The sequence below is a fragment of the Cohnella caldifontis genome, from assembly GCF_029360585.1.
Lineage (GTDB): Bacteria > Bacillota > Bacilli > Paenibacillales > Paenibacillaceae > Cohnella > Cohnella caldifontis.
Map to the genome: position 1 here is coordinate 115,343 of NZ_JAQZSJ010000004.1, position 115,343 is coordinate 230,685.

The 115,343-nt window shown below is 60.1% G+C and carries 109 protein-coding genes and 1 pseudogene (2 of these 110 running past the window's edge); 32 read left to right on the forward strand and 78 right to left on the reverse strand.

Annotation, left to right across the window (positions count from 1 at the left end; genetic code table 11):
- The 4 genes in view from PTZ19_RS08775 to PTZ19_RS08790 are tightly spaced (at most 52 nt apart) and all read right to left on the reverse strand, a layout consistent with a single transcriptional unit that may run on beyond the window.
- Window positions 1-649 carry the 5' portion of an RraA family protein gene (locus tag PTZ19_RS08775; protein WP_276353815.1) on the reverse strand. The gene continues 263 nt to the left of window position 1, outside the view, so only the first 649 of its 912 coding nucleotides appear in the window; the start codon lies at window positions 647-649; its stop codon lies beyond the left edge, outside the window.
- 33 nt (window positions 650-682) lie between these two features.
- Window positions 683-2,056: a mandelate racemase/muconate lactonizing enzyme family protein gene (locus PTZ19_RS08780; RefSeq protein WP_276353816.1), complete on the reverse strand. Its 1,374-nt coding sequence runs from the start codon at window positions 2,054-2,056 to the stop codon at window positions 683-685.
- Window positions 2,057-2,108: 52 nt separating this feature from the next.
- Window positions 2,109-2,897 (reverse strand): SDR family NAD(P)-dependent oxidoreductase, encoded by a 789-nt coding sequence (locus PTZ19_RS08785; RefSeq protein WP_276353817.1) that lies wholly within the window; start codon window positions 2,895-2,897, stop codon window positions 2,109-2,111.
- A 6-nt stretch (window positions 2,898-2,903) separates the two neighbouring features.
- Window positions 2,904-3,695: an SDR family NAD(P)-dependent oxidoreductase gene (locus PTZ19_RS08790; RefSeq protein WP_276353818.1), complete on the reverse strand. Its 792-nt coding sequence runs from the start codon at window positions 3,693-3,695 to the stop codon at window positions 2,904-2,906.
- Window positions 3,696-3,963: 268 nt separating this feature from the next.
- Between PTZ19_RS08790 and PTZ19_RS08795 the strand changes: the two genes are divergently transcribed.
- The 9 genes from PTZ19_RS08795 to PTZ19_RS08835 all read left to right on the forward strand — a co-directional run bounded on the left by PTZ19_RS08795 (window position 3,964) and on the right by PTZ19_RS08835 (window position 15,719).
- The gene (locus tag PTZ19_RS08795) at window positions 3,964-5,322 is read left to right on the forward strand and encodes an ABC transporter substrate-binding protein (protein ID WP_276353819.1); all 1,359 of its coding nucleotides are present in this window, start codon (window positions 3,964-3,966) and stop codon (window positions 5,320-5,322) included.
- Between the two features lie 120 nt (window positions 5,323-5,442).
- A complete protein-coding gene (locus tag PTZ19_RS08800; protein WP_276353820.1) occupies window positions 5,443-6,336 on the forward strand; it encodes a carbohydrate ABC transporter permease in 894 nt (297 codons plus the stop codon).
- Between the two features lie 22 nt (window positions 6,337-6,358).
- Window positions 6,359-7,222 carry a carbohydrate ABC transporter permease gene (locus tag PTZ19_RS08805; RefSeq protein ID WP_276353821.1) on the forward strand — a complete coding sequence of 288 codons (864 nt, stop codon included), beginning with the start codon at window positions 6,359-6,361 and terminating at the stop codon, window positions 7,220-7,222.
- A gap of 21 nt (window positions 7,223-7,243) precedes the next feature.
- A complete protein-coding gene (locus PTZ19_RS08810; RefSeq protein WP_276353822.1) occupies window positions 7,244-8,218 on the forward strand; it encodes an aldo/keto reductase in 975 nt (324 codons plus the stop codon).
- Window positions 8,215-9,213, forward strand: coding sequence for a dihydroxyacetone kinase subunit DhaK (locus PTZ19_RS08815; RefSeq protein WP_276353823.1), 999 nt, complete (start codon window positions 8,215-8,217; stop codon window positions 9,211-9,213). Before PTZ19_RS08810 ends, PTZ19_RS08815 begins: the two co-directional genes overlap by 4 nt.
- A gap of 14 nt (window positions 9,214-9,227) precedes the next feature.
- The gene (gene dhaL, locus PTZ19_RS08820; RefSeq protein WP_276353824.1) at window positions 9,228-9,878 is read left to right on the forward strand and encodes a dihydroxyacetone kinase subunit DhaL; all 651 of its coding nucleotides are present in this window, start codon (window positions 9,228-9,230) and stop codon (window positions 9,876-9,878) included.
- Window positions 9,879-9,951: 73 nt separating this feature from the next.
- The gene (locus tag PTZ19_RS08825; RefSeq protein ID WP_276353825.1) at window positions 9,952-11,355 is read left to right on the forward strand and encodes an ABC transporter substrate-binding protein; all 1,404 of its coding nucleotides are present in this window, start codon (window positions 9,952-9,954) and stop codon (window positions 11,353-11,355) included.
- A 75-nt stretch (window positions 11,356-11,430) separates the two neighbouring features.
- Window positions 11,431-12,756, forward strand: a complete 1,326-nt coding sequence (locus PTZ19_RS08830; protein WP_276353826.1) for a response regulator transcription factor — start codon at window positions 11,431-11,433, stop codon at window positions 12,754-12,756.
- A gap of 47 nt (window positions 12,757-12,803) precedes the next feature.
- Window positions 12,804-15,719, forward strand: coding sequence for a cache domain-containing sensor histidine kinase (locus PTZ19_RS08835; RefSeq protein ID WP_276353827.1), 2,916 nt, complete (start codon window positions 12,804-12,806; stop codon window positions 15,717-15,719).
- A gap of 119 nt (window positions 15,720-15,838) precedes the next feature.
- Here PTZ19_RS08835 and PTZ19_RS08840 read toward each other — a convergent pair whose 3' ends face one another.
- The 7 genes from PTZ19_RS08840 to PTZ19_RS08870 all read right to left on the reverse strand — a co-directional run bounded on the left by PTZ19_RS08840 (window position 15,839) and on the right by PTZ19_RS08870 (window position 22,071).
- Entirely contained in the window at window positions 15,839-16,633 is a 795-nt protein-coding gene (locus tag PTZ19_RS08840) for an alpha/beta fold hydrolase (RefSeq protein WP_276353828.1), read from the reverse strand.
- Between the two features lie 90 nt (window positions 16,634-16,723).
- A complete protein-coding gene (locus PTZ19_RS08845) occupies window positions 16,724-17,395 on the reverse strand; it encodes a DUF998 domain-containing protein (RefSeq protein ID WP_276353829.1) in 672 nt (223 codons plus the stop codon).
- A gap of 69 nt (window positions 17,396-17,464) precedes the next feature.
- Window positions 17,465-17,806 (reverse strand): DUF1801 domain-containing protein, encoded by a 342-nt coding sequence (locus PTZ19_RS08850; protein ID WP_276353831.1) that lies wholly within the window; start codon window positions 17,804-17,806, stop codon window positions 17,465-17,467.
- Between the two features lie 1,016 nt (window positions 17,807-18,822).
- A complete protein-coding gene (locus PTZ19_RS08855; protein ID WP_276353832.1) occupies window positions 18,823-19,173 on the reverse strand; it encodes a type II toxin-antitoxin system PemK/MazF family toxin in 351 nt (116 codons plus the stop codon).
- A 3-nt stretch (window positions 19,174-19,176) separates the two neighbouring features.
- A complete protein-coding gene (locus PTZ19_RS08860; protein WP_276353833.1) occupies window positions 19,177-19,458 on the reverse strand; it encodes a CopG family ribbon-helix-helix protein in 282 nt (93 codons plus the stop codon).
- A 144-nt stretch (window positions 19,459-19,602) separates the two neighbouring features.
- Window positions 19,603-20,790 (reverse strand): alanine racemase, encoded by a 1,188-nt coding sequence (alr, locus tag PTZ19_RS08865; RefSeq protein WP_276353834.1) that lies wholly within the window; start codon window positions 20,788-20,790, stop codon window positions 19,603-19,605.
- 153 nt (window positions 20,791-20,943) lie between these two features.
- Window positions 20,944-22,071: a LolA family protein gene (locus PTZ19_RS08870; protein ID WP_276353835.1), complete on the reverse strand. Its 1,128-nt coding sequence runs from the start codon at window positions 22,069-22,071 to the stop codon at window positions 20,944-20,946.
- A gap of 247 nt (window positions 22,072-22,318) precedes the next feature.
- Here PTZ19_RS08870 and PTZ19_RS08875 point away from each other — a divergent pair, with 247 nt between their 5' ends.
- Complete coding sequence (locus PTZ19_RS08875; protein WP_276353836.1) at window positions 22,319-24,421, forward strand: serine hydrolase domain-containing protein; 2,103 nt, start codon at window positions 22,319-22,321, stop codon at window positions 24,419-24,421.
- 177 nt (window positions 24,422-24,598) lie between these two features.
- On the opposite strand, the gene PTZ19_RS08880 is transcribed toward PTZ19_RS08875, so the two are convergent.
- Both PTZ19_RS08880 and PTZ19_RS08885 read right to left on the reverse strand, forming a co-directional pair.
- Window positions 24,599-25,705, reverse strand: coding sequence for a phosphodiester glycosidase family protein (locus PTZ19_RS08880; RefSeq protein ID WP_276353837.1), 1,107 nt, complete (start codon window positions 25,703-25,705; stop codon window positions 24,599-24,601).
- Complete coding sequence (locus PTZ19_RS08885) at window positions 25,695-26,165, reverse strand: hypothetical protein (protein ID WP_276353838.1); 471 nt, start codon at window positions 26,163-26,165, stop codon at window positions 25,695-25,697. Before PTZ19_RS08885 ends, PTZ19_RS08880 begins: the two co-directional genes overlap by 11 nt.
- A 245-nt stretch (window positions 26,166-26,410) precedes the next feature.
- Here PTZ19_RS08885 and PTZ19_RS08890 point away from each other — a divergent pair, with 245 nt between their 5' ends.
- Entirely contained in the window at window positions 26,411-27,085 is a 675-nt protein-coding gene (locus PTZ19_RS08890) for a GOLPH3/VPS74 family protein (protein WP_276353840.1), read from the forward strand.
- 13 nt (window positions 27,086-27,098) lie between these two features.
- Entirely contained in the window at window positions 27,099-27,392 is a 294-nt protein-coding gene (locus tag PTZ19_RS08895) for a helix-turn-helix domain-containing protein (protein ID WP_276353841.1), read from the forward strand.
- Window positions 27,393-27,458: 66 nt separating this feature from the next.
- On the opposite strand, the gene PTZ19_RS08900 is transcribed toward PTZ19_RS08895, so the two are convergent.
- A complete protein-coding gene (locus tag PTZ19_RS08900) occupies window positions 27,459-27,698 on the reverse strand; it encodes a helix-turn-helix domain-containing protein (RefSeq protein ID WP_339329315.1) in 240 nt (79 codons plus the stop codon).
- A 249-nt stretch (window positions 27,699-27,947) separates the two neighbouring features.
- Between PTZ19_RS08900 and PTZ19_RS08905 the strand changes: the two genes are divergently transcribed.
- The gene (locus PTZ19_RS08905; RefSeq protein WP_422614987.1) at window positions 27,948-29,744 is read left to right on the forward strand and encodes an ABC-F family ATP-binding cassette domain-containing protein; all 1,797 of its coding nucleotides are present in this window, start codon (window positions 27,948-27,950) and stop codon (window positions 29,742-29,744) included.
- A gap of 252 nt (window positions 29,745-29,996) precedes the next feature.
- Here PTZ19_RS08905 and PTZ19_RS08910 read toward each other — a convergent pair whose 3' ends face one another.
- The 13 genes from PTZ19_RS08910 to PTZ19_RS08970 form a co-directional block, all read right to left on the reverse strand.
- The gene (locus tag PTZ19_RS08910) at window positions 29,997-31,421 is read right to left on the reverse strand and encodes an ABC transporter substrate-binding protein (RefSeq protein WP_276353842.1); all 1,425 of its coding nucleotides are present in this window, start codon (window positions 31,419-31,421) and stop codon (window positions 29,997-29,999) included.
- A gap of 69 nt (window positions 31,422-31,490) precedes the next feature.
- Window positions 31,491-32,312, reverse strand: coding sequence for a carbohydrate ABC transporter permease (locus PTZ19_RS08915; protein ID WP_276353843.1), 822 nt, complete (start codon window positions 32,310-32,312; stop codon window positions 31,491-31,493).
- Window positions 32,309-33,283: a carbohydrate ABC transporter permease gene (locus PTZ19_RS08920; RefSeq protein ID WP_276353844.1), complete on the reverse strand. Its 975-nt coding sequence runs from the start codon at window positions 33,281-33,283 to the stop codon at window positions 32,309-32,311. Before PTZ19_RS08920 ends, PTZ19_RS08915 begins: the two co-directional genes overlap by 4 nt.
- A 375-nt stretch (window positions 33,284-33,658) precedes the next feature.
- On the reverse strand, window positions 33,659-34,195 hold the full coding sequence (locus tag PTZ19_RS08925) for a glycerol-3-phosphate responsive antiterminator (protein WP_276353845.1): 537 nt from the start codon (window positions 34,193-34,195) through the stop codon (window positions 33,659-33,661).
- A gap of 86 nt (window positions 34,196-34,281) precedes the next feature.
- Complete coding sequence (locus tag PTZ19_RS08930) at window positions 34,282-35,061, reverse strand: SDR family oxidoreductase (RefSeq protein ID WP_276353847.1); 780 nt, start codon at window positions 35,059-35,061, stop codon at window positions 34,282-34,284.
- 201 nt (window positions 35,062-35,262) lie between these two features.
- Window positions 35,263-36,258: a zinc-dependent alcohol dehydrogenase family protein gene (locus PTZ19_RS08935; protein ID WP_276353849.1), complete on the reverse strand. Its 996-nt coding sequence runs from the start codon at window positions 36,256-36,258 to the stop codon at window positions 35,263-35,265.
- A 26-nt stretch (window positions 36,259-36,284) separates the two neighbouring features.
- Window positions 36,285-37,007, reverse strand: a complete 723-nt coding sequence (locus tag PTZ19_RS08940) for an amidohydrolase family protein (RefSeq protein ID WP_276353850.1) — start codon at window positions 37,005-37,007, stop codon at window positions 36,285-36,287.
- An 18-nt stretch (window positions 37,008-37,025) separates the two neighbouring features.
- Window positions 37,026-38,027: an ABC transporter permease gene (locus tag PTZ19_RS08945; RefSeq protein ID WP_276353851.1), complete on the reverse strand. Its 1,002-nt coding sequence runs from the start codon at window positions 38,025-38,027 to the stop codon at window positions 37,026-37,028.
- A gap of 12 nt (window positions 38,028-38,039) precedes the next feature.
- Window positions 38,040-39,041 (reverse strand): ABC transporter permease, encoded by a 1,002-nt coding sequence (locus PTZ19_RS08950; RefSeq protein WP_276353852.1) that lies wholly within the window; start codon window positions 39,039-39,041, stop codon window positions 38,040-38,042.
- Window positions 39,038-40,492, reverse strand: a complete 1,455-nt coding sequence (locus PTZ19_RS08955; RefSeq protein ID WP_276353853.1) for a sugar ABC transporter ATP-binding protein — start codon at window positions 40,490-40,492, stop codon at window positions 39,038-39,040. Before PTZ19_RS08955 ends, PTZ19_RS08950 begins: the two co-directional genes overlap by 4 nt.
- Before the next feature lie 201 nt (window positions 40,493-40,693).
- A complete protein-coding gene (locus PTZ19_RS08960; protein WP_276353855.1) occupies window positions 40,694-41,839 on the reverse strand; it encodes a substrate-binding domain-containing protein in 1,146 nt (381 codons plus the stop codon).
- 178 nt (window positions 41,840-42,017) lie between these two features.
- Window positions 42,018-42,281: a hypothetical protein gene (locus PTZ19_RS08965; protein ID WP_276353856.1), complete on the reverse strand. Its 264-nt coding sequence runs from the start codon at window positions 42,279-42,281 to the stop codon at window positions 42,018-42,020.
- The gene (locus tag PTZ19_RS08970) at window positions 42,278-43,864 is read right to left on the reverse strand and encodes an NB-ARC domain-containing protein (protein WP_276353857.1); all 1,587 of its coding nucleotides are present in this window, start codon (window positions 43,862-43,864) and stop codon (window positions 42,278-42,280) included. Before PTZ19_RS08970 ends, PTZ19_RS08965 begins: the two co-directional genes overlap by 4 nt.
- A 217-nt stretch (window positions 43,865-44,081) precedes the next feature.
- Here PTZ19_RS08970 and PTZ19_RS08975 point away from each other — a divergent pair, with 217 nt between their 5' ends.
- Window positions 44,082-45,134, forward strand: a complete 1,053-nt coding sequence (locus PTZ19_RS08975) for an NAD(P)-dependent alcohol dehydrogenase (RefSeq protein ID WP_422614988.1) — start codon at window positions 44,082-44,084, stop codon at window positions 45,132-45,134.
- Window positions 45,135-45,248: 114 nt separating this feature from the next.
- On the opposite strand, the gene PTZ19_RS08980 is transcribed toward PTZ19_RS08975, so the two are convergent.
- Complete coding sequence (locus tag PTZ19_RS08980; protein WP_276353859.1) at window positions 45,249-46,247, reverse strand: C45 family autoproteolytic acyltransferase/hydrolase; 999 nt, start codon at window positions 46,245-46,247, stop codon at window positions 45,249-45,251.
- A 1-nt stretch (window position 46,248) separates the two neighbouring features.
- The gene (locus PTZ19_RS08985) at window positions 46,249-47,154 is read right to left on the reverse strand and encodes an AraC family transcriptional regulator (RefSeq protein ID WP_276353860.1); all 906 of its coding nucleotides are present in this window, start codon (window positions 47,152-47,154) and stop codon (window positions 46,249-46,251) included.
- 313 nt (window positions 47,155-47,467) lie between these two features.
- Here PTZ19_RS08985 and PTZ19_RS08990 point away from each other — a divergent pair, with 313 nt between their 5' ends.
- From PTZ19_RS08990 to PTZ19_RS09005, 4 genes are all read left to right on the forward strand, one after another.
- Window positions 47,468-48,313, forward strand: coding sequence for an alpha/beta fold hydrolase (locus PTZ19_RS08990; protein ID WP_276353861.1), 846 nt, complete (start codon window positions 47,468-47,470; stop codon window positions 48,311-48,313).
- A gap of 11 nt (window positions 48,314-48,324) precedes the next feature.
- Window positions 48,325-48,918, forward strand: a complete 594-nt coding sequence (locus tag PTZ19_RS08995; protein WP_276353862.1) for a TetR/AcrR family transcriptional regulator — start codon at window positions 48,325-48,327, stop codon at window positions 48,916-48,918.
- A gap of 61 nt (window positions 48,919-48,979) precedes the next feature.
- Window positions 48,980-49,456 carry a GNAT family N-acetyltransferase gene (locus PTZ19_RS09000; protein WP_339329316.1) on the forward strand — a complete coding sequence of 159 codons (477 nt, stop codon included), beginning with the start codon at window positions 48,980-48,982 and terminating at the stop codon, window positions 49,454-49,456.
- Between the two features lie 27 nt (window positions 49,457-49,483).
- Window positions 49,484-50,305, forward strand: a complete 822-nt coding sequence (locus PTZ19_RS09005) for an alpha/beta fold hydrolase (RefSeq protein ID WP_276353864.1) — start codon at window positions 49,484-49,486, stop codon at window positions 50,303-50,305.
- Between the two features lie 388 nt (window positions 50,306-50,693).
- Here PTZ19_RS09005 and PTZ19_RS25395 read toward each other — a convergent pair.
- The 4 genes and pseudogenes from PTZ19_RS25395 to PTZ19_RS09025 all read right to left on the reverse strand — a co-directional run.
- A pseudogene (locus PTZ19_RS25395) lies at window positions 50,694-51,170 on the reverse strand (stalk domain-containing protein); the annotation flags it as partial.
- 177 nt (window positions 51,171-51,347) lie between these two features.
- Entirely contained in the window at window positions 51,348-52,439 is a 1,092-nt protein-coding gene (locus PTZ19_RS09015; protein ID WP_276353866.1) for a Gfo/Idh/MocA family protein, read from the reverse strand.
- A complete protein-coding gene (locus tag PTZ19_RS09020; RefSeq protein WP_276353867.1) occupies window positions 52,436-53,449 on the reverse strand; it encodes an AraC family transcriptional regulator in 1,014 nt (337 codons plus the stop codon). Before PTZ19_RS09020 ends, PTZ19_RS09015 begins: the two co-directional genes overlap by 4 nt.
- A 32-nt stretch (window positions 53,450-53,481) precedes the next feature.
- Entirely contained in the window at window positions 53,482-54,468 is a 987-nt protein-coding gene (locus PTZ19_RS09025; RefSeq protein ID WP_276353868.1) for a Gfo/Idh/MocA family protein, read from the reverse strand.
- 185 nt (window positions 54,469-54,653) lie between these two features.
- Here PTZ19_RS09025 and PTZ19_RS09030 point away from each other — a divergent pair, with 185 nt between their 5' ends.
- Entirely contained in the window at window positions 54,654-55,844 is a 1,191-nt protein-coding gene (locus PTZ19_RS09030) for a M20 family metallopeptidase (protein WP_276353870.1), read from the forward strand.
- A 105-nt stretch (window positions 55,845-55,949) separates the two neighbouring features.
- Here the strand turns inward: PTZ19_RS09030 and PTZ19_RS09035 are convergent, their stop codons facing one another.
- Window positions 55,950-59,033 (reverse strand): S-layer homology domain-containing protein, encoded by a 3,084-nt coding sequence (locus tag PTZ19_RS09035; RefSeq protein ID WP_276353871.1) that lies wholly within the window; start codon window positions 59,031-59,033, stop codon window positions 55,950-55,952.
- A 266-nt stretch (window positions 59,034-59,299) separates the two neighbouring features.
- Between PTZ19_RS09035 and PTZ19_RS09040 the strand changes: the two genes are divergently transcribed.
- Complete coding sequence (locus PTZ19_RS09040) at window positions 59,300-61,027, forward strand: methyl-accepting chemotaxis protein (RefSeq protein WP_276353872.1); 1,728 nt, start codon at window positions 59,300-59,302, stop codon at window positions 61,025-61,027.
- Between the two features lie 85 nt (window positions 61,028-61,112).
- On the opposite strand, the gene PTZ19_RS09045 is transcribed toward PTZ19_RS09040, so the two are convergent.
- The 14 genes from PTZ19_RS09045 to PTZ19_RS09110 all read right to left on the reverse strand — a co-directional run bounded on the left by PTZ19_RS09045 (window position 61,113) and on the right by PTZ19_RS09110 (window position 75,423).
- Entirely contained in the window at window positions 61,113-61,478 is a 366-nt protein-coding gene (locus tag PTZ19_RS09045; RefSeq protein ID WP_276353873.1) for a response regulator, read from the reverse strand.
- A 103-nt stretch (window positions 61,479-61,581) separates the two neighbouring features.
- The gene (locus tag PTZ19_RS09050) at window positions 61,582-62,706 is read right to left on the reverse strand and encodes a response regulator (protein ID WP_276353874.1); all 1,125 of its coding nucleotides are present in this window, start codon (window positions 62,704-62,706) and stop codon (window positions 61,582-61,584) included.
- On the reverse strand, window positions 62,703-65,732 hold the full coding sequence (locus PTZ19_RS09055) for a hybrid sensor histidine kinase/response regulator (RefSeq protein WP_276353875.1): 3,030 nt from the start codon (window positions 65,730-65,732) through the stop codon (window positions 62,703-62,705). The genes PTZ19_RS09050 and PTZ19_RS09055 overlap by 4 nt, the downstream gene beginning before the upstream one ends.
- Window positions 65,733-65,749: 17 nt before the next feature.
- Window positions 65,750-66,475 (reverse strand): MBL fold metallo-hydrolase, encoded by a 726-nt coding sequence (locus PTZ19_RS09060; protein WP_276353876.1) that lies wholly within the window; start codon window positions 66,473-66,475, stop codon window positions 65,750-65,752.
- A gap of 256 nt (window positions 66,476-66,731) precedes the next feature.
- Window positions 66,732-68,360 carry a chaperonin GroEL gene (groL, locus tag PTZ19_RS09065; protein ID WP_276353877.1) on the reverse strand — a complete coding sequence of 543 codons (1,629 nt, stop codon included), beginning with the start codon at window positions 68,358-68,360 and terminating at the stop codon, window positions 66,732-66,734.
- Between the two features lie 86 nt (window positions 68,361-68,446).
- Complete coding sequence (gene groES, locus PTZ19_RS09070; RefSeq protein WP_276353878.1) at window positions 68,447-68,731, reverse strand: co-chaperone GroES; 285 nt, start codon at window positions 68,729-68,731, stop codon at window positions 68,447-68,449.
- A 215-nt stretch (window positions 68,732-68,946) separates the two neighbouring features.
- Entirely contained in the window at window positions 68,947-70,215 is a 1,269-nt protein-coding gene (locus PTZ19_RS09075; protein ID WP_276353880.1) for a methyl-accepting chemotaxis protein, read from the reverse strand.
- 153 nt (window positions 70,216-70,368) lie between these two features.
- Entirely contained in the window at window positions 70,369-71,157 is a 789-nt protein-coding gene (tatC, locus tag PTZ19_RS09080) for a twin-arginine translocase subunit TatC (RefSeq protein WP_276353881.1), read from the reverse strand.
- Window positions 71,158-72,135: 978 nt separating this feature from the next.
- Complete coding sequence (gene tatA, locus PTZ19_RS09085) at window positions 72,136-72,369, reverse strand: twin-arginine translocase TatA/TatE family subunit (protein WP_276353882.1); 234 nt, start codon at window positions 72,367-72,369, stop codon at window positions 72,136-72,138.
- 63 nt (window positions 72,370-72,432) lie between these two features.
- A complete protein-coding gene (locus PTZ19_RS09090) occupies window positions 72,433-73,485 on the reverse strand; it encodes a molybdopterin-binding protein (protein WP_276353883.1) in 1,053 nt (350 codons plus the stop codon).
- Between the two features lie 3 nt (window positions 73,486-73,488).
- Window positions 73,489-73,977 (reverse strand): MogA/MoaB family molybdenum cofactor biosynthesis protein, encoded by a 489-nt coding sequence (locus tag PTZ19_RS09095; protein WP_276353884.1) that lies wholly within the window; start codon window positions 73,975-73,977, stop codon window positions 73,489-73,491.
- 144 nt (window positions 73,978-74,121) lie between these two features.
- On the reverse strand, window positions 74,122-74,604 hold the full coding sequence (gene moaC, locus PTZ19_RS09100; RefSeq protein ID WP_276353885.1) for a cyclic pyranopterin monophosphate synthase MoaC: 483 nt from the start codon (window positions 74,602-74,604) through the stop codon (window positions 74,122-74,124).
- Complete coding sequence (locus PTZ19_RS09105; RefSeq protein ID WP_276353886.1) at window positions 74,573-75,235, reverse strand: 5-formyltetrahydrofolate cyclo-ligase; 663 nt, start codon at window positions 75,233-75,235, stop codon at window positions 74,573-74,575. Before PTZ19_RS09105 ends, moaC begins: the two co-directional genes overlap by 32 nt.
- Window positions 75,232-75,423 (reverse strand): hypothetical protein, encoded by a 192-nt coding sequence (locus PTZ19_RS09110; protein ID WP_276353887.1) that lies wholly within the window; start codon window positions 75,421-75,423, stop codon window positions 75,232-75,234. The genes PTZ19_RS09105 and PTZ19_RS09110 overlap by 4 nt, the downstream gene beginning before the upstream one ends.
- Here PTZ19_RS09110 and PTZ19_RS09115 point away from each other — a divergent pair.
- The 4 genes from PTZ19_RS09115 (at window position 75,412) to PTZ19_RS09130 (ending at window position 79,815) form a co-directional block, all read left to right on the forward strand.
- Window positions 75,412-77,349, forward strand: a complete 1,938-nt coding sequence (locus PTZ19_RS09115) for an ABC-F family ATP-binding cassette domain-containing protein (RefSeq protein WP_276353888.1) — start codon at window positions 75,412-75,414, stop codon at window positions 77,347-77,349. The genes PTZ19_RS09110 and PTZ19_RS09115 overlap by 12 nt on opposite strands.
- A gap of 429 nt (window positions 77,350-77,778) precedes the next feature.
- Window positions 77,779-78,147 carry a BlaI/MecI/CopY family transcriptional regulator gene (locus PTZ19_RS09120; protein WP_276353890.1) on the forward strand — a complete coding sequence of 123 codons (369 nt, stop codon included), beginning with the start codon at window positions 77,779-77,781 and terminating at the stop codon, window positions 78,145-78,147.
- Window positions 78,144-79,625, forward strand: coding sequence for a M23/M56 family metallopeptidase (locus PTZ19_RS09125; RefSeq protein WP_276353892.1), 1,482 nt, complete (start codon window positions 78,144-78,146; stop codon window positions 79,623-79,625). The genes PTZ19_RS09120 and PTZ19_RS09125 overlap by 4 nt, the downstream gene beginning before the upstream one ends.
- 49 nt (window positions 79,626-79,674) lie before the next feature.
- A complete protein-coding gene (locus PTZ19_RS09130) occupies window positions 79,675-79,815 on the forward strand; it encodes a hypothetical protein (protein ID WP_276353893.1) in 141 nt (46 codons plus the stop codon).
- A gap of 185 nt (window positions 79,816-80,000) precedes the next feature.
- Here the strand turns inward: PTZ19_RS09130 and PTZ19_RS09135 are convergent, their stop codons facing one another.
- From PTZ19_RS09135 to PTZ19_RS09200, 14 genes are all read right to left on the reverse strand, one after another.
- Window positions 80,001-81,569 (reverse strand): 2-isopropylmalate synthase, encoded by a 1,569-nt coding sequence (locus PTZ19_RS09135; protein WP_276353894.1) that lies wholly within the window; start codon window positions 81,567-81,569, stop codon window positions 80,001-80,003.
- Window positions 81,570-82,341: 772 nt separating this feature from the next.
- A complete protein-coding gene (locus tag PTZ19_RS09140; protein WP_276353895.1) occupies window positions 82,342-82,746 on the reverse strand; it encodes an SRPBCC family protein in 405 nt (134 codons plus the stop codon).
- A 66-nt stretch (window positions 82,747-82,812) separates the two neighbouring features.
- Entirely contained in the window at window positions 82,813-83,700 is an 888-nt protein-coding gene (locus tag PTZ19_RS09145; protein ID WP_276353896.1) for a helix-turn-helix domain-containing protein, read from the reverse strand.
- 31 nt (window positions 83,701-83,731) lie between these two features.
- Window positions 83,732-84,784, reverse strand: a complete 1,053-nt coding sequence (tsaD, locus tag PTZ19_RS09150) for a tRNA (adenosine(37)-N6)-threonylcarbamoyltransferase complex transferase subunit TsaD (protein ID WP_276353898.1) — start codon at window positions 84,782-84,784, stop codon at window positions 83,732-83,734.
- Window positions 84,784-85,320: a ribosomal protein S18-alanine N-acetyltransferase gene (gene rimI, locus PTZ19_RS09155; protein WP_276353899.1), complete on the reverse strand. Its 537-nt coding sequence runs from the start codon at window positions 85,318-85,320 to the stop codon at window positions 84,784-84,786. Before rimI ends, tsaD begins: the two co-directional genes overlap by 1 nt.
- Window positions 85,321-85,322: 2 nt before the next feature.
- Window positions 85,323-86,117, reverse strand: coding sequence for a tRNA (adenosine(37)-N6)-threonylcarbamoyltransferase complex dimerization subunit type 1 TsaB (gene tsaB / locus PTZ19_RS09160; RefSeq protein WP_276353901.1), 795 nt, complete (start codon window positions 86,115-86,117; stop codon window positions 85,323-85,325).
- The gene (gene tsaE / locus PTZ19_RS09165; protein WP_276353902.1) at window positions 86,114-86,623 is read right to left on the reverse strand and encodes a tRNA (adenosine(37)-N6)-threonylcarbamoyltransferase complex ATPase subunit type 1 TsaE; all 510 of its coding nucleotides are present in this window, start codon (window positions 86,621-86,623) and stop codon (window positions 86,114-86,116) included. The genes tsaB and tsaE overlap by 4 nt, the downstream gene beginning before the upstream one ends.
- A 7-nt stretch (window positions 86,624-86,630) precedes the next feature.
- The gene (gene thiL / locus PTZ19_RS09170; RefSeq protein ID WP_276353904.1) at window positions 86,631-87,650 is read right to left on the reverse strand and encodes a thiamine-phosphate kinase; all 1,020 of its coding nucleotides are present in this window, start codon (window positions 87,648-87,650) and stop codon (window positions 86,631-86,633) included.
- Between the two features lie 115 nt (window positions 87,651-87,765).
- Window positions 87,766-88,590, reverse strand: a complete 825-nt coding sequence (locus PTZ19_RS09175; RefSeq protein WP_276353905.1) for a hypothetical protein — start codon at window positions 88,588-88,590, stop codon at window positions 87,766-87,768.
- Between the two features lie 157 nt (window positions 88,591-88,747).
- The gene (locus PTZ19_RS09180) at window positions 88,748-89,584 is read right to left on the reverse strand and encodes an aldo/keto reductase (RefSeq protein WP_276353907.1); all 837 of its coding nucleotides are present in this window, start codon (window positions 89,582-89,584) and stop codon (window positions 88,748-88,750) included.
- Complete coding sequence (locus PTZ19_RS09185) at window positions 89,581-90,573, reverse strand: mannonate dehydratase (protein WP_276353908.1); 993 nt, start codon at window positions 90,571-90,573, stop codon at window positions 89,581-89,583. The genes PTZ19_RS09180 and PTZ19_RS09185 overlap by 4 nt, the downstream gene beginning before the upstream one ends.
- Before the next feature lie 18 nt (window positions 90,574-90,591).
- Window positions 90,592-91,941 carry an ABC transporter substrate-binding protein gene (locus tag PTZ19_RS09190; protein ID WP_276353909.1) on the reverse strand — a complete coding sequence of 450 codons (1,350 nt, stop codon included), beginning with the start codon at window positions 91,939-91,941 and terminating at the stop codon, window positions 90,592-90,594.
- A 35-nt stretch (window positions 91,942-91,976) separates the two neighbouring features.
- Window positions 91,977-92,807, reverse strand: a complete 831-nt coding sequence (locus PTZ19_RS09195) for a carbohydrate ABC transporter permease (protein WP_276353911.1) — start codon at window positions 92,805-92,807, stop codon at window positions 91,977-91,979.
- Complete coding sequence (locus PTZ19_RS09200) at window positions 92,804-93,661, reverse strand: carbohydrate ABC transporter permease (RefSeq protein WP_276354001.1); 858 nt, start codon at window positions 93,659-93,661, stop codon at window positions 92,804-92,806. Before PTZ19_RS09200 ends, PTZ19_RS09195 begins: the two co-directional genes overlap by 4 nt.
- 333 nt (window positions 93,662-93,994) lie before the next feature.
- Between PTZ19_RS09200 and PTZ19_RS09205 the strand changes: the two genes are divergently transcribed.
- The 4 genes from PTZ19_RS09205 (at window position 93,995) to PTZ19_RS09220 (ending at window position 97,994) form a co-directional block, all read left to right on the forward strand.
- Entirely contained in the window at window positions 93,995-94,801 is an 807-nt protein-coding gene (locus PTZ19_RS09205) for an SDR family NAD(P)-dependent oxidoreductase (RefSeq protein WP_276353912.1), read from the forward strand.
- Entirely contained in the window at window positions 94,798-95,580 is a 783-nt protein-coding gene (locus PTZ19_RS09210; RefSeq protein ID WP_276353914.1) for an SDR family NAD(P)-dependent oxidoreductase, read from the forward strand. The genes PTZ19_RS09205 and PTZ19_RS09210 overlap by 4 nt, the downstream gene beginning before the upstream one ends.
- A gap of 73 nt (window positions 95,581-95,653) precedes the next feature.
- Entirely contained in the window at window positions 95,654-97,042 is a 1,389-nt protein-coding gene (locus PTZ19_RS09215; protein ID WP_276354002.1) for a mandelate racemase/muconate lactonizing enzyme family protein, read from the forward strand.
- Between the two features lie 40 nt (window positions 97,043-97,082).
- Window positions 97,083-97,994: an RraA family protein gene (locus PTZ19_RS09220; RefSeq protein ID WP_276353915.1), complete on the forward strand. Its 912-nt coding sequence runs from the start codon at window positions 97,083-97,085 to the stop codon at window positions 97,992-97,994.
- Between the two features lie 182 nt (window positions 97,995-98,176).
- Here the strand turns inward: PTZ19_RS09220 and PTZ19_RS09225 are convergent, their stop codons facing one another.
- From PTZ19_RS09225 to PTZ19_RS09255, 7 genes are all read right to left on the reverse strand, one after another.
- Complete coding sequence (locus PTZ19_RS09225) at window positions 98,177-99,295, reverse strand: helix-turn-helix domain-containing protein (protein ID WP_276353916.1); 1,119 nt, start codon at window positions 99,293-99,295, stop codon at window positions 98,177-98,179.
- Between the two features lie 139 nt (window positions 99,296-99,434).
- On the reverse strand, window positions 99,435-100,082 hold the full coding sequence (locus PTZ19_RS09230; protein WP_276353917.1) for a GntR family transcriptional regulator: 648 nt from the start codon (window positions 100,080-100,082) through the stop codon (window positions 99,435-99,437).
- A 188-nt stretch (window positions 100,083-100,270) separates the two neighbouring features.
- Window positions 100,271-101,068: a VOC family protein gene (locus PTZ19_RS09235; RefSeq protein WP_276354003.1), complete on the reverse strand. Its 798-nt coding sequence runs from the start codon at window positions 101,066-101,068 to the stop codon at window positions 100,271-100,273.
- On the reverse strand, window positions 101,068-101,259 hold the full coding sequence (locus PTZ19_RS09240; protein ID WP_276353918.1) for a hypothetical protein: 192 nt from the start codon (window positions 101,257-101,259) through the stop codon (window positions 101,068-101,070). The genes PTZ19_RS09235 and PTZ19_RS09240 overlap by 1 nt, the downstream gene beginning before the upstream one ends.
- A 388-nt stretch (window positions 101,260-101,647) precedes the next feature.
- Window positions 101,648-102,214 (reverse strand): FAD-dependent oxidoreductase, encoded by a 567-nt coding sequence (locus tag PTZ19_RS09245; RefSeq protein WP_276353919.1) that lies wholly within the window; start codon window positions 102,212-102,214, stop codon window positions 101,648-101,650.
- A 396-nt stretch (window positions 102,215-102,610) separates the two neighbouring features.
- Window positions 102,611-102,796 (reverse strand): H-type small acid-soluble spore protein, encoded by a 186-nt coding sequence (locus PTZ19_RS09250; protein ID WP_276353920.1) that lies wholly within the window; start codon window positions 102,794-102,796, stop codon window positions 102,611-102,613.
- Window positions 102,793-102,957 carry a hypothetical protein gene (locus tag PTZ19_RS09255; RefSeq protein WP_276353921.1) on the reverse strand — a complete coding sequence of 55 codons (165 nt, stop codon included), beginning with the start codon at window positions 102,955-102,957 and terminating at the stop codon, window positions 102,793-102,795. Before PTZ19_RS09255 ends, PTZ19_RS09250 begins: the two co-directional genes overlap by 4 nt.
- A gap of 114 nt (window positions 102,958-103,071) precedes the next feature.
- Between PTZ19_RS09255 and ku the strand changes: the two genes are divergently transcribed.
- The 3 genes from ku (at window position 103,072) to PTZ19_RS09270 (ending at window position 105,038) form a co-directional block, all read left to right on the forward strand.
- On the forward strand, window positions 103,072-103,944 hold the full coding sequence (gene ku / locus PTZ19_RS09260; RefSeq protein ID WP_276353922.1) for a non-homologous end joining protein Ku: 873 nt from the start codon (window positions 103,072-103,074) through the stop codon (window positions 103,942-103,944).
- 203 nt (window positions 103,945-104,147) lie between these two features.
- Window positions 104,148-104,639, forward strand: coding sequence for an SRPBCC family protein (locus tag PTZ19_RS09265; protein WP_276353923.1), 492 nt, complete (start codon window positions 104,148-104,150; stop codon window positions 104,637-104,639).
- A gap of 6 nt (window positions 104,640-104,645) precedes the next feature.
- Window positions 104,646-105,038, forward strand: a complete 393-nt coding sequence (locus tag PTZ19_RS09270; protein WP_276353924.1) for an iron chaperone — start codon at window positions 104,646-104,648, stop codon at window positions 105,036-105,038.
- Between the two features lie 73 nt (window positions 105,039-105,111).
- Here the strand turns inward: PTZ19_RS09270 and PTZ19_RS09275 are convergent, their stop codons facing one another.
- A complete protein-coding gene (locus tag PTZ19_RS09275; RefSeq protein WP_276353925.1) occupies window positions 105,112-105,348 on the reverse strand; it encodes a hypothetical protein in 237 nt (78 codons plus the stop codon).
- A 223-nt stretch (window positions 105,349-105,571) separates the two neighbouring features.
- On the opposite strand from PTZ19_RS09275, the gene ligD reads away from it, so the two are divergent.
- Window positions 105,572-106,471 carry a non-homologous end-joining DNA ligase gene (gene ligD / locus PTZ19_RS09280; protein ID WP_276353926.1) on the forward strand — a complete coding sequence of 300 codons (900 nt, stop codon included), beginning with the start codon at window positions 105,572-105,574 and terminating at the stop codon, window positions 106,469-106,471.
- A 29-nt stretch (window positions 106,472-106,500) separates the two neighbouring features.
- On the opposite strand, the gene cls is transcribed toward ligD, so the two are convergent.
- From cls to PTZ19_RS09320, 8 genes are all read right to left on the reverse strand, one after another.
- On the reverse strand, window positions 106,501-107,928 hold the full coding sequence (gene cls, locus PTZ19_RS09285) for a cardiolipin synthase (RefSeq protein ID WP_276354004.1): 1,428 nt from the start codon (window positions 107,926-107,928) through the stop codon (window positions 106,501-106,503).
- A gap of 95 nt (window positions 107,929-108,023) precedes the next feature.
- Window positions 108,024-109,208, reverse strand: a complete 1,185-nt coding sequence (locus PTZ19_RS09290; protein ID WP_276353927.1) for a glycosyltransferase family 4 protein — start codon at window positions 109,206-109,208, stop codon at window positions 108,024-108,026.
- 24 nt (window positions 109,209-109,232) lie between these two features.
- Window positions 109,233-109,883, reverse strand: coding sequence for an exopolysaccharide biosynthesis polyprenyl glycosylphosphotransferase (locus tag PTZ19_RS09295; RefSeq protein WP_276353928.1), 651 nt, complete (start codon window positions 109,881-109,883; stop codon window positions 109,233-109,235).
- Window positions 109,884-110,245: 362 nt separating this feature from the next.
- Complete coding sequence (locus tag PTZ19_RS09300; protein WP_276353930.1) at window positions 110,246-111,223, reverse strand: LCP family glycopolymer transferase; 978 nt, start codon at window positions 111,221-111,223, stop codon at window positions 110,246-110,248.
- Window positions 111,220-112,386, reverse strand: a complete 1,167-nt coding sequence (locus tag PTZ19_RS09305) for a glycosyltransferase (RefSeq protein ID WP_276353932.1) — start codon at window positions 112,384-112,386, stop codon at window positions 111,220-111,222. The genes PTZ19_RS09300 and PTZ19_RS09305 overlap by 4 nt, the downstream gene beginning before the upstream one ends.
- Window positions 112,387-112,407: 21 nt before the next feature.
- Window positions 112,408-113,775, reverse strand: a complete 1,368-nt coding sequence (locus PTZ19_RS09310; RefSeq protein ID WP_276353933.1) for a phenylacetate--CoA ligase family protein — start codon at window positions 113,773-113,775, stop codon at window positions 112,408-112,410.
- 63 nt (window positions 113,776-113,838) lie between these two features.
- Window positions 113,839-114,375, reverse strand: a complete 537-nt coding sequence (locus tag PTZ19_RS09315) for a YdcF family protein (RefSeq protein ID WP_276353935.1) — start codon at window positions 114,373-114,375, stop codon at window positions 113,839-113,841.
- 56 nt (window positions 114,376-114,431) lie between these two features.
- Window positions 114,432-115,343: the 3' portion of a right-handed parallel beta-helix repeat-containing protein gene (locus PTZ19_RS09320; protein ID WP_276353937.1), read on the reverse strand. It continues 60 nt past the right edge of the window; 912 of the gene's 972 nt are visible here — the last part of the coding sequence; its start codon lies beyond the right edge, outside the window; its stop codon occupies window positions 114,432-114,434.

Below are 115,343 nucleotides of genomic sequence, written 5' to 3' on the forward strand. Positions count from 1 at the left end.
GCGGCGGAATGAACAGCACGCCCATCGGCGTTGCCATCACCACGTCGCCGGGCAGGCAGATCGCGTTGCCGATCCGGCAAGGCACGTTCATGCCCAGCATCGTCACCTGCCGGATCGGCGTCGGATCGATGCCGCGATGGTACACGTTGACGTTGGCGATTTTCTCCACCTGCTGCACGTCGCGCATTCCGCCCCACACGACGGCGCCGCCCCGCTTCGTCCGGGTGGAAATCGCGGTGGTCAGGTTGCCGCCGACGAACGTGCCTTTATAAACCTTGTCGAACATATCGACCACCACGACGTCGTCCTCGACCAGGCTGTCGATCACCCATTGGTTGAAGAAGCCTTTCCTGTGTTCCTCTTCTTGCCCGTATTTCAGCAGCGCGTCGTTCAAGTCGGGACGCTCCGGCGCGAACACCGCCGTCACCGCCCGTCCGACGACCGTCATATTCGGATGAACGGTTTGAAAACCGCCTTGGAACTGAAAATCGTAACCGCGGCGCCAGATGGGGCTCCACGCCTCCTCGAGCGTGATGCGCCGCATTCTGCGCAGGATGTCGTCCGGAACTTTGGGCCGGCCGTTCGCGAACCGTTCTCCTGTCCACAATGGGGTGATCTGGATAATATCTTCGGGATTGTCGTATTTCATCTGCGTTCGCCTTCTCTCCTTAGGGTGTAAGCGCTAGCTCCATTGCCGGTCGTTCGACCAGTACCGGTTCCATTGGTCCGTCGGCTCCCAGAGGCCGGGGATTTCCGGATGCAGGTGCTGCGCGATGACCTCGTCGTTCAAGTCCTCGATGCCCAGCCCGGGTGCATCCGGCACCTGGATATAGCCGTCCTGCACGAGCGGCTTGGGCAGCTTGCTGACGATCAGATCGTCCCACCACGGCACGTCGTTCGAATGGAACTCGAGCGCGAGGAAGTGCTCCGTCGCCGCGGCCGCGTGTACGCCCGCCAGGCAGGCGATCGGGCTCTCCGCCATATGGATGGCCATGGCTACGCCATACGATCCGGCCATATCGCCGACCTTCTTCGTCTCCAGAATGCCGCCGGCGGTCAGCACGTCGGGATGGACGACCGAGATGCCCCCCGACGCCATCAGCGGTTCGAAGTTTTCCTTCAAATAGATGTCCTCGCCCGTGCAGATCGGCGTCGTCACGGCACGCGCGAGCCGCGCGTACTGCTCCGTGTACTGCCAAGGGATCATATCTTCCATCCAGGCCAGATTGAACTTCTCGATCCGCCGCCCCAGCTTGATGCAATCTTCAACCCCGATATGGCCGAAATGGTCGATCGCCAGCGGAATTTCATATCCGATTGCGTCCCGCACCTCCGCCACGTATTGCTCCAGCATGTCCAACCCTTTTTCCGTCACGTGGATGCCGGTGAACGGATGCGCGACGTTCGTGAGCTCGTAATGCCGCCGCTTCTCCTCTTGGGTAAGCGGCACGGAGAACCGGTTGCGCCACTTGTCCGCCAATGCGCGCATCTCCTCGACGAAACCGGGCGGACCGCTCAACGTGCCGGGCTCGTCCGCGAGTTGGTTGATGCCGAGGTCCATTTTCAGGAACGTGAATCCTTTCTCCATCCGTTTCTTGAGCGCCGCGCCCATCGCGCTGCCGGTGTCTTTGCCGTCCACGTCGGTGTCGCAGTACATGCGGATCCGGTCGCGGTATTTGCCGCCCAGCATCTGGTAGACCGGGACGCCGTAGGCTTTGCCGGCCAAATCCCAGAGGGCGACCTCCAGCCCGCTGACGCCGCCGCCTTGCCGGCCGTGTCCGCCGAATTGCTTGATGCGCCGGAACAGTTTGTCGACGTTGCACGGGTTCTCCCCGAGCAGACGGCTTTTCAGCATCAGCGCGTAAAGCTTCTCCGCGTTGTCGCGCACTTCGCCGAAGCCGACCAACCCTTGGTTCGTATAGACTTTGATCAGGCTGCAATGGGTCGGAATGCCGGTAATGTCGGCAAAACGGATATCCGTAATGCGAAGCTCCGACGGCTTCGAGCAGGTATTCACATGGGCCAGCGTGTTTTCATAGGTTTCTCGCGAATGCAAGGGTGAACGCCTCCTCCAAATGGCTGCAAGCATAAAATTGACAGTTTGTTATCTAGAACAGCATGCTGGCCCCGTCCAGCCGGATCGCCGACCCGGTCATGAAGTCCGACGCATCCGAGCTCAGGTAGCAGACCAACTGCCCGACATCTTGCGGCAAGCCGATCCGCCCCATCGGGAACTTGCGCAACAGCACGTCCCGCGGCTTGGTGACGGCCTCTCCCGCCACTTCGTCCGGGATAATGTCCCGGGGTTTGCCGCTCTTCTTCCCCACATCGACGGCGCCGGGCTCGACGGCATTGACCGTGATGTTATACCGGGCCAACTCCAGCGCGCTTTCCCGGCACAGCATCCGCATGCCGCCTTTGGTCATGGCATAAACCGGATCGAAGTCGGTCGGGCGCTTGCTGTGCACCGACGAGATGATGACGATACGCCCTTTGCCTCTCGCCTTCATGGAAGGAATGACCGCTTGCATGCACTGCCAGTATCCTTTCAGATTCACGTGCATGAGCTGATCGTAGGCGGATTCGTCATATTCGAACAGTCCGATGTTCATTTGCAAGGCCGCGTTATTGACCAGAATGTCGATGCCGCCGAAACGTTCGATCACCTGCTCGGCCATCCGGTCGATCTCCTGCTTGCGGGAGACGTCGGCCTGCACGAGCATGCATTCGCCGCCCAGCGCCCGAATGCGCGCCTCCGTGTCTTTGGCGCCGGCATCGCTCGAATTGTAATGAATGGCAACCTTCGCGCCGCATGCGGCGAGCTCGATCGCAATGCCTTTGCCGATGCCGGTGCCCGCCCCGGTGACCAGGGCAATCCGTCCGCTCAAATCCGTCATGATCGCCTATCCCTCCCGGTGCTGCTGGCCGCGCTTCATTTTATGGTCGAGATAATGCAACACGAAGCCGCCGTCCAGCCGAAGGTCCGCGCCATTGACGTAACGGGCTTCGCTTGACGCCAGGAACAGCGCGCAAGCGGCCAGGTCTTCCCAGCTGCCCAGTTCCGCGTTCGGAACCTTGAACCGATAATCCCGGTACTGCGTGGCTACGTCGCTGCGAAATCGTTCGTCGTCCCCTTCGACCGGTCCCATCTCGATCGTGTTGACGCGAACCCCGCTGCGGCCCAGCGTAAGCGCCGCTTCCTTGGCCAACATCTTGATGGCGCCCTGTGATACGCTGTAAGCAAAGGATGAGCCGGTCGGTTTCTCGGCATGGATGGAACTGGCGAAAACGATGCTGCCGGTTCCGGCTTCGGCCATCTGCCGGCCGACGGCCTGGGTGCAGACGAAAGCCGATTTGGCGTGCGCATCCAACATTCGCAGGAACGCGGCTTCTTCCCCGTCTTCCACCCGGATCGGCGCGGCGCACCGACGGTTATGGATCAGTACGGTGACGGGGCCCAGGCGCTCCAGCGCCTCCTGCAGCACGGCATCAACGGCCGCCGGACTGCACAGGCTCGCGTCCGTCGCCATGGTTCGGACGCCGGCTGACCGGCAGGCGGACAGCGCGGCTTGCATCCGCTCTCCGCCCGGATTCCCGCATAGAATGAAATTCGCTCCCGTATCCGACGCGAACCTGCGAACGAGCGCGATGCCCGAATCGCTGTCCGCGTCCGTGATCATGACGGTTCCTGTCATTGGCCATCCCCCTTCAGGCAAGCCCAAACTGTGATGAACAGGTCCATCTTAGATGAGGAGACCGGGCGGGACAATGAATGTATTTTTAGATTTGTTCGGTTTTTTTTAGGCGTTTGCGGGGCGGCTTGCCCGCCCTTCCCATTCGCTAAAAAATCCGGAACAAATTCAAAGATCGCTTCCTGTTCAACCGGGCTCGCCTGCCTTACCATTAGGGTCGTAACGTTACGCTGAAAGCACTTTCACAACTCCAGCAAGGGGGAAACTGTCCATGCGCCAACGCAACATCCGCAAGTCCGCCTACATGCTGCTCGCCGCGCTGCTGCTCGTATTCGTCGCAGCCTGCGGCGGCAAGAACGACGGCAATTCCGCATCGCAACAACCGGAAACCGGCCAGCCTCCGGCATCCAGCGCGTCCGCTTCATCCGGCCAACCGGCGGAGAATGTCACGCTGAAGTTCCTCTATACTTGGCCGGAATTCGAGACCACGATGAAAAAGACGATCGCCATGTTCGAAGAAAAGCATCCGAACATCAAGGTCGAAGTCAGCGTCACGCCGTGGGACAAAATCAAGGATCAGCTTCAAGTCGCCTTCGCCAGCGGCGAAGCGCCCGACGTTACCTTCATGTGGCCCAAGGATATGTCCATCTACATCGGACAAGGCGTGGCCATGGACCTGACGCCTTACTTCGACGCCGATCCGGAATGGAAGAACAGTTTCATCGACCCGGTCATCTTGGATGCGGGCATCTACGACGGAAAGGTATACAACCTCCCGTTCCGCGGCAGCACGACGTTCATCGCCTACAACAAGGACATGTTCGACGCCAACGGCTGGACGGAACCGGCCAACCAAGCCGAGCTTGAACAGCTGATGGACAAGATGCTGGCGAAGGGCATTACGCCGTTCGCGATCGCAGGCAATCCGAACGGCTTCCAGATCGAGAAAATGAACCAGTATTTCGTCGGCTACAATCTGATGCAAGCCGGCATTCTGACCGATCCCGAATACGTGAAAGCCCGCAAGGTCGACATCAAGGGGCCTTATGCCGAAGCCGTCAAGAAATCGAAGGAATGGTACAAGAAAGGCTATTACGGCAAAAGCCCGCTCGGCGTAGGGCGCGAACAGGCGCAAGCGCTGTTCTACACGGGCAAGAGTCCGATGATTCTGCTGAACAACAACGAATTGACCGCCATGCGCAATGGCGTGAACGGCAAGTTCAAGATGCAATTCATGGTGATTCCGGCTCCGGAAGGCGCCAAAGACTTCTTCCTGCCCGGAGGGTTCGACGGCTTCATGGCGAACAGCAAGACCGAGCATCCGGATGAATCGATCGAGCTCCTGAAGTTCCTGAACTCCGAGGAAGTGCAAAACCTGTGGGCGGAGGAAACGCTCTCGGTGATGACGCGCAACGGCGTGAAGTATAACGATCCGGACATGAATACGTTCGCCAAATACATCAAGGTCGCGGGCAAGTACACGCAGTTCCCGGACTACAACGTCGGCGATGTCGTCACGCGGAACGCCCAGGAGTTCGCCAACTTCCTGCTGCAGGATTCCTACACGCCGGAGAAGCTGGAGCAAGTGTGGAACGACAATTACAAGAAACAGATCGAACTGGCGAAGTAAACTAAGGATTTTGTACTGCTAGCAAACGGCATAGCTGCTTCAGGCAGCGGCGTCCCTGCGGGCCGGATGGAACGCGGAGACGCCGCAGCCCGTTGTCGCATCGGAAGGAGAGCGAATCGGATGGGCATCCCATCGATCGAGAGAAGGAGAAGACGGCTCGGTTACGTCTTTCTTCTGCCGTCATTCGCCATACTCGGGGCCTTTCTGTTCTACCCCGTCGTCAACAGCCTGATCATGAGCTTCACCGACTGGACGGGCTTCGGCAACGGGTTCGCCTGGATCGGATTCGACAATTACGTCCGGATGTTCGCGGATATGCCGGATTTCTGGGCGTCGCTGGGCGTGAACCTGAAATTCGCGGTCATCACGTCCGTCGTGCAGACGATCCTGGGCTTCCTGCTCGCGTTCGGCGTCTATCAATTGACCCAGCGTTGGCAGAAGTTTTATCAGATTGCGCTCTATGTGCCGGTCATCCTCCCAGCGGCGGCCGTCGCGGTCATGTGGGTGTTCATGTACGACCCCAATTTCGGCTTGATCAACCAGTTCTTGTACGCGGTAGGCCTGGACTCGCTGGCCAAAGGATGGCTCGGGGAACCGGGAACGGCGCTCGCGAGCGTCATCGTCACGAACACTTGGCGATACGTCGGGTTTTCCATGATCTTGTACTATATCGCCATGCTGGACATTTCCAAGGAAATCCTGGAGTCGTCCACGATCGACGGCGCGACCAAACTCAAGCAATTGCGGCATTTTTTCTTGCCGCTGACGTGGGGAACGACGGAAATCAATTTCATGCTCTCGCTCATCGGCGGGATGAAATCGTTCGACATGTTTTATCTCATGACGGGAGGCGGGCCGGGCACGTCGACCCAGGTCGTGGGCATGCTGATCTATCGCGAGGCGTTCCAGAATTTCCGGTTCTCCTCCGCGTTGACGATGTCCGTGATCCTGTTCGTCGTCATTCTGATCATTACGGTGATCAGCCGCACCCTCCTGAAACCGAAAGAGCTATGACCGATCCGGGGAGGTGAAACGATTGTTCAAAACCGAAATATCGCCGACCGGACGGCACTCGAGCAACGCCGCACGGGCCATTGCCGTTGTCGGTCAGCTCGCGCTTGGGATCGTCGCCCTGCTTACGCTGTATCCGATCCTGTTCATTCTCATGACTTCTTTCAAATCGACGACGGACGTCATCACGAAGCCGTTCGCGGTCACGAAGATGATGCTGGACAATTACGCGGTGGCTTGGAAACTCGGGCATGTCGCCGAATATTTCCTGAACAGCGCGATCGTGACCGTCGTCACTTTGATTTTTCAGCTGGTCATCACCATCATGGCCGCCTATGCGTTCGGCAAACTGCGTCCCCGGGGCCACAACGCTCTGCTGCTCCTTTATTTGACGGCTTTATTCATTACGATCGAGATGACCACGGTGCCCGTGTTCATGCTGCTCAAGGATTTGGGACTCATCCATACCCGGTGGGGATTGATTTTGCCTTATACGGCATCCGGCGTCGTCATGGGCATCTACATCATGACCAATTTCGTCAAGGGACTGCCCAAGGAAGTGGACGAGGCGGCGGTCGTGGACGGCGCGTCGCTGTTCCAGATCTTGATCAAAATCGACATTCCGCTGATCTCGCCGGTCATCGCGACGGTCGTGATCATTAATTTCCAGCACGCGTGGAGCGAATTTTATTGGGCGCTGATCGCGGTGAAGGACGAAGCGCTGAAGACGTTGCCGCTCGGGCTCATCAATTTTCAGTCGGAGTACGGCAGCGATTACGGCGTGCTGGCGGCAGGGCTGATGATTTTGACCATACCGGTGCTGATCGTGTATTTGTACTGCTCCAAATACTTCATCGAAGGAGTCGCGGTCGGCGCCGTAAAAGGATAACGAGTTGGGAGGATATGCGCGATGGGAAAAATGCCGTTGGAAACGCGGGGCATAACCGACAGCCGCCTGGCATTCGGGTGCATGCACTTATGCGGAGGCATGAAGTTGAATCCGATTACGGAAGAAGAAATCCGGAACACGGAACGGCTGGTGGACGCGGCTTTGGAGGCGGGGATCACGATGTTCGACCATGCGGACATCTACGCCAAAGGGCTGGCGGAAGCCGTCTTCGGCGAAGTGATGAAACGCCGGCCGCAGCTGCGGGACAAGATCGTGATCCAATCGAAGTGCGGCATCCGGCTGCCGGAAGGAACGGCTCCCAAGCGGTATGACTTCTCGCGGGACCACATTCTGGGCGCGGTGGAAGGCAGCCTCAAGCGGCTGCATGTGGAGAAGCTCGATGTGCTGCTGCTTCATCGGCCCGACGTGCTGATGGAGCCGGAGGAGATTGCCGAGGCGTTCAGCAAGCTGCGGGATGCCGGCAAAGTCGACCATTTCGGCGTATCGAACATGAGCGCGGATCAAATCCGCTACCTGCAGGCCTATCTGCCGGTGCCGCTCGCGGTCAATCAGCTGGATCTCAGCCTGGGCAAGCTGGAATGGCTGGACAGCGCCGTCACGGTGAACCGGCGGATCGACAAGACGGTGAGATTCCCGGAGGGGACGATCGAACACTGCCGGAAGGAAAATATTCAGCTTCAGGCTTGGGGCTCGTTGGCCCAAGGGAGATTCACCGGCAGAGAGATGGACTTGACCGAGGCGGAGCGGGCGACGGCCGCGCTCGTCGCGCGGATGGCGCAAGAGAAAGAGACGACGCCCGAGTCGATCGTGCTGGGCTGGCTGATGCGCCACCCGGCGAAGATCCAGCCGATTACCGGCACCGTCAACCCGGCGCGGGTCGCCGCATGCGCGGATGCCGTCCGCCAGGCCGATCTGATGACGAGGGAAGAATGGTACGCGCTGTATAACACGAGCAGAGGAGCCGATATTCCGTGAAGAAGCTGATCAACGGTCCGGATCGGGTCGTGGACGAAATGGTGGAAGGCTACGCGGCCGCTTACCCGCAATACGTCGTTCAGTTGACGGGCAGCAAGCGCGCGCTGGTACGGACGCAACTGCGCAAAGGCAAGGTCGGCATCGTGATCGGCGGAGGATCCGGCCATGAGCCGGGCTTCATGGGTTATGTCGGCCGGGGTTTCGCGGACGGCGTCGCGGTCGGGAACGTCTTCGCCTCCCCTTCGCCGGACCCGATCGTCGCCGCGACGAAGGCGGTCGATCAAGGGGCAGGCGTTCTCTACATGATCGCCAACTACGCCGGCGACAACATGAATTTCGAGATGAGCGCGGAGCTGGCGGCGATGGACGGCATTCGCACGGCTGCGGTGAGAGTCACGGACGACGTCGCTTCGGCGCCGGCGGGAGACGAGGAGAAACGGCGGGGGATCGCCGGCGTCGTTCTGCAGTACAAAGTCGCGGGCGCTGCGGCGGAGCGGGGATATTCGCTCGAGCGGCTCGTTGAGCTGTGCGGCAAGGCGAACCGCAATACCCGCTCGATGGGCGTTGCGGTCAGTCCATGTTCGATGCCGCAGACGGGCAAGCCCGCTTTCGAGCTGGCGGAAGACGAAATGGAAATCGGCCTCGGCATTCACGGCGAGCCGGGGCTCGTCCGGGGCAAGCTGGCTTCGGCCGACGAAACGGCGCAAAGCCTGATCGAACGGATCGTGCCGGATTTGGGTCTAGCTAGCGGCGATCGGGTTGCCGTCATGGTTAACGGACTCGGTTCGACGACTTATATGGAAATGTTCATCGTGTTCCGCAAGGCGAAGCAATTACTGGATGCGCAGGGGATCCGCATCCATCGCGCCCATGTCGGCGAATTCGTCACTTCGATGGAAATGGGCGGCCTGTCGATTACGTTGATGAAGCTGGACGACGAACTGGCGGGACTGATCGACGATCCTGCCGACTGTCCCGCGTTCACTCAGGCATAAGGGGGGTCAAGGCGATGAGTTTAACCGTAACGCAATTCGCCGGCGTCCTGAACCGGATTGCGGACCGCATCTCGGAGCGGAAGGAATATTTGTGCGAGCTGGACCGCCATATCGGAGACGGCGACCATGGCGTATCGATGGACATCGGCTGGTCGGCGATCCGGCAGAAGCTGCGGGAATTGGAAAGCGAACGCGATCTGGGCGCCTTGCTTCAGGCGGTCTCCCTCGCCTTCCTGAATGCGGTCGGGGCATCCGTCGGGCCGCTGTACGGGACGGCGTTCCTGCGGGGCAGCGCGGTCGCCAAGGGGAAGTCGGAGCTGTCCGACGAGGAACTGGCGGAATTCTGGATCGCCGCGATCGGCGGCATCCGGCAGCGCGGGAAGGCCGAACCGGGCGACAAAACGATGATCGACGCGTGGGCGCCGATCGCCTCCTCGCTGGAAGCGTCCCTCGCGGACGATGAGCCGTGGGATTCGGCTTGGGACAAGGCGGTCCGGGCCGGCGAACGGGGAATGAACGCCACGAAGGATCTCGTCTCGCGGAAGGGCCGATCGGGGCGGCTGGGAGATCGCTCCGTCGGGCACGTCGATCCGGGCGCGGCTTCCGCTTGGCTCATCTTCTCCACGTTCGTGCAGGCGCATCAGGAAGCGCAAACGCAATCGTAACTTCAAGCCCCGTCCTTCTCTATTTCCAATCCTTCCATCCGGTGTCATAATGATGGCGAGGGAGGCATTCGACATGTTTCGCAGACCCCATCGTACGTTCGCGCTGATCTTGCCGTGCCTGCTCGCGTCCGGCATGCTGCTCGCCGCAGGCTGCAGCGGCGGGTCGATCTCGCCGGATGCCGCGGAGACGCTGGGACCGACGGGCGGGACGGAACCGGTCACGATCCAAATCGGATTCAATCCTCCGTACGAAATATCCCGGGAGGAAATCCGGGCGTTCGAACGGGACAACCCCGACATCCGCATCGAGACGTTCGACGGGCAGGACTACAACAAGGTGATGGCCATGATCGCGGCCGGCCGCGCGCCGGATATTCTGCGCATCTCGGGCACGTTCGATTTCGTGCCCTTCGTGGAGAAAGGCTACGCCTTGAATCTGGAGCCCTATATGGCCCAAAGCGCTGTATTCGACCAAAACGATTTCGCGCCGATCGCGAACCTGTTCCGGTATGACGGCCAAGTCCAAGGCCGCGGCCCGATGTACGGATTCGTGAAGGATTGGTCGCAGGATTTCACGCTGTGGTACAACAAGAAGCTGTTCGATGAAGCGAACGTGCCGTATTTAAGCCCGACAGAGCCGATCACCTGGGAGGAATTGCTCGCGATCAGCAAAAAGCTGACGAAGACGGAAGACGGGCGCATCACCCAATACGGGTTCATGCCTCTCGGCGGCGCGCAGATGTCGCAAAACCTGCTGCTGCTCCAACTGGCGCAGCTCGGCCGGTCGCCCTTCTCCGAAGATTTCTCCGGCGCGGATTTAACGACTCCGGAAGCGAAGCGGATCATGCGGTACTGGAAGGACGTCGTCGACGCGAACGTCGGCGCCAATGCGGTGAATCAGGCGCAGGACAAAGCGAGCGACGCCTGGTTCGACGATAAGGTCGCGATCATGATGAGCGGCAACTGGTTCGCCGGCCGGATTCGCAACACGGAGAAGGCGAAAGGCCGCTTGCAGGATTACGGCTTCGCGCCGGCTCCCGTATTCGAGGGAGGCGTTCGGATCTCCCCTACTGGATATGCGGTAGGAGGCGTCATTTCGAAACAGACCCGGCATCCGGATGAAGCTTGGCGGGTGTTCGAATGGTTTTTCGGAGGCGAGCCCGCGGACGAGCGGGCCAGGACGGGCGTCGGGCTGCCGGCGTTCAAGTCGAAAATGCCGCTGCTGCGGCAGGATACCGCTTGGGACCGGGAAATCTTCCGGTATCAGAGCGAGGAGATGAAATACGCGGACCGGTACTTGCCCTTCAACCCCTACTTGTCGGGGACGGCGATGGACAGTCTGATCGATCAATATTTCGTCCCGGTCTACTTCGGCCGAAGCACGGTGGATGAAGCGGCCGGCCGCATGACCGACGCGCTGAACCTGCTCATACGGGAAGGCCGTCAGGCCGCGGGCGATCTGCCATCCGGCGGATAAAGGGATTCCAGCGGCTGTCACCCCATCGAGTGTGAAGAACGGACGGATCGCGGGCGAGGAGGTGCGCAGAGGCAAATGTACAAAATGTTGATCGTCGACGATGAACCGGAAATTCGCAGCGGCCTGCGTTATTTGGATTGGGGATCGGTAGGCGTCGAAGCCGTCGGGGAATGCGAGCACGGCCTGGAAGCCTGCCAATGGCTGGAGCAACACGCGGCGGATCTGATTCTGACGGACATCCGGATGCCGGTCATGAACGGTCTCGAATTGGCCGAGCACGTGGCCAAGCGCTACGGTCACATCAAGACCGTCGTGCTGTCCGGATACAACGATTTCGAGCTGGCCCGGGAGAGCATGCGGCGCGGTACGCTCGATTATTTGCTGAAGCCGATCAATCCGGACGAATTGCTGTCGGTCGTCTCCTCCGCGGTCGAGACGCTGCGCAAGGAAGGCCAGCAGCGCGAGAACCAGAAGCGTCTGGAACGGAAGGTCCGCCAATCGACGAAGCTGCTGAGGCAGCAATTTTTGCGCCGCCTGCTGTTCCAGTCCGTCGATCCCGACGAGATGGAGGAAGGCTGCGCGGCGGCGGAGCTGCTGTTGGAAGACCGGCGGTGCGCCGTCGGCGTGTTGAAGCTCGATCTTCAGGTCCCTTGGGAGCAAGCCTATACCGACAAAGACCGCAAACTCATTCTGTTCGCCTGCGACAACGTGATTTCCGATCTCTGGGATGAAGCCGGCAGCGGCTATCATTTCGTCGAACCTTCCGAAGGCGTCGTATACTTGGTCATGGCGCTCGATCCTTCGGACCCGGGCGAACCGCTCCCGGAGAAAATGAGCGGTCTTAAGCAGCATTTGAAGAAGTTCCGCGGCTTGTTCCGCACGACGATTTCGATTGCTTTCGGCTCCGAACAGGAACCCGGCAGCCTGGATCGCTCCCTCCAGCAGGCGCTTGCCGTTATGGCGCAAGCAGGCAGCGACGCCATGGCGATCTATGACGGTGGTTTGTCGACTCCTGGCGAACCAACGGAACAGTCGGCGGGCAAGGCGGATACCCCGCAGCCCGCAGCCGAAGAAGGCGGCAAGCCGGCGCATTACGTGGTGAACGCCGCCAAGGCATATGTCCAGGCTCACTACGATCGCGTGCTGACCTTGCAGGAAGTGGCGCAGCATGTCCATATCAACGCCTCGTATCTCAGCTATTTGTTCAAGGAAGTGACGGGCGATACTTTCGTGCATTTTCTGACTTCCCTGCGCATTCGCAGAGCCAAAGAGCTGTTGCAAGACCCGCAATACAAAGTCTACGAAATCGGCCAAATCGTCGGGTACGAGAATCCGCGGTATTTTGCCGAGATTTTCAAGAAACATACCGGCAAGACCCCTTACGAATATCGCTGCAATTGACCATACGGCCGCTGCGGCTTGCGCGCGTACAGAAGGGGAGGAGCAGCTTGAGGTTGGGGAAATACGGGTGGAACAAAAGCAGCTACCGGTTCAAGCTGGCTTTCCTGGCCGTGCTGCTGTCCGCATGCGGCCTTTCGTTCGTCGTGCTCACGACGTTATTCAACGTCCGCGATATCTCCGTCCAGATGCACGACGACAGCGAACGGCAGCTGTATCAACAATACGGCGGCAGCATGACTTCCTATTTCAAGGAAATCAATTCGCTGTCGACTTATTTGCGGAACGGCGAAATCACGAATTTCTCCCGAAATTATTGGAATCTTAGGGATCCGGAGCTTGCCGCCTCCAAGCTGGAGGAAATCAAACGGTTGATCGACCGGCTGAATCTGTACGACATGCAGGTAGACGCGATTTATATGTTCGGCAGCAACCCGAACCAGACCGGACTGGCCAAATCGATCGTCAGCTATTTGCCGGCTCTTGACGTCATGCCGTCCGTGAACGATATCGAAACGCTCGGATTCCTCGGCATCCTGTTGCGCGACAACGGATTTCCGGTCTATTACATGCCGGGCGAATGGAGCAGGCGGATCGCCGAGCTTCCGCCCGGGAAACGCGAATACGCCAAAGCAAGCGGCGTCGAAGCGTATTTGCTCAAGCTGGAAGGGCGCGTCTCCGTCACGAGTTACGCCGACAACGTGCTCCAGTCGGTCGTGCTTCGCGACGAGGTGTTCAACCGGCTGCTGTATGACGTCATCTTGAAGCGGGCAGGCGCGATGGTGATCGATCGGGAGGGGCGAGTCGTCTGGTCCAATCCGACCCGCTCCTCCCAACCCGCGTTCGATGCCGCGAAATTATCCGGCGTCGCGAACGGAGAAGGAAGTTTGTCGCTGAACGGGCAAGATATCCGTTACCAGCAGTTGTCCCCCTTCGGCTTCACCTGGATTCAATATGCTCCCAGCCCCGCCTGGGGCGACGATCAGGCCCCGTTCATCCGGCAGACCGTTCTGGTCGCCCTCTTGGGCATGGCGGCGGCGATCGTTGCCGCCTGGTGGATCTCGGACCGGATTTGCGAGCCGATCAGCGGGCTTGCGCTGCTCTTGAGCCGCAAGGGCAAGCGCCTGCCGGTCGGGCCGATTCCGGAGCAATTCCAGCACCGGACTTTCCTCAGAAGAACCCCTCTGCGGCGCAAATTGTTTTACATGTTCCTGTTATCCTCGATCGCGCCGGTATTGCTGGTCGGGATGGCATGTTCCTCGCAGGCCTATAACGCCACCAAGCATAAGCTTTACGAATCGGTCGACAACTGGACCCGCCGCCTATCCAATGAAATCCGGGCCAAGCAGGCTTCGTACGAGAATTTGATTCGCCGATTGGCCGCGGACGGAGAGATGGCCGCCATCGTCAAGGACCAGCAGGTGATCGGGGAAGAAGACAAGAAGACGCTGGAGTCGATGTTCATCAAACAGACGGAGGGCATCGGCGACATCGCTTACTTCGTGCTCAGAAGCATTACCGGTACCGCGCTCTACGCTTCCATCTACACGAACAACCTGGAGCTGTTCGAGACGGATGCCGATCTGGAAACCCCCTTCGCGGCGGCGGCCGGGGATACCGTCTGGCTGGAAGGCCGGAAGGACGTGTTCAACCAACAGAACCTGACCCTGGTCAAACGGCTTGAAATTCCGGGGCGTTCGTCTCCTGCCGATAACGTCGACGTCGGCTATCTGGAAATCGCGCTGAAGCTGACGGCGCTTCATGCCGCATTCCCCCATTTGCAGACGGAATACGTCATCGTGCGGGACGACAGGCGGTTTCTGGCCGGCAGCACGAATGACGACAGCTATGTCGCCTCGGCCAGACGCGCGGCGGCTTACCGCGGCGACGATGACGGCAAGAGCGCCGAATCGCCTTACGAGACGAAAATCGACGGCCGTCATTATTTGCTGGCCACGCAGCGGGTGCCGGGCACGGACTGGACCGTCGTCGCCTATCAGCCGACCCTGGAGATCAGCCAGACCAGCCGGTCGCTGCTGGAGAGGAATATCGGAATTACGCTGCTCGCCTCCATCCTCGTCTTCCTGCTCTCCATCGTCGTATCGGGCCTGCTCGTCCGCCCGATCGAGCGGCTGAAGCGGGAAATGGAGCGGGTGGGCCGCGGTGAGGGAGAAATCAGCAGCGGCCTCCGGCATGAGGCGACGGATGAAATCGGCGAACTGATCGCCAGCTTCAATGTCATGATTACGCAGATCAATGAGCTCATGCATGAAAACATCGACAGGCAAGTCAGAGAGCGCGAGCTGGATCGCTTGAAAACCCACGCCGAGCTCGGCATGCTGCAGCAGCAGATCAATCCGCACTTCCTCTACAATACGCTGGAAGCGATCAACATGCGGTCGCTTCAGCTGGGCGCGACCGAAGTGTCGCGCATGGTAACGGCGCTTGCCCGTCTATTCCGCTATGCGATCAGTTCCGCCACCGACTTGGTGGACTTGGATCAAGAGTTGGAGCATACCCGGAATTACGCCACGATTCAGGAAATCCGGTTTCGCGACCGCTTCCGGGTGGATTGGCGCATCGAGCCGCAGACGCGCGAATGCAAAGTGCTCAAGCTGCTGCTGCAGCCGATCGTGGAAAATGCCATCAATCATGGACTCGCGGAGTACACGGCGGACGGTGTGGTCGAAATCGTCTCCCGTTTGGAGGGCGAACATCTGATCCTCGAAGTATCGGACAACGGGATCGGGATGGAGGAGGAGGAACTTGGGGCGCTGCACGCGAAGCTGATCGCCCCTCCGCCCGTCGATACCCCGGTATTCTCGGCGAGAAGAACCGGCGTCGGGCTGCTCAATGTGTACCAGCGGCTTAAGTTCCATTACGGGGATGCGGCCGACTTGAGCGTCGACAGCGAACCGATGTCCGGTACGCGCGTCCGAATCCGAATTCCGGTGCAGCAGGTCTGATCGTTCAGAGGGAAGGGAAGTTCGGCCTCACCAACAAAGAAGATCGCCGATCTCCCGAAAGACGGGATGAAGGCGATCTTCTTTCCTATCGGACTTTCCAAGACGCGATCCGATTCGCTTCAGTGCGCCGATTCCGAAAAATGGTTTCGGAGCACCGGCGCCAATACGTTCATGGAGACGTTATGGTTCTGACCCTCCAGCATCAGCAGTTCGCCCTTCGGCAGATGATCCGCCACATGCTTGACCGCGTTTCTCAGGGCTACGCCGCTTTTGCCGCCGCCGATCACGAGGGTCGGCACTTGCACGGCGGCGATCCGTTCCGTCGGCAGCGAGTAGTCGCTCATCACCGCGGCATCGTACGGCAAGGAATTCGCGACCGCCCGCATCCGGGCCCAGAACGGCATGATCCTCATGATCGATACGGCGAATCCGGGAGCCCCCATCATCCGGAGGAAATACTTCACCGCGTCGTCGCGCCGGCCGGCCGCGATGAATTCGCGCAGCTTCGCTTCATGGTCGCTCGGCGGACGGGGCGCCCCGTCACCGATCATGTACGGCGGTTCGTACAGCGCCAGCTTCTTCATCGGCACGCCGCTCGCCGCCGCCTCCAGCGCCAACGCCGCTCCGGAAGACATGCCCCACACGTTCGCCGACCCGCCGACCGCCTCGATGACGGCGTGCAAGTCTTCCACCTCGCGGGCGACCGCGTAGAAATCGGTGTCGCCGCTGTCGCCGCGCCCCCGGCGGTCATAATTGACGACGGTGAAGTCTTTGGACAGCAGCCCGGCGAGTTTGACGAAACCCGGGAACTTCCGGTAGCTGAGCGCGCCTCCGACGAGAATGACCGCCGGTCCGCTTCCGACCGTATCGTAAGCGATCGGAGTACCGTCTTTGGACAACGTTTTCCGTACCATGCCCGCCCTCCATGCACGAATGAATTTTCGTAGAAATTGTAACATCTGCCATTGGATGCATCTAGCGATTTACTCTAAAAATCTCGAATTTTATCGTTTGAGTTGCTGCGCTTTCCAGGCCACCGTGAACAACCATACGCAATAGGCAACCATCAGGATGCGGTTGGGCCAACCGACATACACGCCGGGGCCGAATCCGCCGTGCTGCGGAAGCGTCAACGCTACCGCCGCCACCATCGACAGCAAGCTGATCACGACGAAGGCCGAGGACCCCGCCAGCGCAAAACGATTCGCGCGCCAAGCCGGATTCCGCAGCAGGCTGAGGTTGATCAGGACCGAAGCGATCGTCAGCGACGGGATCCCGATCATGGACGTCAAGCCGTGCATGTTGCCGTGCGCGGTCAATTCGCTTTTCGTTGCCGTGACCGGATCGGTCGTGAAGAAAGCGGCGGCGGCGATCGCGGCCGCGCTGATCAAGAGCAGCGCGAGCCCGATCCGGCCGGCGGCCGTCCGGACTTCCCGGCGAACGGCCGCGAACAGCGCGGCGCATCCTGCGGAAAGGACGAGGAACGCCGCGGCCATCATGCCGCCGTACCGGCCGATCGCATATTCGCTGACCATGCGCCAAGAGGGCGTAAGTTCCGGCTTCAAAAGATGAAGCAAGGCAAGCAAGGCGACGAACAAGCCGGATGCGGCGACGGTTACTGTCGATGCGCTTACGGTAACTTGCGGGAACACGCGATTCGCGACGACGGTTTTCATTTTTCATCTTCCTCCGATTTTTGGATTTGGTTTTTTGATCTTCGCTTGGGATTACCTTTTTCGAATCGATTACAGGGTTTCTGCGGCCTGACGGACCAGCGACGACAACCACTCGGCATCCAGCGTATCGTTTCGGCGGAACTTGATCGTTTTGCGTTCGGGAGGTCCTTCGAATTTCCCGTCCGGGAGCCGCAGCCCTTCGGCGTTGAAGATCGTGAAGCCCACCGCGTCCTTGGACGGCGTGATGACCGCCGCGTACTTGCCGTTTTTCAGAAAATGCGGTTTCTTGTACTGCAGGCGTTCCTGAACTCCGGGGATCGCCCCGTGCGCCAGATCGCGCAGTCGTCCGCACAGTTCCGCTTGCCAAGGCTCTTTAACCGCCGAGATAAACTCCGTTACTTCTTGATTCATGATCCCTTCACCTCATTAAGAGAAATTTGTTTTTTACCTTTGATCCCGGTTTCTATAAACACGACGAACGGGGAAAAACGAAACCGACAGGTACCCGAAAAAATTTTTTTCGATATTTTCGAGTCGAGCCTGAACCTCCACTCGCGCTGCTCGGTCCGTTGGAGATGTTCCGCCGAGGAGATGTACGGGAAAAACGGGCAACGATAAGAAAAACCGTCAGGGAGAAATTCGCCCCTGACGGTCCTAGTGTTTCGTGCCTCTAAAGTCACTCTTCAGCAACTTTCCCACGAACATCCTCAATCCTGTACTCGAATGAACATGACATTGGGACCAGCTTGTCTAGCGGGGCGGGGAATAAGCTTGCGCGGCAAGCTTAATCAGCTGTTGCCCCCCACGTTGGCAGGGGTTAAGCTTGCGCGGCAAGCTTAATCAGCTATTGCCCCCTACGTTGGCGGGGGTTAAGGTTGCGCTGCAAGCATAAACAGCAGTTGCCCCACGCGTTGGCGGGGATTAAGCTTGCGCTGCAAGCTTAACCAGTTGTTTCCCCACACGTTGGCGGGGGTTAAGCTTGCGCGGCAAGCTTAACCGGAAACTATCCCCTGATTTGGGCAGCGTTTACCGATTGCAATCCCTAAAACCCGAATCCCCATCCTCCCCGTCACGGGTTCTGATTCTAACGGACACCGAAGCCGCTATTGGATCAAAACCCCTCATTTTCAAAACGTAACGGACACAGCGGCCCTTATCCGTAACCTTTTACGTTTGTTCGTGGGGCTTTTCACCCAATAAGCGCAACTGTGTCCGTTAAAATGCGCTTTGCCGAGAAGCGCCCCCCATAGCGTCCGCCGTGTCCGTTAGCCTTACCGCCTACGCGAATGGGGCAGCCGCTGTCTGGTCGCTCTAAGAAAGGATGGAGCATGACTTCACCCCGAAAAGTTATAAAATCGGGCAACGACGAAAAAAGGGACGGAGCCTATGCTCCATCCCTTTACCTTTTCCATATGGTCGGATCATCCCTAGAAATCGATCAAGCCGACGCTGATCTGCAGCGCCTCGTCGACTTTGCGCATCGCGTCTTCCTCGAGGTGCGTGATCTTGTCGGTCAGCCGCTGCTTGTCGATCGTTCGGATCTGCTCCAGCAGGATGACGGAATCCTTCTCCATCCCGTGCGATTTCGCGTCGATCTCGACGTGGGTCGGCAGCTTCGCTTTCTGGATTTGCGCCGTGATGGCGGCGATGATTACCGTCGGGCTGAACCGGTTGCCGATGTCGTTCTGGATGACGAGCACGGGGCGGACCCCGCCTTGCTCCGAGCCGACGACCGGCGACAAGTCGGCATAAAACACGTCTCCGCGCTTAACGATCAAAGGCTACACCCCGCTAACGAGGCGTTCGAGCGTGCTCTCGGCATCTTCTTCGGCTTGGAACGCTTCCGATGCCATGTTCAGGTTGATTTTCGCCATTTCCAAATACCCGCGCTGCATGGAATCGCGGATCATCTTTTTCTTGCGCTCCACCAAGTATTGTTTCATGGCCTGGCGGATGATTTCGCTGCGGTTCGTGTTCTCCTTCGCCACGACGAAATCCACCTCGCGCAGCAGATGATCCGGCAAACTGATCATAATGCGTTTCGTATGTTGGTAATTGGCCACCGAACGAGCACCTCCAAGGATTTTCCAGACCCGAACCTAATTTCCAGTATGCATGTCACAGAAACATTCTATACGGCTCATCTGGTATGCATTCGCGATAGGCTCACGTTTTCCTGCCGGCCGCGAAAAATTGCAGTACCCAAATTATCCCAACAGCGGATTGGACACCGACACGACTTCCCCGTTCCTCACGTACACCCGCGGGACGCGGTTCGCCATCATGCAGATCCACTCGTAGGGAATCGTGCCGAGCTTGGCCGCGATCTCTTCCGCCGTAATGGCTTCGCCGCCCTGGCGGCCCATCAGCACGACTTCTTCGCCGGGCCCGATCGGACGCGGGTCGTCCGAGCCGGCGAGCGCGTCGTCCAGCCGGATCATGCACTGGTCCATGCAGATCGTGCCGACGACGGGCACCCGCCGTCCCCGCACCAGCGCCTCGGCTTTGCCGCTCAGCATGCGGCTGAAGCCGTCCGCGTAGCCGATCGGCAGCGTGCCGATCGTTTCCTCGCGGCTGGTGAAATACCGGGTGCCGTAGCTGATGCCCTCTCCCGCCCCCAGCCGCTTGACGTGGACCAGCTCCGTCTTCAGCGTCATCGCCGGCTCGAGCGGAGTCCGCTCTCCGTTCACTTCGCCGCTCGGATACAGACCGTACATGCTGATGCCCAGCCGGAGCATGCCGCCGACCCACTCCGGCAGGTCGATGCCCGCGGCGCTGTTGCCGGAGTGCACGATGGACACGGGAAGTCCTTGGCGCCGGACGTAATCCACCACCCCCGCGAAACGCTCGACTTGCATCCGCGTATACGACTTGTCCTTCTCGTCCGCGCGCGCGAAGTGGGTGAACAGCCCCTCCACCTCGAGCCCGGGGACGCGGCAGGCCCGATCCAGGAACGATTCCGCGGCCGGACCCGGCAGCAGGCCAAGACGGCCCATGCCGGAATCGATTTTCACATGGACCTTGAGTTTTATGCCGTTCGCCGGCAGCTCGGCCGCCGCCGCCAAAACGTCTTCCCTATACAAATTAATCGTAATGCCGTGCTCTCTGGCCGCCTCCAGCCCGTCAGCCGGCGTAAAGCCGAGCACCAGAATGGGCGTCCGGATGCCCGCCCGGCGAAGCTGCAGCGCTTCGTCCAGGAAAGCGACGCCCAAATAGTCCGCACCTGCGGCGGCGGCTTCCCGCGCCGTCTCCACGGCTCCATGACCGTAAGCGTTCGCTTTCACCGATGCCAGCAGCCGGGTTCCGGAGGGCAGCCGTTCCCGAAACAGCCCGATATTGCGCCTGATGGCATCCAGGGAAATCTCGGCCACGGTCGGCCGGTAATAGGAGATCACGGTCTACTCACCATCCCGCTCATACTGCAATACCGTAATGTTACCGGGACCTTGCGGCAGTGTCAATGAAATCGGCGTTAGCAACGTTTACCTGCCGCCCCAAGACGCGCGAAGGGAGCCGGCTGTTTGCCCCCGGCTCCCTCGTTTCTTTGATTATTTGCCCGAAGATTCGACCATCGACTGCGCCAACCGGACCATGTCCTCCTGAGGCAGATCCGCCGTGGTGAGCCGGTATTCGACCCCGCCGTAGCTCCAGGTGAGCGTCTTCGTCTCGCCTCCGGACAACTGCCCCCACGTGAAGCCCAGATCCAGCATGATGCCCTGGGACATGGCTTCCATTTCGTTCTTGGCGGCCCGCTCCAGGATCGTGAAGTCGTAAGCTCCGGTATAGCGGAGCATGACGCCCATCGTATCTCCGAGCTGCACGTCCTTCATGTCCTTCTGGACGACGCCTTCCGGCAGCGCGTCCGGATCCGGTTCGGCCATCGCGAAGTCGTCGCCGGCATTCGGATCGTCCGCGGGCGGCGCGGAGGCTCCTTCGTCCTGCGGCATTCCCGACGTCTGCTCGTCCGTCTGGCCGGAAGCTTGCCCGCTGCCGTCCGTTCCGGTCGTCTGCTTGTCATCGCCGGCGCCGGAAGGGCCGTTCATGTTGCTCTTCATGTCGAAAGCCGTGCTTTCGAACTTCTTGCCGAACTCGAAGGCGTCGAACTGCACCTCGACCATGACGTTGTTGTTCGGATCCGTCACTTCGACGTGGCGCGGCGCGTAATCGTCCTTGGCCAGCCAGATTTTCTGGCGGGCGAACGAGCCGTTCTGGTAATTGCTGGCCATGACGTCGAAGACGTAAGCGTCCTTATCCGTCGTGAACTGCCGGGAGTTGTCCATCTGGATGCTCTTCACGAGCGTCTGGTACAGGTACACCTGCCCTTGGTTCTCCGGCCAGTCGCTCTGGAAGCGATAGCTCTTGTTCAGGCTCGGCGTCAGCACGAACACGCCGTCGTCGTTGCGCAGCACGATTTGGGTAATGTCGCGTTTCTCGTTCGTCAAGGCGATCCGGTAATAATTCGGCTTCTGGTACCACACTTCCACTTTGTAGTTCAGCGGCTGCTGCCCCGTATGCAGCGTCATCGTTCCGCTGCCTTGGTAGCTTTCCATTTTGCTCATCACTTTGTCCAGGTCCTTGACGATCGAAGTCGCGTCTTTGCTCCCGCATCCGGTCAGGATAGCGGCCAAACCCAGCACGACGGCGACGGCGACGATCCACGGGATCCGTCGACGCATTTTGCTCCACCCCTCTGCACAATGGTTAATCCATGGTTCATGTCTATGAGGGGACTTGACCGATTATGCAGACTAGCATGACGAGCCCTTGGGCGTGCGGTCCGGCTTACTCCATGCGATCGTGCCGGTCCGCGAAAACGCTCCTCTCCTCCATTCGCCTTGGCCGCCGCGCGAAACTTAATCGTTTCGCAGGCGTAAGGTGTAAAGGTTGAAAAAAATGGTGGAGGAGGAGAAACCGATTTTTCTAATGATGAAGCAACGCCGCATGCCGTTTTTCGTCCGAGCCGCGATCGCGTTCAGCTTGGCGGCCGCGCTCGCCGTCTTGCCGGCCGTCCGGGCTTTCGCGGCCGCCCCGGCCCCGTCCGAAGCGGGAAAACCGCTGACGCCGGAGACGGCAGCCGCTTTTCTGGACGCTTTTTTCGTTTCCGAACAGGCCAAGCCGCTGTATAAAGGGGCCGCCGTCGAAATCGTGCAGGATGGCCGCGTCATCGCGCAAAAAGGGTACGGTTACGCGAACGAAGCGAAAGAGGCGGTCTTCGATCCTTCCGGCACTTTATTCCGCATCGCGTCCGTATCGAAAACGTTCACCGCCGCGGCGGTCATGCAGCTGGCGGAACAAGGCAAAATCGACCTGAAAGCGGACATCCGCGATTATTTGCCCGGCGTGAACTTCGATAACCCTTACCGGAAGCCGGTCACGGTCGAAGACCTTCTCACGCACCGGAGCGGATTCGAAGTCCGCGATCCCCGCCCGGAAGATTTGCACGACGATTTCGACCGCTACACCGACATGGAAGACTACGTAATGGAGCATATGCCGCCGGTCGTACGCGAACCGGGCACGGCGTACATGTACGACAATTTCGCCTACCTGCTCCTCGGCCTGATCGTGCAAAACGCCGGCGGGGAACCGTTCGAGCGATATATGGACGACCATATCTTCCAACCGCTCGGCATGGAGAACAGCGCGTTCGAGCTGACGAAGCCGCTGCTGGACCGGCTGGTCACCGGGTATGACGCGGCCGGACAGCCGATCGCGCCTTACGCGCTCACGCCGACCGTATTGCCGCAGGGCGGCATGCTCTCGACCGCGGAGGACATCGGCAAATTCATGATCGCTTTTCTGAGCGGAGGGAAAACGGCGACCGGCCGGATTTTGACGGAATCGTCGGTCGAAGCGATGGCCGCTTACCGATCCACGATTCATCCGCTCATGCCGGACACGACGTACGGATTCGAAGCGCCGATCCAGCTGCCCGAAGCGGGGAGCAGCGCAGCCGTCCTGACGAAAGCCGGCGACCTGCCCGGCAACAGCTCGCTGCTGCTGCTCATTCCCGAGTTTCGCGTCGGCGTGTTTCTGACGTACAACCAGAACGGCGCTTTGCGCGACTTGTTTTATCAAGGCTTCATCTCAACGTTTTTCCCGCAATACGCAACGACTGCCGATTTCGGCTCGTTCCAGCCTTACGGCCCGGAGAAGCTGGCGCCGCTGGCCGGTTTATACGCCGATCTCCGGCTGCCCAGCATCGTCACCTCCGTCGAAGTCGACCGGGAGGGCGCGCTGACGATTTCCGACGCGATTCTCGGATCGCGCAAGCTGCGGCAGGTGGACGACAACCTGTTCGTCGACGAACTGACGAAACGGTTCACGGCGTTCAAGCTCGACGAGGAAAACGGAACCGTCTATCTGAAAGAGCCGTATTTGAACCCGCTCGGCTATGAACGCCACGGCGTGAAACCCGCGGGATTCGCCGACGTCGCGGCGGACGATCCGTACGCGGCATTCATCCTCGGGCTTCAATCGCTCGGGCACTTGCCGAACGAGCCGGCGGCCGTTTACGGGCCTGAAAGCACGGTGACCCGGGCGGAATTGGCGCGGGACTTGCTGGAAATCAGCGGGGTTCGCGGGTCGAAGTCGACCTCCTACGCGTTCGCGGATATCCAAGGACATCCGCTCGCCGCCTATATCCAGGCTGCATACGATCTCGGCATGATCCGCGGCGACGGAAAGGGGCGATTCGATCCCGACCGGATCGCCACCCGCCAGGAGGCGGCGGCCATGGTCTGGAACGTGTATCGTCAGCTTTATCCGGATGCGCTGTTCGCGGACGTCGCCTTGCAGGGGGAAACCGATCCGTGGGCATTGCCGGCGGTGAAAATGGCGACGGCGCTCGGACTGTACGGACCGGAAGTTGCGCGAACGGACGGCGGCGCGGCGGATTTCCGTTCCAAGGAACCGGTCTCCCGCGAGGAAGAGGCCGCCCTCCTGTACCGGCTGCTGCTTCAACCGGTCACGCAAATCGTGACCGAGTTAAGCCGGAAGCAGCAGGCCGAGGCCGCACAGCCGTAATACGGCCCGAAGGGACCTCCATCGCGTCCTAGCGAGAGGGGACCCTCACTGTCTCAAACGAGAAAGGACCTCGAAAACCCGTATTGCGAACGGGGACGAGGTCCTTTCTCGCGTTGCTTGGAAAATCGTGCGGGAATTGACGCGGGCGCCGCCTGAAGCAAGCGGGCCGACCCGAAATTACGGCAACACCACGAAATTGGAAGCGACGAGACGCTGCCGGCCGTCCGACGGGCTGTTCAGCACTTTCCCGTTGTAATAGAACGTGCTGGAGCCTCCGCCGTCCAGCGTGTACGCGTCCCTGACGCCCCATTCCAGCAGCTTGCTCTGGGCCTCCTCCAATGTAACGCCGTTGCTGTATCCCTTCTGGCGTCCGTCGATGACGATCAGGAGCAAATCCCCGTTGGAGAAGTTGCCGATCAGCGTGCGCGGCTCTCTCTTGTTCGCCCATTTGCTCGGGATTTTCCGCTTCTTCGCGTCCTCCAGCAGCGTCGGGACGAAACTCGCCCCTTGCACGACGTTCAGCTTTTGGACTTCCTCTTTCGTCTTGAGCTCTCCTCCGACGAGTTTGCCCGCTTTGTCGAAACCGATGAAGCTCATGTCCGTCCGGTTGAATGTCCGGATCTCCCCGTCTACCACGGTAATGCCGATCGGGTACAACAGGCCGTTCTGCTTCGCGAATCCGCCGCCGTTAATGGCCAGCTTGGCCCCGCTGCGGGCAGCTGCATGGCTGGTCGTCTCCCCCTTGTTCGCGGCTTCGTCCTGCGCGAGCACCAGCTTGACCGCCTTCGGATCGTGCAGCTTGACTTTGGCCATATAGCCGCGGTAGCCCGCTTCTTTCAGCGAATACACCTTGATCGTCGCCCGCTGCCCGAACGTCTGCCCGATCGGATCGCCGAGCTTGCCGGCCAGCACCTGCTCCAGTGTATCGCTGGCCTGCTGCTTCTGGCTGCCGCTTGCGGACAAAAGTCCGTCCACCGACCGCTTGTGCAACTCCGCGTCTTTTTTCTCCGATTCGGCCCGCTCGATTAGGCCCGCCAGCGCCGTACGGCTCGCCTCGAGGCTTTGCCCGATCCCGTCCGACGCGCCATCCAGCTTGCCATACGATTGGCCGATCCCGTCCGCGTCCTCGCGGACCTTGTCCCACTCCCGGGCCGTTGCCGGGAGCGAATCGCCGGCTTGGCCCGCAAAATCGGCCAGGGCGGGCCCGTATAGGCAGACGGCGGCCAAGAAGCCCGCCGCGAGACAGAAGAACAGCCAGAATCCCCCGCGGAACTTAGTAAACACGAGCGGCCGCCTCCAGTTTGGCGATCAGCTTTTTCAGGCTTTCCAGTTCCGCGCTGAGATCCGCGATGCGTTGGCTGAGCGCTTTTTTCGTATCGTCGGCGGACTGCAGCGAGTCCCCCGCGAGGGACAGTTCCTCCTTCACCGCCTGCATTTCGCCGTCGATGGCGGCGAACCGTTCCTGCAGCTGCCCGATCTGCTCGTGCTGCTTGTCCAAAATTTCCCGTACCTGCACCACGTTGCGATTCAGCTCATCCGACCGCGTTTGGATGTCCGTCAAATGCTGCCGCATTTCCAAAATATAAGTTCTGGCGACGTAGAACCCGGTTCCGAGCAGCGCCAGCGCGAACGCCGCCGGAACCAAGCGCTTGGCGATCCTCCTGCCTCCGGTTTTCGGCTTGGATTGCTCTGCCTGACGCGATTTACCGGCCGCCGTCTCCCATCCGTACTCCATTTCCGACATGCTTCGAATCTCCTTGTCATTTCTTGTACTTCTTTGCAGAATAATAGACTCTTCCGAATTCCGCAAGGTTGCGCTCCGATCTGTAGACCCGCCGGGATTGCGCAAAAGGAATAACCGCCGGGCCCAAGTCTCGTCGGATTCGCGCAACTTTTCCAGCAAGGGACCGTATGATAAGTAGTAAGTAATAAGTAGCAAGTTGGTCAAATGGATCGAAAACCGAAAACGAGAAAACGGAGGGATCGAAGGTGGCGCCTTTGTCCGGACTTGCCCAATCGTTCGCGGTCGCGGCGGCCGCTTCCCGGTTGAACCGGTCGACCTGGGAGGTTTACGTAACCGGAGCGGTCATGCTCGAATGGCTTGCGGACGGATTCCTGATCCGCGGGGAAAAAGGAAAGCTGACGATGTCCGAAACGTTCGCCCCAACGTCCGAAGGCGCGCGGCAGCTGGCGGAGACGATGCGCAACGCCCGCCGGGCGAAAACGTTCAAAGGCTGGGTCAGCCTCCTCTATTCCCGCACGAAGCTGAGACGCGCCGTCTTGGCGGATTACGTCTCGGACCTGCTGGAGGAAAAGGCGCTGCGCTATGAGACGAAGAAGGTGCTCGGACTCTTCCCCGTCGGGTTTTACGTCCCCGATCCGGCCGCGAAAGATCGGATCGTGCAGCGGCTGAGGGCCGAATTGCTCGAACCGGGCAACGTGGACGAACCGACCGCGGCCCTCGCTATGCTGCTGGATTCGGCGAACGTCCTGAAACGGTACTTTTCCGACTACGAACGGAACCAATGGCGCGATAAAATGAAACGGCTGCAGCAAGAAAACAATGAAGTCTGGAAGCGCGTCGAGGAGATCCGGAAAGCGATCCGGGAGATGGAAGCGGCCGCCTCGTCCGGAGCCGTCGCCGCAACGGCGGCGACGATGTAAGCGGGAGGCCGCCATGTCCAGACCCCGAAACCTGGAGACGATCGCCCAAGCCGAGCTCGTCACGATCAGCGAGCTGGTGCGGCTTTCCGGCATGCGCTACAGCACTTTGAAGTATTACACGGAAATCGGCCTGCTTCCATTCCGTCAGCTGGACGCCGGACTCGTGCGGCGATATCCGCGGGAAGCCTCCTTGCGCAGGCTGGAGGAGATCCGGATTTGCAAAGAGCGGGACGGCTTGACCATCCCCCAGATCTTGGAGAAGTTCTCGGTCGGCTCCCGGGCTGGAACGCAGACCGGAATGGAATAAGACACGGCAGCGTCGAAAAGCTCGATTATCTTCCGGATGGTCACCTTGGCCGCCACGTGAACGCGCCTATGATCCGGATCGGCCGTTCGCCCGAAGCTGACCGGCTTCCCGTGCGTACGCTTCGGGCGATCGGCCGGTTACCGCCTTGAAGTCCTTGATGAAGTGGGCTTGGTCATAGTAGCCGAGCTTCGCCGACAGCGCAGCCCAATCCGAGGCCCCGTCCTTGTCTATCAGTTCCGCCGCTTCCTGAAGCCGGAACCTTCGGATCACCCATTTGGGGCTGACCCCGACGTACCGGCTGAACAGGCGCCAAACACCCTAACCGTTTTCCGAACGGATAGGGTGGTTTCTTGTCTTCCGCCGTCCTGCGACGTTGCTTCCGTCATCGACGACCGTCGTTTTCTCCAGTCGTTGGATGCGGAAGGGAAACGGCTTCCGAGGTTCCCAATGCGGAGTTATGGTATGATAGAAGGCGCCAAAGAACGCAATATTCGAAGAAACGGGTTGGGCGTCATGCATTTGTTATCGGTGGAGAACGTATCGAAATCGTACGGGATGAAAACGCTATTCGAAAACGTGTCGTTCGGCGTAGAAGACGGGGATAAAATCGGCATCATCGGCGTGAACGGAACCGGCAAGTCCACCTTGCTCAAGGTCATCGCCGGACGGGAACCGCCGGATAACGGCGCGGTCATCGTCGGCAGCCGGGTGCGGATCCGCATGCTCGACCAGGACCCCGTCTTCCGGCCGGGCGAACGCGCGCTGGAGCACGTTCTCGCAGCCGCCGGCCCGGGCATGGACGAGGAAGACCGGCTGCAGCTGGAGACGGAAGCGAAGTCCGTCCTCACCCGGCTGGGCATCGCGGATTATGAAGCGGCCGTGGACGTCCTGTCTGGCGGCCAGCGCAAACGGATCGCCATGGCGGCCGCCCTCGTGCTGCCTTCGAACGTCTTGATCCTGGACGAGCCGACCAACCATATCGACAACGAATCGGTCGCCTGGCTGGAAGGATACCTTCGCAAGCGCAGGGGCGCTTTGATCATGATCACGCACGACCGCTACTTCCTCGATCGGGTCAGCAACCGCATCCTGGAATTGGACCGGGGTCGCGCCTATTTCTACGAAGCCAATTACAGCCGTTTTCTCGAGCTCAAACTGGAACGCGAGGAGCGGGAGGCCGCTTCGGAAGCGAAGCGCCAAAACCTGCTGCGGAACGAATTGGCCTGGATCCGCCGGGGGGCGCAGGCGCGGTCGACGAAGCAGAAGGCGCGGATCGACCGCTTCGAGGCGCTGCGCGACCAGAAGCCCCTCGCCGGGCAAGGCAAGCTGGACGTCTCGGTCGCTTCGTCGCGACTCGGGAAGAAAATCCTGGAGATCGACTCCGTGACCAAGCGCTTCGGAGACCGGACGCTCGTCCGGGACTTCAGCTATATCGCCGTGCCGGAGGACCGGGTCGGTATCGTCGGGCCGAACGGCAGCGGCAAGTCGACCCTGCTCAAGATGATCGCCGGGCGCCTGACCCCGGACGAAGGACGCATCGAGCTCGGTCCGACCGTCAAGCTCGGCTGGTTCTCCCAGGAACACGAGGAGATGGACGAGTCGCAGCGGGTGATCGAGTATATCCGCGAAGGGGCCGACCAAGTCCGTACGGCGGACGGCAGCACCGTGTCGGCAGGCCAAATGCTCGAACGCTTCCTGTTTCCTCCGGAAACGCAATGGACGACGATTTCCCGCCTGTCCGGCGGGGAGAAGCGTCGGCTGCAGCTGCTGCGGATCCTGATGGAGTCGCCGAACGTGCTATTGCTCGACGAGCCGACCAACGATCTGGACATCGCGACGCTGACCGTACTGGAAGATTATTTGGACTCGTTCCCCGGCGTCGTGATCGCGGTATCCCACGACCGCTATTTCCTCGATCGGATGGCGGAACGGATCTGGGGATTCGAGGGCGGCGGGCGGCTGGTCCAGCACACGGGGAACTACACGGATTACCAGGAAGACCGGACACGGCGCGAAACCGCCGCCTTGCCTTCCGCTTCCGGTTCCGGCGGCACCGCCGCCAAACCTTCCCCGTCCGACTCCGCTGCGGTTTCCGAGACCCGGGAACGCCAGCTCCGCATGTCCTACAAGGATCAGAAGGATTTCGAGCAGATCGACGGCTGGATCGCGGAGACGGAGGAGCAGCTGCGGCGGGTCGCTGCCGACATGGAGGCGTCGGCCAGCGATTCCGTGCGGCTTCAGGAACTGCTGGAACGCCAGAGAGAACTCGAGGCGAAGCTGGACGGCCTGCTGGAACGCTGGACCGAGCTGAACGAGCTGGCGGAACGCATCGCGGCGCAGAAGAAAAATTGAGAAGCGAGTGAATTTGCGCGCGTCGAGGAGCTGCTCTCTGCAGGAGTCCTGCCGATTAAGCCGCGACAGGAAGGGACCGGCAGCTCCGTTCGAGTTCGCTTCGCAAAAGTCGGAGGCTCTTTTCGTGCCATCGGCCGAGTGATTGCGCAAAGGCAATAACTCGGCCGATTTGCGTGGCAGCGGGACCTCCCCTTAACCGCAACTAACGATGAAAGCCGCAGGGACACGAAGATCCCCGCGGCTTTCGCCCGTTTACTTCACGGTCTTGTTATAGTCCCCGATCTTGGCGGTGATTTGAACCTGGGCGGCCGTCAAGGCGTCTTTCGGAGACTTCGCTCCGTTCACGACCTCTTCCATGGCCCCTTCCACGATTTGCCGCGCCTCCGGGAACACGCCCATGACGGCGCCCTTCGTCGCGTTGTTCAGCTTCGTCCGGTGCAGCTGATCGACGGCGGTCTGGAACTGCGGGAACTTCTTCATGTTCTCCTTCACCAGGTCCTGCTCGTAAGCCGCTTTGGTGATCGGGAAGTAACCGGAGTTGACGTTCCAATACGCCTGCTGCTCGGGCGAAGCCAGGAACTTGATGAACGCCCAGGCGGCTTTCTGCTCGGCTTCCGGACGATCGTTCAGGATGTACAGGCTCGCGCCGCCGACGATCACCCCGCCGTCCGCCGCGCCTTCCGGACGCGGAAGGAACGCCGTGCCGACTTCGAACTTGCCGCCGACTCCGTCCACGATGCCGCGCAGAGCGGCCGTCGAGTCCAGCGTCATGGCGACTTGTCCCGCGACGAACGCCTTCTTCGTGTCCGCCGTCGCCCGGCCCAAGTTCAGCATGACCTTGCTGTCGATCAGGTCCTTCCACCACGTCATGACCTTCACGCCGGCATCGTCCGCCAAGAGCGACTTCTCGGCCAAGCCGTCGCGGCCGTTGCCGTGGTCGACGTACTCCTTGCCTTGGGCGGCGAACAGCTGCTCCATGAACCATCCGTACAGGGCGAACGATGCGCCGTACACGCCGTCCTTCGTCAGCTTCTGAGCCGCCGCCTTCACTTCCTCGAAGGTGGCCGGAGGTTTCTCCGGATCCAGCCCGGCGTTCTTGAACAACGTTTTGTTATAGTACATGATCGGATTGGACGTATTGAACGGCATCGAGTACAACTGGCCGTCGAACGTGTAATAACCCAGGATATTCTCTTCCAGCCGGGACAGGTCGAAGCGGTCCTCGTCGATGAACTTCTGGATCGGCGTGATCGTTTTGGAATCGATCATGAAGCGGCTTCCGATTTCGTAGACTTGCACGATCGACGGCCCCGAGCCGCTGCCCATGGCCGTTTTCATTTTGCTCAGGCTCTCGTCGTAGCTGCCTTGAAACGCGGCTTCCACTTGGATGTCCGGATGCGACTCGTTGAACTCCTCTACCAAGTGGTCGATCGCTTTGCCCAATTCCCCGCTCATCGAATGCCACCAGACGACTTTGACCGGCTCGGCCTTCGGCTCCGCCGAAGCCGGCTGCGCGGAAGCGGCGTCCGCCGGGCTCGTCTGATTGGTGGCGTCAACCGGCGCTTCTCCGGCGGCGGTTCCCGCTTTCTCCGCGCCGCACGCGGCCGCGAACGCCATCGTTAACGCCAGCAAACCCCCCAGAATCGTTCTCCGTCTCCATTTCCGCTTCTTCCACATATCATCGATTCTCTCCTTTTATCCCATGGGTATCTATCGTAAACCGGGGTTCGCGAACCCCGAAGGTTGTCAGCCTTTCACGGCGCCCGCGGTAATGCCCCGGACGAGCTGCTTCAGCCCGAGCGCGAGCAGGAGCAGAGAAGGCAGCAGCACGAGCGAGACGCCGGCCAGCAGGAGACCGTAGGAGATGAATTCCTCCCATTTGAGCATGCTGATGCCGATCTGCACGGTTCTCTTCGTGTCCGTGTTCGTGATGAGCAGCGGCCACAAATATTGGTTCCAGGCGTTCAGGAACACGTATACGCCGAGCGTCGCCAGCGCCGGCCGGGCCAACGGCAGCACGATGATCGCGAAAACGCGCAAATGCCCGCAGCCGTCCATGCGCGCCGCCTCGATCAGCTCCTTCGGCATTTGCAGGAAAAACTGCCGGAGCAGGAAAATGCCGAACGTGCTCGCCAGGAACGGGATCGTGAGACCGGCATAGCTGTCCATCCATCCCCAGCTTTTGACCGTCAAATAATTGGGGATGATGGTGACCTCCCAAGGTATCATCATCGTGGACAGGAACAGGAAAAATACGGCGTTTTTGCCCCGGAACGGGACGAACGCGAACGCGTACGCCGCCAGGCTCGCCGTGACCAGCTGCCCGGCCATGATGACGGCCGACACGACGAGGCTGTTCAGCAGGAACCGGCCGATCGGCACCAGGCCCAGCACGTCGGCGAAGTTCCGAAGATACAAGCGGGAAGGGAACATGGCGGGCGGGTACGCTTGCGATTCCTCCGGCGTCATGAACGCGTTCGAGAACGCGAATAGGATCGGATACAGAACGGCGAGCGCGCACAGCATCAGAAAGAGATACCGTACGCCGGCGCTCCATTTGCTGCTCATTGGTAGTGCACCTTCTTTTCCAGCCAGAAAAATTGCGCCAGCGTCAGCGCCAGGATAACGGCGAACAAGACGAGCGCCTGCGCGCTGCCGGAGCCGAAACGGAAATTGACGAACGCCTCCTGGTAAATCCGGTAAACCATCACGTTCGTCGAATCCATCGGCCCGCCTTTCGTCAGGATGTGGATTTGGCCGAACGTCTGGAACGCGCCGATCACCGATACGATAAGCAGGAAGAACAGCGTCGGGGACAGCAGCGGGATCAGCACGCCGAACGCGCTCCGGAACGGACCGGGACCGTCGAGCTTCAGGCTGTCGTAAATGTCGTCCGAAATGCCGCGCAGTCCGCCAAGCAGCACGATGTAGTTGAAACCCAGATTCATCCAGACGGTCATCATGGACACCGAGACCAGCGCCCATTTCGGATCCGCGAGCCAGAACACCGGTTTTAGATGCAGGAGGCCGAGAAAATAATTGAGCATGCCCGCGCTCGGATGGAACAGCAGGATCCAGATGGCCGCTCCGGTTCCGGCCGAAATGACGACGGGAAGCGAGAATGCGTATTGGAAAGCTTTCATGGCCGGACGCTTCGCGTGGGTCATCACCGCCAGAACGAGCGCGATGACGATGCCGGCCGGCACCGTGTACAGGGTGAACAGAACCGTCGCCTTCAGCGTCGCGAGAAACGCGGCGCCGGAAGCGAACAGGGACGCGTAGTTGTCCAGTCCGGCATAAGCGGCCACTTCCCCGCGCGGGTTCGTGATTTGGAAGCTCAGGTAGACGGACTTGGCGAGCGGGTAAAACAGGAACACGCCGAAAAAGGCGAAGCACGGCAGCAGGAACAAATACCCCGTGAAGTTGTCTCTCCGTTTGATCGACCGCAGCGACCGCAGCGTCCGTGACGCGCGGAGAGCGCCTGCGGCATGAGCGGTATGACCGGCATGGGCCGATTGCAGCGATTGCGCCGAATCCATCCTCGTCCCCCCCTTATGCCCGAGGAATGGGGATTTGATCCCGCATTCTGGCCGAAAAGTCGGTGATGATGCCCGCCGCGCCCCGATGAGCGATCACCGGCGGCCGATCTTGTTCCAGCGTCATGAGCCCGCCACCCTTCCCCGATCGTTTTCAGGCATAACAAATAACCCTTCTTCGGCCCATGCGAAAACGAGTCCGGCGATTACGTCCGGTTTCTATTTCGCACCAGGCTTACTGAAGGGTTTTCTCCTCGGCTCAACCCACCGTAAACGGCGCTCTTATTCGGTTGCATGTTCAGAATAACGCCGTAATGTTAGGTCAAGATCAAGCGGATTCAAGAAGTTTGTTTAATCTATTAGCCGGCGCTAAAGAGGTTACCAGAGCGAAGGATCGCCGCAGGAAATATAGTCGGCGCCGCTCTCCAGCGCAGCGGAGATTTCCTCCTCGCGGCGGATCAACCCGCCTACGATCAGGGGCTGGCTGATCTTTTCCCGCATCTCCCGGATTACGCGCGGCATCAGCCCGGGCATCAGCTCGACCTCGTCCGGATGCATGCTGCCGATCACCCGGACCGCGGTCTGAACCGCGGCGGTGTCGATGGCGAAAATCCGCTGGATGCTTCGGAGCCCGGCCTGTTTGGCCGCGGCGACGGTGTTCGATTTGGTCGTGATGATCCCGTCCACGCGGAACCGTTCGGCCAGATAGGCGATCGCGAACTTATCCTTGCCCAGCCCGGCGACCATTTCGACATGGACGTAAACCTGCTTGTCCGCCTCGCGCAGCCGATTCACGATCGCTTCCAGCTTGCCGATGTGTCCGGTCATCAGATTGACCCGGTTCAGCTTGCTGTCCAGCACCTGGGGAATTTGCTCCTCGGACGTGAGCGAGGCGATGACAGGGTAACGATTCACCGTTTCACCTCCACCTTCGTACGCGACTGTAAGTCGACCTTACCATCCGTTTGTTAGGGGGGGATTAGGGGAACGTTACGCGGGGTTCAGATACTTCGCATCGCGCCGCCGTCGACGGAGATTTGCTGCCCGGTAATATAGCCGGCTTCCTCGGACGTCAGGAACGCGATCAGCGCGGCCGCTTCCTCCGGCTTGCCGACCCGGCCGGCGGGAATGGCGGCGCACTCGCGCCGTTCCATTTCCTCGTAAGGGATGCCGAGGCGCGAAGCCCCGTTCGACCAGACGCTGCGCAGCCGGTCGGACAGGATGCTGCCGGGATGCAGGCCGTTCACCGTGATCCCGTAGGGCGCGAGCTCGAAGGAAGCGGCTTTGGCCGCGTTGACGATGGCGGCGTTGACCAGCCCGAAATTGAACTTGCCGGGATCGGGTTCCTTCCACATGTTGCCGACGACGTTGACGATGCGTCCCCACCGCCTGTCCTTCATTCTTTCGTAGGCCAATTTCATGTTATCCAGGTAAGGGATCAGCTTTTTTGCGATCCCGTCTTCGATATGGGGAATGCCGTGCTGAAGGAAAGACGCCGGCTCCGCCCCGGGCACGCTGCTCACCAGAATGTCCAGGCGGCCGAACTCGCGGTCCACGGTTTCGAACAGCCGGACGCGGTCTTCCGCCTTCGTCATGTCCGCGGCGATCGCCAGCGAATCGGGCTGGATTTCCGCGAGCTTGCGCCGCGCCTCCTCCAGCTTGGGCCCCGGCCGCGACGCGATCGCGACCCGCCGCCCTTCCCTTGCAAGCCGCTCCGCAGCCGCGAATCCGATCCCCCCGCTTCCTCCCGCGATCAGCGCCGTTCTTCTTTCGTTTGCCATTTTGCCTCTCTCCTTGCCGTTTCCGTTATTTGACTCCATTGTATCGGGATTTTCGAACGGAAACAAAAAAACGGCGCCTTACGCGCCCCGACGGCCCGGCCGCAAGCCCGCATTCGGCGGAAAATCGCTCCGTTCTACGAAGAAAAACCTCCGACCCATACTGCCGTATGGGATCAAAGGTTTTTCGCGGTTATGCTCATCCTACAGCTGAATCTGAACTTTAAATAAATCCGGATCCTTGGGAAGGGCGAGGAATTCCGCCGTTTCTTCCAGCGAAATCACTTTGGAGACCAAGGGCCTTAAGGTAAACCGTCCCTCTTTGACCCAGTGGAACGCCGGCAGGAACGTATGATTGATGGCCATCGAGCCGATCAACGTCCAATCTTTATTGTAGAGATCAAACGGCCGAAGCGGGACGACGGCATCCGTCGCCGTCACGCCGAATTGCAAATATTTGGCCGTCGCTCCCATATATTCGAATGCGTTCTCGATCACCTTGGGAATCCCCGTTACATCGACTACGACGTCAAACCCGTTCGGGAAATCCGTTTTTTTCAAATCTCCGCTGAGAACGGTATGCGTTGCCCCGTTCTCCATCGCCAGGTCCAGCTTTTTCCGGGCGACATCGACCACGACCAATTGGGAGGCACCAGCATGGGAGATCGCTTGAATAAGCTGTTGTCCCATTGCGCCGGCGCCGAACAGAATCACCCGGTCCCCCGCTTTCATGCTCAAGCGGTTCATCCCGTGAACGACGCATGCCATCGGCTCGATGAAGGCTCCCTCTTCGAAGCTCATCGAGTCGGGCAGCTTCACGACGTTTTTCGCCGGTACTTTGACATACTCCGCCATGCATCCGGCTGTCGTGTTCCCCAGTGCTCCCCAATTGCGGCATTGATTCCCCCTGTTGGTAAGGCAAAACTCGCAAGCACCGCAGAACAACGAAGGGTCGGCCGTTACCCGGTCTCCTTTTTCGTATCCGATTACCCCCGCTCCAACCTCATGGATGGTCCCGGAAAACTCATGTCCGGGGATGATCGGGTAAGGAGACAGGAATTCCCCCTCATAGATGTGGAAATCGGTTCCGCAAATTCCGACCCTCTCGACCCTAATCGTCACTTCTCCTGGTCCGGGCGCGGGATATTCGACTTCCTTCACGATGGCTTGATGCGGTTTTTCGATTACGAGTGCCTTCATTCTCTTCTCTCCTATCGTTTTTCTATTTAAATGCCCAGAATCCGGGCGATGTTACCGCCGACAATGAGTTCATACCCTTCTTGCGAATCCGCCGCGCGAACCATCTTTTTGAATTCCCATTCATAGTCCACGAAAGGAGAATCCGTTCCCCAAATGACTTTCTCCGGACCGAGCTCTTTCACCGCTTTGGCGATTTCGAAAATGGGAGCCCGGGAGGTTTCCAAGTAAAGGTTAGGAAGCGACTTGGACACCTCGATCGCCTGTTCGACGCTCCAGAAAAATCCCATGTGCGCCATGAGAAGCGGCACCTCCGGGAACGTCCGGGCCATTTCGGCGAATTCGAGCGGTGTGTTGAATAAATCGCTCGCTCCATGGCAAATGACGGGGATCTGAAGCTCCCTTGCCGCTTGGAAAATAGGATCAACCAATCCGTGGTCCGCCAAATGGTAGCCGTGGATGGTCGGATGCAATTTCACCCCCTTGAAGCCGAACTGTTCGACACAACGCCGCAGCTCCGGTACGGCTTGATCCACGTCCCACGGATTCACGGCGCAAAACGGAATCAGCCGATCCGGATACTGGACCGCGTACTCGTGGATCACGTCGTTGGAAAAGCTGCCTTCGACGAATGGAAAGATGACGGCCTTCTCTACGCCGGTTTGATCCAATTTCGCGACGAGCTCATCGCCGGTTTGCCCCGCTCCATAGCGAGGACCGGCATGGTTATGGGCATCGATAATCGTTGCCATCGGAATGACTCCCTTTCTTTATGATTTGGGTTTTCTAAGCGCTCCGATCGCGATCGCGATCAGAATGAAACAGCCGCTCAGAATGTTTTTGTATTCGGCCCCGATCCCCATCAGAGTCAGCCAATTGTTCAGAAAGCTGACAAACAAAGCGCCGATCAGCGTACCTACTACGTTCATGCGGTTCGTTTTGGAAGCAAGCGTACCGAGATAAACGGCGACGAAACCTTCCAGCAAGTACGATTCGCTGCCGCGCGGCACCGCGATCCCGGTCCGCGACGTAAGCACGATGCCGGCGATCGCCGCCATCGCCCCGCTGATTACAAACGCGGAAGCGAATACTTTCTTGATCTGGACGCCGGCCAAAAACGAGGTCCGGACGTTGCCGTTAATCGCATCCATGCGGCGCCCCAGTACGGACCTTTCGCGCGATAGAAACGCGGCAACGGAAATGATCACCGCAAACGCGAGCAAAAACGGGATTCCTGCCGTCAGATTACCTTGCCCTAGATACAAAAACGGTTCCGTAACGCCGCGAGGAAGCGTGAATAAAATTTGCGGCTGTCCTCCGTTGGTGTAAATTAACTCGAGGCTTCGGATGACGAACATCATCCCCAGCGTGCCGATAATCGCCGGCACCCCGAGATAAGACATCAGTACTCCGTTCGCCACGCCGACGATCAGCCCGAAAGCGACGGGCAGCAAATACGCGGCCCAAACCGGCAAATCGTGGATCAATGAGGCGGCGGCAATAATGGACGCGGCGTCGGCAACCTGCGCAACGCTCAAATCCACCGCTCTCACGGACATCACCATCAGCATCGCAAGCGAGAGAACGATCAGGATCGTGCTTTGCGTAAGAACGCCCAGGATATTATGGAACGCCATGAATTCGGATTTTACGATCGCAAATACAATCAGCACCAAGCACATGCCGAAGAGGGAACCGTAATCACGCAAAATACCGAAACGCGTACCACTTTGGGATGCTGCGAGTTCGGGCACCGTCGCTGATTTGCTCAAAATCGTATCCTCCTAAAAGATAGTTACTTGTCCGATCTCTCTCTTGTGCAGCACCGATAAGATAACGGAGATCACCAGAATGCTGCCGAGAATGCCGGACATTGCCGTATTGGATACTCCGTTAATAATGAGCCCGTTCGACAGAGCGGCGATAAACATCCCCGCGCAGGTGGTGCCGATCACGCTCAGCTCGCCGGTTTTCGAGAACGTGCTGCCCAGGAAAGCCGCCGCCAGCGCGCTGATCAGGAAGTCCAGACCGGAAGCTACCGCCGACGAGCCGTAATTATAGGAAGCGTGGAAAACGCCTGTAAGCCCGAGAATCAATCCGCCGATGACGAAGGCGACAAACAGGGATTTGGACGGGCTGATCCCTCTGAGTTTCGCCGCCTGCGGATTTTGTCCCGCCGCATACATGCGCAATCCGGCGGCGGTTTTCTTCAGATACAGATGCATCGCGAGCAGCATCGCCAGGACGACGATCACAATGAACGGAATCGGTCCGACGTAGCCTTGGCCGAGATAAGAAAATTCGGGATACCCTTTTAAGGGAATCGCTTTGCCTTGGTTATAAGCCAGCGTGATTCCGGTAAGAACGAACATGACGCCGAGCGTCGCCACGAACGGGGGAATTTTCAACTGATTCACCAACGCCGCGTTGATCACCCCGGCGATGCAGCCGATCAGGATTCCCAACAACAGAACGACCAGGAAGTGTTGCCCGCCCGAGATCATGCCTGCGGAAAGGTTCGCGACGAAATGCACCACCGCTCCCGCCGAAAGATCGAACCCGCCGGCGACCAGGACGATGGTTTGGCTGAGTGCGACCATCGTCAGGATGCTGCCTTGCTTCAGGATTTCCAATAAATTGCTGATCGTGAAAAACTGGGGGGAACGGATGCCCAGCACCAGGAGGATCAAGATCATCCCCACCAAGGTGCCTCTTTTGGTAATGACCTTCCCCCAACGCTCTTTCGCGGACAAGCCGGACTCGGTGGTTCCTATCGCCGATTTCAACGGGTTCCCTCCTCTTTTGGTCCTTCTCCGCCCGTCGACCAATATAGCAACTCCTGCTGAGTGGCTTCCCCAGCCTCGAATTGTTTGGTGATTTTGCCTTTCTGCATCACCAGGATCCGGTCCGACATGCCGAGCAGTTCCTCGAAATCGGAAGAAATCAACAGCACGGCGGCGCCTTTGCGGGCCAATTCCGTCATCTGATGGTAAATTTCCACTTTCGATCCGACGTCGACGCCCGTCGTGGGCTCGTCGAAAATATAAATATCCGAATTGCCGGTCAGCCAACGGCCGATGACCACTTTCTGCTGGTTGCCCCCCGACAAATTCTGAATCAGCTGATTCATGCCCGTCGTCGCGATACGGAGCTTCTCGATCATGTCGCGGACGGTTTGCTTCTCCTGGGTCCTTCTCACCAATCCCCAACGCGACCACTTGGAAATATTGGCAATCGTCATATTGTCCTTGACCGTTAGATTGGCGATCAATCCTTCGTGTCTGCGGTCCTCGGGAATGAACGCGATTCCGGAAGCTTTCGCGTCCGCGGGCGTTCGGGGACTGAACGGTTTGCCGTGGACTCGGATCTGCCCCGACGTCGGCTTTAAAGCTCCGTAAACGGTGAGCGCAAGCTCCGTCCGTCCCGCTCCGACCAATCCCGCGATGCCCAATATTTCCCCGCGTCTGGCCGAGAAACTCACGCCTTGCAAAGAACGTCCCTGACAAAGGTGCTGAACCTCCAGCACGACTTCCCCGTGCGGCAGGTTCTCCTTCGGATAGAGCTGGGTTAAATCGCGCCCGATCATCAGGCGGATGATTTCTTCTTTGTTCGTTTCCGGAGTAGACAGCGTTCCGGCTCTCTTCCCATCCCGAAGCACGGTGATGCGGTTGGAAATCTCGAATATTTCTTCGAAATGGTGCGAGATATAAATAATGGTGACCCCTTGGCTCTGCAGGGTGCGAATGATCTCGAACAATTTCCGAACTTCCCGGTTGCTAAGGGAGGCGGTGGGCTCGTCCAGGATCAGGATCTTCGGGTTTTTCAGCAGGGCGGACACGATCGCGACCTGCTCCCGCTGGCCCACCGACAATTCTCCCACCATCGTATCCGCCGTAAAATCGGCGTCGATCCTTTTCAATGCTTCTTCCGTGAGTTGCCGCATCCGTTTAAAGTCCAGCAGGCCTGCAGGCCCCTTAAGCTCATAGCCCAGAAACGCATTACGGGTCACGTCGAATTGCGAGACGTGCTGTTGATCCTGGTGAATGATGGCGATACCGAGTTCTTCGGCATGTTTCGGGTGCTGGATTTTCGCGGGTTTGCCGTCGACCGTTATCGTCCCTTCGTCATAGGAATACACGCCCGTTATGATTTTGACCAAGGTGGATTTGCCGGCGCCGTTTTGTCCCAGCAGAGCGTGCACTTCGCCTTTACGGACCTCGAATTGGACGCGATCCAACGCGATATGTCCCGGGAAGCGTTTTACGATATCCTGGCATACCAATACGGAATCGGAAGAATGAGAGCTTTCCGCTCCGGACTTATTTTCTTCATGGAGCAATGGCAATCGTTTCCCCTCCATAGGAAGCCGCTGGCCGGGTCGTATCGCCCAGCCAACGGCTTTGTTCATGATAAGTCCTCATTCATCTCGGCAATCGCTTTAAGGCACAACCGGCTTCACGACGACAACCTGTTCCGTCTGCGGGAACTTGCTTTCGATGTCCGCCTTGTTCAATCTCACCTTATCCCAGAATTCGGTTCCCCAGCGTTTCTCGGCCGCAGCGACCCCGTTTTTCTGGGTGGCCACGAAAGCCGTGGTGAACAGCGCTCTCGGGATTTGATCCTTATGGCCGTTTATCGCCTGGATCAGCGCTTCCGCCGCTACCTGGCCCATATAATTGACATCTTGCGAGACGGTCGCCACGAACGGGCTGTTCTCTTGGAAGAGCATTTGGAATCCCGCCAAGTCTCCGTCGATCGCCGCCATCTTGATCTCGTTTCTACCTGCCTGGCGGATCGCTTCGCTTGCGCCGGTTGCGAGCAGATCGTAGGCCACCCATACTCCGGCGACGCTTCCTTTTTTGGGGTTCGCCGTTAAAATATCCTGCATTTGCACTTGCACCCTGGCCGGATTATGTTCCGTCGGCACTTCATGCAGCTTTACTTGCGGATAATCCGCCACAATGGCTTCAAGCACCCGTTTTCTCGTTTCCAGCAAAGGAGCGCCCGGCACCCAAAATACGTAGACGTCGCCTTTGTAATTGATGCTGCTGAGCAGTGCCCGGGCCATCATGGAGGCCATCAGCGGCTCGTCCCCGCCGACATCCGAAACGGTGCCTTCCACTTGGGCGCCGATCGCCGTCGTCACGACCGGAATGCCGGCCTCGTTTGCTTTGGCCACGACAGGCGCCAATTGCTGAGCGTCTCCCAAGGAAACGACGATGCCTTTGACTCCGGAATTGATGAGGTTCGTGATGTTCTCGTTATGCTTGCCCGGATCCGATTGGCCGTCGACGACGATCACTGAGCCTCCGGCCGCTTCGATGGCCGATTGCGCGCCGGCAATGATGCCGCGATTGTAATCGTTCAGAATTTCCCTGGAAGCGATTCCGATTTTCGTGCCGCTCGGCAGTTTCGAAGGGTCGGCCCCGGAATTCGCATCGGGCTCATTGGAGGCGGCATTGGAGCTTGCGGGCGGCGCGGACGGAGATTCCGCCGCGTTCTCTTTGCCTCCGCTCGTGCAGCCTGCGGCCAGCATCGATAGCATGAGGACGCAAACCATGAGGATCGTGGACTTCTTTTTCATTTTTGCATTCTCCCCTCTTATTCGTTTCGCCCCCATGATACATGCCGTCTATTCGCCGAATCCATACAAACAGACTGTTAAAGATACAGCGCAACTGTACGTCTGCTAGCGGTACAACCAGTAGAACGCGCAAAAAAAAGAGAGTCGGGGCCCATTCCCGACTCTTCCGTGCTTTCCGCTATGCATTGAGACGAAGCTTTCCCCTCAGCTCGTGATAAAACGATTCCACTTCCGCTTTGATCCGGGTCGTCTGCTCCCAAGTGTCGATCTTGGTCAATACTTTCATCGTTAAATCGACGGCTTCGTGATATTGTCCCTTGCCGGCCAAAATTTGCGCCCGGCCGTAATAATAGAAAATATACTCGATGAGATTGACTTGTTTCTTGTCGAGCAGCAAATAATCGAATGTCGTCTCCGCTTTCTCGTATTCCCCAAGTTTCACATACGCCACTCCGAGATTAAAGTAAGCCTTTTCTCCCCGTAAGACAATACGGTTTGGTGCGCCCGGTATTGGATCGTGTCCCGGCTTCTTTCGGTTTCGACGAGCGCGAAGCTCTTCAATTGTTCCAGCGCGGCATGAAATCGCCTGGCGTCCAAACCGGCAATCTTCGACCAGCTTTCTTCGACCGGGGACTTGTCGAAAAAACCGAGCGTCTGCCATAGCCGCTTGGCGTCTTCGCTGCAGCGCTCCCAGCTTCTTCCGAACAAATAATTAAAGAGCGTGGATAAAGAATAACTCGCCTTTTCGATCTCTCCGACGAGCTGTTTCGGAGATAGATCGTCGTCGATCATATACGCGACGCTGAGCGAGATCGCTTTGGGATTGCCGGCGGTTGCCGCGATGAGCTGCAGCAAAACTTCCGTTTTTTCTTCGAGCAAATCCTTCAACCTTTGTTTCTTGACGGGCAAATTGCTTAGGTTCCAATGATGGGTGACTTCTTTATGTAAATATTCCAACGCCTCGGCGTCCTTCAGTCCGACCAGCGTGATGATGTCCATGTCCCGGATGGAAAGGGCATGCACCGTACTCGGGTTTTCCCGAGCCGTCATCAACACCTTGATCCCTTGAGGCATGTTGGCCACGAACTCATAGATTTCCGCTTCCGCCGTATCCAAGCTGTCGATAATCAGAAAGACCGGGAGTTGAATCGCGGCGGCCGCAAGCGCGTTTCGAACGACCAGGCGTTTTTCGATAAGGGATTTTTCCAGCAATTCGACTCGGCCGAGCTGGTAAGCGATCGTGTCCAAAAAGTCGCTGAACGTGAGCTGCTTGGGTTCTGCGCTGATCCAAATCACGTATGAAAAAACCGGCCACTTGAACTTCCTCGCCACGCCGTGCGAATCGCTGATACAGGCGTAAGCCGTTTCCAATGCGAGTGTCGATTTCCCCATTCCTCCCCAGCCGGTAATCAGGCACACGGAAGAGGAAGACCACAGCCATTGGTTGATGGCCTGCAAATCCTGTTCCCGTCCCACGAAGATCTCCAACCACCGCCTGGGCAAATTGTGGCGGTTATCCTCCGCGAGTTTTTCCGTTGTGTCGGCTCCCTGCCGGGACAATCCATCGAAAGCGCTTTCCGCGACGCTCGGAATCGACTCTTCGGAAGGAGGGCCATACGTTCCGTCTTCCCGCAAAATTTTCGCTTTTTTAAAGCATGAAGCAAACCACGCGGGCACAGGCGGCTCGATCACCGGTATGGATGTCGCATGCAGGAGGTCATTGAACCACCTGGCGTCCATAACGCCTTTTTCCATGATCATCCACAGCAAGCCGAACAATTTGCCGTCTTCGATCCTGCTCGGAATATACCGGTTGCCCATTTGTCCCATCCAACTCTTGATCGTATTCGGCGAGATTCCGAGCGGTACGGATATTCGGTCGATATAGGATTCGGAAAACGTTCTTCCCGAAGGGAGCGCTTCCCTCTTTTTCCTTCTCGTCTTAAACTCGGGATGTTCCCTTAACGCCGAGATGCCTTGAGAAAGCAGAAGGGCGAATTGTTCCCGATCTTCGATTTCCGCCATGGTGTACTCCCTCCTTTTCATGTTCAAACCATACAGCGGCTCTGTACAAAACGACAGCCCGAAAAGATAGATAGGAATGCCCTAAGTATATACAATCGCATTTGAAAATGAAAAGAAGCCCAGGCATGGAATGAAGTCAAGGACACCGGCCTATCATGTTATTTTGCAAGCTGAAGGAAGGGAATGGAACACGTTGACCACGAATTTGCCCCATACGATGAAAGCGGCCGTCATGCACAGAACACGGGAAATTCAACTGGAAGAGCTCCCGGTTCCCGGCATTCGGTCGAACGAAGTGCTGATCAAGGTCGTCGCCGTCGGCGTCTGCGGTTCGGACCTGCATTATTACGCGCATGGCCGAATCGGAAAATACGTCGTGGACAAGCCGTTCATTTTGGGCCATGAATGCTCGGGGGATATCGCGGCCGTTGGATCGAACGTCCGACGTTTAAAAGTTGGCGATCGAGTGGCCGTGGAACCGGGGGTAACCTGCGGTTATTGCGACGCGTGCAAAAAAGGCCGATACAACCTATGCCCGGAAGTCGAATTTCTGGCCACGCCGCCTTTTGACGGGGCATTCACGCAATATATCAAAGTGCGGCAAGACTTTGTCTTCAAAATTCCCGACTCGATGTCGTATGAAGAAGCCGCGCTTATCGAACCTTTCTCGGTCGGCATCCATGCCGCCGTGCGAACCCGCCTTCAGCCGGACTCCGCCATCGCCATCGTAGGCATGGGACCGGTCGGATTGTTGGCGATCGCGGCGGCCAAAGCATACGGGGCTTCCACGATCATCGCCGCCGATCTCGAGCCTTTGCGGCTCGAAGCGGCACATCGCATGGGTGCCACCCACGTCATCAATATCCGGGAGCAGGACCCCGTCAAGGGAATCCTTCGCATCACGGGGGACAAAGGCGTCGACGTCGCGTGGGAAACCGCCGGCAATCCCGCGGCACTGCAAGCCGCATTGCTTTCCCTTCGCCGGGGAGGCAAACTGGCGATCGTCGGGTTGCCTGCCCAAGAGGGAATCTCCCTGAACGTGCCGTTCATGGTGGATCATGAAGTAGACCTATACGGAGTCTTCCGCTATGCCAATACCTATCCGAAAGGAATCCATTTTTTATCCTCCGGAATCGTGGACACCAGCATCCTGATTACCGACCGATATCCGTTGGAACGAACGCAAGAGGCGATGGAACGCGCGCTCAACCATAAAAGCGAGTGCCTGAAAGTGGTTGTCTACCCGAACGGATTGACCGTCTCTGGCTGAAACCAATGACCGTAGAACCGTCCGGTTTACAGGTCCCGAGCCGGGTAAGCAGGCCTCGAACTTCTGGCTCGCCTGAAAAAACGAAGACCGCCAGAAGAGGCGGTCGCGAGAGCATTACACCGAAAATTCCTTGTATTCGTTCCTGCAGGGAGCGCCGAGCGAGTAAGCGATCCGCCCTTGGCTCAAGTCGGCCAGGCAAGACCAGAACGTGGCCAATCCGTCTTGATGGCCGCATACGGGGGCTTCATGGTCCGAAAATACCCGCTTCAGCGCTTCCAGCGGATCCTGCGAAGCATCGGCTTGATGCCGCAGGGCATGCTCCTCGAGCTTCCCGTATCGGGCAACCGAATTCGGCCACTCGCTCGCGTAGGAAGCCATGGACGGGTGCTTGAAATGGTTGGTGACGATCAAATAATCCCCGTCCATCCGCCGAACCGCCCGGCGTTCGGGATGAACCTCCGCGACGATCGCCTGACTGGGATCCGCCGCGAAATAGCTTTTCGCTTCTTTCGCCGGCAGGCTGAGCAACGCTTCCTCGGCTTCGCGGACGTCCGAGCATTTCTCCAGCAAATAGCGGACGATCAGATGGAAGCTCATGCCGGGCCGCGGCGCCGGATCCGGGTGGGGCCCCGCTCCGTTGAAGCTGACGAACAGCCCTTTCTCGTTCATCCCGTCGAACCTGCCGCCGACCAGCCCTTCGTGCATGCCGACATGAGCCCAGCCCCGCTTCGGCCTGGTCACGATGAGATGCCGGCGATTCTCCCAATAGAAATAATCGTAATTCCTGCCGACGCAGATGCCCGACTCCGTCCGCAGCGCCATCGCGCTGCAGCCCCCGGTCACCCCCAGGGTGTAGTGCCACAGGAGCCGTTCCTCGGCAATCCCGAGGCCGTCGGCGTAACCTTGGAACTCTTCGACGATTTCCGGATAAAGCGCATAGACCGCTTCCCGGCAACTTTCCGCGTAACGGATCTGCCGTTCATTGAGCGGCTCCGCGGGCAAAATTGCGGTTCCGGCCTGCGACGCGGTCATTCGGCCGATCTCGCGGTGCGAACCCGCCGCTTCGAAAATCCGGTAATCCGCTCGGCGCTCCTCTTGCAGATTGATCTCCATATTAGCTATTCCTCGGTTTGACGGGGATGTAGATCTCCATCTGCTGCGTGCCGTCGGTCTCGGGATTGGCGCGCTCGTCGTACCATTCGAATTCCGCCAAGCCGGCGTGCTCGTACCCGGAGTGCGGGAACCACTGGTCGAAAATCAATCTCCACGTTTCCTGAATGGTAGGCGAGAAATCCTTCGGCGGCACCTTCGGCGTCGTAAACACGGCGTAAGCGGCGCCCGGAAACTCCCGGCAAACCAGATCGGACGGAACGTTGTCGAAATGCTCCGCCTCCCTCCCGATCAAATACGTAAAGCGGCACGTTTCCATGTTGAAGTCGGTGCAGATGCCGAGATTGACCGGATGCTCCCGCTCGACCGCGTTCGGAATGCGGTCTCCCCGCCGGTTCAACAGATAGTCCTGCCAGAAGGCCGGGATTTCCCGATGATTTTGACCGTCTTCGGACGTCGTTTCGAGCGCGTACCCGATCACTTTGAAAGCCGGTTTGTCGACGATGCGATATTCCATGCGAATGCCTCCCAAATAAGGATTGTACCTGCGCGTGAGAACGTCGGCTTTCGGATAGGAGGGCGCGCGAATGCCCCGCCTGCGGTACTCTCCCGGCGTCATGCCGAACATTCTCTTGAAAGCCCGGGTGAACGTTTCATGGGTCTGAAACCCGTGATCCAGCGCGACGTCGACGATTCTCCGCTCCGGATCCGCCACGTGCGCCGCCGCTTTCGCCAGCCTCCTTTTCCGGACGTACTCCATGACCGGATCTCCCACCATGGATTGGAAGACCCGATGGTAATGGAATTCGGAAAAGCCCGCGAGTTCGGCCAGCTCCCGCAGCATCAGCGGCTCGTCCAAGTGCGTCTCGATAAATTCGATCGTCTTCTGGATGCGCAGGTGGTAACCCATTTCCACAGCTCCCCGTCGGCTTCTTGTTCCCAATGTAACATGGGAGGCCCGGCCCTTCTTGACGTTTTTTGCTGCCGCCGGAAACCGGCGGCAGCGCCGTGTATCCCGGAGGATGTACCGGCCCAACAAGATTCAGCTTCGCCGGCTCGCAACTTCTCCGTTTGGGGACCCGAAACGGCATGTGGCGGGTGCGGAGCTGGATCCGGATATCTACAATATAGCAGTCGGAAGTAAAAAAAAGGGATTGACGAGAAACAAATTTTGCCATAAAATTTCGATTGAACAGTTCAGTCAATGATATGGAGGGTGTGCAATGACAGTTGGCAAAACCGAGAACGCAATTCCGATTAAGGCTTCCACGGTGCGATCGAAGGACGGCACGGTCATTGGCTACAAAAGCATGGGGAACGGGCCCGGCGTGATCATCCTTCCCGGGCTTCTCAGCAGGTCCGATGATTTTGCCCAATTCGCGCAAGAAATGGCAGACACCTTTACGGTGCACGTTATCGATCGTCGGGGCCGCGGGCAAAGCGGGCCGCAAGGCAGCGAATACTCCATTCGCAAGGAATGCGAGGACTTGACGGCCGTGCAGGAAGAGACGGGCGCCGACTATCTTTTCGGTCACAGCTACGGTGGGCTCGTTGCCTTGGAAACGGCGAGAATGAACGACCGATTCACGAAAATCGCGCTCTATGAACCCGGTGTTTCCGTCAATCATTCCATTCCGATCACGTGGTTGCCGCCGTTCGAGGCAGCGTTGAACGAAGAAGACACGCTAAAGGCTTTCGCGATATTCGTAAGGGCAACCGCGCCGGTAAAATCAGCCAGGTACGCGCCTTTATGGTATCTGAAATTTTTCCTTCGCATGATGCGCAGCCATTGGGGGGATAAGGCAAGTTTGCTGCGTGAGATGGCGTCCGAGTATAAAGAAATCGGACGACATGATTCCGGTTACGCGAATTACGGTTCCATTGGCGCATCTACGCTATTAATGCGAGGGGGCAAAAGCAAAGAGGCGGTGGCAACCATAGAGGCGCTTGAACGGACGCTCCCCCATCATGCGACGCTGGTTTTGCCGAAATTCGGCCACATGGCTCCGCTGAATGGACACAAGCCATCCGGGGTGGTACAACAGGTGAAGCGATATTTCCTTAACTAGGAGGAGTACCCTTGTCACCTCTGCAGAAAGAACAACTGAGCCTGATTCGGGACGAACGCAAAGATCAGATCATGCGGGCCGCGCTTAAGGTTTTTGCCCGCCGCGGAGTCGCCGGAACGAAAATCAGCATGATCGTCGCGGAAGCGGGAGTCAGCCAAGGGCTTTTCTACCACTATTTCAAGTCGAAAGACGAAGCGCTGATCGCCCTGGTGCAAGAAGCGATGGACATTTCCTATACGGCGACGAAAAGCCTTCGGGAGATGCCGGTTGCCCCGCTGGAGAAAATCAGATTTTTGACTCAATCCATCTTGGACGATGAGGGGAAGTACTACTTTCTGTTGATTTATCAAGCGCGCATGGCGGAAGATGTGCCGGTTCAGGTCAAAGAGCTTTTTTCCCGGTTCACCATGAAATCATATGTCGATCTGTTGCGACCGGTCTTCGAGGAAGGACAACGTGCCGGCGATATCGCGGCGGGAGATTTGGACGAAATGATTTCCTGTTATTTTACGATTCTCTCGGGCGTGATGGTCGTGAACGCTAAGGGGGACGGCGACTATCGGATTCCGCAAGTCGATATGATCATGCGTCTTTTCGTCCGATAAGAAGCGCTTGCCGGAAGGAGAAAGGAGGAATCTTCTGCTTACTCACGCCCATGCCATCCGATTGCGGAAAACGGAACTCTCCGAATTGGAGTTCGTGCTCGCGACCGAGACGGACAAATCGAACGCCTCCTATATCGGACAATGGTCAATTGAGCAACATACCGACAGTTTATCCAACGAGGATATCGCTCATTTTATCATAGAGAACGCCCAGGGCGACCGCGTCGGTTACGTGATCTTAACGGGACTCAAGGATCCTCATAAAGCCGTTTGCATGAAGCGTATCGCGAATCGGATCAAGGATCGCGGGTACGGAAAAGCAACCATGAAGCAACTGCTGAATTGGGTCTTCGAATCAACCGACGCGCATCGCGTGTGGCTGCATGTCAAAGATTATAATCAACGGGCGCGCCATGTTTATGAATCGGCGGGCTTTGTGACGGAAGGTTTGCTGAGAGAAAGTTACCTTTACGAATCGAAATTCGAATCGATTGTGGTCATGTCGGTTCTTAGAACGGAGTATCGAGCTCCTCTTTAACCATAAATTGAAGGAGGTTTATCAGATATGCCGTATGTTGAAGGCGTGGATTCCACGCGTTTGTTTTACAAGGACTGGGGTTCGGGTCAGCCGGTCGTATTCGTCTCCTCCGTCTATCTGGGAACCGAAATGTGGGAGTACCAGCTTCCTTACCTGGCTTCGCGGGGGATGCGCTGCATTGCCTACGACCGGCGCGGTCACGGTCGTTCGGACAGTCCTTGGGATGGCTACGACTATGACACATTGGCCGACGACCTTGCGGCCCTGATCTCGCATCTCGATCTTCGCGACGTCATCCTGGTCGGTCACTCGATGGGAGGAGGAGAGGTCGTACGTTATTTGACTCGATATGGTTCCGACCGAATCGCCAAAATTGCCCTCATTAGCGCGAGCGCGCCATTCCCGATGAAGACGGAGGATAATCCCGACGGTATCGAATTGGACCTTTTCCTCAAAGGCCTTGAAATCATGAATCAGGACCGTCCAAAATGGTTGGCCGAGAACGCTGCTCCGTTCTTTGCCCTCGATGTGCCGGAGAACAACGTCTCGCCGGAGATGGTCCATTGGCTGGTCCAGGTGTGCCTGCAGTGTTCTCCTCGAGCAATGGATGCGTGCAATCATACGTTCTTTACGACGGACCTGCGTCAAGAAATGCGACGGATCTCGGTTCCCGCTTTGATCATTCACGGCGACCGCGACGTATCCGCACCGTTCGAACTGTGCGGGATCAAGTCCGCTCAGCTCGTGCCGAACAATCGGTTCATCGTCTACGAGGATGCGGCACACGGTTTGTTCGTCACGCACGCGGATCGATTGAACGCCGACCTTCTGGCCTTCGCCAACGAGTAGGGGCCTAATCCAAGGAAGCGATCGTCCAACCGTCTTTCCGTTTGAAATACGCGACCTGCATTTCCCGTTCGGTCCATTTGACGTCCGCGATGACGCGGGGGACGGTGTCCCCGACTTCGCCCGACGAAACGAAATCGATCCGGCGCAGCGTTTGTTTGCCGTTCTTGGCGTCGTCCCACGGCGTGAAAACCGGCAAGTATTCCTCGTACTTCGCGGGCTTGGAATCGATGAGCGCGGTGAATTTCTTGAAGTCGCGGGCATTCGCGTAAGCGATGAATTTCGTCGTGAGGTCGACCATCGCGTCCACGTCGTCTTGGCTCAGCTTCGCCGTGTTGACGACGATCGGAAGCTTGAGATCGGGGCCGGCGGCAATGTCGACGGCCGTCCGTTTCGCGTTCCAGGTCAGCTTGAGTTCATAGTACATGGCGACGGATCGCAACGGAAACTGCATTTTGCCGTTCACGATCCGGATCGGCGCGTCGGCTTGGATTTTCGCGCCATCCAAGGTAAAAAAGCTTTCACCGTTCTTAAACGCCAACTGGACGGTTCTGAGATCGGGATAGGCGTCGCCCATGAAAAACAGCGTTTTGGTCTCGGCGTCCCAAGTAGAATGGGAAACTTTGTACGGCAGGATCTTTTTCAGGCCCTCGAAATCGACATAAGGTTTACCCCCGATCCATGTGCCTTTGAATTTCGCATCCCGGGCGACCGTGCCGTGGATCGTAAAGGAGGTGCTTTTGGATGCTGCAGCGGAGACGGAAACCGCCGATAGCGTGAAGACGGCGATCAGGAGCGAAAACGCAATAATCCGAGACTTCTTCATGAATGCCACCTGCTTTTTGGAAAAAGTTGAACGGCATTCCATTTGACGTACGTTTGAGAAGAAAGTTGCAGGTTGGATCACCAAAACGATGCCGGGACAACCCCGAGGACGAACCGCGGCAAACTGCGGCAAACTGCGGCAAACTGCGGCAAAAAGGAAACGTCCTCCGGTTAGCCGCCCATGCGGGGCAATCGGAGGACGTCGGGACGTCGATCGCGTTTACGCGAGGGACGGCGGCAGCTCGACCGAGACTTCGCGGCGCTGGTCCGCCGAGCGGAGCACGCCGTCGATGATCGCTTGCTGGATAAGGATCTGCTCCCCTGGGATCGGGGCCGGCCGCCCGTCCCGCACGGCTTCGGCGAAGTCGTGCACTTTGGCCTGGAACAGGTTGACCGAGTGCTCGACGAGCGGCACCCTCGTCTCCGTATGGCCGCCGAAATCGTCGTGGTACAGCGTCATGGAGCCGATTTTGCCGTCCCATACGCCCGACCACGGGCCCGTGCCGGCCGGCGTGACCTTGAGCCCGGCATCGCTGCCGAGGAACAGGGTCGCTCCCAGCGTGTCCATATGCATCGCCCAGGAGATTTTGAAGCTGAGCACCAGGTCGTTCTCGAACCGGACCAACGCCACGCCGAAGTCCTCGACTTCGAAGCGGGAAGCCTCCGGATGATAGAGCGGATTGCGTCCGAAATGGGCCGACGTGTAAGCCGACACCGTAAGCGGCCGCGGGTGTCCCAGCGTGTTCAGCGCAAAGTCGAGGGAGTAGCAGCCGATGTCGGCCATGGCCCCGGCGCCGGCCAGCTCCTTGCGGATGAACGTGCCGCCCGGCATGCCCCTCCGCCGTCCGCCGCCCGTTTCCACGTAGTACACGTTGCCGAGCCGGCCGGACTGCACGATCTCCTGCAATTTTTTCATGTTCGGGTCGTACCGCGGCTGGAAGCCGATCGTCAGCATGCGGTCCGCCGCGCGCGAGGCTTGCACCATCTCGACGGCCTGCTCCAGCGTCACGGACATCGGCTTCTCGAGCAAGACGTTTTTGCCGGCCCGCAGCGAATCGACGGCCGTGCGATGATGGGAGACGTTCGGCGTGCAAATGCTGACCCCGTCCAAGTCAAGCTTCAGCAGCTCCTCGTGGCTGTCGAACGATGCAGCTTCCGTAAGCCCAAGAGAGTCCGCGAATTGCCGCGCGCGGCCGGGGACGACGTCCGCGACGGCGACGACGTCCGCGTAGTCCAGTTTCTGATACGCTTCCGCATGAAATCGGGCGATGCCGCCCGTTCCGATGATGCCGATCCGAATTCGTCTGTTCATTCCAACCCTTCCTTTCGGTTATGGACGGCATGGGCCCGGCGATACGCGGCAGGCGTCATGCCGAATTTCGATTTGAATACCGGGTACAGATAATTCGGAGTAACGTACCCATGCTCGAACGCGATGTCCTCGATCGGCCGGGACGACGCCGCGAGATCGGCGCAGACCGCCGACAGCCGGACATGCTCCAGGTATTCCCGGAACGTCGTCTGGCCTTCGGTCCGGAAAAGCCGCTGCAGCTGGCGAGGACTGACGCCCGCCCGCTCCGCCACGTCCTCCAGCGTAATCGGCAAGCCCTCGTTATCCTGGATGTATTGGGTCGCCAGCAAGTACCGGTGCCCGTTCATGTCGCGAACGGGAATGGAGGGAACGCGGCTGCCTTCGGCGAACGGCCGGGCGGCGCGCAGCAGGATCTGCGTCACCGCCTGCTTCATCTGCGTATTAAAGCCGGGCGGCTGTTCCTCCCAAATCCGGTACGCCTCGAGGAACGCCGCCATGGCGTTGTACGTGTCTTTCTCCGGCTTCGGCGGCAGCCCGCGCAGCGTTCGGACGCAATCCTCCGCCTCTTCCCGCTCCAGGTCGTCGCCGAATCCGGCGTTCTCGCCGGCGGACGGCGGGAGCGGTACGATGTCGCAATGCAGGCACAGCTCGAACATCGGATCGTCCGGGTCGGATTCCTGGTAGTGAACCACGTCCGGTCCCGTCAGATAGAACAGCCCTTCATGCAGGTCGTAGGGCTGTTCCCCCAGGATGACTTTGCCCTTGCCTCTCGGGATAAAATGGAACTCGTACTCGGAATGCTTGTGAAACGAGATGATCTGTCCCGGCTGGAACGCCGCCAAGTGGCAGCGCAGCACCCGGATGCCGTAACGGCCCCAGCGGAAGCGGAGATCCAGCCGGTCGAGCGCGTCGGGCTTCCGTTGCATCCGGGCGAACAAGAACGGCGCCGATGCCGGCCGCCGCTCGAGTCGCAGCTTCGTGTCCTCCGTGGCTTCCGTCTCCCGTTTCATTTCGAGTGCTCCTCCGTTCGGGTTTGCTTGCTTTAAGCCAATTCGTCCAGGCGGACGGGGCGATGCTCCGCCGCCGATCGGTTGGCCGCTTCCATCAACCGGGTGAGGTCGACGGCCATCGCCACGTTGTCTTCCGCTTCCGTGCCTTGGCGGATATGATCGACCCACTGGCGGAACGCCGACGGCCGGTTCGGCGGCAGTTCCACCGTCTCCCAGCCGCTGCCGCGCCGATTGCTGCGCAGCAGCATCCGATCATCCGGGAACCCGAACAGCAGCGTGCCCTCGGTTCCGTGCAGCTCGATGCTGAACGGCGAATGGCTGTTCACGAAGCCGGCTTCCACGATGCCGGCCGCTCCGTTCGCGTATTGAAGCACGGCGACCGCATTGTCCTCGACTTCTTTGCCGGTGACGTAGCCGAAAGCCGCGCTGACCGACTCCGGCAAACCGAGAAAGCGCCGGACGAGGTACATCGGATGGCAGCCCAAGTCGATCAAGGCGCCTCCGCGGCATTGCTCGAGGGAATAGAAATGGGCCGGAAGCCAATCGGCGACCGCGCCGTTGTGGGACAACCGGACCCGGCCGAGCGTGAGGCGGCCCAGATGTCCTTCCGCCAGCACCCGTTCGATCGCCAGCGCGTAACCGTCATAGAGCCGGGGCAGCGATACCGTCAGCTTGACGCCCGCTTCGCGGACGGCGGCCAGGATGTCGCGAACTTCCGCGTACGTGGCGGCCACCACTTTTTCCGTGAAAATGTGTTTGCCCGCCCGTGCCGCCTTGACCATGACCTCGCGGTGCAGGTTCGTCGGGGCGTCCACGACGACGGCGTCGATTCCGCCGCGCCCGAGCAGTTCGTCCAGCGACTCGTAGAACGGAACGCCGTATTTTGCCGCTTTCTCCCGTCCCCGCGCGGAATCCTCGTCCCACACGGCGGCGATTTGCGTCTCCTCGTGCTCCAACACCTGCTTCGTATAATCTTCCGCGTGCACGTGCCAGTAGCTGAGCATCCCGACTTTGATCATCCGCTTCATCCTTTACTGTAAATATACGACACGGTTTGAGAATATCACAGCCCTCCTCTTTTCATGAATGCAATCTCGTGTCATTGAGACTATAAATTCGCGACAACTCGATCCCCTTGATTCCGCCCTGCCCGAGCGCTACGATTAACAGATATAAGGATAACGACAAGAGGGGGAGCGGGCCCATGAACCGCCTGAAACAGACGATCCGGGAAACGATTGCCGGCCAAACGGCGAATTTGAAGGAAGTCGCGTCTTTTATCGCCGCCCATCCGGAACTGGGACACGAGGAGAAGCTCGCTTCCGCGCGCTTGACCGAGGAACTGGAAAAGCTGGGTTATGCCGTGGAGAGGGGAACGCTCGGCATTCCGACGGCGTTTATCGCCGAATACCGTTCCGCCACGCCGGGGCCGACCGTGGCCCTGCTCGCGGAGTACGACGCGCTGCCGGAAATCGGACACGCCTGCGGGCACCATCTCATCTGCACGATGGCGCTCGGCGCGGCGGCCGGCCTGCGGGCCGTCCTGGACGAAACCGGCGGTACGGTCCGGGTGTACGGCACCCCCGCCGAAGAGACGAAAGGGGCCAAAGTGGACATGGCGGCGGCCGGCCTGTTCGACCATTGCGACGCCGCGCTAATGGCCCATCCTTACCACCGCTTCGAGAAATCGGGATCGTCGCTCGCCATGGACGCGCTGCAATTCGAATTCCATGGCAAGTCGGCCCATGCCGCGGCGAATCCGGAAGAAGGCATCAACGCGCTGGACGCCGTCATCCAGCTGTTTAACGCCGTGAACTCGCTCCGGCAGCAGACGCCGGATCACGCGCGGATCCACGGCATCATTTCCCACGGCGGCGTCGCGCCGAACCTGATTCCCGATTACGCCGCCGCGCGGTTCTACACCCGTTCGGCTACACGTCCCTATACGGACGAGCTGACCCGCCGCGTGACGGCGTGCGCCGAAGCGGCCGCGCTCGCCACGGGATGCCGACTCGACGTCACCAACTATGAGTATTCGTACGACGAGCTGCGCACCAATTCGGCGCTGCACGAGGCGTTTCTCGCCAACCTGGCCGAAGCGGGCGTCCCGCCGGAAGCGGTCCACGACAGCGAGGACCACGGCTCGCTCGATCTGGGCAACGTTTCGCTTCGCTGCCCCGCGATCCATCCGTACGTCCAGGTGGTCGACGCGCCGTACAACCTGCATACGGCGGAATTCCGCGACGCCGCCCAGCTGGACAGGGCCTACGACGCCATGGTGTTCGGCGCGACCGTGCTGGCCTGGACCGCTTGCGACGTGCTGACGGATCCGGAGCTTGTCCTGCGCATCCGGGAGGAATTCGACCGGACCGTCGATATCGCCCGCCAGGCGTAAGATCCTTCGCCTGCGCATGCAGCGATCGTAAGCCTGTCGAAGTTGCGAAGAGGCTGCCCCTCAGTCATCTATGATGACTTTTGGGACAGCCTCATCCTTCTATTTCTACCGGATACCGCGCGTTGGAATCGCCGACTTGACGGGCGTAGCGAGGCTTTCGTTGCCTTGGTTATCCACTGCCGTAACTTTATAGTAGTGCGTCTGGCCGATGGCGGCTGTCGTATCCGTAAACGCCGTGCCGCTGACCTTGGCGCCGATCGTCACGAATGTGCCGTTCGCCGCGTCCGAGCGCCATACGTTGTAGCCTGCCGCGCCGCTGACCGCGCTCCAACTGAGCGTCACCTTTCCGCTGCTCGGCTCGGTGTTCGCCTGGAAATTCCCCGGTGTCGCGATTTGTACAAGAGCAGGTATCGGTATATTTGGCGTAATGATGTCGCGAAGTCGAAGCAGCTCCGGCTTCGCCGATTGGATCGGGGAGTCCTTGCTTTCAAGACCTAGGTTATTGATCGCCGTCACCTTGTAATAGTACGTTCTGCCGTTTTCAACCGCGCTGTCCGTGAACGTCGTGCCGCTCGCCGAGGAATCTATCGTTTCATAAGTCCCGTCTGCGGCATTCGCGCGCTTCACATGATAACTTGTCGCACCCTCAACCGGGCTCCAACGGAGAACGACTTCCCCGCTATGCGCCTCAGCGATGAAATGGTCGGGAGCGGGCGGGATGACCATTTCGACGGCCCATGGGATTTCGGTTAAGATATCCGGGTTGATCTGCAAGTCAGACAGGCTGCCTTTGGCCACGAATGCGAAATTGCTAAGGCCGCTCTCTCCATAGCGATCCACGGCCGTGACAACGTAGAGATAGCTCTCATCGAACTTGGCCGTCGTGTCTGTGAATGCCGGATCTGTCAGGTTGGTGGCGATCGGTCTCAATCCGCCGCGTTCCTTGTCGCTCCGTTTGACGTTATACGTAATCCCGTTGTGTTCCATTTGAAGCCCCAAAGGGGTACGATTGCCGACGTAAACCATGCCGTCAAGGCGATCCCATTGGAGCGTTACGCCCGATCCATCCCTCTTCGCCTTGAGATTGGCGGGCCGCGGCGGCGGCAGATCGACGATCTGAACCGGCAACACCTGGGTTGGCGCACTCTCGCCGTATGAATTGACGGCAACAACTTGATAATAGTAGGTTTTGCCTCTTACGGTTGTCGTGTCCGTATACGTGACGTCGTTAAGGTTGGAACGGATGGTTTTGAACGGACCTCCCGGGGCTTCCGCGCGCTTCACCCTGTAGCTCGCCGCCTCTTTGGCGGCACTCCAGTTCAGTTGGACGTTGATGCGATCCGTGATCGCGATGGCCAGCTTAGGCGGAACAATGATTTCGCGAATGAGCTGAGCCTTCAAATTCCCGGGCGCCGGCGGCGGCGGACAGTGGAGCTGATCCTCATAGAGCGGGTAATTCAAGTTGATCAAGGTTTTACTGAGTTTCCCTTTGGCTACCCACACATCATAACCGGCGATCACGTCCAGCTTGAGAAAAGCGTCCACCCGGATCTCATCGCATCGTCCTTGTTCATAATAGCGATAGAAGCCTGCCTTGATTCCCGGATACAGCTCTAGGCCGGCATAGGCAATATCCAATAAGGTCAGCGTCAATTGAACGTCCGGACCTGCAGCAAGACTGGCATTCACATTGGAATTCACGTCAAGCGTTGCGGTGTTCGTCGTCTTATCGATCGTTTGGAACCCCTGGCTCGACGAGAAGGAGAAGCCTTGCTCCAGATGAAATCGGTCTTCGAATTTGACTTCGAGCGAAGCTTTGAAATCCGGCTCAATCTTCAAAAAGAGCTGTCCTTTAATGAATACGCCGGTAAAAACGGGTACATAGTACGGCGTCGTCAACGGAATGTAAATGGGCTTGGTTATCGCTTTTTTCGCTCTTACGTTCACGTTCGTCGTGACATCGCCGGTCAATACCAATTTTGAATAGAAATCCAGATCCACATCAAACCAATCCACGTCAACGTCAAGCCCGATGTCCGCATCAACGCCCAGGTTGCAAAAATTCATGCGCGCATCCATGGCCAATCCGTCATAGTTCGCATTGTCCATCTTGATCATGAAGCACGGCAGCTTAAGCGCCACAGCCTGTGCGGAAGCAAGCATCGCGGTGGAATCCGGTATGTCCGTAACGATTTGGATCGAAGGATCAGCCGGGGTGAGCCATTTGGGATCAATCGCCTCGGTCGTATGCACGTCCAGCTTGGAGAAAACTTCCCGCACTTTGGGTACGGACGTCGTCACGACAAGCGCGCCGTCTTCCTGGCGAACGGACACGACCTTTTTCGCGATGCCGCCGAAAAATTCATCATTCGGAGGCATGACGAACACATCGCCGACGGACAATTTCAAATCCGGATCGTGGATGACCCATGTCGTGTCGTCTTTTCTTGTATAATTTTTGCTTTTGCTCATCTTCACTTCCGGCAAATATTCGACGATTTTGCGCGTATCTCCCGATGTAGGCGAGGACGGTTGCCCCGATGAATAATGAAGCGCGCGCACGGCCATCGAAACCGCTTCCGCCCGGGTGGATTTGTTGCCGCCTTTGAACGTGCCATCCGGATATCCGCTAATGATTCCCGTCCGCAGTGCCGCTTCGATCAGATCCCGATGGCTCTCGATATCTCCCTGATCTTTCAATGCGCCAAGCATCTTCTCTTGCGTCTGCGGCGTAAGCTGAAGCGCTCTGACAATCCAGATCGCCATCTCCAGACGCGTGATCGGCTGGCTTGGCTTGAATCCGTCCGGATATTCTCCAACGACCAGAATGCCCTGCTTTACGCCCGCGGCGATGAAGGGGGCGGACCAACGTTGCTGCTCCACGTCGCGAAAAGGGACATCCCTGGAATCCGTCGGAAGCTTTCTTAAATCCACGAGTATTTTCAAAAACTGTTCCCGCGTTACTTCGCCATTCGGCCGAAAGGTTCCATCCTCGAAGCCCGATACGATGTTTCGTGTCGCTAGCTCCATAATATCTTCGTACGCCCAATGAGACTGAATATCCTTGAAAGAAACCTTTTGCGCTTGGCCTTGTCCGCCGCTTTCGGCAGCCTCGGCAACATACGGGGGGGACATGCCGAACAGCATTAAGAAAATAGACATCCAGAGGATCGCTTTGCTGAATTTCAATCTCCTCAAATCTCTCACCCTTCCCGGCAGTTCATCCTTTTCAACATATCACTGAACGTAAGGGCGGCGATATTATCCGATAGTGGCAATTCGGTATTAGCAGCGCGGCACGAGGTCAATCGGCTCATTCACCGTCCACCCCGGAACGTTGTCGAATTTCCTTGAAAATCGACAAATTTCTACTCTGCCCTCTTATCCCGCGCAGCAAAATGTCGTAAACTGGGTGTGATACCATACACACTTAGCCAATCGAGGAGACTCCGCCCATGTCCAGCAGCCTGTCCGTCAGAACGAAGCTCTTGCTCATGCTTCTTATTCCTCTCCTTCTGCTTGCAGGTATCGTCGTCTATTTGCTGCAAGTCAACGCCTCCAACACCAAGCGCCTTTCCGAAATCCTTTATGAAAGCGCATACCAAAGCTCCAGCCTCGCGCTGAACGCGGACCGGGACATGTACCAAGCCTTGACGGCCTACATGACGGCGCAGCATGCCTCCGGCAGCGCCCGCGACGCGGCCGTGAAAGATTTAAAGGACAATGCCGCGCAAGCCGGCGACCGGCTCAAACGGACGACGGAGCTTATCCGCCGGTTCGGTCTCGAAAACGTCCTGAAAGCGGAGGACGGGCGTCCTTTCCTGGAGGTGCTGACGCAAGCCGCGCTTCAATTCGAACAATGGGCCGCCTCCGCCCAAGACCGTCTCGACCGGAACGATTTCCCGGCGGATCAAGAACAGTCGCTGCTCGGCCAATTTAACCGATCGCGGGAAAACATCAACGCGTTCACGGATGCCATCGATGCCTATGCGCAGGACCGAACCGCCGCCATCAAACGCGAAAACGACAACAGCCGGGTGCAAATCCTCGCCTCCGTCTCGGTCGAATGGGTCGTCCTGCTTCTCCTGGGCTTCCTGTTCGTCCGGCAGATCAGCCGGGCGGTCCGGGCCATTCTGGACCGGACGAGGCGGGTGGCCGAAGGCGACCTGAGAACGCCGCCCGAAACGAAGTACGCGCGGAACGAGCTGGGAGCGATCCTGCAATCGGTGGACGTCATGACCGCGAACATGAAGACGCTGATCGGACAAATCAAAGAGAATACCTTGTCCGTATCCGAATCTTCCCGGCAACTGTCCGCAGGCGCCCGGGATTCGGCCGACTCGGCCGACCAAGTCGCCCGGAACATCCAGGAAGTCGCCGTGCTGGTGGACCGGCAAACGGCGATCACGTCGGACTCGTCCAAAGCGATCTCCGAAATGGCCATCGGGGTGCAGCGCATCGCCGAGAATACCGGAACCGTCTCGGATCATGCCGCGACGACGAGCCGGCAAGCCGAAACCGGCAACGAGCAGCTTCTGCGGCTGGAAACGCAGCTTGACCAGATCTCCCAATCCATGGACGAGCTTGGCCGCAGCATCGCCGTATTGACGGAGAAGTCGGAACAGATCGGCAGCATCACCGGGAAAATCACGGGTTTCGCCAACCAGACGAATATATTGGCGCTGAACGCCGGCATCGAGGCGGCTCGGGCCGGCGAGCAAGGCAAAGGCTTCGCGGTCGTCGCGGTGGAAATCCGCAAGCTGGCCGCCGGGTCGCTGGAATCGGCCGCGGAAATCGAGGAGTTGATCGGGGAAACAAGGGGGGAAATCGAGCGGACGTCGGAGCGGATGCAAACGGCGATTCGCCAAACCGAGCAAGGATCGGCGATCATGAAGGAAGCGGCGGCGGGCTTCGAAACGATTCTGGCCTCCATCCGGGAAGTGGCGGACCAGATCCAGGACAGCTCCGCGGTGACGGAGCAAATGTCCGCGAGCTCACAAGAGCTGACGGCCGGCATGGAACAAGCCGCCGCGTCCGCCGGGGAAATTTCCCGCAAAGCCCAGAACGTCAGCTCGGCGACCGAGGAACAGCTGGCGCTCTCGGAAGGGCTGTCGAAAACTTCGGAGCAAATGGAGGAAATCATCGAGCGGTTGAACCGGGCGGTCGTATCCTTCAAACTATAGAACGTCGTTCATGAATCAAGCCGGAACCTCGTCACCCGCATCCCGCGGCTCGGAGGTTCCGGCTTTTTCCGGTCGTTTATGGCATTTACAGAACGGCGAGCGCCTTATTGACGGCCTCTAGCACCCGGCTGCTTTGGAATGGCTTCACGATGAAATCTTTGGCTCCGGATTGGATCGCGTCCAGGATGAGCTGCCGTTGTCCGACGGCCGAGCACATGACGACCTTTGCCTTCGGGTCGATCTTCCGGATCTCCCGGAGCGCCTCGAGCCCCTCCATTACCGGCATCGTGATGTCCATCGTCACCAAATCCGGCCGGAAGGCCTTGTATTTCTCGACCGCTTCTTCCCCATTGGAAGCCTCGGTCACGACCTCATGCCCGCCCTGGACCAGAATTTCCTTGAGCATCGCCCGCAAAAAAGCCGCATCGTCGACGATCATGATGCTTGACATGTCCGAACCCCCACCCGTTTCCGTCGAAACGTCCACTGCACTGCTTGTTAGGGACATTCTAGAAAAACGGACTGAACAATTCCTGAACGGTTCCCGGTCCCGGTCAAGTCGCCCCCCGCTGGGCGGTCCAGCGCTCATACCATTCCGCGATCTCCCGTTCGGGCGCGAGGCCCAGCTCCTCGTCCAACACCCGCTGCAGTTTGGCGTATTGGCCCATGACCTCGGCGGCGTTGCCGATCTGGTCGTATGCCCTCATCAGCCCCATGTAGCTGGCCTCCCAGATCGGGAACCGTTCTTGGATCGTTTGGTACAGGCGGATGGCGTCCCCCGGCAGCCCCGCCACCTCCAACCGGACGCCCTGATCGGTCGCTTGCTGCAGCCATTTGATCCGCAGCCGTTCCCGCTCGTTCTCCGCCCACAGATAGCCTTCCACCTGCAGGTAATCCCCCCGGTAACCTTCCAGCAGAAGCCGGAACAGCTGGCCTTCGTCCATGCCGATCGCCGCTTGGGTGAGGGCTTCTTCCCATAGCTCGGTGTCGAGCGGCAACCCTCCGAGTTCCACCCGGTAGCGGCCTCCGGTATACACGATTTGGACGGGAAGCCGTTCGGCCTTCAGCGTTTGGCGGATTTGATAGACCGTCGTATGCAGGTTGGCCATCGCTTTGTCCGTGTCGAGGTCGGGCCACAGCAAATCGTGCAGCTGCTCTTTCGAAACGGCCCGGTCGCGGGAATGGACCAGGTAGGCGAACAATTCCTTCGCTTTGGAGGTTCTCCAGTTGATGCCGGTCACCTTGCCGTCCGGACCCGCCACGCCCAAGTCGTGCATGCAGCACAAGACCGGCGGAGGCGCTTCCTTCTCCGGGGGAGGAAGCCGTCTTCGTTGGTTCAGCCGCTCCAGCGTCGTCTCCAACCGGGCGATCCGGATCGGCTTGAGCAAATAATCGGCGGCCGCGAGCTCGAACGCGTTGACCGCGTATTGATCGTAGGCGGTGACGAAGACGATTTCCAAGCCGGGGTCGTTCGACTGCAGGCGGGCGGCCAGCTCCAGGCCGTTCATCCCCGGCATGTCGATGTCGACGAACGCCGCTTCCACGCCATCCCACAAGTCCGACTTGAGCGCTTCGATCGGATTTTGAAAAGTGGCCGCTACCTCGACTTCAAGACGGTTCAACAGCCGCACCATGCTCTCCAGCGCCAGCCATTCATCGTCGACGACGATCGCTTTCACGCTTCCGCCTCCCTGTCCTGCGGAATCGGAATCCGGAAGCTCACTTCCGTCCCCTCTCCCTCTATGCTATCGATGGCCAAGCCTTGGCCGTAGGCGTTTTTCAATCTTCGGTTCACGTTGACAAGCCCGATTCCGTCCCGGTAGGTCCCCTCCAGAACGGCGGCTTTTTTCGCCGGCGGAATGCCGGCGCCGTTGTCGCGGACGGATATCCGGATCCCCCCGTCTTCCTCGGCCGCCCGAATGTGCAGCCAGCCGCCCTCCAACCGTTTGAGGATGCCGTGCTTCAAGGCGTTCTCGACGAGAGGCTGGATCGTCAGCGGCGGCAGCATGAAGGAGACGTTCATGGGCAGGTCGGCGGTGATGCGGATCCGCTCGCCGAACCGTGCCTTCTCGATGTTCAAATACGACTGTACGAGGGCCCACTCCTTCTCGAACGGCACTTTGCTGTCCAGATTTCTCAGGTCGAACGAGTGCTGCAGATAACTGCCGAACTCCGCCAGCAGTTCCCGCGTGCGGTCCGGATCGACCTCGCTCAGACTCGCGATCGTATTCAGCGTGTTGTACAGAAAATGGGGTTTGATTTGCGCCTGGATCAGCGCCATCTCGATATCCAGACGTTCCCGGATCGACTGCTTCATGTGGAGCAGCGTACGGATCTTCGCCAGAAACTCGGAGGTGCGAACCGGTTTGGTGACGTAGTCGTTGGCGCCCGCGTCGAAGCCGACCAGCAAAAACGCCGGCATGCTGCGGGCGGTCAGGAACAGCACCGGAAGATCGTAGAACGAGCGGCTGCGCCGGATTTCGCGGCAGAGGTCGTAGCCGGAAACGCGAGAGAGCATCGCCTCCAGCACCACGAGGTCCCATCCTCCTTCGTTTTCGATCCTCCGCAGCGCTTCTTCGCCGTCCGTCACCGCGGTGACGTCGAGCTTCTCCTGGACCAGAATGTCGAAAATCATCCGAAGGCTGACCGGGTCGTCGTCCACGACCAGCACCCGGGGGGCGCCCGCCGCGGCGTGCCGCCGGACGGCCGCTTCTTCCCGTTCCGCCAATCCGGCCGCGACCTCCGTCAGCGCCCCACCCCATTCCGGGGATTCCGGCTCTTCCCGGGCAATCGGCAGCCGGAAGCGAATGCGCAATTCATGGTTCTCTTCCGATACGTCAAGCCCGCTGCCGTGCAGCTCCAGCAGCTTGCGGCTGATGTCCGTGCTCAAGGTGGAAGCGCCTTCGTCCGATCGGCCTCCGAAACCGCCGATCTCGGACCGGATTCCGTTCTCTCGCGCCGCCACGATTTCCACGCCGACGAATTCGTTCGGGTCCAGCCGGTCCGCTTCGATCCGGACCTCGCCTTGCGCCCCCCAGCCGACGGAATAATGGAACAGATGGAACAGGATCTGCGTCATCCGGTGCTCGTCCGCACATACCGGAGGCAAGCCCGGAGCAACCCGGTTATCGAACCGGACCGATCCGCCGTCCTTCAAATACCGCATGACCTCGGTCACGCCGCCTACGAGCATGCGGACGTCGAGAGACCGGGGCTCGAGTTCGAGCGCGCCTTCGTTCAGCTTGGACAAGTCGAGCATGTCGTTCAGCAAGGAGGACAACCGCCTGCCGGTCGCCATTAGCCGCTCCAGCCGTTCCCGCTGCCGTTCGTTCGGGAGGTCGTCGCCCAGCATCACTTCGGCCATATTGATCATGCCGTGCAGCGGAAGCCGGATTTCCTGGGACGTCGTCGCGAGGAAATCGTTCTTCAGCCGGTCGGCCACCAGCAGTCGCTGCGACAAAGTCTCGATTTCCTTCATGCCTTTGAAAAACCGCTTCGCGATGACGAACGCCATGACGAGAATGAACCCGATTTTCTCGGCCGGGAACATCCCCTGCAGCCGGTCCGCTCCCATGTAGTACAGCCCTTGGAAGATGCCCTCGTTCATAATACACCCGGCCGCCAGCAGCGAATAGATGGAATCCCGGTTCCCCCGGTAGTACTCCTTGACGAGAATCGAAATCGCGTAGAGGACGACGAACAAGTCGTAGCCGAATAACGCGAATTCGCTTCTGGAAAACAAGGAAACGGGGGTCAGCGCATACAAAGCCGCCAGCGCGGCCGCTGCCGCGAACGCCAAGCGCACGGCCTTACGGCGGGCGTGCTGCGGATACATGGCGTTCACGAACCCGAGCAGACAGGCGAACAGGAGCGGCGAAGGAATCATCTGCAGCTTGACTTGCAGCCCATAGGGCACGTCCGGCAGCAACCGGAACAGCAGCTTTTCGTCGTGGGTCATCCAAAACAGCAGGGACATCCAGAAGAAAAGCGCGAAATAGAGCAGCTCCCGATTTTGCCGGCGGAAAAAATAGAGCATGAGGAAAAAGACGGTGCAGACGAAGAATATCCCCATCAGCATTCCGTGTTCGGCGGTTCGGATTACGTTCTCCCGTTCCGCCGCCGCGGCAAGGCCCAATTTGACCGTATGCGCGATGCCGCCCAGCCGGGCGTAGTCGTAATTGGCCGCCTGAACGACCACTTGCGCGGTGCCGCCGCCCATACCGAAAGAAGCCGCGACGGGCATGACGAGCGCCTTCGTGTCGGCGCGGGAGGCGCCCGGCGTTCCGCTGCCTCCGATCCGAACGCCGTTCACGTACAAGGTGCTGGCGCTGCGGATAATCGAGGTTTGGAGCGTATAAGTCCGTTTCCCGGCTTGGCCCGGATCGGGCATGCGGATGTTCAGCCGGTAAGTTCCGTAACCGAAAGGGGAAGCCATCAGCCGATCCCACCCGCCGGGGACGCGGACCAGCCGCCTTTCGGCTTCCGGGAACGGTTCCCCCGGTCCGATCAGCCGGTTCGGGTAAAACTCCCATTCGCCTTTGAGCGGGATCATCCGATCCGCATCCGGTTTCCAGCGGGTCAGGTCGATTTCGCCGTTCACCGCCTTCGGATCCGACCGGTGCGTCTCGTACCCCCAGCCCCATCGCAGCGCGGCCAAGACGAGAAACGCCGCGGCGACCATGACCAGTTTCCCAGTTTTATTCACGCGATTAGTCCCTTATTTCACGAAATGGAATAGCGGACATGCTGCTCCAGCAGGCGCATCTTCCCGATCCGCCCATGCGCGAGGTAGCGCCGCGGATCGTCCGAATAATGCATGAGCCGGATTTTCTCCTGGACGGACTCCGGCAAGGTGGCCAATTGGTCCAAAGAAGCATGGTGCCGAGCGGGTTCCAACGAGCAGTCGTGGAAAATGAACCGGACGCGCTCCTGCAGTTCCAGGAGGAGCCGTTCGTCGAATTGGGCGTCGGAGCTGTAATAAAGCGGGCCGATCCGAAGGCCGCTGCTGCTTTTGCCGGGCACGTGAAGCGTGCGGACCAATTCCGCCGGCATCCCGTGGATCGATACGGTTTCCCCGTGCTTCATCGGCTTGACGTTGAAAAAATCGTCCAGGCGGTCGGATGGACCGTCCGCGGTCCCGCCTTTCAAGCAGTGCTCCCACAGCGGATCCAAGAGGTCCTCGGCGGCGAACAGATCGATCTTTTTCTTGTATTTGAACTTGCCGTCCAGCGCGATTTCTTCCAGCCCTCCGACATGCCCCGAATGGAGATGCGTCACGAGCACCCCGTCGATGTCCTTCTCCCAGGACAAACCCAACTCGTGCAGCGACCGGGTGGCCGTGCTGCCGCAGTCGATCAGCAGGCGGTAACCGTTCAAATCGAGAAGGGCGTTGTTAGGGTACAGCTTTTTGTAAAAGCCCCCTCCGGTACCGAGCATGAGCAAATCCATCCGATGGTCCCCCTGCAGCAATGCTGATTCTAACTTTTTCGCCGTTCGACAAAAAATTCCTTTATTTGCGTAGAAATCCCCCAAAAGTGACGCGATGCTCTGCAGCTTAGTCCGATTACTTTGGGGGGAGCCCCCGGTAAAGGCACAGGAAATGATGTTGCATAATTTCCTTGAAAATAAAAAGAACCTTGCCGAGGTTTCCCTCAGGCAAGGTTCTTGCGCCTGCGCGCGGCTCGCGGGGAGCCGGACGCGAGATTTACATCATGTCCATGCCGCCCATTCCGCCCGGCATTCCGCCAGGAGCGGCTTTTTCTTTCTCCGGCTTGTCGGCGATGACGGCTTCGGTCGTCAGCAGCATCGCGGCAACGGATGCGGCGTTCTGCAGCGCGGAACGGGTCACCTTCACCGGGTCGATGATGCCGGCTTCGAACATGTTGACCCATTCGCCGGTCGCGGCGTTGTAGCCCGTGCCGACCGCTTCCTTCTTCAGGCGCTCGACGATGACGGAGCCTTCTTGGCCGGCGTTGGAAGCGATCGTGCGGATCGGTTCTTCCAGCGCGCGCAGCACGATGTTGACGCCCGTTTTCTCGTCGCCTTCCGCTTGAACGGACGCTACGGCATTGTAGACGTTCACGAGAGCGGTACCGCCGCCGGAAACGATGCCTTCTTCAACGGCAGCGCGGGTTGCGTTCAGCGCGTCTTCGATGCGCAGCTTGCGCTCTTTCAGCTCGGTCTCGGTAGCGGCGCCGACTTTGATGACGGCTACGCCGCCGGCCAGCTTCGCCAGACGCTCTTGCAGCTTCTCGCGGTCGAAGTCGGAGGTCGTTTCTTCGATTTGCGCTTTGATTTGGTTGACGCGAGCGTCGATGTCGGCTTTGTTGCCTGCGCCGTCGACGATGATCGTGTTTTCTTTGTTGATGCGGATTTGGCGGGCCGAACCCAGTTGCTGCGGCGTCGTGGCTTTCAGCTCAAGGCCGAGCTCTTCGGTGATCACCGTGCCGCCCGTAAGCGCCGCGATGTCTTGCAGCATCGCTTTGCGGCGGTCGCCGAAGCCCGGAGCTTTCACGCCGACGCAGGTGAACGTGCCGCGCAGACGGTTGACGAGCAGCGTAGCGAGCGCTTCGCCTTCGATGTCTTCCGCGATGATGAGCAGCTGTTTGCCCGTTTGGACGACTTTCTCGAGTACCGGCAGAATCTCTTGGATGTTGGAGATTTTCTTGTCGGTGATCAGGATGTACGGGTTGTCGAGCACGGCTTCCATTTTGTCCGTATCCGTGATCATGTACGGGGAAATGTATCCGCGGTCGAACTGCATCCCTTCGACGACTTCCAGGTCCGTCTGGAAGCCTTTGGACTCTTCGACGGTGATGACGCCGTCTTTGCCGACTTTCTCCATCGCGTCCGCGATCAGCTCGCCGACTTCGTCGTCAGCGGCGGAAATCGCGGCGACTTGCGCGATGTTGTTGCGGCCCTCGACTTGCTTGGAGATGGCTTTCAGTTCCGTAACGGCGGCTTTTACCGCTTTGTCGATGCCCTTGCGGACGACCATCGGGTTCGCGCCCGCGGTTACGTTTTTCAGGCCTTCGCGGATCATGGCTTGGGCCAGAACGGTTGCCGTCGTCGTACCGTCGCCGGCGACGTCGTTCGTTTTCGTAGCAACTTCTTTCACCAGTTGAGCGCCCATGTTCTCGAACGCGTCTTCCAGTTCGATTTCCTTCGCGATCGTCACGCCGTCGTTGGTGATCAGCGGGGATCCGAATTTCTTCTCCAGAACGACGTTGCGGCCTTTCGGGCCCAGCGTCACTTTCACGGCGTTCGCCAGGGCGTCTACCCCGCGAAGCATCGCGCGGCGCGCGTCTTCGCTGAATTTGATTTCCTTCGCCATCTTAAGTACCCTCCTTGAATTCAAGAGCTTTCAATCCCCCGCTTGCCGCGAAGGGGCGTTCCTTATGTGGGTTCGGCCGTTTTCTCTTAGCCGACGATTGCGTGGATGTCGCTTTCTTTCATAATCAAATACTCTTTGCCGTCGTACTTGATTTCCGTTCCCGCATACTTCGAGAACAGAACGCGGTCGCCTTCCTTCACTTCGAGCGCCACGCGCTGCCCGTCTTTATTGAGCGAGCCGCTGCCTACGGCGATAACTTTGCCTTCTTGCGGCTTTTCTTTCGCCGTGTCCGGCAGCACGATGCCGCTGGCGGTTTTCTCTTCCTTGGCGATCGCTTCGACCAATACGCGGTCTCCCAAAGGTTTGATCATGAAAATAGCCTCCTTCTGATTCAGGTAAAGGGTGGATTTGGTACTGTTAGCACTCAATCGACTTAAGTGCTAATAACCATTTCTAATCATACTGATTTTGTTTACGGTTTTCAAGTCCCCGGAACCAAAAAAATGAAAGAGACCCACAGACGGCTGCGGGTCCCTTTCCGAGCGGGCATAATGCCCAGTTTGCCCGAATGGGCAAGCCTTCATTCTCAAGCTTTGAGGTTGCCTACGAGCCCTTTGAGGCGGGAGGCCATCGTGCTGAGGTTGTCGGCGGTTTTGGCCATTTCTTCCGTGGAAGAGAGCTGTTGCTGCGTCATTGCCGATACCTGTTCGGTGAACGAAGCGGTCTCTTCGGTGATGCGCGCGATGTTCTGGATCGACTGGAGCACGGACGCGCTTCCGGCCGTCATCTGTTCGACGGAGGCGGCCACTTCCAGCAGGCTTCCGCTGAGTTGGGTGACGCTGCCCACGATTTCGCGGAACGAGACTTCCGCGCCCCGCATTCCCTCTACCGTCGTGAACACTTGGCTCGCGCTTTGCTCGAACATGGCGGCGACCTTCTCGATATCCCCCGACATCGCCTCGAGCGTATCGCCGATTTGTACGGCCGACTGCTGCGTCTGGTCCGCCAGCTTGCGGATCTCTCCGGCGACGACCGCGAAACCGCGGCCGTGCTCGCCGGCCCGCGCCGCCTCGATGGCGGCGTTCAGCGCCAGCAGGTTGGTCTGGTTGGACACTTCGGAGATGTACCCGATGACTTCCCGGACTTGCTCCGACTTGTGGTTCAAGCCGCGCACCGTTTCTTGCAGCGAACGGAACGCCGTTTCCACCTGGGAGATTTCCTCCGAGTTGGTCCGCATCAGCTCGGAGCCTTCCTCGGCGCGGACGCGGGTCGACTGCGCCGAATCGGAGACGCCGGTCGTCGTGGAGGCGACTTGGTTCAAGCCGTCCAGCGTCTCCTGCATGACGGCGGTGATTTCCTGCGACTGCGCGACTTGCGTCTCGGAGCCCGCGGCGACCCTTTCCACCGCTTTCGACACTTCGCTGCTCACTCTGGCGTTCTCTTCGGCACCCTGCTTCAGGTGGATCGAAGCCGCGGCCAGTTCGGCCGTGCTGTCGCGCAGCGCTTTGATCAAATTCTGCAAGCCGTCCAGCATCCCGTTGGCGGCGCCGACCAGCTCGCCGATTTCGTCGTTGTTGCTGCGCACGTGGATCCTCCGGGTCAAATCCCCGCCCGACGAAGCGATGTTCCTCAAGGTGGAGGTGACCTGGCCGATCGTGTCCGCGATATTGCGTCCCTGCAGAACGCAGATGAACGCGCTCACGCCAAGCAAGACCAACAGAATGATTCCCGTTTCCAAGACCAGGGCGAAATCGTCCGAGTGGCTCGCTACCAGCAGAACGAATGCCAAAACGATCAAAACAGCCTGGATCCCGAAACCGACAAAAAACTTCTGACGCAGCGACAGATTGCGCATCCTTCGACTCCTCCCGGAATATAAAACCTTATGTAAGCCTTTTCCATAAAGTGTACCATAATTTCGGGCGTCCGAGTATCAAAATTTGACAAGAACCGAGCAGTTCGATCAAGCATGGCAAAAAAAATCCGCCGGGGCGCTCCCCCAAGCGGATCAGGATTCGTTTTCGAGTTCGAGCTCTCTGGCCCTGCGGGCCTCCATTCGTTTGCGATGGGCGATTCCGGACAGGAACACGCTGAATTCGAACAGGACGATCAGCGGGATCGCAACCAGCAAATCCGAAATGACGTCCGGAGGCGTGATGATAACGCCGATGACCACCATGACGAACCAAGCGACCCGTCTCATTTTCTTCAGCAACGCCGGATTCAAGATGCCGATTCTCGACAGGAACATGATGACGAGCGGCAGTTCGAACAGAAGGGAAATCGGCAGGAGCAGGTTGAACAAGAACGAGAAATATTGGGTGAGCCCGTAGGTTTGCTCCAATCCCATGCTGGCGGTAACCCGCTCGGTAAAATAATAGGCCATCGGGAACACGACGTAATACGCGAACGACAAGCCGATCAGGAACATCAGGAGCGCGCCCGGAATGTACCGAAGCGTGGCCCGCCGTTCCCGCGGGCCGATCGCCGGCTTCACGAACGCCCACAGCTGGTAGAAGGCGAAGGGGATCGCGGCCACGAAAGAAATCAGCACGGCGAACTTCATGTACAGCCCGATCGCGTCCCAAGGGGAGAACGCGTGCAGCTCCAAGTGCTCGGCGGGCGCGGCGGCCACCAAATAATCGAACAGCGGCTGGGCGCCGAACAAGCCGCCGGCCATGCCGAGCGCGAACACGATCAGCGAATAGATGATGCGCCTGCGCAGCTCTCCGATGTGATCCCAGATCGACATCTCGCCGTCCGCGCGTTGATCTGCGGAGCCGGTTTGTTGCGCCATGGGGCGGGAACCTCCTTAACGAAGTCAAGGCCGGGCCTCGCTCCCGGCTCGAATGATGAATGATGTGCGATTGCGGCTTTTTAGTCCGCTCTCAACATTGTCTCCGACACGTGATTTCGCCGAATTAGCGCATGACATGCTCTATATTGTATTCAACCTCGTGACTCCGCCGAATTAGCGTATCACGTACGCTATCGTGCATTCGGCCTCGCCACTCCGCCGAATTAGCGTATCACATACGCTATCGCGCCTTCTGCCTCGCTACTCCGCCGAATCAGCGTATCACGTACGCTATTGCGCCTTCAGCCTCGCCACTCCGCCGAATTAGCGTATCACATACGCTATCGCGCATTCAGCCTCGCCACTCCGCCAAATTAGCGTATCACGTACGCTATTGCGCCTTCTGCCTCGCCACTCCGCCAAATTAGCGTATCACGTACGCTATCGCGCATTCAGCATCGCCACTCCGCCGAATTAGCGTACTACGTACGCTATCGCGCCTTCTGCCTCGCCACTCCGCCGAATTAGCGTATCACGTACGCTATCGCGCATTCAGCCTCGCCACTCCGCCGAATTAGCGTATCACATACGCTATCGCGCCTTCTGCCTCGCTACTCCGCCGAATCAGCGTATCACGTACGCTATTGCGCCTTCAGCCTCGCCACTCCGCCGAATTAGCGTATCACATACGCTATCGCGCCTTCTGCCTCGCTACTCCGCCGAATCAGCGTATCACGTACGCTATTGCGCCTTCAGCCTCGCCACTCCGCCGAATTAGCGTATCACATACGCTATCGCGCATTCAGCCTCGCCAGTCCGCCGAATTAGCGTATCACGTGCGCTATCGCCCATTCAGCCTCGCAACTCCGCCGAATTAGCGTATCACGTACGCTATCGCGCTCGCGACCGCAAACGTCCGCGCCTGCAAACGCGAACAAAGGCGGCTGCGAGATGCAGCCGCCCCCGCGCGACCTCGGCTTATTCCGGGAGGCGCCGTTCCGTCGCCGGTTGCTCCGGTTTCTCCTCCGGAGAAACGTCCACCCGGCGGGCGCCGCGATCCTGGCTGTCGTCCACCAGGTCGTTCGCGCCTTTCTTGAATTCCCGCAGCGTGCGGCCGAACGCCCTGCCCAGCTCGGGCAGCTTGTTCGGTCCGAACAGCAGCAGGGCGATCAGCACCAGCAAAATGATTCCCGATGCGCCGATACCGCCCATTGTCGTTCACTCCAATCGATGTAAACTTCCGATCACAATCGGCTTGCGCAGAATGCAACCCGTTTAACGGTGCAGGCCACCGTAACCCATGCTCACGATGTCTTCCCGCGTAATCCGATCCCCCGCCAGCACGCGGGGCAGCAGGACGTCGAATGACGTATAGGGATCGTGCATCACGCAGCCGGGCAGTCCGAAAACCGGCACCCCTTCCAAATAGCCGAACAGCAGCATGGAACCCGGAAGCATCGGCGTTCCGTAGCTGACGATGTCCGTTCCGGCCTCGGCGATGGCGCCGGGAGTCCGGTCGTCGGGGTCGACAGACATGCCGCCGGATACCAATATCATATCATACCGTTGCGACAGGAAATAGCGAATTTCCTTGACAATTGTTTGTCGGTCGTCCGGCGCGAAGCGCTGCTCGGCCAGCTCAGAGCCGAGCGCCTCCAGCTTGGCGGCTACCGCCGGCCCGAATTTGTCCTGGATGCGCCCGGTGAACACCTCGCTTCCGGTCGTCAGCAGCCCCGCCCGAAGGCGTCTCAGCGGGCGCACATCCAGCGGCGCGCGTCCTTCGTTCGCTTCCCGGTAAGCGGCCGCGATCCGCTCCACCTCCCGGACTTTCCGCTCCGGCACGATGAGCGGAATCGCGCGCGTCGCGGCGAGCGGCTCGCCCGGCTGCACGACCCGGTGGTTCAACACCGTGGCCAGCGCGACTTCGCCGAGCGCGTTCACCGCGTCCACGACTTCCCGCGCGACGAACGCCAGACCGCCCGACGCCGACTTCAGCGTCACTTTCCCCTCATGGGGCTCGCCGTAGGCAATCCGATCGCCCGCCAGCGCGGCGGCCATCCTCAACGCGGCGTCATCCTCGTGCAAATCTTCTTCCGAGAGTTCGATGACATAAAGATGTTCCTTGCCGATATCTTTCAGTTTCGGGATGTCTTCCTCCGTCACTTTGTGGCCTTTGCGGAACAGCCGCCCCTTGAACGTCCCGGGCAAAATCTGCGTCAAGTCGTGGGCGAGCACCAAGCCGACGGCGTCCTCCACCTTCACTTCCCTTAGGACGGAGGAGCCGATCACGGTCGTTCCGTCCGGCAGCTCCGACTCCCGCATCGACATGGCTCAAGACCCCTTTCTCCTGCCGGTAACTTGGGCCAGCGCCTCCGGCAGCAAATCCATGATCGGCATCAAATGGTCGTTCACGCCCTTCGGTTCGCCGGGCAGGTTCAGGATCAGCGTCCTCCCCCGGATCGCGCAGACGCCCCGGAACAGCGCGTTCATGCGGAACTTGGCGGCCGCGGCAGAACGCATGGCTTCCGCCAGACCGGGCACCGACCGGTCCGCGATCCTCAGCGTCGCTTCCGGCGTCACGTCCCGGAAGCCCAGTCCGACGCCGCCCGTCGTCAGGATCAGGTCCGCTTGGAAATAATCGGCCATTTCGATCAGGGCGGCCCGGATTTCATCCTGTTCGTCCGGCACGACCCGGTAATCGACGATATCGCCGCCGAGTTCTTCCTCCACCAACTCCCGGATCACCTGGGCGCTCGTATCCTCGCGTTCCCCTCTGGAGCCTTTGTCGCTCGCCGACAGCAGCGCCACTTTCCAACGCATGCGTTCTCCCCCCGCTCCCCTGATTCCCCAGCCGTTTCCCAAGTTCGTTCGCCGTCCGCAAGACCTTCGCCAGGAACCTTTTCTATGTTTCTCTAAGCTAACCGACCCAGCCGATCCAGCCGATCCCCGTCTATGCCGTTCCGATCAACCGGCGAAGTAATCTCCGCTTTTGCCACCCGTTTTCTCCAGCAACCGGACGTTCTCGATCGCCATGTCTTTCTGGATCGCCTTGCACATGTCGTAGACGGTCAGCGCCGCCGCCGAAACCGCCGTGAGGGCTTCCATCTCCACCCCGGTGCGGCCCGTCGTCTTCACCTCGGCCGTAATCGTCAGGACGTCCCGTCCGTTGTCTTCAAAACGCAGGTTGACGCCAGTCAGCGGAAGCGGATGGCACATCGGGATCCAGTCCGACGTTTTTTTGGCCGCCTGGATGCCCGCCACCTGCGCGACCGCCAGCACGTCCCCTTTGGCGACGCCGCCTTCCTTGATCCGCCGCAGCGTCTCCGGCGCCATCCGCACCGACGCTTCCGCCAGCGCCGTCCGCGACGTCACCGGCTTCTCCGTAACGTCGACCATGTTCGCGCGGCCCTGCTCGTTAAAATGGGTCAGTCGGTCCGTCCGTTCCATCTTTACCCCCCTTATCCAGCCATAAAACGCCATCGTCCGTGGCCAGCGCGTCCAGCTCCAGATCGTGCGGTTCCTGCGGCAGCGGGTCAGCCGTCAACTGCCGGGAGAACGCGAACCCGATCCACAGCGTCTCCCCGTTGCCGCGCGCCGTTTCCGCCGCGAACAGCCGGTCGTAATAGCCGCCGCCGTATCCCAGCCGGCTGCCGTCCGCATGGAACGCGAGTCCGGGCACCAGCACGGCGTCCAGCGGACGTTCCGGCGGCAGCGGGTCCGTACGCGTGAGGTCCGGTTCCGGCACCCCCCACCGGCCGGGACGCCAATCGTCCGGCCCGCGCACGACGCGCCATGCCAGAACGTCGCCGACGACCCGAGGCGCCGCCGTCCCATCGCCGGCCGCCCAACAGAGCCGAGCGAGCGGCAACGGATCCGCCTCCGAGCGGAAAGCGGCGTACACCCCGACCGTGAGCGGTCGCCCGAGCCGTTCCCGCAGCGGCGCCAGAACCTCCCGCTCCACCGTCCGGCACAGCCGCTCGGAGAGGACGGCCCGTTCCGCGGCCGGGATGGCATCCCGCAAGGACGCCGCCCGCCTGCGCAGCTCCGCTTTCGCCAAGACCTCCCGCTCGCCGCTCACGCACCGCCGCCACCTTTTCCGAATCGTTTTGAAAATCCATGAAAATCTAGCTTCAGTGTACCACCTTGCCCGCGTCCCCGCCAAGTTTCCCCTTTTGGACGGTTGCCGGGAATTACGGTAAACTGGGAGGTGATCTCTTCAAACTCCCCTACTACTTGTTCTCGGAGGGAATTTACTTGCTTCTTCAAGCCGCAGGCATCCATAAATATTACGGAACGACTCCCGTGCTTACGGGGGTATCCATTCAAGTGAACGAAAGGGACCGCATCGGCCTCGTCGGCGTTAACGGGGCGGGGAAATCGACGTTTCTGCGCATCCTCGCGGGCGAGCTGCAGCCGGACAGCGGTTCCGTCTCGAAGGTAAACAAGGAGCTTCGCATCGGGTATTTGGCGCAAAACAGCGGGCTTCAGGGGCACCGCACCATCCAGGAGGAGATGGTCTCCGCTTTCGGGCCCCTGCTGGAACAAGAAAAGCAGCTGATGGCGCTGGAAGCCCGGGTCGGCGACCCGAAAGAGCAGGCGGACGAAATCCGCTACGCCTCGCTGCTGACCCAATACGCCGACCTGGTCGAGCGGTTCCGCGAAGCGGGCGGTTACGAGATGAACAACCGCATCCGCAGCGTGCTGCACGGCATGGGCTTCGGCTCCTTCGCGCCCGACACGGAAGTCGCTTCGCTCAGCGGCGGACAGCGCACCCGCCTGGCGCTCGCCCGCCTGCTGCTCGTGCAGCCGGACCTGCTGCTGCTCGACGAGCCGACCAACCACCTGGACATCGATACGCTGGGCTGGCTGGAGCAATATTTGCGGACGTATTCCGGAGCGATGATCATCGTTTCCCACGACCGCTATTTCCTCGACGCGACCGTCACCCAGATCGTGGAAATCGAACGCCATGCGTCCACCCGCTACACGGGGAACTACACGCGGTATATGGAACTGAAAGCCGCCGACTTCACCCAGCGCATGAAGCTGTTCGAGCAGCAGCAGAAGGAAATCGCCCGCATGGAGGACTTCATCCAGCGGAACATCGCCCGCGCCACCACGACCCGCCGCGCGCAAAGCCGCCGGAACGCGCTGGAGCGGATCGAGCGGCTGGAGAAGCCGGGAACGCTGCGCCAGGCCAGCTTCTCGTTCGCGGCCGAGCGCCGGAGCGGCAAGGAAGTGCTCCAGGTGTACGATGCGTCGGCCGCTCCTTCCCCGGGCATGGAACCGCTGTTTCGAAACGTTTCAATGGAAGTAAAGAGAGGAGAACGCATCGCCCTCCTCGGACCCAACGGCGTGGGCAAAACGACCCTGCTCCGCGCGCTGGTCGGCAGTCTGGAGCTGCGGACGGGGTCGATCCGCTGGGGGGCGGGCGTGTCCATCGGCTATTACGACCAGGAGCAGCGCGAGCTGACGCCGACGAACACCGTGCTGGAGGAAGTCTGGAACGCGTATCCCCAGAAGCCGGAAGCGGAAATCCGCACCGTGCTCGGCAATTTCCTGTTCAGCGGCGAGGACGTGCGCAAAACGATCTCCTCCCTGAGCGGAGGGGAGAAAGCCCGGGTCGCCTTGTCGAAGCTGATGCTGAAAATGGCGAACGTGCTGGTGCTCGACGAGCCGACCAACCACCTCGACCTGATGAGCCGGGAAGTGCTGGAAGCGGCGCTGGAGGAATACGACGGAACGCTGCTGTTCGTCTCCCACGACCGGTATTTCCTGAACCGGATCGCCGACCGCATCGTCGTGCTGCAACCGGACGGCACCGAGAACTATTTGGGCAACTACGACGACATGGTGCGGAAGAAAAAGGATTTGGCGGAATGGGAGACGTCCTCGCAGCCGGCTTCGCCCCGCGGCTCCTCCCCCGGCGTCGAAACCTCGGCGCCGGCGAACGATTACGAAGCGGAAAAGCAGGCCAAGCGCGAGGAGCGGGCCCGCACCCGCAAGCGGGAGCAGGCGGAAGCGGAGATCGAGCGGCTGGAGGCGGAAATCGCCGCGCTCGAGGAGTCGATGGCCTCTCCCGAGGTCAGCACCGACTACGTGCTGCTCCGGGAGAAACAGGCGGAGGCGGACGTCCGCAGGGTGCGGCTGGAGGAAGCATACGCCGCATGGGAAGCGCTCATGGAGGAATGAAAAAACCATCCACCGAAATATCCACAGCTTGCACAGGCAACGGCATCGCGCCCCGGCTTCGGAAGCCGACGCAAAGCCGTCCCGCGCAAGCTTTTTTTACGCTCCGTTGACCATTCCCTGCACTTTTCCACCGAGTCATCCACATCATCCACACCATCCACATGCCTCCTGTGAAAAACTCCTCCCGTTTTCACCGTCTCCCAACCCTTACTCCCCCAATGCGTTGCCCGATTTCTCCACAGTATTCACAGGAGGTGTGGATAAGTTTGTCCACACCGGGCGCAAGCTCTTCTTTCATTCCGCCGACGGGATCCGAATCACGCGCTGCGGCGCCGAACGATCATTCGGGTTGACAAGCACCGATTACAATTGTAATCTTAAACCGTCGACTACAAATGTAATCCATAGACCGGAAGGAGAGAGCCGAAAGTGACACCCCGCATTTCGGAAGCCGAGTGGGAGATCATGAAAGTTTTATGGAAGCAATCTCCCCTCGCCGCGCAAGAAATCATCGAACGTCTGGAAAGCCGCAGCGACTGGAAGCCCAAAACGGTCAAAGCATTGATCGGCCGCCTCGTTCAGAAGAAAGCGGTGCGCTATGAAACCGCGGGCAAAATGTACTTGTACTCCCCCGCCTGCACGGAAGAAGAATGCAGACGGCAGGAACGGCAATCGTTTCTTCAGCGGATTTACGACGGCGCCGCCAAACCGATGCTCGTTCATTTCCTGGAGGACGAAAGCTTGTCCCCTTCCGACATCGAAGAGCTAAGACGCCTTCTGGACGGCAAACGGTCATGAGCCTGCCCTCCTCCGAGCCGCTCATCCGGCTGTTTGCGTCCGTCGTCCTGTCTGCCGGTCCGTTCATCCTGGTCGGCGTTCCCCTGCTGCTCTTGGCCGACCGGGCCGCCGGCCGGAAAAATCCGCGCCTAACCTACGGGCTTTGGCTGCTGTTCGCCGCCAGGCTCTTCATTCCGTGGGCTCCGGATACCGGGTACGATCTGGGGAACGTACTTCCGCAAGTCACCGAGCATTTGCGGCCGTATCAAACCGTAATCTCCGTCGATACGCCGGCATCCGCCGTCGCCGGCGAATCCCGCTGGCCGGCGCTTCCCGTTGCCGAGTCTGCGGCCGAAGCCGGCCGATCCGATTCTCCGTGGTTGTATGGCATCGCGGCGGCATGGCTTGCCGGAGTCGCCGTTCTCGCCGTTCTGTCGGTCGCCGCCGGCCGGGCAAGGGCGCGCGAAATCAGAAGCTCCGTGCCGGTGGAGGAGCGAAGGTTGGTTGATCTGCTGGACGATTGCCGCATGAGGCTGGGCATCCGGCGGCCCGTCGGGCTCGTCCGGTCGGGAAGCGTATCTTCCCCCTCGCTGTACGGCTTGCGGAAACCGCTCATCGTCTTGCCGACCGGACTTGCGCCGGAAGCGCTCGACGACGGAGAATGGACCTGCGTGTTCCTGCACGAATTGGTCCATTGCCGAAGGCGGGATATCGCTTGGAACGCGGCGATGAGGGCGCTCGTCGTCCTGCACTGGATCAACCCGTTCATGTGGCTGGCGGGCAGCCGGATGCGGGAAGCCCAGGAAGCGGCTTGCGATGCCCGCGTCCTGGCATTGGCGGACAAGGAGCGGTACGGAGGAACCGTCCTCAAGCTGCTGGAAATGCGCTTCAGCGCGCCGGTTCGGACGTTTTCCCCTTCATTGTTCGGACCTCGAAATCGATTGAAAAGGAGAATGGTCATGATCGCATCCCATAAACCCGGCAAGAAAAAAGCCGTCTTTCCGCTTCTGCTGGCCGGAATCGCCTTGCTCGCGGCGGCCGTGTTCACGGGGGTCCGGGCAGACGCGGAAAGCTCGCCGAAGCCGGCTGACGGCAATGTCGCCTATACGCTGCCGACAGCGGGAAAACTCCGCGTTGCTTTCGGACAAGCCGTGCCGGTCAGCCGAACGGAGAAGAAAATCTCCGAAGGGATCCGCATTACGGGCGAGGAAGGCACGCCCGTCTACGCCGTCGCGGACGGCGCCGTTCTGGAGGCCGGCTACGACAAATCGGACGGCAACCGGGTGACGATCGGCCATGCGGACGGGATCCGATCGTACTCCGCCCATTTGGAGAAGCTCGAGGTCAAGAAAGGAGAACAGGTCAAACGGGGACAGCGGATCGGCACGATGGGATCGACCGGCGCGAGCACGGGAACGCAGCTGTTTTTCGAGCTTCTGAAGGATGGCGTCCCGATCGACCCGGCCGGCGTGCTCGATCTCGCGCCGCTGCGGAAATAACCTTCGATAGGTTTGCGCTGCAATGGCATTATTCGAATGCTTGTGTCACGTGGAAAATGGCAAAATCGTGCTCATGACCCGTTCCCAAGCGATCGATTACGTGCGGGAAAAAATGGTCGCTTACCGCGTCGGCGACGGATTGCTCTCCGAGGAATTGATTTCGGAACGTCGGGAACCATCGGCATCATGAGTAAACAAGCCGTCCTGGATGCATCGGCCGTTCCCGCTTTTTGGATTTGCCGGTATTGACTGCCGACCGGAACTGGGAGATAGCCGATCTCGGCGTTGAAATCGTCCTTAAACGCTAAAGCCGCATGCACGGCCTTTCGGCCCGAGCATGCGGCTTTTTTCATGCGAATTCCGAATCCTGTAACGTTACTGTCCCGAGGCTTCGCCGAAGCTGCGCCCGCTGAGCAGCGCCGCGTTGCACGCCGAGACGTACGCCCGCGCCGCGGCCAGGATGATATCCCGGTCGACCGCCGTCCCTTGGTGCCGGGCACCCTGGTACTGCACGGTCACGACCGCTTCCCCGAAGGCGCCTTCTCCCGTGGACAGGGAGTGCAGCTCCAAATCCTCGAACTCGGCCTCTACCGGCACCGCCTGGCGAATGCAGTGGATGACCGCTTCCAGCGGCCCTTCGCCCGAAGCGGCGTACGAGGCCTCCGATCCGTCTTCGTTCCTCCGGATCGTGACGGAAGCGATCCGGGTGCGCTGCGTGCCCGCCAGCACCTGGAGATCGAGCAGCGCGTAAGGCTCCGCCGCGACGCCCGACGATTCCCCGACCAGCTTCAGCAGCACGTCGTCGGTGACGATTTTCAGCTCGTCGGCCGTGGCCTTGAACCGCCGGTACAAATCTTCCAGCTCTTGATCGGCCAACCGGAAGCCGTATTCGGCCACCCGATGCTTGATCGCATGGCGGCCGGAGTGCTTGCCCAGGACGATCATGCTGCGGGGGATGCCCATCGCTTCCGGATCCATGATCTCGTACGTGTTGCGGTTTTTCAGCAAGCCGTCCTGGTGGATGCCCGATTCGTGCTGGAACGCGTTGCGGCCGACGATCGGCTTGTTGTAGGCGATCGGCACGTGCATCGTGCGGCTGACGAGGCGGGACGTCTCGTAAATCTGGTCCGCGCGGATCCCGGTTTCGACGCCGAGGGACTCTCCCCGCGTCTGGATCGCCATGACCAACTCCTCCAGCGAGCAGTTGCCGGCGCGTTCGCCGATGCCGTTCACGCAAACCTCCACTTGGGCGACTCCGTGGCGGATGGCCGCGAGGCTGTTGGCGACGGCCAGCCCCAAGTCGTTATGGCAATGCGTGCTGTACGCGATCCGATCCCCGCCCCGCACGTTGCGGCGGATGCGCTCGAACAGCGGACCGAACTCCTCCGGCAGCGCGTAGCCCATCGTGTCGGGCACGTTGATGACCGTCGCCCCTTCGTCGATCGCCGACTCGATGACGCGGTACAGGAATTCCTCGCTCGACCGGGAGGCGTCCATCGGGGAAAACTCGATTTCGTCCACGAATTGCTTGCCGTACGCCACCATGGAGCGAATGGTTTGGATCACCTCGTCCTGCGTTTTGCGCAGCTGGAAATCGAGGTGGATTTGCGAAGCCGAAATGAACAGGTGCAAACGGCGGCGCGCGGCTTCCCGGGTGGCGGCGACGGCGGCGTCGATGTCGTCCCGGACGCAGCGGGCGAAACCGCAGATTTCCACGCCTTGCAGCTCCCGGGAAATTTGCCGGATCGCCTGGAATTCGCCCGGGCTGGAAATCGCGAAGCCGGGCTCGATGACGTCGACGCCCAGCCGGGCCAATTGGCGGGCGATGACGATTTTCTGCTCCGGACGGATGGAGGCGCCGGGCGCTTGCTCGCCGTCGCGAAGCGTCGTGTCGAAAATGCGGATGCGGCGTTTGGACGATTGGTTTTCGCGGGTTTCGGACATGAGGAGTGCCTCCTTCGAAATGGGTGATGTTCCGGAGACGGCAAAAAGCCCGCCGTCTCTCCATTGGGCAAGAGACGACGGGCCTTATGGCCGCCGCGGTACCACTCTGCTTGGAGGATTTCGCCTTCCGGTCGGCGAAACCGTTCTCCCTCTCGTGCGCCGATCCGCGCTGTCCGGACAGCGAAAATCGGCGAGCGCCCGATATCGGGGGCCGGCCGTAACGGGATCAAGGGCTTCTCGAGCCGCTGCCGCTTCCAGCGTGCAGGCGTCTTGCGCTGCCGGTTCACCCGTTCCGCTCCCGGACGAGTTCGGAGGCCTCTTCGGCTGCGTCGCACCGACCCGCAGCTCTCTGAATTCCAAGGCATCTCCTACTGCTTCCGTTCATCGCGTTGTTTATGGGTTCGCGGGGGCCGGGAAAAACAGAAAAGCCCGCGCGTCTCTTCTGCAAGAGACGGCGGGCGTTACGGCCAACCGCGGTACCACTCTGCTTGACGCGTTTCTCAACGGAACACGCGTCCACCTCGTCGACCCGATCACGGGGGTTAACCGTTTCGGCGTACGCGCCGGGCGGCATCCAACCTGCCCTTGTTCCGCCGAACCGCTCCCAGGCGAGCTTCGGGTTCCCTTCCGCCGCGTTGCACCGTCCCGCGGCTCTCTGGTGTCCGGGACTTCCCTACTGTTCCTGATCTTCGCGTTTGCTGTCTGATATTCCCTTCCGGGATTGGACTTGATTATAATTTCCGCTATCGGATCTGTCAATACGCACGGAACGTTATTTTTCCAAAACCCGCTTGAGCGAAAGCAGATCGCTTCGCACCATTTCCGCGTCCCGCTTGAACTGCGCTTCCGTCACGCCTTCCCTGCGGAACAGCGTGAAGAGCACCTCGCTCCCCGTTCCGTTCGGGATGACGCGCATCGGGTTGACGAACGTTTCCCCGGTTTCCAGACGGATCCGATGGTCCAGCACCCCGTATGGATTGGATTCGACGTAACGAAGTCCCATGGTGCCTTCGGCGGCCGTCTCCAGGATCCATTCGTCCTCCGCAGGGCGCGCGGACACGCAGAACGACGTCAGCCATTCCGGCGAATTCGCGGGATTCGCGGCATATTCGTATACGTCTTGCGGCGGGCTCTCGATCGATACGCTGATCGTGACGGCTTGCATGGTCGAGGACATCGGGCATTCTCCTGTTCATAAGGGGGATGGTCGGCACAGCCTGCCTTGGCTGGCCGCGATCCCATTTTACGGGAAAGGCGACCCCGATCTCTTGGATAAATCGGACATGCCGCGGAATTCCCGGAAGGCCGCGGTCGGAGAAGCGCCGTAAAACCGTTTGAATTCGCGGTTCAGGTGGGACTGGTCGTAAAAGCCCCGATCCAGCGCGAGCGCCAGCCAATCCGGGCGGCCCTCCCCGCCGATTTGCCGCAACACGGTTTGGAATCTCACGATTTCGCAGAACGTCTTGGGGTTCGCCCCGATCCAGCGATCGAATTTCCGGTTCATTTGCCGCGAGCTGATCCCTTCCGCCGCCGCCAACTCCGTCACGCCGACGTTGCCGCCGGATCGGAAGATCCGAAACAGCAGGTTTCCCATCGTATCGTCCACCGGACTGCCTGACGCCTGCAGCCGCGAGAGCAGGAAACGTTCCGCTGCCCGGACTTTGCCATCCATGTTTTCCGACTCGAAAATCCGCTCCGCGATCCCTTTCCCGAAGCCGGGCCACGCCTCATCCAAGGGAAGCAGCATCCCCGAGAATTCGGACAAAGGGAATCGCAGGAACGGAAACGCCCCACCGGGAAAAAAGCGGATGCCGAACTTCACGGCCGGGCGATCCGCGCGGTACTCGATCGCGAAAGGCCGCTCGTCGAATCCGGCGTACCGAATCCGGCAGCGGCGGTGGAGGAGCTCATATTCGAACAGGATGTCGGTGCAACCGTCCGGCAGCACCCGATCGATCGCCTCGTCATCCCCAGGGTGGGCGGTCGGTCCCGAACTTGCCGGTTCCGACAACCAATAGCAGGCGACGTACGGTCGAAGCGCGGGAGAAGGCAGCCTTTCCGCATAACGGTACGCCGGGACGCGACCGTTCGCCTGAACGGGCCGGAACAGCGGATGCAAAGCGGCTAACACGGCGAAACCTCCTTCCCGGGCAGCGGTCCGTTCACTCCGAAGCGACGGACCACGCTTCCAGCGGCATCTGGGGATCGGCTTTCAAGTCCAGCGGGGAGAACTCCCCGCGCCGCCATTTCAAGTCCGCGGCGGCGGCGATCATGGCGGCGTTGTCGGTGCACAGGGACAACGGCGGAACGAGCAGCGGCACGCCGGCTTCCCCGCAGAGGCGGGAGAGCCGCTCCCGCAGCCCGCGGTTCGCCGCTACGCCTCCGCAGAGCAGCACCTGCCGGACGCCGAATTCCGCCGCCGCCCGCATCGCTTTTCCCGTCACCACGTCGATGACCGATTCTTGGAACCCTCTGGCCAGCGACGCGAAATTGACCGTCTCCCCTTTCATGCGGGAGCGGTTGATCTCGGCCAGTACGGCAGATTTCAGCCCGCTGAAGCTGAAATCGTACGATTCGGGCTCGAGCCAGGCCCGCGGCAGCTCGATTTCGCCTTCCGCTTCGGCCGCCAGCCGATCCACGTGGGGCCCGCCGGGATACGGAAAATGGAGCGCCCGCGCCACCTTGTCGTACGCTTCGCCGACCGCGTCGTCCCGGGTACGCCCGATGATCCGGAAGCGGCCTTCGCTCTCCAGCAGCACCAGCTCGGTATGCCCGCCGGACACGACGAGCGCGAGCGCGGGGTAATGGATTTCCCCGACCAGCCGGTTCGCGTAAATGTGGCCGGCGATATGATGGGTGCCGATCAGCGGCACGTCCAGCGCCATCGCCAGGCTTTTGGCCGCCACCACGCCGACCAGCAAAGCGCCTACCAGCCCCGGTCCCTGCGTGACCGCCACCGCGTCCACGTCCGCGAGACCGATGCCGGATTTCCGGAGCGCCTCCTCCAAAATGACCGTGATGCTTTCCACGTGTTTGCGCGAAGCGATCTCCGGCACGACGCCCCCGAACTGCCGATGGGTGTCGATCTGGCTGGACACGAGGTTGGCCAGCACTTCCCGGCCGTTCCTCACGACCGCCGCCGACGTTTCGTCGCAGCTCGTCTCGATCGCCAGCAAATGGTAGTCCCGTGCCCCGGGCGTTTGCGTTCCGCCCATCACGACGCCCCTCCTTTCGGCCGGCGCGGGCTGCCGGCGGCTTGCGCATCCGCCTCTTCGTCCGTCGGCTCCAGCTCGGCCCACATGATGAGCGCGTCCTCTTGATTATCCGAATAATAGTTCGGCCGCACGCCGGATTCGTAGAAGCCGAGCTTGCGGTACAACGATTGGGCCCGGTCGTTCGTCACCCGCACCTCGAGCGTCATGCGCTTGGCCCCGAACCAAACGGCGGTCCGCATCATTTCGCGCAGCAGCCTTTCGCCCAGCCCTTGCCCCCGGTAAGGCTCGCGCACCGCGATGTTCGTGACGTGCGCTTCGTCGACGATCAGCCACATCCCGCCGTAACCGAGAATCGCGCCGTCCCGCTCCATCACCATGTACCGCGCGAAATGGTTCTGCGTGAGTTCCGTCCGGAACGCTTCCTCCGACCACGGAGCCGTGAACGATTCCCGTTCGATCCGGACGATCGTTCCGATATCCCCGAGCGTCATGCTGCGGAAAACGACTTCCGTTCCTTGTTTCTCCCACTCCGCCATGATCAATCCCCCCGGGCCCGTGCCGCCAGAAGCTTGGCTTCCGCCTCCGCCAGCTGCGTGTAATTGGGGACGAACGCATGGATTTCGTCCCGCTCCCCGCGGCGCAGCCTTTCGGCCGCGAGTTCGGCGACGGAGACGGCCTCCATCGCATGCGGAACCAAGCGAATCGCCGGACCGGTTTCATTGCCGGCACCGAACGCCGCTTCCAGCTGAGGCCCGATTTCGCCAGCCGCCAAAATGGCGGGAGCAGGCCCCATGCCGGCTGCGGCTTCCGTCCGAAGCTGCTCTGCCCATTCGGCGGCCAGGCGTATCCCGTCCGCGTCCAACCGCTCCCAGCGCCCGGAGGCGTCCGCGAGAAAACGCGCCGTATAGACTTGGCCGCGCCGGGCGTCCATCACCGGGACGAGCCAGACGGGGCCGGCAATCGAACCGCCCGCGTTTTCCTTATACGTCCTCCAAGCCCCGAGCGCCAACGCCTCCAGACTGGAGACGCCCAGCAGCGTTTTCCCCCAAGCCCAGGCCAGCGTTTTGCCGACGGAAACGGCGATCCGCACCCCCGTATAGGAGCCGGGGCCCTGCCCCACGGCGATGGCGCCGAGCGAATCCGGAGATACTCCGCATTCCTTAAGCAGCGCTTGGATTTCGGGCACGATGAGCACGGAATGGTTCCGCTCCGCGAACGATTGGACGGAGCCGAGCGTTTCGCCATCCCGGACGACCGCAGCCGCCAGCGAAGCCGTGGACGTTTCGATCGCCAGCACCGTTGCCGAAGCGGGTGGGGCGTAGGTGTCGCTCATGATTCGGCATCCTCCTCCGGCGTTAAGCCCAGCTGCAAGCACCATTCCCCGTAACGTCCGCCGACCGGGCGGCAGCGAAGCCGCCGGGACGTCGGGCCGGTGTGCTCCAGCACGATGTGGAGGCGTTCCGGAGGCAGGATCGGCTCGATCAAAGAAGCCCATTCCACCAGCGTAACGCCTTCCCCCATGAAATATTCGTCCAGTCCGAGCTCGTCCGCTTCCTCCAAGGAGAGCCGGTAAACGTCCATATGGTAGAACGGCAGCCTGCCGCCCTCGTATTCCTTGATGATGGTGAACGTCGGGCTGTTCACCGTGCCGGGCACGCCGAGCGCGGCGGCGAACGCCTGCGCGAAACGGGTCTTGCCGGCTCCGAGATCCCCGTCCAGCGCCAATACGGATCCCGGTTCCGCCTTCTCCGCCAAGGCCGCCGCGAAAGCCGCCGTATCTTCTTCGCTCTCCGCTTCGCGCACGTACCATGGGGTCCGGCCGTCGTTCCGTTCTGCCATCGTCGCTTTATCCCTTCGCGAAATGATTGTACCCCCGCTTGTCCAGCGCCCGCTTGCGGCCTTCCGCCGTATGCAGCCAGACGCCGGCAGGCCCTTCCTCCGTCGTGCCGATGACGAAGAAGGGCAGGCCTTCCGCCCGGAACGCCTCCGCGATCCCCGGCGCATCCTCGCGCCTCGCCGTCCCCAGCAGGACGTAATCTTCCCCGCCGTATAAGATCCAGTCCAACGGCTCTCGCCGGCACGCCGCCGCATAGGACGCCAATTCGCCGGACATCGGCAAGGAAGCCTCCCGCAGCACGAGACGCAGGCCGGAGGCTTCGGCGATCTCCCACGCCTCGCTGGCCAGGCCGTCGCTGATGTCGTTGAGCGACGTCGCCCACCCCCGCTCCGCGAGCAAACGGCCCGCCCGGACCGAAGGGCGGGGCCTGCGGTGCGCGCGCACGAGCCGCTCCGGCGGGGGCGGAATCCGTGCCTCGCTTCCCGGGAGCAGGCCGAACAGCCCGCCTGCGGACAACCCCAGCGGTCCGGTGGCGAACACGATTTCGTCCGGTCCCGCCCCGTCCCGTCCGACTGCCCGCCCGGACTCGACCGTTCCGGTTAACGCGACGGCGACGACCAGATGCTTCGGAGACGAGGTAGTGTCGCCGCCGATCACGGCGATGCCGTACTCTTCCGCGCAGGCGTAAAGCCCGTCGTACAGCGACCGAATCCGTTCCGTGCTCCACGCGGGCGGCACGCTGACGGACACCATGGCGTGCCGGGGCACGCCGCCCATCGCCGCGATGTCGCTGACGTTCGATGCCAGCGCCTTGTATCCGATGTCCGCGTCCTCCATCGTCTCGGGGAGGAAGTGGACTTCTTCCACCATCGTATCCATGGCCAGAAGCCAGTCGCAGCCTTCCGCCGCGGCGACCACCGCCGCGTCGTCCCCGATGCCGCGCTTGACCCCCAAAGCGGCCATCCGCTCCGTCGGCTGGCGGCCGGAGGTCCATCTGCGGATCCGCTCGAATTCGTCCGGTGACGGCACGACCGGCTCCCCTTTCGCCCAGTTTGTCCTTATTATATCGGGGCGGGTCCGAACATGCAAAACCCGCCCGGGAGGCCGGGCGGGCTTATCGTCGAGCAACGTTGCTCGCGATCGGTTATTGGAAGGAACGGTAGCTGCCGCCGCTGATGGAGGACAGCATCGGGGACACGAAGCTCGTTCCGCTTTGCTCCGACTCGGATTGGAACGACGAAGCGAAAGGACGGATCGAAGAGGACGATCCCGCCGCTCCGCTAAGCGACTGGGCGATCGAACCGATCGCGTTGCTGCCGGTCAGGTTCGACTGGCCGTTCGGTCCCAACTGGCCGGACTGGCCGAACGTTTGGCTCGATTGGCTCGACTGAAGGGATTGGCCGACGCCGGTCATTTGGCTCGCGATCGAACCGATCGCGTTGCTGCCGGACAGGTTGGATTGGCCGTTCGGTCCCAGTTGGCCGGATTGGCCGAACGACTGGTTTTGGCCGGACAGGCCGGACGGGTTCACGCCGGATAGTTGGCCCGCGATGGAGCCGATATAGGACGTTCCGGACGGGTTCGATGGATTCGCGATGTTCCCGGCCAAGCTGCCCATCGTGCCGAAGGAACCGCCGGAGGCGCCGAATTGGTTGAACTGCCCCGGTTGGGAGAAGGTCGTGCCGAACGACTGCTGCCCCATCGTCATCCCGGAGGAATTGGCCATTTCGCGGCACAGGTTTTGCAGTTGGTTCATTTGCTGAATCGCCGTTTCATGCATGCGGATCATATGCTGGATTTGCTGCGCCGTTTGGCGTTCGCGCTGTACGAGGCGGTCAAGCTCGCGCGCGTTCTGCTCTTCGGTCTGCGCCATTTGATGGTACATTTGGGTGGACTGGTTCGTCTGGTTGATCAGTTGGCGGGTCATTTGCTCGCACTGCGAAGCCAAGTTGCTCAAGTTCGAATACACGGATTCAGCTTCCCTTCGTTTTTTGGTCGGTTTGAAAACCTCGCATAGTATGCCGAAGGGGAGCCAGAATTATGCAAAAAATTTCTAGCGCCGCCTGCCGCAAAAAAGGGCGCCCCTCCAAGGGAGCGCCCCCGAATCCGCAGTTGTCCGACACGACTCAGAAGTTGAAATTGTCGGGATCCGAGCCGAACCGGCGGTTCCGGTTCAAACCGTCCAGCGCACGCATGTCTTCGTCCGACAGCTCGAAGTCGAAAATGTCGGCGTTCTCGCGGATTCGGTGCTCGTTCGTCGACTTCGGGATCGTGACGACGCCGTGCTGCAAATCCCACCTGAGCACGACCTGCGCCGCGGTTTTCCCATGTTTCCCGGCCACCGCCTGAATGGCCGGAACGTCCAGATGACCCTGCATGAGCGGACTCCATGCTTCCAGCTGGATTCCGTTCCGTTCGCAAAATTCGCGAAGCGGCACCTGCGATAACAGCGGATGGTACTCCACCTGGTTCACCATCGGCTTGATTTCGCAATGCTCCAACACGTCCGTCAAATGATGGATCTGGAAATTGCTCACGCCGATGGCGCGGACGTACCCCTCTTTGTACAGCTTCTCGAGCGCCCGGTACGTCTCCAGATACTTGCCTTTCACCGGCCAATGCACGAGATACAGGTCGACCGCGTCCAGCCCGAGCCTTCTGCGGCTGGCTTCGAACGCCTGCAGCGTGCTTTCGTACCCTTGGTCCGAGTTCCACACCTTCGTCGTCACGAACAGGTCGCCGCGGGCCGCGCCGCTGTCCTTGATCGCCCGTCCGACGCCCTCCTCGTTGCCGTAAGCTTTGGCCGTATCGATGCTGCGATAGCCGGTCTCGATGGCCGCCCGCACCGAACGCTCCACTTCTTCGCCTTCCTTCACTTTGAAAACGCCGAGCCCCAGCCGGGGCATCCGGACGCCATTGTGCAGCGTAACGGTATCGGTTAACCCCTTGATGTCCACCTTCATGCCCGCATTTCCTCCTTCGATTCGTTCGCCCGTTTCGTTTCCGCGGCCGCTTCCATGAGCCCTTTGATGTATCCGACGCCGAACAGCCGCCCGAGCAGCTCGTATCCGGGATTCGCGTTGTCTTCGCCTTCCATCGTCGGTACGTGATCCGGCCGGGCCGGGCCGTCGTAGCCGACCTCGTAGTACGTCTTCATCGCTTCCAGCATGTTCGTTTGCCCGTCGTCGTGGAACGTCTCCTCGAAGCGGTCGGCCGTGCCGCGAACGTCCCGGAAGTGCACGAAAAACAGCTTGCCGCGGGCCGCGAAACGCCGGATGACCGAGGGAATGTCCTCCCCGGCCGCCGCCAGCGTTCCCTGGCAAAGCGTAATCCCGCTGTACTCGCTCGGCACGAGGTCGATCGCCCGCTCGAGCGCGTCGGCGCTTCGCAGAATACGCGCGACGCCGCGGATGGGCGAAATCGGCGGATCGTCCGGATGGAGCGCCAGCCTTACCTTCGCACGCTCGGCGACAGGCACGATTCGCTCCAGGAAGTACCGCAAATTGTCCCACAGCCGTTCTTCCGTCACGACCCCCGCCTCCGTCAGAGGAGCGTCGATCATCAGCGAATGGTCGTAGCTGGAGACGAGGGCGCCGCCGCGCGTCCGGGTCGCCGTAGACGTCCGGAACCAGCCGAATTGCGCCATGAAGTTATAGCACAGCACGGGGATGCCGACCGCCCCCATGTTCTCGATCAACCGCCCGAACGCCGCGATTTCCGCGTCCCTGCCCTCCGTTCCGAGCTTGATCCGGTTCGACGGAGGCATCGATTCGATGACCGTCAGCCGCAAGCCGAAATCCTCGAACCGCCGCTTCATGTGCAGCAGCGGTTCGAACGCCCAGGGCTCCTTCTCCTCCCAGGGCAGCGGGCCGACGGCGTGGCCGATGCCCATTTGCTTGGCCAGATGCCAGAGCCGCGACGGGCGCGACGGAAAAAACTCAGCCAACTGCATGCTGCGCCACCCCTTCCCTCAACCGGCGCTCCCGTTCACTTGTTTTTGGCGGCGATGTCCTGCCCCAGCTTGTTGATCTCGCCGTACGTCTTCGATCGATTTCTGCCCGAACATGACGGCTTCCATCGTCGTTTTGTAGAAATCGACCCACTCCGTGAACCCGGGACCCGCCGGATAGAACGGCATCGCCTTCTCCGACGCGACTTCCGCGAGCCGTTTGCTCAGCTTATCCTTCGCCGCGAGATTCGGTTCGAGCTCCTTGTAGATCGCCTCGTTGATCGGGATGCCGCGGGTGAGGCCGAGCGTTTTGCCGCCTTCGGGATCCGTGATGAACCATTTGACGAACTTCTTCGCCTCTTCCTTGTGCTTGGAATTCGAGCTGACGCCGAGGAAAATCGTCGATTGCGCCCAGCCGCCGCCGGACGGGCCGTTCGGCACGTTCACGACGTCCACTTTGCCGGGCAGCAGGCTTTCCAGCGCCGCGACGGAGCCGACGGTGCCGCCGCGCGTCATCACTTTGCCGGACGCCATCGGATCGGCTTGCGGATCGTTCTCCAGGAACGACAGCGACAGGTCGGGCGGCGGCAGCACTTTGTCTTTCCGCAGCGCGGAGAGCTCTTCGTGGAATTTCACGAACAGGTCATGGTCCAGGTTGAACGTTTTGCCGCCGTCGGACATGATCGGCCCTTTGCCCATCGAAGCCTGATACCACTGGAACCAGTCCCAGGCGTTCGCGGCGTCGCCGATCGGATATTGGTCTTCCGGCAGTTTCGCCTTCGCGTCCCGGGCCCACCGGAAATACTCCTCCCACGTCCAGCCCTGCTTCGGCAGCGGAATGCCCGCCGCTTCCAGCGCGGCTTTGTTGTAGGCCACGCCCTGCGCGTTGTGGCTGAGCGGAATGCCGTACAGCTTGCCGCCGATTTTGACGTTCTCCAGAATGTTGTCCGGCACGACGCCCGACAGGTCGATGTCCGACAGATCCTCCATCACGCCGCGGGAGACGTAGTCCTGGATGTACGCCGCGTCCATCTGCAGCACGTCCGGCACCGTCTTGGAAGCGGCCAGCGTCGGCAGCTTCTGCCAGAACGCGTCCCAAGCCATGTATTCCGGCTTGAACGTGACGCCCGGGTTTTGCTGCGAGTATATCTTCAGGGCGGCAAGCGTCGCCTGATGGCGCTCGTCCGGCCCCCACCAGGTAATGCCGAGCTCGACCGGGGACGAAGCCCCGCCCGAGCCGGAGCTCCCGCCGTCTGCCGGCGCCGGGCTCCCCTCGCTCTCTTTGCCGCCTCCTCCGCCGCCGCATGCCGCCAGTACGAGCAGCAGGGCCAGCGCCGGAAAACCCCATCCTTTGAACCGTTTGCGACTCATCGCTTTTTCCCCTTTCCGATTGGACGATTGGTGATCTAGCCTTTCAAGCCGGTCGTGGCGATTCCTTCGACGAAATGCTTCTGCGCGAAAAAGAACAGGATGACGGACGGAACGACCGAGAGCAGCGACATGGCGAGCAGCTGGCCCCAGGCGATTTCGAATTGGTCGATGAACATCCGCAGCGCAAGGCCGACGGTAAACTTCTCGACGGAGCTTAAATACAGCACCTGCGCGAAAAAATCGTCCCAGCTCCAAATGAAGGTGAAAATCGCGACCGTCACGAGCGCGGGTTTGATCAGCGGCAGAATGATCCTCGCGAAAATGCCGTACACGGACGCGCCGTCGATTTTGGCCGCGTCGTCCAGATCCCGGGGCAGCCCGCGGATGAACTGGACGAGCAGGAAGATGAAGAAGGCGCCGCCTCCGAAATAATGCGGGAGAATGAGCGGGACGTAGCTGTCGACGTAGCCGAAACGGTTGTACAGGATGTATTGCGGCACGATCGTCACCTGGCCCGGCAGCATGAGCGTCAGCAGCATGATGGAGAACCAGAAGCCGCGCAGCGGGAAATGCAGCCTCGCGAAGCCGAAGGCGACCGCCGCCGCCGTGAACACGCCCCCGACCACGTTGGCGGCTTCCATGAGCAGCGTATTGGCGAAGAAATGACCGAACGTGTAATCCTTCGAAAACCGCCATCCGTCGGCGTAATTTTCCCAGTGCGGCGTGCTGGGCCAGAGCCTCGGAAGCTTGAGCTCGGTCACGTCCTTCAAGGAAGCCCCGAGCCACCACAGGATCGGATAGACCATGACCGCCGAGAACGCGATCAGGAACAGGTGGGGGAGCCAGCGCGAACGGAAAATCGTCATTTCGCTCCCCTCCCGTCCGACTCATAGAACACCCAATAGCGGGATCCCAGGAAATTCAATGCCGTCAGCACGGCGACGATGGCGAGCAGCACCCAGGCCAGCGCGGACGCGTAACCCATCTGGAAATGCTTGAACGCTTTTTCGTAGAGAAACACGGCGTAGACGTAAGTGGATTGCATCGGGCCCCCGCGGGGCGTGATGACGAACGAGGCGGTGAACATTTGGAAGGAACCGATGATGCCGAGCACGAGGTTGAAGAATAGGACGGGCGACAGCATCGGCAGCGTGATGTGGTAAAACCGGCGAATCGGACGGGCTCCGTCCACGGAGGCGGACTCGTAGAGCTCCTGCGGGATTTGCTTGAGTCCGGCCAGGAAAATGACCATCGTCGAGCCGAACTGCCACGTATTCAGCAGGACGAGGGTGCCCAGGGCCGTATCCGGATTCGAGATCCAGCCCGTTCCTTCGATTCCGAACCAGGCGAGCACGTGGTTGACGTAGCCGTCCTTGCCGAACATGTTCCGCCACAGCGCGGCGACGGCGACGCTGCCTCCGATCAGCGACGGAAAATAGACGGCGGTGCGGTAGAAGCTCATGCCGCGCAAATTCCGGTTCAACAGCATCGCCACGAGCAGCGAGAACAGCAGCTTGAGCGGCACCGAGTAGAGCACGAACGCGACCGTAACGCTTAGCGATTTCTTGAACGTCGGGTCTCCGCCGAATATTTTGGCGTAATTGGCGCCTCCCGACCAGACCGGCTGGCTCAGCAGCGAGTAGTCGGTGAACGACAGGTAGAACGACTGCCCGATCGGCCAGAGCGTCAGCAGCAGAAACCCGACCAGCCACGGCGAAATGAAGACGTAACCCGTCCAGTCGTAGCGGCGGACGGAACGGGCGAACCGAGATCGCGCGGGCGGCGCGGCGGATCCAGCAATCGTGCGGTGGGTCACAAACGATTCTCCCCCTTTCTATTCGCGGTTTGTTGCGCCGAATCTGGATGATTTTTACACAAATACCGTAACATGAAGCGCTTACGGATTTTAGGCGGGAAATTTATGATTTTGTTTGTTTTTTTCTCGAATAAATCAAACAAAATCGTAAATTTACGTCGTCGCGGCCCCCGTCGGGCTTCCCGTATCATGAAGACAGCGTAATCGCGAAACGGGCCAGGAGGGGAGGATCGAACCGTGAGGCTGCAAAACAAGGTGGTGCTGATCGCGGAAGCCGACAGTCCGAGCGGCAAAGCGCTGCTCGTCCGGCTGGCCGCGGAGGGAGCGTCCTTCGTCTTGAACAGCGCTTCCGGCGGCTTGGAACTAACGGCCGAATTGGAACAGGCTCGACGGATGGGGGCGCAGACGCTCGTCGTGAACGCCGCGTTGTGGCGAAGCGGCGACGTCGCGCGGCTGCTGGAAGAATCGTCGCGAAGCGTCGGCCCCGTCGACGTCCTGATCCATAACTGCAACCGCGTGCTGCCGATCGGCGTGGAGGACGGCGAAGAGGAACGTTTCCTGGAGGTCATGAACGCGAACGCGAAGAGCGCCTTCGTCAGCGCGAAGGCGGTCGGCCGTCAGATGGCGGAGACCGGCCGGGCGGGACGCATCGTCTTCGTGAACTCCATCCACGCCGAGAAGCCGACGGGCTCTTCGTTCGCCTACAGCGCCTCCAAGGGCGCGGTCAAAATGCTCGCCCGCGAAGCGTCCGTCGTGCTGGGCCGCCAAGGCATCGGCGTCTATTCGATCGAGCTCGGACCGATGGAAGGAGACGACGCGAAATTCCGCAGCGAGCTTTCGGACTTGTACGAGTCGTACCGGTACAAAGTGCCCGGCGGCGAACTGGGCACGTACGGGGAATTGGCGGAGCTCGTCCTGTTTCTCTGCGGCGATGGGGCGCGGTACCTGAACGGCGCGGACATCCGCATGGACGGCGGGTTCCTGCTGCATTACCTCGATTTCAAAATGAAGCTGCCGCCGGAGACGGGAGGGGATCGGCCGTGAGCTTGCAAGGGAAAATCGCCGTCGTGACCGGCGCCGGCACGGGCATCGGCCAAGGCGTTGCCGTCGAGCTGGCCCGGCGCGGCGCCAAAGTGGCCGTCTCCTACCGCTCGAGCGAAGCGGGCGCCTTGGAGACGCTGCGCCGCATCGAGGCGCTGGGCGGCGAAGGGATGACCGTCCGGGCCGACGCCGCGAGCCGGGCGGATCTGTTCGCGATGGCGGATTTCGTCGCACGGCGGTTCGGCGGCATCGACATCCTCGTCAATAACGCCGCCTTGCAGCTGAACGACAATTTCGATCACGACGACGACGCGTACGACCGCATCATGAACACGAACCTGAAAGGTTATTGGCAGGGCATGCAAGCCGTCCTCCCTTACATGAAAGCGAAAGGCTCGGGAAGGATCATCTGCATCTCTTCCGTACACGCCAAACGCCCGACCGATTTCGATGCCGTCTACGCGATGTCGAAGGGCGCCATCAAGATGCTCGTCCGCGAGAGCGCGATCGAGCTCGCCCGGTACGGCGTCACGGTGAACGCGATCGAGCCGGGCGCCGTGGAGGTCGAGAGATTGACCTGGGCGATCGCCAAGCCGTTCGTCCCGCCCGAATACGCGGAACGGGCGAAACGTTCGAACCGCGACCCCCTGCGCAAATTCCCGCTGGGCCGGCGGGGTTTGCCTACGGACGTCGCCAGCCTGGCCTGCTATATCGCCTCCGACGAATCGGCGTTCCTGACCGGTTCGGCGATCCGCCTGGACGGCGGCAGCATGCTGTTGTAGAACCGCAATCCGTAAAATCAGCGGGAGATTGGCGCCAGTCCGATTCCCGATCAGAGGAGAATGGAAGATGGTCATGCCCACACCGGAAACGTATGAAAACGCGCTCTCCCATGTCCGCACGTTTTCCAGCCCATCCGAGCTGAGGATCACCGATATCCGGTTCGCGGACATCGCGGGCGCGCCGATGCATTGCAGCCTGGTGAAGGTGTACACGAACCAGGGGCTCGTCGGCTTCGGCGAGGTGCGCGACGGCGCGGACAAAGCCTACGCCCTGCTGCTCAAGAGCCGGCTGCTCGGCGAGAACCCGTGCCAGATCGACAAGCTGTTCCGCCGCATCAAGCAGTTCGGCGGCCATGCCCGCCAGGGCGGCGGCGTCAGCGGCATCGAGGTCGCGCTCTGGGATTTGGCCGGCAAAGCGTACGGCGTCCCGGTCTATCAGATGCTGGGCGGCAAATTCCGCGACCGCATCCGGATGTACTGCGACACCGACGTGTCGGGCAAGGACACGGGCACCCGCATGGGACACGCCTTGAAGGAACGGATGGAGAAAGGCTACACCTTCCTGAAAATGGACCTCGGCATCCAGCAGCTCCTGCACGAGCCCGGAGCGCTCAGCGCCCCGCTCGGCTTCCTGGAGGAGATGGCGGAACGGTCCAAAGCCTGGTACGAAAGCCGGCGCAACGGCGCGTTGTCCGACTTGGAGCGAAGAACCCTGCGCAGCCGGCATTACGACATTTTCAACATCGCCCACCCGTTCACGGGCATCCACGTGACGGACAAAGGCCTCGATCTGCTGGAGCAGTACGTCGCGGAGGTGCGCGCCGTCATCGGTCCCGAGGTGCCGCTGGCGATCGACCATTTCGGCCATATCGGCCTCGAGGACTGCATCAAGCTCGGCAGGCGGATCGACAAGTACCATCTCGCTTGGATGGAAGACATGATCCCCTGGCAGTACACGGAGCAATACGCCCGCCTCTCGCGCGCGGTGACGACGCCGATCTGCACGGGCGAAGACATCTATTTGAAGGAAAATTTCCGGCCCCTGCTCGAAGCGGGCGGCGTCTCGGTCATCCATCCGGACGTGCTGACGGCGGGCGGCATCCTGGAAACGAAGAAAATCGGGGACATGGCGCAGGAATACGGCGTCGCGATGGCGATCCACATGGCGGAAAGCCCGATCGGCTGCCTCGCCGCCGTGCATGCCGCGGCCGCGACGGAAAACTTCCTCGCGCTCGAATACCACTCCGTCGACATCGAATGGTGGGATGACATGATCGTGGGCAAGCTGCCGAAGCCGCTCGTCGAGAACGGCTTCATCACGGTGCCGGACGCCCCGGGGCTGGGCATCGAGGAACTGAACGACGAGGTGATCGCCCGTCACCTGCACCCGGATATTCCCGGTTTATGGGAGCCGACGGACGATTGGAACGATTACTGGAGCAACGACCGCTTGTGGAGCTGACGCTTATCGGCACGATCAGGATCGGAGGAGGACGGTAAACGTGAAATTCGATAACGCGGAAGACATCGCGCAGCTGACGCCGCTGTGGGAAGGCGAGCGGTTCCCGAACGGCAGGCCGAAGGTGCCGGAAGACGTTCTGCGCCGCATGCGGCGGATTACGCTGGAGGAAGCCTGGGGACCGCTCTGGAACCGGGGATACGCGAACCAATTCGAAGGCGACTTCAAAATCGCGTTCCCGGGCAAGGTGACGGTCGGTCGGGCCGTCACCGCGGTCATGGTGCCCCAGCGTCCGGACCTGCACGAGACGCTGCTGAAGTACGGCCACGAGCAGGAAGGCCGAAGAGGCTTCTTCAACCAGTGGGTGATCGATTCGCTCGGCGAGGACGACGTCGTCGTGGTCGACATGTACGACAAAATTTATCAGGGCACTTACGTCGGCGGCAACCTCTCCACCGCCATCGCCACCCGCACGAAGAGAGGCGGCGCCGTCATCTGGGGCGGCGTGCGGGACCTGCAGCAGATCGTGGAGATCGAGGGCATCAACGTGTTTTACCGCGGCAGCGACCCGACGGCGATCGCGGACTGCACGATGGTCGGCATGAACGTGCCCGCCCGCATCGGCCGGGCCGTCTGCCTGCCGGGGGACGTCGTGCTCGCCACGCCGTCGGGCGTCATCTTCGTCCCGCCGCACCTGGCCGAGCTGACCGTCGTGAACGCCGAGAAGTCGCAGGTGCGCGACGTTTTCGGGTTTATCCGGCTGAAGGAAGGCGTCTACACGACCGCGCAAATCGACGCTCCATGGACGGTGCCGCTGTGGCAGGATTTCCTGGACTGGTTCGGCAGCTCGCCCGAAGCGGCCGACTACCGCCACCTGACGTGGGACCGCGAATGGGAGGAAGCCCGCCGGGCGGACGCGGACCCGGACGGGCCGGGCGGCAGCGTGCGGCTGTAAGGGTTCTCGGCGAAGGAGAAGGCAAAGGCACCCGATCCCGGATGGGATCGGGTGCCCTGTTGTAAGGGGACTCTTTGATGCCATCCTCTATTTGCCGGGTAAAGTCGAGGATCTCGGCCGTTTAGATGATGTCATCTTCTATCCGCGGCATTCCTCCGGGGGCCTCGTATTCGGCGCGGAGGTTACGTCATCGAAGCGGATTCCCGGTACTCGCTCGGCGACACGCCGACTTTTTTGCGGAACACCTGGCTGAAGTAGCGGTAATCTTTGTAGCCGACCTTTTCCGCCACTTCGTAGTTTTTCAGCAGCGTATCCTTCAGCATCGCCTTCGCTTTCTCGATCCGGATGTCGGTCAGCTGCTCGATGAACGTTTTGCCGGTGCAGTTCTTGAACAGGCCGCTCAAATAGGCCGGCGTCATGAACACCTGCTCGGCGGTGCTGTGCAGCGTGGCGGTCTCGTAGTTTCTCTCCATGAACGCGATCGACTGCCGGATGATGGCGCGTTGTCCGCTCCCGCCGACAGGCGCCGTTTCCAGAATCCGAAGCCCCTGCAGCTGTTCGCAGACGTATGCCTTCACTTCGGCAAGCGTTTCCAATTTGACGATGGACATGAGGCCTCTTCCCCGGTTCAGCCGGTGCACGTTCTCCCCGCCGGCCTCCGCATCCATCCGCTTCTCCAGTCCGATGAGCAAGCGGATCGTCAGCTCGTCGATCATGGGGCGGTCCAGCGTCCCTTCTTCCAGCAACCGGTCGTAGTAATCGTCTACGGCCGCCCGGACGGAAGCGGCGTCCGGCGCCTGCCGGATCCGCTCGAACAATCCCTTCTCCAGGGCGACCGGGTATTCGCCGAGCCGCTGGCTGCCTCCCAGTTCGTGATAGCAGATCAACCGTCCGACTCCGCGGTAGAATTTGCCGTCCAACGCCTGCAGGGCTTGGCGGTAAGACCGCGGCAGCTCATCCGGCCGGCTCGCCGGCAATCCCGCGCCCGCGCTGACCGGCAAGTCGAATTGCCTGCTCAGCCTGCAGCGCATCGTTTCGAGCGCATCCTTGGCCGGCCAAGAGAACAGCAGGACGACGCGGCGGCCTTCCTCGTCCAGCAGCGCTTCGCAGCTTTCCCGGGCATTCTTCCGCAGCTCCGCCGCGATTTCCGCCGCCCAATATTTCCGTCCCCGGTCGTCCGCAAGTCCCGACGGCTCCCAGACCGCCAGCGTCGGAAACGCGAAGGAAGCGCTTGCTTTCCAGCGGCTGCGGAGCCGCGCGAGGACGATGTCCTCCGTATGTTGGCGTTCGCTCATCCGCATGCTCGATTTCCCCTTCCCAAAACCCGTGGAATCGATGAGATCGGTCGAATGGCGTCGAAACTGGATGTCGAAATATTATCGATTATCGATAATTTATATTATACCCGATCATGCCTTTTTTGGAAACTCCCGGACCGCGTTATCCCGTATAATTCCGGTAGAAGTCCAGCCCTCGCACCAGCTTCTCCGCCGCCCGGTCCACGTCGCCGCTTTTGATGACGTCCAGCAGCTCCGCATGCGAATCCGGGATGCTGTCCCCGACATGGTCCCGGTTCGTCACCGAAATAAACCGCATGATCTTCGTCTTGATGCCGTTCCAGATGTCCAGAAGCAGCATGTTGCCGCAGCGCCTGTAGAAAGTTCCGTGGAATTGCATGTCCAGCTCGACCAGGCGGTAGGCATCGTTTTCGTCCACGGCCCGCTTCATCTCGTCCAGGATCCGCTCGAGTTCGGCGATATCCTCCGGGGTCAGCGCCTTCATCGTTTCCCGAAGCGCGTGGCCTTCGATCAATTGCCGCAGCTCGTAGATGTCGCGGATTTCCTTGAGCGTGATTTCGGATACGGCCGAGCCTTTGTTCATTTTGCCGACGATGAGGCCTTCCTGCTTGAGCCGCTCCAACGCTTCCCGCACCGGAGCCTGGCTGACGTCGAACGTCTTGGCGATGTCCAGCACGATCAGCCGATGGCCCGGCGGCAAGTCGCCTTTCAGGATTTTCCTCTTCAACGTCAAATACACGTGTTCGCTGAGCGAAGTGGGATTTTGCCATTCTCCCGTCGTAATGTCCATTCCCGGCTCGCACCTCTCCTTTCCGTCGCGAGGCTGGCCAACCGCCCCATCCGGATATAAGATCATCTTATAGAACCCGGATTCCGCTCGTCAAGGCGTCCGCCGCGTCACCGTTCATCCGGCTGTCCCGCCGGTTGCCCCGCAAAAACGCGGCCCTCCGCCGGGTGGACCGCGTTTCAACATCGACTTCAATGGACTTGGCAAACCATGACCCGGTTGCCGTCCGGGTCCGTCAGCACGAACAGGTCCAGATCCGGAAACGCCTCCGGCTCTCCCGCCGTTTCGAGGCCTTGCTCCCGCGCGTAGGCCAGCGAAGCCCGCAGATCTTCCGTTTCGAAGAAGAACGGAACCGAGTACGGCTCCTCTTTCAAGAAACGGTTCCGGTCCAGCAGCAACGCGGCTCCGCCCGTCACGGGCACGGAATAGACGGACTTCTCCGCGTTCATCTCGTCCAGCGGCAATCCGAGCAGATCCGTATACCAGCGCGCTGCCGCCCGCATGTCCCGAACGTCGACGAAGACGCCTCCGATCCGAGGCCGGATCGGGCTTGCGCCATCGGGTTCGGGGTCGTCCCCCCTGTTCGTGGACCAACATGCCATGAGGGCGTTGCCTTCGGGATCGGGGAAATTGAAATAGGCCATCGGTCCATGACGCTCGGGTTCGAAGAACGGCTTGCCTTTCTCCCGAACGTAATCGTAGGCCCGGTCGATATCGGCAGCCGGAAACATCAGGCGGGGCATCATCGTTTCGCGCCAATCCGGGTTTTGCCGATTGGCCGCGTCGGAGTCGAGAATGAGGTGGGTGCCGGGCAGGTCGAACCAATAGACCGGGCCTCCGTTCAACCTTTCCTCAAGCACGGGCAGTCCCAGCAGCCGGCAGTACCATTCGGCCGATCGGCGAAGGTCCGCGACGTGCACGAAGACGCTCGCGACTCTGTTTTCGAGCGGGACGTCCCGCGCCGGACGGATCGGAAACCAGATATCCATCACCGATTCCGGATCCCCGTTGCCGCGGTACCGTTTTCCCCCGCTCTCTCGCTGAAACGCGGCCATAGCCGGGCGATCTCGTTCTCCGAGGACAATTGCCCTCCGGACGGATCGAAGCGTATTTTTTCCCCCACCACTTGAAACGGGTCTTTCCAAACCACGCGCGTCTGAACGATGCCTGCGGCTTCCATTCCGAATCTCCTCTCTGCTCCATTTCGGGCGGCAGATTGATGTGAAAGACCCCACGGATTTTCTTCCCCTGCGAATCCATGGTTTGGAAATGTTTGTCGCCCCAGTGAAAATATACATTCGCTTGCCGTACCGGAATTCCTGCTCTCCCCAAAGCGAAAAGGTTCCCTCGCGGGAACCTTGGATCGGACAGGGCGGCTTATCTCGGAAACGGTACGTTCATCCTGTGACGAGTTTCCCAGCTCTCGAACGAACACGGCGCTACCCGCGATCCGAACCCGTTTTGGTAATTTGGACAAATGGAATCCCGAAAAGTTATTAAGTTCTGAACGCTCAAAAAAAGCCTTGCCGCCGCAAATTCGCGGATGCAAGGCCTTACTCCGGTTTCGCTCAGCTTTTCAGCACGTCATGGTCGACATAGCGTTCGCCGTTCAATTCGCTGATGACGTTGATCGCCACTTTGGCGCCGTCGCCGGCGGTAATGATCGTATGCATGCTGACGCCCGCGATCGTGCCGGCCGCCCAGACGTTCGCCAGGTTGGTCTTGCCGTCCGGCGCGCAATCGACGATCGTTTTGATTCTCGGCTCGGTGCCCGGCTTCGTCTGGATGCCGCTGGCTTCCGCCAAGTCGGCGAACATGCCCGTCGCGAGAATGGCGTGCGTCCCCTCGTACGCGTTGCCGTCTTCCGTTTCCACCTTGACGGTCCCGTTCTGGGACGTTACTTTGGCCGCTTTGGCGGTGACGAATTCCGCGCCGTGTTTGGCCGCCTGCTTCTTGCCGGCCTCCACGAGATCGGGACCGGTAATGTCCGGCGCGCCGTAATGGTTCTCGATCCAGGCTCTCCGGGTCACGCTCTGGTCGCTGTCCAGCACCAAGGTTTTCTTGCCCGCCTTAGCCGTGAAAATTGCCGCGCTCGCGCCGGCAGGTCCCCCGCCGATAATAACGACGTCGTACATGTTCACACTCTCCTCTTTTTGGCATTGAATCTGTAAGGATTATAGCACAGTTACCCGACGCTATCAAAAAGTAAGAAGTCCCTCGATCATGTACGAACGTTATGCAACCCGGCTTGGAATGATTGCCTTTGGGCAATCATTCTTGAGTTTCCCTCATGGGTTAAGCGAGATATGGCTTTGAAGCAATAACTCCCGACCTTTCGGATCGGTTGAACCAACAGTGGCGGGAATGATTGCGCGAAAGCCATAACACGGACGTTTACCCGAATTGTTGCTCTAAAGCGACTCGCTGGGCGCTCGGGCACTCCATCCGCCGTTTCGACCGCGAAAAAGCGGCCCGCCGACACCGCGGCGCGACCGCTCCCTGACCGAACCTACAACCCGAAAAACCGGCACTTATCGATCTTCCTGCAGCCGGTCTACCGCGACGGTCTGCGTGTCGACGGGGCTGTTCCCGACCTGCACCGTCGCCACTCCGTTCGCCGTGTCCACTTTTTCGATCCACACCGATTCCCCGCTGTCCAGGCGCACGGGGATCGTGTCCTTCGATTCGTAAATCTCCTTCGCTCGTTCCGCGTTCATGGGTTGTCCGCCTCCATCGCGTCCGTGGTCGTTTCGGTAATCAGTCCGTTATCTACGGTCACCTGGCCGCCGCCCAGCCCTTCGTTGACCATCCGGTCGACGTCCATGTCGAACTCGTCCCTGCCTTCGTACGTCGCTTCGTCCATCCGATTCGCATCCATTCGGGTTCACCTCTCCCTCAATATGCCCGGACCGTTAAATTCCCATTCAAATGGGCACACTGATTCTAATGAGAAGAATCCGGACCCCGGTCCCGAACCCGAAGGAGGACCCCCATGCATACCGTTTGGAAAGGCGCCATCAGCTTCGGCCTCGTGCACGTTCCCGTCAAAATGTTCACCGCCACCGAAGACAAGGACATCCATCTGCGCATGATCCATAAGCCTTGCGGCACCCCGATCACTTACGCCCGCTCTTGCCCCCATTGCCAGAAGGAGGCGGAGTGGGAAGAAATCACGAAAGGCTACGAATACGAAAAAGGCCGCTTCGTGCTGTTCGACGGGGAGGAGCTGGACGCGATCAAACCGGAAAATACCCGCGCGATCCAGATCTTGGACTTCGTCGACCTGACGGAAATCGATCCGATCTATTTCCAGAAAGCCTACTACTTGTCCCCCGACCAGGCGGGCGCAGGCGCATATAATTTGCTGCTCGAAGCGATGCGCCAATCCGGCAAAATCGGAATCGCCAAAATCGCCATCCGCAGCAAGAGCAGCCTTGCCGCCATCCGCGCGGTCGAGAACTGCATCTGCATGGAAACGATGTATTATCCCGATGAAATCCGCTCGCTTCAGCTCGTCCCGAACCTGCCCGCCCAGACGGCCGTGAACGAACGCGAGCTGAGCATGGCGCGGATGCTGATCGACCAGTTGTCGACCCCGTTCGATCCGGAGAAATACACCGACGATTACCGGATCGCCCTCCAGGAAGCCATCCAGCGCAAAATCTCGGGACAAGGCACCGACGTCGTCACCGCTCCCGCCGCGGAGCGCACGAACGTCATCGACCTCATGGCCGCGCTGCAAGCCAGTTTGGAGGCGGTCAAGACCGCGCCCGCGGCCGATACCGGGACGGCCCCGGCAACCGGCGGACGCGGACCGAAAAAACCGCGGGCTCCCCGGACCCGCAAAACCGAAACCGCTCCTTGAGGAGTGCCGGCAGCCGGCCGCATGACCATCCGCGATTCCGACGCTCCCGACCCCATCCCCTTACGGGGACGGGGTTTTTTACGTTTTTCCATTTCTTCGGCCAATAGTATTCCTTGACAGGAATATTCCTTATAAATTATATTAAGAACGACAGGAAATCACATCCATATCTAGAAAAACCGAAACATTCGAGGAGGAACCGTATGAGCCCAATCGGAACGAAAGCCACCGTACGCGTCGAGGACAAAACCTTAATCGTGGAACGCGTCTTCCACGCGCCAAGGGAATTGGTGTGGGAAGCGTGGACGACCCCGAAGCACGTGTCCCGCTGGTGGGGCCATGGAGGCGTGCCGCTGCACGTCTGCGAAATCGACCTTCGGGTGGGAGGGAGCTACCGTTACGTTCAACGGGGGGAAAACGGAATGGAGTTTCCGTTCATCGGCCGGTACCGGGAAGTGGTCAAGCCGGAACGGCTGGTTTATACGATGGTGTTCGACATGGAACCGTACAATCAGCACGAATCGGTCACGACCGATACTTTCGAAGCGCTTGAAGACGGAAAGACGCGGCTGACGATGCGCACGGAGTACGATTCCGTCGAAGCGCTGCAGGCGTCGGTCGCGTCCGGAGCCGAGCAGGGAGCCATTGCTTCCATGGAACGCTTCGCCGAACACTTGGCGGGAATGGGAGGCTGATCGCACATGGCGGAAGCAAAAAAGAAATTCGAGACGGTAGACGAGTACATCGCCAGTTTTTCTCCCGAAGTTCAGCTCGTTCTTCGGCAAATCCAAGGAGCGATCCAAGCGGTTCTTCCGGAGGCGGAGGGAATGATCAGCTATCAGCTTCCGGCGTTCTCGCAACACGGGGCTGTGATTTACTATTCCGCTTACAAGGACCATTACTCCATTTCGGTCCCGCCGCCGTTCGCCGTATTCGAAGCGTTTAAAGACGAACTCTCCCCCTACGAAGTGACGAAAACGGCCGTCCGTTTTCCGGCGGACCGACCGGTGCCCCTGGAGCTGATTCAGAAAATCGCGGTATTCAAAGCCAATGAAAACCTGCAAAAATCATTGGGCAAAAAGAAGAAATCATAATGCGGGGAATGAAGAGGGAGACCGCCAACAAGGCGGTCTCCCTCTATGCGCTGCGGATGGCCCGAAGAAGGATTCATGAATACCATTCCTGCAGCTCCAACAGCAGCAGGCCGGCGGCGCCGAATAGAACGCCTCCGACGCGAATCGCCCGGCAGTAAGCAGGGAACGCGTCCTCGGATAGGCTGCCGCCTTGCAGGACGCGCCATAGAAAACCCGGATGAAGCGCGGTGAACCAGGCGGTCCCGGTCGTCACCACCAGCAGCAACGCGAGAAGGAAGGAAACCGGAGAAGGCGCTGCGGTTACGGGCATTCGCAATTTCTCCTGACCTTAGGATAATATTTAGGGCTCACTCTTCTTTATGACGCGCACGGGCAGATCGTGCAGACGTTTACGGGGAATCCCGAAAAATTCGATGCCAAATCTCCATCGGAACCGCGAAACAAATTTAGGGGGATCGGAGGCAACGGACGGGGATGGATCGCGCCGGAATGGGCAACAATTTTGGAAAAGCCCATCCGCAAGGAGGACGAGCATGCCAACGGCCCAGAAGACGGTGCTGAAACTCGGCGATTACGAGCTGAACGTCACGCATCCGGACAAGCCGATCTGGCCCGACCGGAACATCACCAAATTGGTCTACCTGCAGCAGCTGATCAAGCTGGGGCCTTATTTGCTGCCGCACACGGAAGGGCGGTATTTGACGACGATCCGTTTTCCGGAGGGTATCGGGGGCACGTCGTTCTATCAGAAAAACGCGCCGCAGCCGACCCCCGGCTTCGTCCGAACCGCCATGGGCGGAAGCATCCGATACGTCGTGCTCGATTCCATGGAGACGCTGCTCTGGCTCGGCAGCCTGTACAGCCTGGAACTGCACGTCTCCTGCGAACGGATCGGGGAGACGCTGCCGGACCGTTGGATCCTCGACATCGACCCCTCGCTGGAAGAAGAGCCGCGGATCATGGAAGCCGCTTCCCTGGTCGGCGAGCTTCTGCATTCGCTCGGGCTCGATGCCGTTCCGAAGACGTCCGGCGCGACGGGCGTGCAAGTCGTCATGCCGATCGAGCGGGGGCCGACGTTCGACGAGCTTCGCGCGTTCGGCAAGTTCGTTTCGGAATATTTGGCGGCCCGGCACCCGGAACTGTTCACGGTGGAACGGTTCAAAAAAGACCGGGGCACCCTGATCTATCTCGATTACCTGCAATTTTATCCCGGGCGTACGCTCGCCGCCCCTTACACGCCGAGGGCCCGTCCCGGCGCGCCCGTGTCGACCCCCCTGACATGGGAAGAAGTCGGCCGCAATCCCGCCGCGGCCGACTTCAACCTGTTCAATATTCACGAACGTCTGCGGATCCGCGGCGATCTCATTTCCCGGATGAAGCCGCAGCCCCTGGCCGAAGTGATCCGCAGCATGGAGGGCCGGCGCAGGCCCTAGGGAAGCCCCCTCTCCGCCTCCCGTCCCGCTTACAACAGCGGCGACAGCATCCGCGCGAGCGCCTGCTTGGCCTTGACGCTCCGAGGGCGCTTGCGGAAGCCGGACAGCTCGATTTCCCGGCTGTCCTTCAAATCCTGCAGGAAATCCCGCTCCAGCTCCGCGATCCTCTCCCCGTCGAACAGCAAGGCGTTCGTCTCGAAATTGCTGAAGAAGCTGCGCAAATCGAGATTGGCCGTCCCCACCGAAGCCATCAAACGGTCCACGATCACGACCTTGGCGTGGATGAATCCCCGGGCGTATTGCCAGAACCGCACGCCGTAACTCATCAGCTCATCCACGTAGGACATCGTCGCCGCATGGACGAGATAAGTATCCGGCACGAGCGGCACGATCAGCCGGACGTCGACGCCGCTCATCGCCGCCGTTTTCAGGGCCATGGCCACGCTGGCGTCCGGAATGAAATACGGCGTCGTAATCCATATGCGTTCCTTGGCGACGGAGAGCGCGGCGAACAGCGTCTCGTGGATGGCGTCGTCCCTGCGGTTCGGCCCCCCGGCCACGATCTGCACCGTCTCGCTGCCCGTACAGCCGTGGCGGGGAAAATAGTCCGGCCCGTCCGGACTCAGCCCCGTCGCCGTCTCCCAGTCTTTCAGGAACACTTCCTGGAGGCCGTATACCGCGTCGCCCTCCGCCTCCAGATGCGTATCCCGCCAGAAGCCGAGCTTGGGGTGCTTCCCCAAATATTCGTCCCCGACGTTGATGCCGCCTACGAACCCCCGGGTTCCGTCCGTCACGAGGATTTTCCGGTGGTTGCGGTAATTCATCCGTTTCTTCAGAAACGTGGGGCGCAGCGGAAAAAAGCTGGCGTATTCCACGCCCGCCTCCGCGAGCGGCGCGAAGAAGTTTTTCTTGATTTTGATGCTGCCGATCCCGTCGTACAACAGACGGACTTCGACGCCCTCCCGCGCTTTGCGGATCAGTTCCTCGCGGAACGTGCGGCCCGTCTCGTCATCCCGGAGGATGTAGGTGGAGAAATGGACGTGATGCTTCGCGGCGCGGATCGCGGCCAGCATCGCTTCATAGGCGGCTTCGGCGTTCGTCAGCACCCGCGTCCGGTTGCAGCCCGTGATCGGAGAAGCCCCGGCTTTGCGCAGCAGCTTGAACAGCCGCTCCTGGCGGGCGAACTCCGGGCTGGGCATCTCCTCCGGCCCGGAGACCAAACGGCTCTTCTCGAGGATGTCCGCCCTCCGGTGCTCGTCGATGCCGCCCCGCCGCCGGACTTTCCTTCTTCTCTGGTACTCCTGGGCCAGAAAATAATACAGTACGAATCCGACGATCGGAAACAGGAACAAAATGAACAGCCAAGCCATCGCGTTGGCCGGTCTGCGGTATTCCAAGACGAGAATGGTCGCCGCCTGAAAGACGAAGATGACCAAAATCCCGATGAGCCAATGCAAATGCATGCGTCAACCCCGCTTCGATCAACATGTCCGGAAATCTTATTATACCACCATTCCCCGACAAGCGAAGTTGAACACGCTCCTTGCGAATCTCATTCCGATTGGCGCGTATATTCCGGCATGAAGCCGACGGGCGTTTTCTCCCGATATAGCCGATGGTAATAGTGCTCGATCCGCCGGATGACGGCATCCTCCGTAAAGTCCCGTTCAATCGCTTCCCGAGCGTTCCGGCCCAGGCTGTCCGCGAACGTCTCGTTCTCCAGCACTTGCCGGAACGCGGCCGCCAGGCGGCCTTCGTCTTGCGGAGGGACGAGCAGGCCCGTAAGCCCGTGCCGCAGCAGCTCCCTCGTTCCGAGAACGTCGCTGGCGATGACCGGCTTCGAATACGCCATTCCTTCCATCAGGATCCGGGGGAGGCCTTCCTTCTCCGAAGTCAGCGCCACCGCATCCGCCAGTTGGACATAGGGGTAAATATCCGTTTGGTGGCCGACGATTTTCACGTGATCTTCGAGTCCGAGCGCCGCGATGCGGCTGCGGATCTCCGCTTCGAGCGGCCCCTTGCCGGCCAGCAGGCAGACGAAATCCGCGCACCCCTCTTGAACCAGGCGATGGATGCCGCGCAGCAGGAAGAAGTGGTCTTTCACCGGCTCCAGCCTCGCTCCGACCAGGATGACTTTCCGTCCGGGGGAGATCCGCCACGCCGCCCGGATCCGATCCAATTCTTCCTCCGTAATGGACGCGCGTCTGCGGTCCAGCCGTTCGAGATCGACGCCGTTTCCCTCGTAGAAGACGAGCTGCCTTGGGGCGTAAGCCCGGATTTTCTCCAGGTCTTCCCGGTTCTGCGACGCGATCGCGTCGCAGAATGCCGATGCCAGCTTTTCCAGCATGCGGTAAACGAAATGGGCGATTTTGCCCTGTCCTTCATAAAAAGGCAGGCCGTGCGCCGTGTGAATGACGACGGGGATGCCCGCCAGCCTGGCGGCGATTCTGCCGACCAGTCCGGCTTTGGCCGTATGCGTGTGGACGATGTCGTATTTTTCCTTCCGGAACAGCCGCATTAACCGAATGATCGATAAGAAGTCCTGCAAAGGACGGATTTTCCGGTGCATGGGAACGAACGTCATCGGCAGCGGGTACTGTCCCATCAACCTTTCGTCGTATCCCTCCGCCGACGAGATCAGATGGATGCGATAGCCTCTCCGCGCCAGAAGCGCCAGCTTGTCGACCAACACCTTATGGCTGTTGCTGGACGTGCATAGATGGGCAACCTTGAACAAGTCGTTTACCCCTTCCTTCGCCGCTTATCTCGCGCCGTCTCCGGTCAGCACGACCTTAACCGTCCGCAGCAAAATCTTCATGTCCAATCGGAATGAAAAATGCTGGATGTAATACATGTCGAGCTCCAGCTTCTCCCGCGGGGTAATCTCGTAGCCTCCGTTGATTTGCGCCCACCCGGTCAGACCCGGCTTGACGAGCAGCCGCCCGACGAACCCCGGGATCTCTTCGTTGAACCGGGCGACGAAAACCGGACGTTCCGGGCGGGGCCCGATCAAGCTCATTTCTCCCCGCAGCACGTTGATCAATTGGGGAATTTCATCGATTCTCGTCTTGCGGAGGAAGGAACCGACTTTCGTGATCCGCGGGTCGTTCTTCTCCGCCCATTGGGCGCCGTTCTTCTCCGCGTCCAGCCGCATCGAGCGAAGCTTGATGACTTTGAACAAGCTGCCTTTCCAGCCTACGCGTTCCTGGACGTAGAACACCGGTCCGGGAGATTCCGCGTAGATGGCGGCCATCGCCGCGAGCAGCAAAGGGGAACTCAGCAGCAGCCCCGCAAGCGAAAACGCGATATCCGCCAGGCGTTTGATCGAGACGTAGTACTTTTTCCGTTCCGCGTAGGGGGCGCTCCAATCCAGAGCCGCGGAGGTTTCCGAAAGCAAGCGGCTTTCCATCATTTCCGGTTCTCCTTCCTTTCCTTTCCGACAAAAAAACCGTCAGGGAGCAATTCATCCCTGACGGTCCTATTGTTTCGTGCCTCTGAAGTCACTCTTCAGCAACTTTCCCACGAACATGCTCAATCCTGTACTCAAATGAACCATTGGGACCCGTCTGTCCAGAGGAGCAGGGTTTAAGCTTGCGCGGCAGGCTTAATCAGCTGTTGCCCCATGCGTTGGCGGGGTTTAAGCTTGCGCGGCAAGCTTAATCAGCAGTTGCCCCACGCGCTAGCGGGGGTTAAGCTTGCACGGCAAAACAGCCGCGCCGCTTTCCTCCGGAAAGCGATTCGACTGGGATTCGGCGCGTTTATTTGCGATTGGGATCAAGCCGTCTCCATGCTGTTTTGCAGGCGTTCATGGACGCGTTCTCTTTCCCCTGCATCGACCATGTAGTACCAGATGCCGTCGATCATGCGGCCGCTGCCCTTGATTTCCATGGTCGTCAAGGCATACTGGTCCATTCTTTCCGTCATGCATGCCCGGAGAAATTCGAACTTCATGTTCGTGCGAACGCTTTGTTCGACTTGCTTGAACAAGGAATCCGCGCGGACCAAAGTTCCGGCGCGGACGGCTTTGCGCATCAGGCCGGCAATCAGATCCCGTTGTCTCGCGTTGCGGCCCAGGTCGCCTTTCGGATCGTCATACCGCATCCGCGAGTAGAGCAGCGCTTCGGAGCCCGACAGCGTCAACGTCCCTTTCTCGAACGTCCGGCCGTGCATCGAAAACGCGAACGGATTGTGCACCTCCACGCCGCCCAGAATGTCGACGATCCGGCTGAACTCCTCCATGTCGACCTTCACGTAATAATCGATCGGGTAATCCAGGAACTTCTCGACCGTCTGGATCGCCATGTCGACGCCGCCGAAGGCGAAGGCGTGGTTGATTTTGTCCACCGTGCCCCGCCCGACGATCTCCGTTCTCGTGTCGCGCGGAATCGAGAACAGCAGGATCGATTTCGTTCCCGGGTTGACGCTCATGACGACGATCGTATCGGACCGTCCGACGTCGTTGGTCCGCCGGTCGACCCCGAGCAGCAGCACGGTGAACGGATGCTCCGGATCCGCTTCGTTGCCGGCGCCGGCCGTCTTCCCCGCCGAGACGCGGATGGGTCCGCCTTTCCCGTCCTGGGCCGAGGCGGGCGCGGACCGCACGTAAGCCGGCGCTTTCCTCGGCTCGTATATATGGTCGGCCGTCGTCTTCGCCGAATAATAAACATAGACCAGCGAGCCGGCTGCGGCGAGCAGCGCGGCGGCGAAAAGAGCGCCGCCCCACGCCGCCGCTTTTTTCCAAGGAACCCTCATGATCGCCCATCCGCTTCCTTCCACTCGCCATGCCGGGCGCCGCGTTTGGCCTCGTAAAAGTCCCGGTACAGTCCCTCCCACCGGGACAAAATGGCGTCGATGTCGTACTGGCCCATCACGTGCTCCCGTCCGCGCCTGCCCATGTCCCGGCGTTCCTCTTCCGTCCGGAGCATCAGCCGTTCCATGGCCAATGCCAATCGGTCGGGATCCGAAGGCGGGACCAGGTATCCCGATTCCCCGTCCCGGACGACTTCGCGGTTGCCTCCGACGTCCGTCGCCACGATCGGCAGCTCGCAGGCGGAAGCTTCGAGCAGCACCATCGGCATTCCTTCCCAGAGGGAAGACATCGCATAGGCGTCGGAAGCGCCCATCAGCCGGGGGATATCGCCGCGGACGCCGAGAAAGCGGACCGTTCCGGATACGCCCAGCCGATCCGCCAGCGCGAGCAGCTCCTCCCGATCGTCCCCTTGTCCCGCGATGAGCAGGCAGCGCCCGGACGGTCCGTCCGCCATGCGGCTCCAGGCCTGCAGCAGCGTCGGGAAGTCCTTGGCTCTCGCCAAACGGCCGACGGCCAGCCAGACGAACGTCTCTGCCCCCAGCCCGAGCTCCCGGCGCACGTCCGCACGGTCGGACTCCTGTTTGCGGAACCGTTTCAAGTTGACCCCGTTGGGCACGCAGACGATTTTCCCTTCGGGGCTCGCCTTGCGGCGGATGGAGCTCTCGACGACCTCCATGCTGACGCCCGTCGTCAGCTCGCACAGCGGATCGGTGATCCGGTACATCAACATCCGGAGCTTGCCGCCTTGGTAGGTGTTATGAGCCGTAGACACCAGAATCGGGATGGGCGCGAACAACCGGCATACTCTCGCCAGCAAGTTGGCATGGACCATGTGGCTGTGCAGGACGTCCGGCCGGAATTCGAGCACGAGCTTCCGGAGCCTCCCGATCGCCCGCGGATCCGGAACCCCTTTGGCCATATTCAAATGGCGGAACGAGAGACCCGCCTTCTCATAAGGCGCCAAGTCGAGCTCCGGCGCGGTCATGGAGACGACGAGCACCGTCCATCCCCTGCGGCGCAAACCGCCGGCCAGCTCCAGTACCTGCATCTCGGCGCCGGCATGGACCAAGCCGGTGATCAGAAACAGCACCCTACGGTTTTCCATGCGTTCCCCTCCTCTCAATCATCAATTGCGGGGCACCTTGGAGATGGTGAACCGGTACTTCCCCGACGCCGTCGCTTCGATCCCGTCCACGAATTCGAACTCGACGCCGCAGCCGCTTCCCATGATCTTCCGGGTATCTTCGGCCAATTCGGCAAGGTCGCGGGCATACCGGGTCCGATGATCGTCGGTTTTGTCGACGGGGACGATGACGATGCGCACCTGGTCGTACGCTTCCTGCACGACCTGGAATTTGTGGATGAACGGCTTGAGCATGAGCAGGCGGATGAACATCCGCCCGTCGATCCGATCCCCGTTCGCGTTGATGAAGACGTCGGTCGTCCGGCCGATCAGGTCCTTCAATACCGGAAGGCCCCTGCCGCAGGCGCAGGGCTCGCCCGACATCGTGCCCAGATCGCCGATCCGGTAACGGATGAGCGGCATCGCGTAGTTGGTCAGCAGCGTAATGGCGATTTCCCCGTATTCGCCCGGCGCGGCGGGCGTCCCGTCCTCCTTCACGATTTCCACGTAATGGGTGCCGGCCGACACGTGCAGCCCTTCGTGCCGTTCGCACTCGCACGCGATGTTGCCGACTTCCCGGGAGCCGTAACGGTTGAACACGGGCGCGCGGAACACGCGCTCGATCTTCTGCCGCATGTGGGGGTAAAGCACGCCGGCCGACGTCAGGATCGATTTGGGGGCGTGGACGGACAGTCCTTTTTCCTCGATAAAGCAGGCCAAATCGTAGATGTTCTCCGCGAACGCGGTCACTTGAACCGGCTTATAGCGGTTCAGCCGGTCCACGAAGCGCTCCATCTGCTCCCGCGTCATGCGGAACGAATTCAGCCAGATTTCGTTGCGGATCCACCGGCCCAATTGGGTGCGCAGCGTCTCGTTCCCGGCCAGCGTATCCCTGACGGATCCCCAGACGAAAGCGTGTTTCTCCCCCATGGGCAGCCCGGTCCATTCGTCGTCCAGGATTTTGATCGCATAGCTCCAATCCAGGTATTCTTTATCTTGGATCAGCTCGACCGGCATGCCCGTCGATCCCCCGGATGATTGGACGCTCCAGGTACGAAGCGGCAAATCGTTCGATTTGAGCGTTTCGAAATTCGCCCTCACGGCATCTTTGTCCAGCAACGGAATCTCATGGAACCGTTCCAGCCGCACGTTGCCGCCGTCCTGAACGACGCCGGCCCTGCCGAGCACTTCGCGGTAATAGGGAACGTTGTCATACGCATGGCTAAGCAGGGACGCCAGCCTGGCTTGCTGAAGCCGTTCCACCTCCGAACGATCCAGCCATTGCCACTGTTCGAGCTGCTTTTTATATTGCAGGGTGTGTCCCCTCACGCTAAGCTCCAGTTCCCAAGCCCTCTTCTTCAACAAACTCATCCGAACCCCACCTCGCCGACCATTTCTACACGGTATTGCGAGCATGCCACGATCCGGCGCCGGTTAGTACTTGATCATGTATCCGATCCATTTGGCATACTCGGTTAAAGCGTATTTCACGTAAATTTTCCGGCTCCACCAGCGCGCCGGATCGAAATTCGGGCTGGGCGCCGCGACGTACGTCAGCCGGATGCCGGATCCCCGGTACACCTTATCGAATATGTATTGGACCCGGCGCATGTGGTACGTGCTGGAGACGACCAATGCGGACGCGAACCCGTTGCGCTCCATGATCCGCCGGGAATTCACGGCGTTCGTGTACGTGCTGGTCGCGTCGTAATCGGGAATGACGGAATCGGCGGGCACGCCGGCCCGCAGGATCGCGCGCATCCGGATTTCACCCGGACCGCGCCCGTCGGTCTTGGTGACGATCATCCGGCCCGCATAGCCCTCGTTCAGGAGTTCGACGCCTTTCTCCAACCTTCCGGCGCCGCCGCTGAGCAGAATGATGGCGTCCGATTTGCGCGGCGTCTCGTTCACGACGAGAAACCTTCCGAAAAAATAGAAGAACAGCAGGGACAAGATCAGCATCGCGCCCATCCATACGGCAATCCTCCGGGCGATCGTTCTTTTGCGGCTCTTCATGGGAGATCGGTTCAGTTGTCTTCAGGGGACAGGTTCAGGTTATTGCGCCCGAAATCCTGATAGGCGGGATCCCGCGAGGAGACGTTGGATTGGATCTGGTTTCGGTAGGAATCTTCGTCGAAGCGGACGGCTACCGTTCCCCGGTGGTAGTCCCAGATCATCGCCTGGAAAATGTTTTTCGTTCCTTTCACGTAGATGGCTTGCTTCATGTTGTCGTTCGTCTGGATTTGCACGTTCGTGAACTGGTTGCCGGAAATCTCGTAAGGCAAATCGCGGTGACCGTCGATGTAGATTCCGTATGTCGAATCCTTGATCTGGATCTGGGAGAAGTTGTTGCCGTTGATCCATATTTTGTCCGGCTCCCGCACGGCCTCGGTTTTCAGGTGAATCGACTTTTCGAATCCGGTGATGTTCAGATTCGTGACTTGCACCCAGCTGACGTGGTCGTCTTCCTTGGCCGCGTAGAAGAACAATCCGTTGCCGCGGCCCGGGGGCCCGATGATCTTCAGGTCGGAGATGGACGCCGACTTGAGCGTGCCGGAAAACCCTTCCGATCCGTCCAAATACACCGCCGACTTATCGAAGTTTTCGTTGCCGTAGGCGTAGATCACGCCTCCCGATACGGCGGAATTGCTTCGCAATTCGATCACGTTGACGTTGCGGACCGGAATCAGCGTCGCGCCGGAATTCAGCCGCAGCGTGACGGACGGCTTCACCACGATCGTCTTTTCCACGTAGTACTTGCCGGCCGGAATCGTGACGTCTCCCCCGCCGGCTTGCACGGTCCGGTCGATGGCCTGCTGGATGATCGATTCCGTCAGCCGCTTGCTCGGACTCTGACTCGGAGCGGCGGCGATCAGCGCGTTGCTCGCCGATACGGACGCCATGCCGTTGCCTCCGCCGCCCCCGTATGGGATTTGGCT

Coding starts and splice junctions, on each gene's coding strand:
- PTZ19_RS08785 (WP_276353817.1), bottom strand. CDS start 2,897: ATGACGGATTTGAGCGGACGGATTGCCCTGGTCACCGGGGCGGGCACC.
- PTZ19_RS08790 (WP_276353818.1), bottom strand. CDS start 3,695: ATGACAGGAACCGTCATGATCACGGACGCGGACAGCGATTCGGGCATC.
- PTZ19_RS08795 (WP_276353819.1), top strand. CDS start 3,964: ATGCGCCAACGCAACATCCGCAAGTCCGCCTACATGCTGCTCGCCGCG.
- PTZ19_RS08800 (WP_276353820.1), top strand. CDS start 5,443: ATGGGCATCCCATCGATCGAGAGAAGGAGAAGACGGCTCGGTTACGTC.
- PTZ19_RS08810 (WP_276353822.1), top strand. CDS start 7,244: ATGGGAAAAATGCCGTTGGAAACGCGGGGCATAACCGACAGCCGCCTG.
- dhaL (WP_276353824.1), top strand. CDS start 9,228: ATGAGTTTAACCGTAACGCAATTCGCCGGCGTCCTGAACCGGATTGCG.
- PTZ19_RS08825 (WP_276353825.1), top strand. CDS start 9,952: ATGTTTCGCAGACCCCATCGTACGTTCGCGCTGATCTTGCCGTGCCTG.
- PTZ19_RS08830 (WP_276353826.1), top strand. CDS start 11,431: ATGTACAAAATGTTGATCGTCGACGATGAACCGGAAATTCGCAGCGGC.
- PTZ19_RS08840 (WP_276353828.1), bottom strand. CDS start 16,633: ATGGTACGGAAAACGTTGTCCAAAGACGGTACTCCGATCGCTTACGAT.
- PTZ19_RS08845 (WP_276353829.1), bottom strand. CDS start 17,395: ATGAAAACCGTCGTCGCGAATCGCGTGTTCCCGCAAGTTACCGTAAGC.
- PTZ19_RS08850 (WP_276353831.1), bottom strand. CDS start 17,806: ATGAATCAAGAAGTAACGGAGTTTATCTCGGCGGTTAAAGAGCCTTGG.
- PTZ19_RS08870 (WP_276353835.1), bottom strand. CDS start 22,071: ATGCGTCGACGGATCCCGTGGATCGTCGCCGTCGCCGTCGTGCTGGGT.
- PTZ19_RS08875 (WP_276353836.1), top strand. CDS start 22,319: ATGATGAAGCAACGCCGCATGCCGTTTTTCGTCCGAGCCGCGATCGCG.
- PTZ19_RS08885 (WP_276353838.1), bottom strand. CDS start 26,165: ATGTCGGAAATGGAGTACGGATGGGAGACGGCGGCCGGTAAATCGCGT.
- PTZ19_RS08895 (WP_276353841.1), top strand. CDS start 27,099: ATGTCCAGACCCCGAAACCTGGAGACGATCGCCCAAGCCGAGCTCGTC.
- PTZ19_RS08905 (WP_422614987.1), top strand. CDS start 27,948: ATGAAAACGCTATTCGAAAACGTGTCGTTCGGCGTAGAAGACGGGGAT.
- PTZ19_RS08910 (WP_276353842.1), bottom strand. CDS start 31,421: ATGTGGAAGAAGCGGAAATGGAGACGGAGAACGATTCTGGGGGGTTTG.
- PTZ19_RS08915 (WP_276353843.1), bottom strand. CDS start 32,312: ATGAGCAGCAAATGGAGCGCCGGCGTACGGTATCTCTTTCTGATGCTG.
- PTZ19_RS08920 (WP_276353844.1), bottom strand. CDS start 33,283: ATGGATTCGGCGCAATCGCTGCAATCGGCCCATGCCGGTCATACCGCT.
- PTZ19_RS08930 (WP_276353847.1), bottom strand. CDS start 35,061: ATGGCAAACGAAAGAAGAACGGCGCTGATCGCGGGAGGAAGCGGGGGG.
- PTZ19_RS08935 (WP_276353849.1), bottom strand. CDS start 36,258: ATGAAGGCACTCGTAATCGAAAAACCGCATCAAGCCATCGTGAAGGAA.
- PTZ19_RS08940 (WP_276353850.1), bottom strand. CDS start 37,007: ATGGCAACGATTATCGATGCCCATAACCATGCCGGTCCTCGCTATGGA.
- PTZ19_RS08960 (WP_276353855.1), bottom strand. CDS start 41,839: ATGAAAAAGAAGTCCACGATCCTCATGGTTTGCGTCCTCATGCTATCG.
- PTZ19_RS08970 (WP_276353857.1), bottom strand. CDS start 43,864: ATGGCGGAAATCGAAGATCGGGAACAATTCGCCCTTCTGCTTTCTCAA.
- PTZ19_RS08975 (WP_422614988.1), top strand. CDS start 44,082: ATGAAAGCGGCCGTCATGCACAGAACACGGGAAATTCAACTGGAAGAG.
- PTZ19_RS08980 (WP_276353859.1), bottom strand. CDS start 46,247: ATGGAGATCAATCTGCAAGAGGAGCGCCGAGCGGATTACCGGATTTTC.
- PTZ19_RS08985 (WP_276353860.1), bottom strand. CDS start 47,154: ATGGGTTACCACCTGCGCATCCAGAAGACGATCGAATTTATCGAGACG.
- PTZ19_RS08990 (WP_276353861.1), top strand. CDS start 47,468: ATGACAGTTGGCAAAACCGAGAACGCAATTCCGATTAAGGCTTCCACG.
- PTZ19_RS09005 (WP_276353864.1), top strand. CDS start 49,484: ATGCCGTATGTTGAAGGCGTGGATTCCACGCGTTTGTTTTACAAGGAC.
- PTZ19_RS09015 (WP_276353866.1), bottom strand. CDS start 52,439: ATGAACAGACGAATTCGGATCGGCATCATCGGAACGGGCGGCATCGCC.
- PTZ19_RS09020 (WP_276353867.1), bottom strand. CDS start 53,449: ATGAAACGGGAGACGGAAGCCACGGAGGACACGAAGCTGCGACTCGAG.
- PTZ19_RS09025 (WP_276353868.1), bottom strand. CDS start 54,468: ATGATCAAAGTCGGGATGCTCAGCTACTGGCACGTGCACGCGGAAGAT.
- PTZ19_RS09030 (WP_276353870.1), top strand. CDS start 54,654: ATGAACCGCCTGAAACAGACGATCCGGGAAACGATTGCCGGCCAAACG.
- PTZ19_RS09040 (WP_276353872.1), top strand. CDS start 59,300: ATGTCCAGCAGCCTGTCCGTCAGAACGAAGCTCTTGCTCATGCTTCTT.
- PTZ19_RS09045 (WP_276353873.1), bottom strand. CDS start 61,478: ATGTCAAGCATCATGATCGTCGACGATGCGGCTTTTTTGCGGGCGATG.
- PTZ19_RS09060 (WP_276353876.1), bottom strand. CDS start 66,475: ATGGATTTGCTCATGCTCGGTACCGGAGGGGGCTTTTACAAAAAGCTG.
- groL (WP_276353877.1), bottom strand. CDS start 68,360: ATGGCGAAGGAAATCAAATTCAGCGAAGACGCGCGCCGCGCGATGCTT.
- groES (WP_276353878.1), bottom strand. CDS start 68,731: ATGATCAAACCTTTGGGAGACCGCGTATTGGTCGAAGCGATCGCCAAG.
- PTZ19_RS09075 (WP_276353880.1), bottom strand. CDS start 70,215: ATGCGCAATCTGTCGCTGCGTCAGAAGTTTTTTGTCGGTTTCGGGATC.
- tatC (WP_276353881.1), bottom strand. CDS start 71,157: ATGGCGCAACAAACCGGCTCCGCAGATCAACGCGCGGACGGCGAGATG.
- tatA (WP_276353882.1), bottom strand. CDS start 72,369: ATGGGCGGTATCGGCGCATCGGGAATCATTTTGCTGGTGCTGATCGCC.
- PTZ19_RS09090 (WP_276353883.1), bottom strand. CDS start 73,485: ATGTCGATGCGGGAGTCGGAGCTGCCGGACGGAACGACCGTGATCGGC.
- PTZ19_RS09095 (WP_276353884.1), bottom strand. CDS start 73,977: ATGCGTTGGAAAGTGGCGCTGCTGTCGGCGAGCGACAAAGGCTCCAGA.
- moaC (WP_276353885.1), bottom strand. CDS start 74,604: ATGGAACGGACGGACCGACTGACCCATTTTAACGAGCAGGGCCGCGCG.
- PTZ19_RS09125 (WP_276353892.1), top strand. CDS start 78,144: ATGAGCCTGCCCTCCTCCGAGCCGCTCATCCGGCTGTTTGCGTCCGTC.
- PTZ19_RS09135 (WP_276353894.1), bottom strand. CDS start 81,569: ATGTCCGAAACCCGCGAAAACCAATCGTCCAAACGCCGCATCCGCATT.
- PTZ19_RS09140 (WP_276353895.1), bottom strand. CDS start 82,746: ATGTCCTCGACCATGCAAGCCGTCACGATCAGCGTATCGATCGAGAGC.
- tsaD (WP_276353898.1), bottom strand. CDS start 84,784: ATGGGCGGAACGCAAACGCCCGGGGCACGGGACTACCATTTGCTGGCG.
- rimI (WP_276353899.1), bottom strand. CDS start 85,320: ATGGCGGAGTGGGAGAAACAAGGAACGGAAGTCGTTTTCCGCAGCATG.
- tsaB (WP_276353901.1), bottom strand. CDS start 86,117: ATGAGCGACACCTACGCCCCACCCGCTTCGGCAACGGTGCTGGCGATC.
- tsaE (WP_276353902.1), bottom strand. CDS start 86,623: ATGGCAGAACGGAACGACGGCCGGACCCCATGGTACGTGCGCGAAGCG.
- PTZ19_RS09180 (WP_276353907.1), bottom strand. CDS start 89,584: ATGAAGGTGGACATCAAGGGGTTAACCGATACCGTTACGCTGCACAAT.
- PTZ19_RS09185 (WP_276353908.1), bottom strand. CDS start 90,573: ATGCAGTTGGCTGAGTTTTTTCCGTCGCGCCCGTCGCGGCTCTGGCAT.
- PTZ19_RS09190 (WP_276353909.1), bottom strand. CDS start 91,941: ATGAGTCGCAAACGGTTCAAAGGATGGGGTTTTCCGGCGCTGGCCCTG.
- PTZ19_RS09195 (WP_276353911.1), bottom strand. CDS start 92,807: ATGACGATTTTCCGTTCGCGCTGGCTCCCCCACCTGTTCCTGATCGCG.
- PTZ19_RS09215 (WP_276354002.1), top strand. CDS start 95,654: ATGCCCACACCGGAAACGTATGAAAACGCGCTCTCCCATGTCCGCACG.
- PTZ19_RS09225 (WP_276353916.1), bottom strand. CDS start 99,295: ATGCGGATGAGCGAACGCCAACATACGGAGGACATCGTCCTCGCGCGG.
- PTZ19_RS09230 (WP_276353917.1), bottom strand. CDS start 100,082: ATGGACATTACGACGGGAGAATGGCAAAATCCCACTTCGCTCAGCGAA.
- PTZ19_RS09235 (WP_276354003.1), bottom strand. CDS start 101,068: ATGGATATCTGGTTTCCGATCCGTCCGGCGCGGGACGTCCCGCTCGAA.
- PTZ19_RS09240 (WP_276353918.1), bottom strand. CDS start 101,259: ATGGAAGCCGCAGGCATCGTTCAGACGCGCGTGGTTTGGAAAGACCCG.
- PTZ19_RS09245 (WP_276353919.1), bottom strand. CDS start 102,214: ATGTACGACGTCGTTATTATCGGCGGGGGACCTGCCGGCGCGAGCGCG.
- PTZ19_RS09250 (WP_276353920.1), bottom strand. CDS start 102,796: ATGAACGCGGAACGAGCGAAGGAGATTTACGAATCGAAGGACACGATC.
- PTZ19_RS09255 (WP_276353921.1), bottom strand. CDS start 102,957: ATGGATGCGAATCGGATGGACGAAGCGACGTACGAAGGCAGGGACGAG.
- ku (WP_276353922.1), top strand. CDS start 103,072: ATGCATACCGTTTGGAAAGGCGCCATCAGCTTCGGCCTCGTGCACGTT.
- PTZ19_RS09265 (WP_276353923.1), top strand. CDS start 104,148: ATGAGCCCAATCGGAACGAAAGCCACCGTACGCGTCGAGGACAAAACC.
- PTZ19_RS09270 (WP_276353924.1), top strand. CDS start 104,646: ATGGCGGAAGCAAAAAAGAAATTCGAGACGGTAGACGAGTACATCGCC.
- PTZ19_RS09275 (WP_276353925.1), bottom strand. CDS start 105,348: ATGCCCGTAACCGCAGCGCCTTCTCCGGTTTCCTTCCTTCTCGCGTTG.
- ligD (WP_276353926.1), top strand. CDS start 105,572: ATGCCAACGGCCCAGAAGACGGTGCTGAAACTCGGCGATTACGAGCTG.
- PTZ19_RS09295 (WP_276353928.1), bottom strand. CDS start 109,883: ATGATGGAAAGCCGCTTGCTTTCGGAAACCTCCGCGGCTCTGGATTGG.
- PTZ19_RS09300 (WP_276353930.1), bottom strand. CDS start 111,223: ATGAGGGTTCCTTGGAAAAAAGCGGCGGCGTGGGGCGGCGCTCTTTTC.
- PTZ19_RS09305 (WP_276353932.1), bottom strand. CDS start 112,386: ATGGAAAACCGTAGGGTGCTGTTTCTGATCACCGGCTTGGTCCATGCC.
- PTZ19_RS09310 (WP_276353933.1), bottom strand. CDS start 113,775: ATGAGTTTGTTGAAGAAGAGGGCTTGGGAACTGGAGCTTAGCGTGAGG.
- PTZ19_RS09315 (WP_276353935.1), bottom strand. CDS start 114,375: ATGGGCGCGATGCTGATCTTGTCCCTGCTGTTCTTCTATTTTTTCGGA.